The organism is Azonexus caeni (genome assembly GCF_048146105.1).
Lineage (GTDB): Bacteria > Pseudomonadota > Gammaproteobacteria > Burkholderiales > Rhodocyclaceae > Azonexus > Azonexus aromaticus_B.
Map to the genome: position 1 here is coordinate 1 of NZ_JBKJAD010000009.1, position 111,399 is coordinate 111,399.

A 111,399-nucleotide genomic window follows, 5' to 3' on the forward strand; every position below is an offset into this window, starting at 1 on the left:
GCAGAACCTCTGTCGTCGCGTGAAGTTGGCTCGAAAGCATCGAGCCGGAAGTTAACAGCCTTCTCTAATGTTTACAAGCGCTTGCGCAAAAAAGAAAATGCCGTTCAGCGCTAACTGAACGGCATTACCCTTACCCGGGGTATGTCTGGATTACCGGCTATTGGTCCTGGGGCGGTCGTCAGCATGTCTGGGTGCCCGGCCGCTGGGTTGAACCGCGCCCGGGCCATGTCTGGGTACAGCCGCGCTGGGTCCAGGATGGACGTCGCTGGCGCATGCACGAAGGGCGTTGGGAAGCCGGTCCGCCGCATCGTGGGGCGCCGCCACCGCATGTGGTACCGCCGCCCCGGCGCGATTTCGATGATCGGCGCGACGACAGGCGCGACGACAGACGTTTCGACCGTCGCGACGACCGTCGGGATGATCGCCGCGACGACCGTAACTGGCCAGGGGCTTCACCGCGGGGGCGCGACGATGGGCGTCCCGGGCCCGATCGCGCCGCGCCGCCACCGCGCCCCGCTCAGGATGTGCGTCCTGACCGCGGCCGGGGTAATGAATCGCGGGCGCCAGCCTTTGGTGGCCGCGAGGCGACGCGCGAGGAAAGGCGTCGGACAATCCAGCGCAATCAGGGCGACGGTACGATCGTTTTCCCGACCGACCACGAGCGCTGAGCGGGAGATCAATGACGGCGGCCGAATGGCCGCCGTTTCTCATCCGGCGCCGTCGCGGGCGCCGAACACCGCCTGCCACAGGGCATCGACAGCGGCAATGTGATTCTCCACCTGCTCGCGCGGCACCGGCGCTTTCGGCGTTGCCGACAATCGCCGGGCGTGCTGCAGGCGGCGGTATTCGCGGTAGGCATTGCCGGCGGCCAGGGCTTGTGCCGGGTCGATCAGGCCGAGTTCGCCGGCGATGCGCAGCAGCGCGATGTTGCCGAGGTTGCCGGTCAGTTCGCAGTGCCGGTGGGCGTGCCCGAGCACCAGGTACTGGACGATGAATTCGACGTCGATGATGCCGCCCGGGTCGTGCTTGAGGCCGAACATCTCGGCGCTTTTCGAGGCGTGCGCGTCGTACATCTTCTGGCGCATGGCGACGACCTCGTCGCGCAACTTGCCGAGATCGCGCGGCTGACGCAGGATTTCGCAGCGGATGGCTTCAAAGCGAGCGCCCACTTCGGCGTCGCCGGCGCAGAATCTCGCCCGGGTCAGCGCCTGGTGTTCCCAGGTCCAGGCCTGTTTGAGCTGGTAGTCGCGGAAGGCGTCCACGGTCACCGCAAGCAGGCCGGCGTCGCCGTTCGGGCGCAAGCGCAGGTCGGTTTCGAACAGGATGCCGGCCGACGTCTGGCTCGACAGCCAGGTGTTCAGGCGTTGCGCCAGACGGGTGTAGTTCTCCTGGGCATCGCCGTCGGCGTCGTCGTAAAGATAGACGAGGTCGAGGTCGGAGGCGTAGCCGAGTTCCTTGCCGCCCATCTTGCCGTAACCGATGACTGCGAAGCGCGGCGTCTCGCAGTGCCGTTTCTTGATCTTGGTCCACACCAGCGGCAGGGTTTCCTGGACGATGCTGTCGGCCAGTTCGGTCAGGTGATCGGACAGCGATTCGATCGTCTGCAGGCCGGAGAGGTCCTGGGCCAGCAGGCGGAACACCTGGGCGTGGTGCATCTCGCGCAGGATGTCCATCTCGCGTTCGGTGTCGCCGGCGTGGTCGGCCAGGTTGCGGCGCAGCAGGTCGCGGAAACCGGCCCAGTCGGTGGCGATTTCGTAGAGCCGGGGATCGAGCAGTTCGTCGAGGAGCAGCGGGTGGCGGTTCAGGTAGTCGCTCGCCCAGGTCGAGGCGCAGACCATGTCGGCGACGCGCTTCAGGGCCAGCGGATACTGCTGCAGCAGCGCCAGGTAGGAACCGCGGCGGGCGATGCCTTCGAGGAAGGTGATGCCGCGCACCAGCGTCGTGTCCGGGTCGGGCGTCTGGCCGGCGGCTTCGATCAGGCGCGGGCCGACGGCGTCGAGCCGTTGCCGGTTGCTGGCCGGCAATTGCTGGTAACGGCTGGAGGCGCGCAGCTCGCCGAGGCGGGCGATGGCGTCGAGCGGCCGGCGGAAACCAAGATTGCCGAAAGCTTCGAGCGCCGTGTCGTCGTCGAGCTGGCCCTGCCAGAGACCGGTCAGCGGATGTTCGCCGGCTTCCGGGTCGGAGAAAACGGCCTCGAAGTGGCGGCTGACCCGGCCGCGGTGGCCGTTGAGCACCTCGAGCAGCGCCGGCCAGTCGGCGAAGTCCATGCTGCGGGCGATCTTCTGCCGCTCCGCCGGATCGACCGGCAGCATGTGGGTCTGCGCGTCATCGACATACTGCAGACGGTGTTCGAGGCGGCGCAGGAAGATGTAGGCCTCGCGCAGCTCGCGCTCGCTTTCGGCCGGCAGCAACTGGCGTTCGACGAGCAGGGCGAGTACCGCCAGGGTCGGCCGGATCTGCAGCGCCGGGTCGCGGCCGCCGCGGATCAACTGGAACACCTGGGCCATGAACTCGATTTCGCGGATACCGCCGGGGCCGAGCTTGATGTGGTCGGCCATGTCCTTGCGCGCGACTTCGCGGCGGATCTGCGCGTGCAGGTCGCGCATCGCGTTGATCGCGCCGAAATCGAGGTACTTGCGGAAGACGAAGGGGCGGCCGATCTTCTGCATCGCCTCGACCCATTCCGTTTGCAGGTTGGCGCCGGTGTTCATCGTCCGGCCCTTGATCCAGGCGTAGCGTTCCCACTCGCGGCCCTGGGTGATGAAGTAGTTTTCCAGCGAGTCGAGTGAGCAGACGAGCGGCCCGGAGTCGCCGTTCGGGCGCAGCCGCATGTCGACGCGGAAGACCTGGCCGTCGGCGGTGATGTCGCCGAGCGCCTGGATCACGCGCTTGCCGAGGCGGGTGAAGAAATCGTAGTTCTCGATCGATTTCGGGCCGGCGGTGTCGCCGTCCTCGGGATAGACGAAGATGTAATCGACGTCGGAGGAAACGTTCAATTCGCGGCCGCCGAGCTTGCCCATGCCGATCACCAGCAGGCGTTGCGGCTGGCCCTGGCTGTCGAGCGGCTCGCCGTAGCTGGCGGCGAGCTGGCGGTGGTAGTGGGCGAGGGCGAAGTTGGTGGTGACGTCGGCAAGCAGCGTCATGCTCTCGACCACTTCGGCCAGCGGCGCCAGTCTGCACAGGTCGCGCAGCGCGATGTGCGCCATCGCCCGCTGACGCAGCCGGCGCAGTGCCGACTTGAGCGCCTCGTCGTCGGCGAAATCCTGCGCCAGCGCTGCGCTCAACAGCGCTTCATCGAGCGGTTGCAGCCAGCTTGTCGCCAGTTCGGGGAGTAGCGCCGGATGCGCCTGGAGGAGATTGCTCAGGTAGCGGCTGTGGGCCAGGGCGGCCTGCCAGCGGGGGTCGGGGAGGGTGTCCATGGGATTCTGTCGGCAACGGGGCGAAAAGGTAGAATACGCCCTCAAATAAATTTCCCCGATTGTAGTGACCTCCTACCGCATCTGGCAAAGCGACGCGACGCTTGAATAATCCGTCCGGCCAAACCGAAACCACTGACGCCCGCCTGATCCACCAGGGGCTGTACTACCGGCTGCACGGCCTGCGCGCCTTGCTCGGCCGGCCTTGGGTCGCGTCTGCGCTGCGTGTCGCCGGCTGGTTGCTGATCGTCGGCTGGATGTTCTTCGTGGCGCTGGTCCTGCTGCTGCGCTTTGCCGTGCTGCCGTCGATTGCCGACTATCGGGCCGACATCGAGCGCCTGGCGGGCAAGGCGGTGGGCCAGGAAGTGCGCATTGGCCAAATCGCCGCCCACTGGCGGGGACTCAATCCGGAACTGGTGCTCGACGGCGTCTCGTTGCTGGCGGCCGACGGTGCGCCGAGCTTCTCGCTGCAACGGGTCGACGCCGTGCTGTCCTGGCACAGCCTGTGGCGACTGCGCCCGGTGCTGGCGCTGCTTTCCTTCGATCACCCGGTGTTGCACGTGCGCCGTGCCAGCGACGGGCGGATCAGCGTCGCCGGCATCGAATCGACCGGCGACAGCGATCCTGCCTTTGCCGAATGGGTGCTCGAACAGAAGCGCATCCGCATCCACGACGCGACCATCGTCTGGGAAGACGCCTTGCGCGCCGCGCCGCCACTGATCCTGGAAGACCTCCAGTTCGGCCTCGACAACCGCGGGCAGCGTCATCGCTTCGGCCTGTCGGCGGTGCCGCCGGCCGAGCTGGCGGCGCGCATCGACCTGCGCGGCGAGATCAACGGCGACCTGCACGACGCGCTTGAGCGTTACGCCGGCAATCTCTACCTCGAACTCGAATACGCCGATCTGGCCGGCTGGCAGCCCTGGTTCGACTACCCGGTCGACTTGCCGCGCGGGCGCGGCGGCGTGCGCCTGTGGGGCGAGATCAAGGAAGGGGAAAGCCGGCTGACCGCCGACCTGGCGTTGCAGGATCTACGCATCCGCCTCAGTCGCAAGCTACCGGCGCTCGACCTCGACCGTCTGCGCGGCCGGCTCACCGCCACCTACGGCAAGGCGGCCTGGTCGCTCGCCGCCCGCCAACTGGAGTTGCAGACCAGCGAGGGCATCCGGCTGGCGCCAACGGATTTCCAGCTCGACTGGCGGCAGGGTGAATCGACGATCAACGGTAATTTCCGGGCGAATCAGCTCGACCTCGAAATCCTCTCCCGGCTCGCCGGCTACCTGCCGCTCGATGCGCGCTCCCGCGAACTGCTGCAGGCCTACGCGCCGCAGGGGCGGATCAGCGAACTACGCACCAGTTGGGGCCTGCAGGGCGAAAAACTGGCGCGCTATGCGCTGGCCGCCCGCTTTGCCGGTCTCGGCGTGCGCGCCGAAAGCTATTTCCCCGGCGCCCGCGGTCTGGCCGGCAACATCGACCTCACCGAGAAGGGCGGCCGCCTGAACATCGACGCCGGCGCTTCCGGTCTTTCGCTGCCGGCGGTCTTCCCCGAGCCGGATATCGACCTCGATCTGCTCAAGGCGCGGGTCGGCTGGACGCAGGATGCCGATGGCGTCCTGGTGGACATCGAACGGCTCGACTTTTCCGGTCACGATGCCACCGGCAACGCCCATGGCAGCTATCGTTACAGCGGCGACGGACCGGGCGAGATCGACCTCCAGGCGAGCATCAGCCGCGCCGACGGCAGCGCCGTCTGGCGCTACATGCCGCACGCCGTCAATGCCGAGGCCCGCGCCTGGCTGAAGCGCGGCATCGTCGGCGGCACCGCGCACGACGCCCGTCTGGTGCTGAAGGGCAAGCTGCGCGATTTCCCTTTCCGCGACCCGGCGACCGGCAAGTTCCTGGTCACCGCCAAGGCAAGCAACGCCCGCGTCGACTACGCCGACGGCTGGCCGACGATAGACGGTATCGAAGCCGACATGGCCTTCGATTACGGCATGCGGGTCAAGGCCAGCGCCGGCCGCATCCTCGGCGCCAGCCTGGGCGACGTCGCGGTGACCATTCCGGACTTCGACGTCCATGACGAGATGTTGCTGGTGCGCGGTGCCGCCAGCGGGCCGACCGCCGCCTTCCTCGAGTTCATCGAGCGCAGCCCGGTGGCGGCGTCGATCGACCACTTCACCGAGGGCATGCGCGCTGTCGGTAACGGCCGGCTCGATCTCGAACTCGACATTCCGCTGCGCCGGGCGCTGGAAACCCGGATGCGCGGCAGCTACCACTTCCACGACAACCAGGTACACCTGGTCGATGGCCTGCCGATGATCGGCCAGGTCAACGGCCGTCTCGACCTCACCGACAAGTCGGTGGCGGCCAGCGAGATCACCGGTCGTGGCTTTGGCGGGCCGCTGCGCGTCAAGGTCGGCAGCGAGGGCGGCAAGGTCCTGGTGTCGGCGGCCGGCAGCGCGGCGATCGGCGAGGTCGCCAGCCATTTCGGCTGGCCGCTGGTTGACCAGTTGGCGGGCAGCACGCCGTGGAAGGCCGATATCGTGATCCAGAAGCGCAACGCCTATGTGCTGGTGACTTCCGACCTCGTCGGCATCAGTTCGCCGCTGCCCGACCCGCTGAACAAGACGGCGACCGCCCGCCTGCCGCTGCGCATCGAACGCAGCGCGCCGAACGCCGGCAGCGAGCAGTACCGCATCACGCTCGGCGACGTTGCGCGCGGCACCGTCGTCCGCCGCGACGGCAAATGGACGCAGGGTGTCTTTGCGGTCGGCAGCGGCGACGCCAGCCTGCCGCCACAGGGGCTGGTGGTGCGCCTCGCCGCACCGCGCCTCGACGGTGACGCCTGGCGCACCTTCCTTGGCTTGGGCAAGAACGGCAATGGCGGCAACGCTGACGGTGGCCTGGCGCTCGCTGAAGTCAGCGTCAAGACGCCGCAACTGCACCTGTTCGGCAGCGAGTACCGCGACATCGACCTGCGCGTCGCGCCGCAGGGGGCCGCCTGGCGCATCTCGCTGCAGGCGCCGGAGGCGGCGGGCGAACTGACCTGGCGCGGTGCCGACGACGGCTGGGTCGAGGGCCGTTTCCGCCACCTGCGCCTGGCGCAGCCGGAGGGCGGAACTGCGGCTGGCGGCGAAAGCAGCGTGATCGATTCGCTGCCCGGCATGAATCTCGAAGTCGACGATCTCTGGCTGGGCAAGAAATCGCTCGGTCGTCTCGAACTGCGCGCCCGCAACCTGCGCGGTTCCTGGTTGCTGGAGAAATTGCGCCTGCACAATCCGGATGGCGAACTGAGCGGCAGCGGCCGGTGGACGCGCGGTGCCCGGCAGCGCACCGACCTCGATTTCGAATTGACCGCGCTCGATAGCGGCAAGCTGCTCAGCCGGCTCGGCTACGCCAACGCCGTCCGCCAGGGCAAGGCGCGGCTGGCCGGCAGCCTGCGCTGGGATGGCGCGCTGACCTCGATGCATTACCCGAGCCTGAGCGGCGATCTCGATGTGAAGGCGGAAAAGGGCCAGTTCAACAAGCTTGAACCCGGCGTCGGTCGCCTGCTCGGACTGATTTCGCTGCAATCGCTGCCGCGCCGCCTGACCCTGGATTTCCGCGATCTCTTCAGCGAAGGTCTGGCCTTCGACAGCATCGAAGGCAAACTTTCCATCGCCGGTGGTGTCATGAAGACTATCGACCCACTCAACATCAGTGGGCCGGCGGTGCAGGTGACGATCGAGGGCAGTACCGACCTGCAGCACGAAACCCAGGACCTGATGGTCGTCGTCCGACCGGAAATGAGCGGCCTGGCGATCGGTGCCGCGACCCTGGTCAATCCGGTGGCTGGCGCCGCGGCACTGGTCGCCAATACCGTATTGAAGAGTCCGCTCAACCAGATTTTCAGCTATCGCTATCATGTGACCGGCAACTGGAGTGATCCGCTGGTCGATAAGGCCGGCAAGACGGAAACGCCAGCCGCCTCACAGGAGCAGAAACCATGACGCCGCAGAATTGCCGCATCGCCGCCTTGCAGATGGTCTCCGGCCCACGCGTCGCCGACAATCTGGCCGCCGCTAGCTGCCTGGCCGACGAGGCGGTGGCGCAGGGCGCGCAATTGCTCGTGCTGCCCGAGTATTTCCCGATCATCGGCGCCGCCGACGCCGACCGCGTGCGGGCGCGCGAGGATTTCGGCCACGGCCCGGTGCAAGACTGGCTGGCGCGCACCGCGCAACGCCACGGCGTGTGGCTTTTTGCCGGCTCGCTGCCGCTGACGGCGAGTTCGCCCGACAAGATGAAAAACAGCAGCCTGGTTTTCAACCCGCAGGGCGAATGCGTCGCCCGCTACGACAAGATCCACCTGTTCGGCTTCAGGAAGGGCGACGAGTCCTACGACGAGGCCGCCTTCATCGAAGCCGGCGAGACGCCGGTGGCGGTGAGCACGCCGTTCGGCCGCATCGCCCTGTCGATCTGCTACGACCTGCGCTTTCCCGAGCTTTACCGCAGCCTCGCCCCGGTCGACCTGATCCTGGTGCCGGCGGCCTTCACCGAGACGACCGGCCGCGCGCACTGGGAAATCCTGCTCCGCGCCCGGGCCATCGAGAACCAGTGCTACCTGCTGGCGGTCGGTCAGGGCGGCCGCCACGAAAGCGGCCGCCTGACCCACGGCAACAGCATGATCGTCGATCCCTGGGGCGAAATTCTCGACCGCAAGCTGAAGGGGCCCGGCGTCGTCATCGCCGACCTCGACCACCAACGCATCGCCGAAGTCCGCGAGAGCCTGCCGGCGCTCGCCCACCGCAAACTATAAGGAAGTTCCATGAGCCAACCCAACGCGCTGGCGCAAGCCGAATCCCTGCTGCTGAAGCCGTTCTCCCTGAGCGAGGCCGACCTGTCGCGGACCTTCAGGCAGATCCTGACGCATCAGGTCGATTACGCCGACCTCTACTTCCAGTATTCGCGCTCCGAGGCCTGGAGCCTCGACGAAGGCATCGTCAAGTCGGGCAGCTTCAACATCGACCAGGGCGTCGGCGTGCGCGCCATTTCCGGGGAGAAGACCGCTTTCGCCTACTCCGACGACATCAGTGCTGCGGCGCTCGGCGACGCCGCCAGCGCGGTGCGCGCCATCGCCGCCGCCGGACAGTCCGGCGCGTTGCCGGCGCTGCGTGCGTCGACCGGGGGGCGCGCGCTCTACCTGCCGAACGACCCGCTCGCCTCGCTGCCGGCCGACGCCAAGGTGAAATTGCTCGAACGCCTGGAAGGCTTTGCCCGGGCGCTCGACACGCGCGTGCTGCAGGTCAATGCCTCGCTCGCCGGCGAGTACGAGGTGGTCCTGGTCGCCGGTTCCGACGGCCGGCTGGCCGCCGACATCCGGCCGCTGGTGCGCTGTTCGATCTCGGTCATCGTCGAGGAAAACGGCAAGCGCGAGCAAGGCGCCTCGGGCGGCGGCGGTCGTTTCGACTTCGGCTATTTCGACGACAGCGTGCTGCAACGCTACGCCCAGGAGGCGGTGCATCAGGCGGTGACCAACCTCAAGGCCGAGCCGGCGCCGGCCGGCCAGATGACCGTCGTCCTCGGCGCCGGCTGGCCCGGCATCCTGTTGCACGAAGCGGTCGGCCACGGCCTGGAAGGCGATTTCAACCGCAAGGGCAGCTCGACCTTTGCCGGGCGCATCGGCGAGCGCGTTGCCGCCAAGGGCGTCACCGTGATCGACGACGGCACCATCGCCGACCGGCGCGGTTCGCTCAACATCGACGACGAGGGCAATCCGTCGCAGCGCACCGTGCTGATCGAGGACGGCATCCTCAAGGGCTACATGCAGGACAGCCTGAACGCCCGCCTGATGGGCGTCGCGCCGACCGGCAACGGGCGCCGCGAATCCTTCGCCCACCTGCCGCTGCCGCGCATGACCAACACCATGATGCTGGCCGGCAGCCACGACCCGCAGGAAATCATCGCTTCGGTGAAGAAGGGCATCTACGCCGCCAACTTCGGCGGCGGCCAGGTCGACATCACCAGCGGCAAGTTCGTCTTCTCGATGAGCGAGGCCTATCTGATCGAAGACGGCAAGGTGACGCGGCCGATCAAGGGGGCGACGCTGATCGGCAACGGGCCGGACGCGATGACCCGCGTCTCGATGATCGGCAACGACCTCAAGCTCGATCCCGGCGTCGGCACCTGCGGCAAGGAAGGGCAGAGCGTGCCGGTCGGCGTTGGTCAGCCGACGCTGCGGATTGATGGACTGACGGTAGGCGGAACGGCATAATTACGGCTTGGCTGACAAAGGGAGTCGATAGATGCGCGCGATCCTGTTCCTGGCAGGTCTGATGGCAAGTGGTGCCTTGTTCGCGCAGACACCGGCGCATCAGCGCATGAAGGCCCTGCAGGCCGACCCGGCGGCGCTGCAGGCGGCGGTGGCGGCGGGCGGCAAGGCCAGTTTCTTCTGCGCCAACTGCCACGGCGACAACGGCATCGCCAAGACCGGCGATGTGCCCAACCTGGCCGGCCAGCACCCCGCCTACCTGCTCGAGCAGATCCGCAAGTTTGGCGCCGGCGAGCGCAAGGACCCCTTCATGCAGGGGCTGATCAAGGTCCTCAACGACGAGGAGCGGGCGCAGATCACCCTCTACTACGCCAGCATCAAGGTGCCGCCGAACAAGTCTGATCCGGCGCTGGCGGCCCGCGGCAAGGTCCTCTTCGACAAGCTTTGCGTGCGCTGCCACGGCGCCGAGGCGCACGGGCACGAACTGTTTCCCCGTCTCGCCGGCCAGCAGCGTCCCTACCTGCAGCGTGCCATCACCCTCTATCGCGACGGGACCGGCGTGCGCAACGACAAGTTGATGGCGATCGCCACGTCGGTGCTCAAGGACGACGACATCGTCGCCCTGACGCATTACCTGACGCAACTGCCCTGATTCGCCCAGCGTCGATTTCGTCCACCGCCTTCCGGTAGAATGGCCGGTTTCGGCGATTGATGGATGGTGCAGCAAATGGCAGCGAACACGACGACAGCAGGCAAGCCGGTCACCGACGACGTGCGGATCCGGGAAATCAAGGAACTGGTGCCGCCGGCCCACGTCTTCCGTGAATATCCGGCGTCCGGGCGCGCCGCGCAGACCACCTACGCCGCCCGGCAGGCCATCCACCGCGTCCTGCACGGTGCCGACGACCGCCTGCTGGTGGTGATCGGTCCCTGTTCGATCCACGACTACGACGCGGCGATGGACTACGCCAAGCGGCTGGTCCGCGAAGCCGACAAGTACGCCGACGACCTGATCGTCGTCATGCGCGTCTATTTCGAGAAGCCCCGCACCACGGTCGGCTGGAAGGGGCTGATCAACGATCCGCGCCTCGACAACACTTTCCGCATCAACGAAGGCATCCGCCTGGCGCGGCGCATCCTGCTCGAAGTCAACGAACTCGGCCTGCCCTGCGCGACCGAATTCCTCGACACGATCACCCCGCAATACACCGCCGACCTGATCGCCTGGGGCGCCATCGGCGCGCGCACCACCGAGTCGCAGGTGCATCGCGAACTGGCTTCCGGCCTGTCCTGCCCGGTCGGCTTCAAGAACGGCACCGACGGCAACATGCGCATCGCGGTCGATGCCATCCGTTCGGCCAATTCGCCGCACCATTTCCTGTCGGTGACCAAGTCCGGCCATACGGCGATCGTGTCGACGATGGGCAACGAGGACTGCCACGTCATCCTGCGCGGCGGCAAGGAACCCAACTACGACGCCGCCAGCGTGGACGCGGCCTGCCAGGAAATCGCCAAGGCCGGCCTGGCGGCGCGGCTGATGGTCGATTTCTCGCACGGCAACAGCCGCAAGCAGTACAAGCTGCAGATGGAAGTCTGCGACAGCGTCGCCGCCCAATTGACGGCCGGCGAGGAGCGCATCGTCGGGGTCATGGTCGAGTCGCACCTGGTCGAGGGGCGTCAGGATATCGTCCCGGGCCAGCCGCTGACCTACGGTCAGAGCGTCACCGATGCCTGTCTCAACTGGGACGACAGCCTGCTCGTGCTCGAGCGCCTGGCTGCCGGTGTTCGCGCCCGCCGTCTGGTCGAGGCCAGCACCTGAGTCAGAGATCGAGGAAGCGACCGACCTCGTCGGCACGCGCCAGCGTGTCGGCGTGGCCGAGTTCGATCAGTTTGCGCATGAAAGGCTTCTCGAACAGCAGGTAGCTGGTCAGCGCGCCGCCCTGCCGGTTCATCGCGCCGATCCCGCCGAGCAGCAGGCGGATCGGCCAGGGCAGGGCGCCGGCGTGTTCGGCGGCGATGCGGTCGAGGCTTTCCGACGGCGAGATGATCAGCGTCTCGATCGGCCGCAGCGCGATTCCCGACTGCGCCCTTAGCGCTTCCGGGATCGCCGAGACGGTGCGGTTGATGCGCTGGATGCGTTCGATGTCGACGGCCAGCCCATCGACGAAGATGCTCGCCAGCGCGTGTCCGGCGATCTGCGCCAGCGACGGATAGTCGTCGACCTGGCGGCGCTCGCGCTTTTCGTTGCCGCGCGTCGCGCCGACCACCAGCAGGCGTTCGGCGCCCAGGTGGATGGCCGGCGACAGCGGCGCCAGCTGGCGCATCGAGCCGTCGCCGAAATACTCGCGGTTGATCCGCGTCGCCGGGAAGATGAAGGGAATCGCGCTCGACGCCAGCAGGTGTTCGACGCCCAGTTGCGTACGTACGCCGATACGCTGGAAGCGGTGCCAGGGCGCGGCGTCGGGGTGGGCCTGGAAGAAATTGATGTTCTCGCCCGATTCGTAGCCGGAAGCGGAGATGCTGACCGCGCGCAGGGCGCCGCCGGCGATCGCCCTTTCGATGCCGGCGAAGTCCATGCTGCGCCGGAGCAGGGTGGCGAGCGGCGCGTTGTCGAGCAGCGAGCGCGGCGCCCGGCCGAGCAGCCAGCCGAACGACAGCGCGCCCAGCCAGCGGGCGCCGGCGGCGCCGACACCGAGCGCGTCGCTGCGATAGATGTCGGCGGCGCGCAGGTCACGCCAGAAACGCGCCAGGGTGGTTGTCGCCCGGCCGAAATGTTCAGCCTGGCAGGCCAGCCCGACGGCGTTGATGGCGCCGGCAGAAGTGCCGCAGACGATGGGAAAGGGATTGTGACGGCGCTGCCGGCCGGCAAGTTTGGCGACCGCGGTGAGGACGCCGACCTGGTAGGCCGCCCGGGCGCCGCCGCCGGTCAGGACCAGCGCTGAGCCTTGGCGGGCCGGGGAAGTCAATCCTGCGCCTGCCGGGTCGCGTCGGCCCAGCAATTGGGGGTTTCGTAGAGGCGCACCTGTTCGAGCCGCAGGTGGTTGCCGTAGGTGTCGCGGTACACTGCGTCGAGGCAGTCGAAGGCGAGGCGGGCGAGGTTCTCGGCGGTCGGCACGCGGTCGAGGACGACCGTCTTGTGGTCCGGGAGACTGGCCAGGAAATCGACGATGGCGCGGTCGCCTTCATAGACCAGGAAGGCGTGGTCCCAGCGGCCGACCAGATGGGTCATCGCCAGTTCCTTGACCTGCGAGAAGTCCATCACCATGCCGTTGGCGGCGTCGCCGGCCTTGTCGATGATGTTGCCGGAAAGGGTGATCTCGATCGCGTAGCGGTGGCCGTGCAGGTGGCGGCACTGGCTCTTGTGGTCGGGGATGCGGTGGCCTGCGTCGAATTCCAGGCGGCGGGTGATGAGCATTTCGGATTGGGGTTCGCCAAGACGGGGGCTGATTATACAATGCCCCCATGCTGCGAACCGACGACCACCGCCGCGACAGTGCCGGCCTCCGCTATGTTTATCCCGTGATTTCCCGGCGCGCCGGCGGCGTCTCGGTCGGCATCAACCTCAATCCGAACAACGCCTGCAACTGGGCCTGCGTCTATTGCCAGGTCGAAGGATTGACCCGCGGCGGTCCGCCGCCGCTCGAGCTCGACCGGCTGGAGGCTGAATTGGCGGGCTTTCTCGACGCCGCGATCAACGGCGATTTCATGCGCCGCCAGGTGCCGGAGACGGCGCGCCGACTGGTCGATGTCGCCTTTTCCGGCAACGGCGAGCCGACTTCGGCGCCGGAGTTTGCCGACGCCGTGGCGCGGGTGGCGGAGGCGCTCCGGCGTTTCGGCCTGAACGTGCCGCTGCGTCTGATCACCAACGGCAGCCTGCTGCACCGCTCGGCGGTGCAGGATGGCATCCGTCGCCTGGGCGAGGCTGGCGGCGAGGTCTGGTTCAAGCTGGATCGGGCGACCGCCGTCGAGGTCGCCGCGATCAACGGCGTCGCCTGGGCGCCGGAGAAGGCGGCGCGCAACCTGGAGACCTGCGCCGCGCTGGCACCGACCTGGGTGCAGACCTGCTGGTTCGCGCTCGACGGCCAGGCGCCGGACGCCGCCTCGCTGGCCGCTTACTGCGCGCTGCTGGCGCCGCTTGCCGAGCGCCTGGCCGGCGTCCATCTCTACGGTCTGGCGCGTCCGTCGCAGCAGCCAGCGGCGCCACGCCTCGCTGCGCTGCCGGAAGCTGCGTTGCGCGAGGTGGCGGCCAGCATAGAAAAAGAAACGGGGCTCCGGGTGATCGTCTCACCCTGAGCCCCGTTGTTGATTTCCGCCCGTCGGGCGGGGGAATCAGGCGGCTTTCTTGGCGTGGCTGCGGGCCGACTTCTTCAGCGACTTGAACAGTTCCGGTTCCTGTGCCTTCAGATATTCGACCACTTCCCAGTCGTCGCGCTTGATATTGCGGATGTCGATCTGTTCGACATGGACCAGGCGCAGCAGTTCGCGCACCGGACGCGGCATGTTGCGGCCGCTCTCGTAGCGCGAGCCACCGCTCTGGGTGACGCCCAGGGCAGACCAGAATTGCTGCTGGTTGAGGCCGAGCTTGCGGCGGATTTCACGGGCGTCGATTTTTTCGATGGTTTTGACGGAAGTCATGGATTCTCTCCTAATGCGATAAAAATAATCATATTGACCTGTCCTGCTGGGGTATTACTTAGGTCATATGTCAAAGTGTATAGCTAACTATGACGTTCGGCAAGTGGCAAAGCCATAAATTTTGTTAAATGCTCTGATAGTTTTTCGCTTTCGTATGGCATGAATTTCCGGTTCCCGCGCTGAGGGCTGGAAAGCGCCTGGCGAGGCCACTTTGCGAATCGTTCGGCCTGATCTAAGATCGTTGCAACAGCCGCTGGGCGGCGCCTAGGAGAAAACATGCTGGTCAGGGAAATACTGCGGGTGAAGGGCGGCGCCCTCTACACCACGACGCCGGGGCAGAAGCTGCCGGCGGTGATCGATGCCATGGCCGAACTCGACGTCGGGTCGCTGGTGGTGATGGACGAGGGGCGGATGGTCGGTATCGTCACCTTCCGTGAAGTGATCAAGGCGATGCAGGCGGGCAACCCTGAACTGCAGGTGAGCGACTTCATGGTCGCCGATCCGGTGACGGCCTTTCCCGACATGGAAGCCAATTCGCTGCGCCGCCTGATGATCGAAAAGCACTCGCGCTATCTGCCGGTGCTCGAACAGGGGCAACTGCTCGGCGTCATTTCCTTCCTCGACGTCGCCAAGGCGGTGCTAGAAGAGCAGACGCTGGAGAACACGCTGCTCAAGAACTACATCAAGAACTGGCCGGAAGAGGCGCGTTCCTGAGCGGCGGAGCGGCTGGGGGCGCGTGCTAGAATCCGCCCTCCCCAAACAGGTGTGATCTCATGTCCGGCAACACTTTCGGTACCCTTTTCACGGTGACTTCGTTCGGCGAGTCGCACGGCGCGGCGATCGGCTGTGTCGTCGATGGTTGCCCGCCCGGGCTGGCCTTGTGCGAAGCCGACATCCAGGCCGAGCTCGACCGGCGTAAGCCGGGGACGTCGCGCCATGTGACCCAGCGGCGCGAGCCGGACAGCGTCGAGATCCTGTCCGGGGTCTTCGAAGGCAAGACCACCGGCACGCCGATCGCCCTGCTGATCCGTAACCAGGACCAGCGCAGCAAGGATTACGGCAACATCGCGACGACCTTCCGTCCCGGTCACGCCGACTATACGTATACCCAGAAGTACGGTTTTCGCGATTACCGCGGCGGCGGCCGTTCGTCAGCGCGCGAGACGGCGGTTCGCGTCGCCGCCGGGGCGATCGCCCGCAAGTGGCTGAAGGAGCGCTACGGCGTCAGCATCCGCGGCTGGATGAGCGCCCTCGGGCCGATCGGGATTCCCTTCGTCAGCGCCGACGAGATTGACGGCAATGCCTTCTTCGCACCCAACGCGGCAATCGTGCCGACGCTGGAAAGCTACATGGACGAGTTGCGCAAGTCGCTCGATTCGGTCGGCGCGCAGATCACGGTCACCGCCGACGGCGTGCCGCCGGGCTGGGGCGAGCCGGTGTTCGACCGCCTGGATGCCGAGATCGCCTACGCGATGATGGGGATCAACGCGGTCAAGGGGGTTGAGGTCGGCGACGGTTTCGCTTCGGTCGCCCAGAAGGGCAGCGAGCACGGCGACGAGATGACGCCCGAGGGCTTTGCCAGCAACCACGCCGGCGGCATTCTCGGCGGCATTTCGACCGGCCAGCAGATCGTCGTGAACATGGCGATCAAGCCGACTTCGTCGATTGCCCAGGCGCGCCGTTCGGTTGACGTCGACGGCAAGGCGGTCGAGGTGGCAACGCAGGGGCGGCACGACCCATGTGTCGGCATCCGGGCGACGCCGATCGCCGAGGCGATGCTGGCCCTGGTGCTGATCGACCATGCCTTGCGCCACCGGGCGCAGTGCGGCGACGTCGTTTGCGCGACGCCGCGCCTGCCGGGCCGCATCGCCTGAGATTTTTCGAATGCCCGCCGGGGGCGGGCGCCGCGTCTTGAGGAGAGCATCATGCAGGTTGAGCACCACGATCTTCAGCAGGAATTTCCCGAATTCGCCGATGCGATTGCCGCCCTCAAGGCCGGCAACGCGCATTTTTCCCGGCTCCACGACAGCTATAACCGCCTGACCGGCAGGGTCGAGGATCTGGAAGAGCACGACATGCCGGTCGCCGATTTCACCTTCGAGGACATGAAGAAGCAGCGGGTCAAGCTGAAGGACGAGCTTTACCACCTGATGCTCGCCTACCGTGCCGGCCAGCAGTCGGCGAAATAAGGCGGCAGCCGCCCGCCACCGGCGCTGATCCGGAGGCCGGATGCAGCTTGCACGCCGCTGGCCCCTGGCGGGCTACTATTTCTTCTACTTCGCCTTCATCGGCGCGTTTTCCCCGTACTTCGGGCTCTACCTGCAGGCGCGCGGATTTTCCGCCTGGGACATCGGCCTGCTGATGTCGCAGATGCAGTTGATGCGCCTGTTCGGTCCCAACCTCTGGGGCTGGGTGGCCGACCGCTTCGGTCACCGCATGCTGATCATCCGCCTCGCCGGTCTGGTTGGTCTGGTGGGGTTCTCCGCTTTCTTCTGGCTCGATGGTCTGCCCGGCATGCTGCTGGCGATGGCGATCCTCGCCTTCTTCTGGAGCGGCGCGCTGCCGCTGGTCGAGATGCTGACTTTCGATCACCTGCGCGAAGAACGCGGGCGCTACGGCCGCATCCGCCTGTGGGGGTCGATCGGTTTCATCGTTGCCGTGATGAGTACTGGTGCCTTGCTCGATGCCGTGGCGCCGGTCGGCGTGCTCTGGGTGTGTACGCTGATCCTCGCCGGTATCCTCGGTTTTGCGCTGATCCTGCCGGAAGCGCCGGTGCATCCGGTAGCGGTCGAGTCGCCGCCGATTACTCGCATCCTGCGTCAGTCCAAGGTGCTGGCGCTGCTTGGCGCCTGTTTCGCGATGTCGGCGGCGCACGGCGCTTTCTACGTCTTCTACTCGATCCACCTCAGCGGTCACGGCTACGCCAAGACCGCGGTCGGCCTCCTGTGGTCGCTCGGCGTGCTCGCCGAGATCGGCGTCTTCCTGCTGATGCCACGGCTGACCCGGCGCTTTTCGTTGCGCGACATCCTGCTCGTCAGTTTCGCGGCGGCCGTCCTGCGCTTCCTGATCATGGGCTGGGCAGTTGAATCGGCGGCGGCGATGATCTTCGCCCAGTTGCTGCACGGGCTGACTTTCGGCGCTTACCACGCGGCGGCGATCGCCGCCATCACGCAGTGGTTTCCCGGCAAGTCGCAGGGGCGCGGCCAGGCCTTGTACTCCAGCCTCTCCTTTGGTGCTGGCGGTTTGGTCGGTGCGTTGATCAGCGGACGTACCTGGGACGACTGGGGCGCCGGCTGGAGTTTTTCGCTTGGCGCGGCTTTCGCGCTGGCTGGCTGGCTATTGATTTATCGCTGGGTCGCCGCCGATGCAGCCGCCGTCGGGGGCGGGCGGGAAAAAACCGCCGATCCTGTGCAATAATCCAAGGCTTTACCGCACAACTTCAGGTTCCATGTCGAAGACCCTTTACGACAAGCTCTGGGAGAATCACGTCGTCCATCAGGAAGCGGATGGAACGGCCCTCCTCTATATCGATCGTCACCTGGTCCACGAAGTCACCAGTCCGCAGGCCTTCGAGGGCCTGAAGCTGGCCGGACGCAAGCCGTGGCGCGTTTCTTCCATCGTGTCGACGCCGGATCACAACACGCCGACCGACCACTGGGAAGAGGGGATCAAGGATCCGATCTCCCGCCTGCAGGTCGAGACGCTCGACGCCAACATCCGCGAAGTCGGCGCGCTCGCCTATTTCCCGTTCAAGGATCCGCGGATGGGCATCCTGCACGTCGTCGGCCCGGAAAACGGCGCCACGCTGCCGGGCATGACCGTCGTCTGCGGCGATTCGCACACCTCGACGCATGGCGCCTTCGCCTGTCTGGCGCACGGCATCGGTACCTCCGAGGTCGAGCATGTGCTGGCGACGCAGTGCCTGGTGCAGAAGAAGTCGAAGACCATGCTGATCGCCGTCGAGGGGCGCCTGGGCAAGGGCGTCACCGCCAAGGACGTGGCGCTGGCCATCATCGGCGCCATCGGTACCGCCGGCGGTACCGGCTATGCCGTCGAATTCGGCGGCAGCGCGATCCGCAGCCTGTCGATGGAAGGGCGCATGACGCTGTGCAACATGGCGATCGAAGGCGGCGCCCGGATGGGTTTCGTCGCCGTCGACGACACCACGATCAATTATCTGAAGGGCCGTCCGTTCTCGCCGCGTGGCGAAACCTGGGACAAGGCCGTTGCCTACTGGCGCACCCTGCATTCCGATCCGGGCGCCCGCTTCGACCGCGTGATCACCCTCAAGGCCGAAGAAATCCGGCCGCAGGTGACCTGGGGCACGTCGCCGGAAATGGTGGTCGGCATCGACGCCGTCGTGCCCGATCCGGCGAAGGAAGCCGATCCGGTCAAGCGCGAGGGGATGGAACGCGCGCTGCAATACATGGGTCTCAATCCCAACGTTCCGCTCAAGTCCATTTCCGTCGACAAGGTGTTCATCGGTTCCTGCACCAATTCCCGCATCGAGGATCTGCGCCAGGCGGCAGCCGTGCTGAAGGGCCGCCATATCGCGTCCAACATTAAGCTGGCACTGGCCGTGCCGGGTTCCGGCCTGGTCAAGCGCCAGGCCGAGGCGGAAGGCCTGGACAAGGTCTTCATCGCCGCCGGTTTCGAATGGCGCGAGCCGGGCTGCTCGATGTGTCTGGCGATGAACGCCGACCGTCTGGAACCGGGCGAGCGTTGCGCCTCGACCTCGAACCGTAACTTCGAAGGCCGCCAGGGTCCTGGCGGTCGTACTCACCTGGTCAGCCCGGCGATGGCTGCCGCTGCCGCGGTGGCCGGCCGTTTTGCTGACGTCCGCGATATTCTCTGAAAGGAACCGATGATGAAGAAAGCGTTTGTTCTGCTGTTGGTCGTGGCTGGTCTGGTTTCCGCAATGGGCTGCAACACCGTCCAGGGAATCGGCAAGGATATTGAGAAGGGTGGCGAAGCCATCCAGCGTTCGACCAAGTAAGGCAGGTTCATGGACAAGTTCGTACGCCTCGACGGGCTGGTGGCGCCGCTCGACCGCAGCAACGTCGATACCGACGCGATCATCCCGAAGCAGTTCCTGAAGTCGATCAAGCGTTCCGGTTTCGGCCCGAACGCCTTCGACGAGTGGCGCTACATGGATGTCGGCCAGCCCGGCCAGGATAATTCGCAGCGCCCGAAGAACCCCAACTTCGTGCTCAACCAGCCGCGCTACCAGGGTGCCGAAGTGTTGCTGACCCGTGCCAACTTCGGCTGCGGCAGCTCGCGCGAGCACGCGCCGTGGGCCCTGCTCGATTACGGTTTCAAGGCGATCATCGCCGAGAGCTTCGCCGACATCTTCTTCAACAACTGCTTCAAGAACGGCATCCTGCCGATCGTCCTGCCGGCTGCCGAAATCGAGGCGCTGTTCCAGCAGGTCGAGGCGACGCCGGGCTACAAGCTGACCGTAGACCTGCCGGCGCAGGCGGTGGTACGCCCCGACGGTCACGCCATTCCCTTCCAGGTCGACGCCTTCCGCAAGGAATGCCTGCTCAACGGCTGGGACGACATCGGCCTGACCCTGCGTCACGCCGACAAGATCAAGGCCTTCGAAGAGAAGCGCCGCGTCGAGCAGCCCTGGCTGTTCGCCCAATAAGGAGACAACATGAAGATTTGTGTGCTGCCGGGTGACGGCATCGGTCCGGAAATCACCGCCGAAGCGGTGCGCGTGCTCAAGGCGCTCGACCTCAAGTTCGAGATGGAAGAAGCGCTGCTCGGCGGCTGTGCCGTCGACGCCACGGGCAATCCCTATCCGGAGGCGACGCAGAAACTGGCGCGCGAAGCCGATGCCATCCTGCTCGGCGCCGTCGGCGGTCCGCAGTGGGACAGTTTGCCCCGCGAGAAGCGCCCGGAGCGCGGCCTGCTCGGCATCCGCAAGGATCTCAACCTGTTCGCCAACCTGCGTCCGGCGATCCTCTACCCGGAACTGGCCAACGCTTCGACGCTGAAAGCGGAAGTCGTCGCCGGGCTCGACATCCTGATCGTCCGCGAACTGACCGGCGACATCTACTTCGGTCAGCCGCGCGGCGTGCGCGAGGAGAACGGCGAGCGCGTCGGCTTCAACACCATGGTCTATAGCGAGTCGGAAATTCGCCGCATCGGCCACGTTGCCTTCCAGGCGGCGCAGAAGCGTAACAAGCGCCTGTGCTCGGTGGACAAGATGAACGTCCTCGAATGCACGCAACTCTGGCGCGACGTGATGATCGAAGTGAGCAAGGACTACCCGGACGTCGAACTCAGCCACATGCTGGTCGATAACGCCGCCATGCAACTGGTGAAGGCGCCCAAGCAGTTCGACGTGATGGTCACCGGCAACATGTTCGGCGACATCCTGTCCGATGAAGCTTCGATGCTCACCGGCTCGATCGGCATGCTGCCGTCGGCCTCGCTCGACGACAGGAACAAGGGGCTGTACGAGCCGTCGCACGGCTCGGCACCGGACATCGCCGGCAAGGGCGTGGCCAATCCGCTGGCTACCATCCTGTCGGCGGCGATGCTGCTGCGCTACACCTTCGGCCTCGAAGAGCAGGCGCTGCGCGTCGAGAACGCGGTGAAGACGGTGCTCGCTCAGGGCTTCCGTACCGGTGACATCTACGAGCGTGGAACGACCAAAGTCGGCACCCGGGAAATGGGTGACGCGGTTCTTGCCGCGCTGGCGTAATACCAAACGCGCGCTGGCGCGTTGTACAAGGGTTTGATTCGGAGATTGATGAAATGAAGAAGCTTGGTCTGGTCGGTTGGCGTGGCATGGTTGGTTCCGTGCTGATGCAGCGCATGGTCGAGGAGGGCGATTTCGCCTTCATCGATCCGGTTTATTTCTCGACCTCCGCCGCTGGCGGCAAGGCACCGATGTTCGGCGGCAAGGAAGCCTCGCTGCCGCTGCAGGACGCTTCGAACATCGATGCGCTGAAGGCCTGCGAAATCATCATCACCTGCCAGGGCGGCGACTACACCAAGGAAATCTTCCCCAAGCTGCGCGCTGCCGGCTGGAACGGTCACTGGATCGATGCTGCCTCGTCGCTGCGCATGGCCGACGATGCGGTGATCGTGCTCGATCCGGTCAATATGAACGTGATCAAGGACGCGCTGGCCAAGGGTGGCAAGAACTGGATCGGTGGCAACTGCACGGTGTCGCTGATGCTGATGGGCCTTGGCGGGCTGTTCCAGAACGACCTGATCGAATGGGCGACCTCGATGACCTATCAGGCTGCTTCCGGCGCTGGCGCGCAGAACATGCGCGAGCTGATCGCGCAGATGGGCACCATCCATGACTCGGTCAAGGATCTGCTGGCCGATCCGGCTTCCGCCATTCTCGACATCGACCGCAAGGTTGCCGAGACCATTCGTTCCGACAGCTTCCCGAAGAAGAACTTCCGCAACACGCCGCTCGCCGGTTCGTTGATCCCGTGGATCGACGTACCCTACGAGAACGGCCAGTCGAAGGAAGAGTGGAAGGGTGGCGCCGAGTGCAACAAGATTCTCGGCAAGCCGGCTTTCCGTACGGCCGGTTCGATTCCCATCGACGGCCTGTGCGTGCGCATCGGCGCGATGCGCTGCCATAGTCAGGCGCTGACCATCAAGCTGAAGAAGGACGTGCCGCTCGACGAAATCAGCGACATGCTGGCCAAGGCCAATCCGTGGGCCAAGGTCGTGCCGAATGATCGCGAGATTTCCGAGCGCGAACTGACGCCGGCTGCCGTGACTGGCACGCTGACGGTGCCGGTCGGCCGTCTGCACAAGATGGCGATGGGCCCGGAATACCTGGCCGCCTTCACCTGCGGCGACCAGTTGCTGTGGGGTGCCGCCGAGCCGCTGCGCCGCATGCTGCGCATCCTGCTCGACGCCTGATATGGCATGAATTGCCAAAAAACGGGGCTTTTGCCCCGTTTTTTTATTTGTTGGCTATACGCAAAAAGTCCGTAACTCAGAAGCGGGTTTAGCTTGCAATGCTAAGTCCATGATGTTAATTTGATTCTCCCAAGTCATACGCTCAGGGCATGGTCGTGATCGAGAATAATTCTGTCAAATTCAAGAAATGTGCGCTGGCTTTGGCCGTCGCTTCGTCATTGTCGCTCGCGACCTCGCTTGCCGAAGCCGCCGGACTCGGGAAGCTGACGGTCTTTTCCAGTCTGGGGCAACCGCTGAAGGCCGAGGTGGAAATCGCCGCGAGCAGCGAAGAACTGTCTGGGATGACGGCGCGCCTGGCGCCTCCCGAAGTGTTCAAGCAGGCCGGCGTCGACTTTGCTTCAGCCCTGAGCGACCTGCAGTTCAAAGTGGAAAAACGGCGTAACGGCAAGACCGTGTTGCGCCTGACTTCGGTCCACCCGGTCAACGAACCCTTCCTCGACTTTCTGGTCGAGCTGAACTGGCCGGCTGGACGTCTGGTCCGTGAATATACTTTCCTGCTCGACCCGCCGGAATTCGCGGCGCAGCAGGGGCAGCGCAACACGGTTGATGCCAAGGTGGTGGAGACCGTCCGTGGTGGAGCGGCAGCCGCGCCGAAGCCGGCGGCGCCAGCCAAGCCCAAGGTCGAAGAGAAACCCGCAGAAGGCAGTGCGACCAAGACTGGCGATGACAAGACCCATCTCGTCGCCAAGGGCGATACGCTGGTCAAGATCGCCCGTGAACGCCGTTACGCATCGGTATCGCTCGAGCAGATGCTGGTCGGCCTCTATCGCGGCAACAGCGACGCCTTCATTGGCAAGGACATCAATCGCCTGAAGTCGGGCGTCATCCTCAATGTGCCCGAGGAGAGCGTGGTTGCTGCGGTCTCGCAGAAGGAAGCGCGGGCGGTGTACGTCTCCGCCGGCGATTTTGCTGCCTATCGGCGCAAGTTGGCTGCGGCAGCCGTCGCAGCGCCGGCCACCAAAGCGGAAGCGCCTGCCGGGCAAAGCAGCGGCGGCAAGATCACGCCCAAGATCGAGGAAAAGGCGCCGGTTGTCGATGCGACGCGGGATCAGGTCAAAGTCTCCCGGGCAGACGCGCCCTCGGCCTCGGTGATTGATCGCGTCGCCTCGGAAAAGGCGATGCAGGAGTCTCAGACACGCTTGGCGCAACTGGAGCGCAATATCGGCGAGCTGCAGAAGCTCCTCGAACTGAAGAACCAGCGTCTGGCCGAACTGGAAAAACCTGCCGCGGTTGCGGCGCCGGCTCCGGCGCCGGCCGCCAAACCGGAAGCGGCGGCGACCAAACCCGAACCGACACCGCCGGTTGCTGAACCCGCCGCTGCGCCGACCCCGCCGCTTGCCAGCGAAGGTGGTGCGCGAGTCATCGACGCCAACGCTCCGGCGCCCGTCGAGGAGAAGCCAGCCGAGCCGCCGGCGCAGGTGACGCCACCGCCGGCGCCGCCGAAGCCGGTTGCTCCTCCGCCGGAACCGCCCGAGGAGCCCAGCGAACTGGAAGGCGCGATGCCCCTGCTCGGTGGCGCCGCCGTTCTCGCCTTGCTCGGTGCCGGCTGGTTGTACAGCCGTCGGCGCAAGAGCGCCGCCGGGCCGGTCACTCAGGTGACCGCCGTGCCGGCTCCATCCAGTCTCGGTCCCAATTCGGTATTCGGGGTGACTGGCGGACAGAGCATCGATACCGGCAGCACGCCGCCGCATACCGGTGATTTCAGCCAGGCGGGACCGGGGACCATTGATACCGACGAGGTCGATCCGGTTGCCGAAGCCGATGTCTACATGGCCTATGGTCGCGATGCGCAGGCTGAGGAAATCCTGCTCGAAGCGATGCAGAAGGATCCCAATCGTCTGGCGATTCACGTCAAGCTACTCGAGATTTATGCCGGTCGGCGCAGCCTCAAGCAATTCGAGACCCTGGCCAGCGAGCTTTACGCACTGACCAGCGGCCAGGGGCCGGAATGGGAAAAGGTTGCCGCGCTCGGCGCCGGTATCGACCCGGGCAACCCCTTGTACGGCGGAGCGGCAAAGGAAAAGGGGTTTGATCCGGATGCGACGCTGGTAGCCTCTTCGGCGGCTGTTGCCGCAGCTGCGGCCGCGGCCGCGCAGCCTGCTGTCGCCGAGGTCGTGGTGCCGGCCATCGAGGTCGAGGAAGCGGCGCCGGCAGTCAGCGCCGTGCCGGTTTCCGAACCCGCCGTGGTGCCGATGGTCGAGTCCTTGGTTGCTGAGCCGGCGATGCCGGAAGATGATGGCGGGATGAGTCTGGATTTCGATCTGGGCGATACTTCGACGGAAGCCGTGACGCCGCCGGAGGAGGATGTTCCGGCTCCGGCCGTTGAGCCTTATGTCGATACCGTGGTGACTGGCGAGAACGTTGCCGATGCGCTCGATTTCGACCTCAGCGGTCTGGTTGCCGATGAGGCCGCGGCTGCGGAAACCCCAGCCCACGCCGGAGAAGCCGCTGACACGGAAGACTTGGTTGTCGATTTCGATAGCATCGATCTGCCGGACAGTGCCGATTTCGATATCGCTGCTCCGATGGAAGAAGCCGCTGCCCCCGACTTTTCGCCCGAAGGTACGCTGGTTGTTTCCGGTACCGGCCTGGGTCAGATGTCGGCCAGTGATTTCTCCTTTGACGCGCTGCGGGCTTCGGAACCGGCCGCGGCGCCGAGCGTTGCCGACAAACTTGAACCGGTCAGCGACGCGTTGGCTGACACCGGGCTGGGAGAGATCGACCATCCGGGTCTGACCAGCACCGTGGTCAATCCGAACGGCACCGCCGGCGACATGGATTTCGACGTCAAGCTCAGCGATTCCGTCTTCCTCGGTCAGCCGATGATGAATTCGGAATTCGACATGGACGCGATCAATCTTGATCTTTCCGTGCCGCCTCCAGCGCCTGCTCCGGACGCCGCGGCCGAGCCGGAAAGGGACGCCCGCTGGGAAGAGGTCAACACCAAGCTTGATCTGGCCAAAGCCTACGAGGAAATGGGCGACCTCGAGGGGGCCCGCGAATTGCTTCAGGAAGTTCTCGGCGAAGGCTCTGCCGACCTGGTGGCTCAGGCGCAGGAAATCCTCGGCCGCATTGGCGGGTAAAATTACTCTCCCGCACTTGGCAGACGGCCCCGCTGGGGCCGTCTGTTTTTGATGGAGCTGTTTTGCATCCCACTGCCGCCCTGATCCTCTGGTCGTCCGCCGTGATCGCCGTGCAATACCTGGCTTATCCGCCGCTGGCGGCATTCGCCGTCCTGCTCGGCGTGCTGCCGGGCGTGCTGCGCGTCTGGCTCGGCTTCGTCTATCGGGCGCGCTGGCTGTTGCTGACGCTGTGGCTGATCCTGGCCTACAACACGCCTGGGGAAGCCTACGCCGACCTGGTCTGGGCGCCGACCTACGAAGGCATCGCCGAAGCCAGCCTGCACGCGGTACGCCTGCTCGTCGTCCTCGGCTGCCTGTCCTGGCTGCTCGTCCGCCTCGGGCGCGACGGCATGCTCGCCGGTTTGTGGGGGGCCCTGGCGCCGGCGCGGGCTTGCGGGCTGGACAGCGAGCGTCTGCTGGTACGCTTGGCGCTGGTGCTCGAGCGCCTGCAGGAGCCGCCGGAAAAAGGCGCCTGGCGCCGCCTGCTGCATACGACACCGGATTTCGCCGCGGGCAGCGCCGTCGTCCGTCTGGAATACCCGGCCTGGCGGGCGCGCGATGCCTGGCCCGTGCTACTGGCCCTCCTCCTGTTGCTGGGCGTGGCGCTGTCATGAGGCTGGCGCTCGGCGTCGAGTATTTCGGCTCGCCCTTCCGCGGCTGGCAGAGCCAGGCCGGCGGCCGCACCGTCCAGGACGCGCTGGAGGCGGCGCTGGCGAGAATCGCCGGGCAGCCGGTGGCGACTTTGTGCGCCGGTCGTACCGATGCCGGCGTCCATGCCATCCAGCAGGTGGTGCATTTCGACGCGCCGGTCGAGCGGCCGCTCACGGCCTGGGTGCGCGGCGTCAACACGCATCTGCCGGACGGCGTCGCGGTGCGCTGGGCGCAGCCGGTGAGCGATGAATTCCATGCCCGCTTCAGTGCGCATGGCCGACGCTACCGCTACCTGCTGCTCAACCGGCCGCAGCGGCCGGGGCTCTGGCAGGGACGGGTCGGCTGGTTCCACCTGCCGCTCGACCTGGCGGCGATGCAGGACGCTTGCGCCCGCTTGCCCGGCGAACACGATTTCTCGGCCTTCCGGGCGGCGCAGTGCCAGGCCAAATCGCCGGTCAAGCTGATGACGGCAGCCTCGGTACGCCAGTGCGGGGCGATGTTCGTCTTCGATTTCGCGGCCAGTGCCTTCCTGCATCACATGGTGCGCAACCTGGTCGGCAGTCTGGTCCATATCGGCAAGGGCGCCCAGTCGCCCGGCTGGGTCGACGAACTGTTGCAGATGCGCGACCGCAAGCTGGCGGCGCCGACCTTTTCGCCCGATGGGCTTTACTTTCGCGGGCCGGTTTACGAGCCGCACTGGGGCCTGCCCGAGCCGGCCGATGATTTTCTCGATGGAATGCTGACATGAAAACCCGCATCAAGATCTGCGGCCTGACCCGCGAAGCTGATGTCGATGCCGCCGTCGCCGCCGGTGCCGACGCCATCGGCTTCGTTTTCTACCCGCCCAGCCCGCGTTATGTGACGCCGGAACGCGCCGCCGAACTGGCATGCCGGGTGCCGCCCTTCGTCGACGTCGTCGGCCTTTTCGTCAACGCCACGGCGGACGATGTCGCGACGACCAGCGCGACGGTACCGCTCAACCTGCTGCAATTTCACGGCGACGAGACGCCGGAATTCTGTCGCAGCTTCGCCAGACCCTGGCTGCGAGCGGCGCGCGTGAGGCCGGGGCTTGATCTGGTAGAATTCGCGCGCTCGTATTCCAATGCGCGCGGTTTGTTGCTCGACGCTTTCGTCGAAGGCTACGGCGGCGGCGGTCACGTCTTCGACTGGATGCTGATTCCGCCGGACTTGCCGGGGTATCTGGTGTTGTCGGGCGGGCTGCATGCCGGCAACGTCGGCGACGCCATCCGCCGGGTGCGGCCGGTGGCGGTCGATGTTTCGTCGGGTGTCGAAGCGGGCAAGGGCATCAAGGATCACGACAAGATCGCCGCGTTCGTCGCCGCCGTGCGGGCGGCCGAGGCGGCGGTGGGCTCAATTTAGGAAAGAAGATGCGGAAATCGGCGGGTGGGATCACCCGGAACTGTTGGCGGCGTCATCAGGCGAACCATCCCTGAAACGGGCGGTTTGCCTTTTTCCGTTCACCCATTTTCCAGGAGTTTCGCCATGTCCCAATCGCATTACAGTTTTCCCGACGCCAGCGGCCATTTCGGTCCCTATGGTGGCGTCTTCGTCGCCGAAACGTTGTTTGGCGCCCTTGACGAGCTGAAGGCCGCCTACGCCGCCGCCCAGGCCGACCCGGCCTTCCGCGCCGAGTACGATTACGAACTCAAGCATTTCGTCGGCCGTCCGTCGCCGATCTACCACGCCAAGCGCCTCTCCGAGGTCTGCGGCGGCGCCCAGATCTACCTCAAGCGCGAGGACCTCAACCACACCGGCGCGCACAAGGTGAACAACTGCATCGGCCAGGCCCTGCTCGCCAAGCGCATGGGCAAGCCGCGCGTCATCGCCGAAACCGGCGCCGGCCAGCATGGCGTGGCGACGGCTACGGTCGCCGCCCGCTACGGCTTCGAGTGTGTGGTGTACATGGGCAGCGAGGACGTGCGTCGCCAGGCGGCCAACGTCTATCGCATGAAGCTGCTCGGCGCCACCGTGGTACCCGTCGAGTCCGGCTCGAAGACGCTGAAGGACGCGCTCAACGAAGCGATGCGCGACTGGGTCACCAACATCCACAACACCTTCTACATCATCGGCACCGTTGCCGGTCCGCACCCCTACCCGATGCTGGTGCGCGACTTCCAGAAGATCATCGGCGAGGAATGCCTCGAACAGATGCCGGAAATGGCCGGGCGCCAGCCGGATGCAGTGATCGCTGCGGTCGGCGGCGGTTCCAACGCGATGGGTATTTTCTATCCTTACATCGATGTGCCGGATGTCCGCCTTATCGGTGTCGAAGCCGCCGGTTCCGGCATCGAGACCGGCCTGCACGCGGCCTCGCTGACCGCCGGCGTGCCCGGCGTGCTGCACGGCAACCGCACCTACCTGCTGCAGAACGAGGACGGTCAGATCATCGAGACGCACTCGGTCTCGGCCGGCCTCGACTATCCCGGCGTCGGCCCGGAACACGCCTGGCTGAAGGACATCGGCCGCGCCGAATACCAGCCGATCAAGGACGACGAGGCGCTCAAGGCCTTCCACGATCTGTGCCGCCTGGAGGGCATCATCCCGGCGCTGGAGTCGAGCCACGCCATCGCCTACGCGATGAAGCTGGCGCCGACGCTCGCCAAGGACAAGATTCTGCTGGTCAACCTCTCCGGCCGGGGTGACAAGGACATGCACACCGTGGCCGAAAAGTCGGGAATCGTATTCTGATGTCGCGCATCCAACAAACTTTTGCACGCCTCAATGGCGAGGGCCGCAAGGCGCTGATTCCCTTCATCACCGCCGGCGATCCCGACGCCGACCTGACCGTGCCGCTGATGCACGCGCTGGTCGAAGCCGGCGCCGACATCATCGAGCTGGGGGTTCCCTTCTCCGACCCGATGGCCGACGGTCCGACCATCCAGCGCGCCTCCGAGCGGGCGCTGGCGAAGGGCATGAGCCTGCGCAAGGTGCTGCAACTGGTGACCCGCTTCCGTACCGAGGACGATAAGACGCCGGTGGTGCTGATGGGCTACGCCAACCCGATCGAAGCGATGGGGCTGGAGACGTTCGCCGAGAAGGCCGCGCAATCGGGCGTCGATGGCGTGCTGGTGGTCGATTACCCGCCCGAGGAAGCCGAGCGTTTTGGCGCCGCGATGAAGGCCAACGGCATGGATCCGATCTTCCTCATCGCGCCGACTTCCAGCGCCGAGCGCATCGCCCACACGGCGAAGATCGCCAGCGGTTATGTCTATTACGTGTCGCTGGCCGGGGTGACCGGTTCCGGCGCGCTCAATGTGGACGCGGTGGCGCAGAAGCTGCCGCTGATCCGCGAACAGACCGGTCTGCCGGTCGGTGTCGGCTTCGGCATCCGCGACGCGGCCACTGCCGCGCGCATCGCCGCCTTTGCCGATGCCGTCGTCGTCGGCAGCCGGATTATCGAAGAAATCGAGCAATCGACCGCGGAAACCGCCTGCGCCAGGGTCAAGGCGCTGGTGGCGGACATCCGTCGCGGTGTTGACGAGGTGAAAGCATGAGCTGGCTGGACAAACTCCTTCCCCCGAAAATCAAGCGCGAGCAGGGGCAGCGCCGCAGCAACCTGCCGGAAGGCCTGTGGAGCAAGTGCCCGGCCTGCGAGGCGGTGCTCTACGCGACCGATCTGGAGAAGAACCTCAACGTCTGTCCCAAGTGCGGCCACCACAACCGCATCAACGCCCGTCAGCGCCTCGACCTGCTGCTCGATCCGGAAGGCCGCTTCGAGATCGGCCTCGAAGTGCTGCCGGTCGATACCCTGAAGTTCAAGGACTCCAAGAAGTATCCGGAGCGCCTGATGGAAGCCAACCGCGACACCGGCGAGAGCGACTCGCTGGTGGTCATGCAGGGCGCGATCAAGAACCTGCCGGTGGTTGCCGCCGCTTTCGAGTTCGACTTCATGGGCGGTTCGATGGGGTCGGTGCTCGGCGAGCGCTTCGTGCGCGGCGTCAATGCGGCGATCGAGCAGAAGACGCCTTTCATCTGCGTCGCCGCTTCCGGCGGGGCGCGCATGCAGGAAGGCCTCTTTTCGCTGATGCAGATGGCCAAGACGACGGCGGCGCTGACCCGGCTGTCGCAGATCGGCCAGCCCTTCATTTCCATCCTCACCGATCCGACCATGGGCGGCGTTTCGGCGTCCTTCGCCTTCGTCGGCGATGTGGTCATCGCCGAGCCCAATGCGCTGATCGGCTTCGCCGGGCCGCGCGTCATCGAACAGACGGTGCGCGAGAAACTGCCGGAAGGCTTCCAGCGCGCCGAATTCCTGCTCGAAAAGGGCGCCATCGACCTCATCGTCGACCGTCGCGAACTGCGCGACAAGGTCGCCGCCACCCTGTCGCTGCTGCTCAAGCAGCCGGCTGCCGCTTGAAGACGCTCGCCGACTGGCTGGCTCACCTCGAAGGGCTGCATCCGAAAGGCCAGGCCGGCATCGAGCTCGGTCTCGACCGCGTGCGTCGGGTCAAGGAAGCCCTGGCGCAGGCCCAGCACTGCCCGGTGATCATCGTCGGCGGTACCAACGGCAAGGGATCGACCTGCGCCTACCTGGCCAACATCATCGATCGCGCCGGCTACCGGGTCGGCTGCTATACCTCGCCGCACCTGCTCGCCTACAACGAGCGTGTCCGCCTCAACGGCCAGCCGGTCGACGATGCCGCGCTCTGCGCCGCCTTCGCCCGGGTCGAAGCGGCGCGCCTGGCGAGCGGCGTCGCGCTGACCTATTTCGAATTCGGCACCCTCGCCGCCTGGGAAGTCTTCGCCGCTGCCGGCGTCGAAGCGGCGATCCTCGAAGTCGGCTTGGGCGGCCGGCTCGACGCCGTGAACATCTACGAGCCGGACGTCGCCATCGTCACCGGCATTGCCCTCGACCACACCGACTGGTTGGGGCCGGACCGGGAATCGATCGGTTTCGAGAAGGCCGGCATCTTCCGTTCCGGCAAGCCGGCGCTGTGCGCCGACCCGCAGCCGCCGCAGTCCCTGCTCGACCATGCGGCGGCGATCGGCGCCGACCTGCGTTTGCTCGGCCGCGACTTCGGCTTTGAACGGCCGGCTGCCGAGGCTAGCGAGAATCGCCTGCAGTGGCGCTGGTGGTGTCGCGGCGCTGGCGGCCTGGTCAAGCGCACGTTGGCCCATCCCGGTCTGCGTGGGCCGACCCAATTGCTCAATGCCAGCGTCGCGCTGGCCGCGCTGGAGGCGCTGGGCGACCGGCTGCCGGTGACCATGCAGGCGATCCGCCCGGGCCTGATCGAAACTGAACTGGCCGGCCGTTTCCAGGTTATCCCGGGAAAACCGGCGATCGTCCTCGACGTCGGCCACAATCCGCAGGCGATTCGCGTGTTGGCCGACAACATTTCCAGCATGGGTTTTTTTGACCGCACCTACGCCGTTGTCGGCATGCTCGCCGACAAGGACATCGCCGGCGCGCTGGCGCCGCTCAAGGGGCGGGTCGACGTCTGGCACCTGACGACGCTGGGCGGACCGCGCGGCACCAGCGCCGCGACTCTGGCGGAAATCGTCCGCGGCGGGGAACTCGGCGGCGCCATCGTCTGTCACGAAACGCCGGCAGCCGCGCTGCAGGCGGCCCGGGAGGCGGCCGGCGAAAGTGATAGAATCCTCGCCTTCGGATCGTTCTATACCGTGGCCGGCGCGCTCTCAGCGCTAAACAGGAAGGCCTGATTGATGGAAGACAACGACGCTCAGTTGCAACTCAAGAAACGCGCCCGTCGCCGCCTGGTCGGCGCGGTCTTTTTCGTCTCCGTGGTTGCCCTGGTGTTGCCGATGCTGATGGACCACGATCCGCGCCCACCGCTGCAGGATGTCGAAATCCGCATTCCGGGGCAGGACGAGAAACCGTTCAATCCGGCGATGGTGGCGGTGCCGCAGGAAAGCGAGCCGGCGCGCAGCGCTGGCGAAGCCGCCGCGCCCCTGGCCGTGGAAGCGGCGCCACGGATGGCCGAGGCGCCGGTGCAATCCTCCGTCGAAGCTCGTCCGCTCGATGTGGCGCCGGCAGCGCGCGTCGTCGAGACGGTGCGCACGCAACCCGTGCTCGGTGCCGATGGCAAGCCGAAGAAACCGACTGACGCGCCGGCAACGGAAAAGCCGGCCGCCAAGCCGGCTGAAAGCAAGCCGGCGAAGAGCGCCGAGAAAGCGCCGGAAAAACCGGCCAAGCCGACCCCTGAAAAGAAACCCGAGTCGGCAGCCAAACCGCCGGCCGAGAAGAAAGCCGAGGCCGCCAAGCCGGCGGCCGATGACGAAGCCCGGCGGGCGGCGGCGATTCTCGCCGGCAAGCCGGTGACCGCCAGCACGCCGGCCGCCGGCGGGGCGCACCTGATTCTGATCGGCGCTTTCTCCAACGAGGCCAACGTCGTCAATCTGCGCAAGAAGCTCGGCGAACTCGGCATCAAGACCTACACCGAGCCGCTCGATTCGCCGCAGGGCAAGAAGATTCGCGTGCGCGCCGGTCCCTTCGCCAACCGCGAGGCGGCCGACAAGGCGCTGGCCAGGATGCAGAAGATTGGCGTTTCCGGAGTGGTGGCGCCCAAGCCATGACGATGTTCGACTACATCGCGCTGACCGTCGTCGGGCTGTCGCTTGTCTTCGGCCTGTGGCGCGGCATGATCAGCGAAGTGATCGCGCTGCTCGCCTGGGGGCTCGGCATCTTCGCTGCCTTCAGCTTCGGCGCCCAACTCGGCGCGCTGCTGCCGCTCGACCTTGCCGATGCGACGGTCCGTACCCTGATCGGCTGCGTGCTGATCTTCGTCGGCGTCCTGGTCGTCATGGCCATCGTCCGCCTGCTGCTGCAGAAGGCGATCAAGGCGCTCGGCCTGACCGTCTCCGACCGCCTGCTCGGCATGTTCTTCGGGCTGGCGCGCGGGCTGTTGATCATCATGCTTCTGGTGGCGCTTGGCGGCATGACCGCCGCGCCCAGCCAACCCTGGTGGCGCGAGGCGACGCTGGCGCCGCCGCTGGAAACTGCCGTTCTTGCGGTCAAGCCGATGCTGCCGCTCGATCTGGCAAAACGTATTCGATTCAGTTAATCAGGAAACAAACTATGTGCGGGATTCTCGGTGTCATGGCAACCACGCCGGTCAACCAGTTGCTTTACGATGGCCTGATGGTGCTTCAGCATCGTGGTCAGGACGCTGCCGGCATCGCCACGGCCGAGGGCAACACCTTCCATCTGCACAAGGGCCCGGGGCTGGTGCGCGACGTCTTCCGCACCCGCAACATGCGCGCCCTGCCGGGCAACTGGGGCATCGGCCACGTCCGCTACCCGACCGCCGGCTCGGCCTACAACTTCGCTGAAGCGCAGCCCTTCTACGTCAATTCGCCGTTCGGCATCGTCCTCGGCCACAACGGCAACCTGACCAACGCCGAGCAACTGAAGGACGAGATGTTCCGTCTCGACCGCCGGCACATCAACACCAATTCCGATTCTGAAGTCCTGCTCAACGTGCTCGCCCACGAACTGCAGTCGGCTGCGCATGGTTACGAGCTCGATGTGGACAGCATCTTCCAGGCGGTGGCCGGCGTCCATCGCCGTTGCCGTGGCGCCTACGCGGTGGTCGCCCTGATCGCCGGCTACGGCCTGCTCGCCTTCCGCGACCCGCACGGCATCCGGCCGCTGATCTACGGCCAGAACGAGACCGCCGACGGCATGGAGTACCTGATTTCCTCGGAATCGGTTGCCCTCGACACCCTCGGCTTCCAGATGGTGCGCGACATCGAGCCGGGCGAGGCAGTCTTCATCGACCTCGAACGCAACTTGCACAGCCGCCAGTGCGCGCAGCAGCCGATGTACGCGCCGTGCATCTTCGAATACGTCTATCTCGCCCGGCCGGATACCGTGATCGACGGCGTTTCGGTCTATGAGGCGCGGCTGGCGATGGGCGAACTGCTGGCCGAGAAGGTTAAAAAAGTGATTCCGGTGGACGAGATCGACGTCGTCATCCCGATTCCCGACTCCAGCCGCCCGTCGGCGATGCAACTGGCGCAGGCGCTGGGCATCCCGTTCCGCGAAGGCTTCGTCAAGAACCGCTATGTCGGCCGCACCTTCATCATGCCCGGCCAGGCGATGCGGCGGAAATCGGTGCGCCAGAAGCTCAATACCTGTGGCCAGGAATTCAAGGGCAAGCGGGTGCTCTTGGTCGACGACTCCATCGTCCGCGGCACGACCAGTCGCGAGATCGTCGAGATGGCCCGCGCCGCTGGCGCGGTCAAGGTCTACTTCGCGTCGGCGGCGCCGCCGGTGCGCTATCCGAACGTGTACGGCATCGACATGCCGACCCGTGCCGAACTGATCGCCACTGGCCGCACCGACGCTCAGATCGCCGCCGAAATCGGCGCCGACGCGCTGGTTTACCAGGACATCGAAGCGCTCAAGCAATCGGTGACCAAACTGCGTCCGGACCTGACGGTGTTCGACGCTTCCTGTTTCGATGGTTGCTACGTGACCGGTGACATCGACGAGTATTACCTCGACGCGGTCGAAGGCAAGCGCGGCGGCAAGGCTGGCAAGAACGACGAGGACGGCGACGGCAAGGCCTCGCAGCAACTGGTGCTGGGTCTCGCCGAGGGACAGGACTGAGCATGAGCGAAGCGACGAATTACCAGCCGGAAACCCTGGCCGTCCGGGCTGGGCAGCAGCGCAGCCAGTTCGGTGAGCACGCCGAGGCGCTCTACCTGACCTCCAGCTTCGTCTTCGAGAGCGCAGCGCAGGCTGCCCGGCGCTTTTCCGGCGAGGAAGAGGGCAACGTCTACGCCCGTTTCTCCAACCCGACGGTGAGCATGTTCGAGGAACGCCTCGCCGCCCTGGAAGGCGCCGAGGATTGCGTCGCCACCGCCAGCGGCATGTCGGCGATCATGGCGCTGGTGCTTGCCCACCTCAAGCAGGGCGACCACATCGTCGCCTCGAACAGCCTGTTCGGCGCCACCGTCCAGTTGTTCTCCAACATCCTGGCGCGCACCGGCATCACCACCAGCTTCGTGCCGGCCACCGACCCGGCGGCCTGGGCGGCGGCGATCCGGCCGGAAACCAGGTTGTTCTTCCTCGAAACGCCGTCCAACCCGCTCACCGAAATCGCCGACATCCGGGCGCTGGCGGCGATCGCCCACGAACGCGGCATCCTGGTCGCGGTCGATAACTGCTTCTGCACGCCTATCCTGCAAAAACCGCTGGCACTGGGCGCCGATCTGGTCGTCCATTCGGCGACCAAGTACATCGACGGCCAGGGCCGGGTGCTCGGCGGCGCCGTCTGCGGCCCGAAGAAACTGACCGAGGAAGTCTTCAAGTATCTGCGTACCGCCGGTCCGACTCTGTCGGCGTTCAACGCCTGGGTCCTGCTCAAGGGGCTGGAGACGCTGCAGTTGCGCGTCGAGGCGCAATCCGCCAACGCCGCCAGGCTGGCCGCCTGGCTGGAAGCGCATCCCAAGGTGGCGCGCGTTTATTACCCGGGGCTGGCCTCGCATCCGCAGCACGCGCTGGCCAAGACGCAGCAGAAGTCGGGCGGCGCCATCGTCTCCTTCGAAGTGCGCGGCGGTCGTCCGGAAGCCTGGGGCGTCGTCGACCACTGCCGCCTGTTGTCGATCACCGCCAACCTCGGCGACGTCAAGACCACCATCACTCACCCGGCGTCCACCACGCACGGCCGGATTTCCCCGGAAGCGCGGGCGGCGGCCGGGATCGGCGAGGGCCTGCTGCGCATTGCTGTCGGTCTGGAAGCGCAGGCCGACCTGCAGGCCGACCTCGACCGCGGCCTCTCCCTGATCGGCGCATGAAACACACGGTCCCGGTCGATCGGCTGCAGCCTGGCGTCTTCATCTCGATCACCGGGGTGGGCTGGCTCGACCACCCGTTCCTGCTCAACCGCTTTCGCCTGACTAGCCACGACCAGATCAAGGTCCTGCGCAGCCTGGGGCTCAAGGAAATCGAATGGGACCCGGCGCGCAGTACGGCGCAGCCGCTACCGGAACAGAAGGCCTTGCCGCCGGAAGAGGATTTCTCAGCGGCGGTGATGGCCTCGATGATCCACGACAAGCGCGAACGCACCGAGCGCGTGCGCGCCCAGCGGGAAGGGCTGGCCCGTTGCGAGCGGCTGTACGAGCAGGAGGCCAACGGCGTTCACGACATCCTGCGCGACCTCGGCAGCCGTCCCGCCGAATCCTACGGCAAGGCCAAGAACACCGTCGGCCGCATGGTCGGCAGCCTGATCGGCAGCCAGAGTGTCGCCATCCACCTGGTCAACATGAAGGTCAAGGAACCGGGCATGGCCCAGCACGCGATGAACGTTGCCGTATTGTCGCTCCTGCTTGGCCGGGCGCTCGGGCTGGAGGAAGAGGAAATGCGCTGGCTCGGCCTGGGCGCGATGTTCCATGACATCGGCAAGCTCGAGGTGCCGGCCCGCGTGTTGCGCAACAGCCAGCGCACGCACGCCGAGGAGCAGTTCTACCAGGCGCATGTCGGCTACGGCATCAAGCACGTCTCGGTGATTCCCGAACTGCCGGTCGGCGTGCGCAACGCCATCGCCTGCCACCATGAGCGCTGGGACGGCAGCGGCTTCCCCAATCGCCTGCAGGCTGGCCGCATTCCGCGGTTGGCGCGGATCGTCGCCATCGCCAACCGCTACGACAACCTGTGCAACCCGTTCGACCTGAGCACCGCGCGTACCCCCGGCGAGGCGGTGGCGCACATGTTCAAGCGCGAAGGCTCGCATTACGATCCCGAGCTGCTACAGCTTTTCGTCAAGTCGGTCGGCGTCTATCCGCCCGGCTGCTTCGTTGCCCTCAACGACGGCAGCGTCGGCCTGGTCGTCGAGACCAACAGCAGCGACCTGCTGCATCCGCTGGTCATGCTGCACGACCCCGGCGTGCCGCGCAGCGAGGCCCTGCTGGTCGACCTGCGCGAGGCCGACGTGAAGATCGATAGCGTCCTCAACCCGGCCAAATTGCCGGTCGAGGTCGTCGAATACCTGGCGCCGCGTGGCCGCGTCGACTATTACATCGAAGGTCTGCACTGACCTTCAGCCTGGGTGCCGCCGGTGCCCGAAGGCAATTTTCCGGAGTTTTCCCCATGCAGTTTTCCGAACTCGGCCTTTCCGCCGACATTCAACGCGCCGTTGCCGAACAGGGCTACGACACCCCGACGCCGATCCAGCAGCAGGCGATTCCCGCCGTGCTCGCCGGCCACGACCTGATGGCCACGGCGCAGACCGGCACCGGCAAGACCGCCGGCTTCACGCTGCCCATCCTGCAGCGTCTGACGGCCGGCGCCAACGACCGTCTCAGCCGCGTTGCCCGGACGCCGCGCGTGCTGGTCCTGACGCCGACCCGCGAACTGGCGATCCAGGTCGAGGAAAGCGTGCGGACCTACGGCAAGCACCTGCCGATCAACTCGCTGGCCGTCTTCGGCGGTGTCGGCATCAACCCGCAGATTGCCGGTCTGCGCCGTGGCGTCGACATCCTGGTGGCAACGCCGGGCCGGCTGCTCGACCACGTCCAGCAGAAGACCGTCGACCTCGGCAGCATCGAGATCTTCGTCCTCGACGAAGCCGACCGCATGCTCGACATGGGCTTCATCCGCGATATCCGCAAGATCATCGCGCTGCTGCCCAAGCAGCGGCAGAACCTGCTCTTCTCGGCCACCTTCTCGCCGGAAATCCGCGAGCTGGCCGGTGGCCTGCTGCACCAGCCGGTGTCGGTCGACGTCGCGCCGCGCAACACGGCGGCGGAAACGGTGGCGCAGCGGGTGATCGAATGCAACCGCGAGCAGAAGAAGGATCTCCTCAAGCACCTGTTCGAGACGCGCAGCCTGCATCAGGTACTGGTCTTCGCCCGCACCAAGCATGGCGCCGACGCCCTGGCGCGGGCACTGGACAAGGCCGGCATCAAGGCGGCGGCGATCCACGGCGACAAGTCGCAGGGCGCGCGTACCCGCGTCCTCGGCGAATTCAAGGAAGGCAAGCTGGCGGCGCTGGTCGCCACCGACATCGCGGCGCGCGGCATCGACATCGACGCCTTGCCCTACGTGATCAACTACGAACTGCCCAACGTGCCCGAGGACTATGTGCACCGCATCGGCCGCACCGGCCGCGCCGGCATGGAAGGCGAGGCGATCTCGCTGGTCTGCCACGACGAGCGGCCGCAACTGAAGGACATCGAGAAGCTGATCAAGCGTAATCTCGAGCGCGTCGTCATCGAAGGTTTCGAGCCGGCGGCGCATGCCGCGCCGCGTCCGCCGCAACCGCCGCGCGGCGGACGTTCGGCGCAGCCGGCGCGGGCACCGGCGAAAGCCGCGAAAAAACCCGGCGGGCCGCAACAACATCGCAGCGGTAGCCGCCACCGCTGAGCGGGGCGCCGCCGGCAGGCGTAAAATCCCTGAAATACAGCGGTAAAGAACAGTGTTTCAGGGAGAGAACCAGATGCCGGTAAAAATCGTCGGGGCGACGCCGTCGGCCTATCAATATCCGCTGCTGATCAAGCAGTTGCTGCTGACGCCGCTGGCCACGGTGCCAGACCAGGAAATCACCTACCAGGGCCGGCTGCGCTATACCTACCGCGAGCTGCGCCAGCGTATCGGCCGCCTGGCCAACGTGCTCTCCTCGCTCGGCGTCGAGGCCGGCCATACGGTGGCGATGATGGACTGGGACAGTCATCGTTACCTGGAGAGCTTCTTCGCGGTGCCGATGATGGGCGCCGTGCTGCAGACGGTCAATGTCCGCCTCAGTCCGGAACAGATTCTGTACACGCTGAACCACGCGCGGGCTGACGTGGTCATGGTCAATAGCGAGTTCTTCCCCATCCTCGCCGAGATCGCCGGCCGCCTGGAAAGCGTGCGTGCCTTCATCTTGATCAGCGACGAGGCGGTGCTGCCGGCGTCGCCGGTGGTCGCCGCCGGCGAGTACGAGGCGATGCTGGCCGCCGCGGAAGCCAATTACGACTTTCCGGATTTCGACGAGAACGCGCAGGCGACGACCTTCTACACCACCGGCACGACCGGCAACCCGAAGGGCGTCTATTTCAGCCACCGGCAACTGGTCCTGCACACGCTCGGCATCGCCAGCGGTACCGGCAACGCGGCCGGCCAGGGGCGCCTGCACCGCGAAGACGTGTACATGCCGCTGACGCCGATGTTCCACGTCCACGCCTGGGGCTTCCCCTACCTGGCGACGATGCTCGGGCTCAAGCAGGTCTATCCCGGCCGCTACCAGCCGGATGTGATCTGCCGCCTGGTCGAGGAGGAGGGGGTCAGCTTTTCACATTGCGTGCCAACCATCCTGCACATGGTGTTCGGCCATCCGGCGGCGGCGAAAACCGATTTCTCCGGCTGGAAGCTGGTCATCGGCGGTGCGGCGATGCCGGAAGCCATGGCCGGCGCCGCGCTGGCTCGCGGCATCGACCTGTTCACCGGCTACGGCATGTCGGAAACCTGCCCGGTGCTGACGCTGGCCCACCTGTCGACCGCCGACCTGGAAAAGTCGCCGGCCGAGCAGGCGGTGATCCGTGCCAAGACCGGCCGCCCCTTGCCGCTGGTCGACCTGCGCGTCGTCGATGCGCAGATGCGCGACGTCGCCCACGACGGCAAGGCGACCGGCGAAGTGGTCGTCCGCTCGCCCTGGCTGACCCTGGGTTACCTGCACGCGCCGGAAGCGTCCGAAGAACTGTGGGCGGGTGCTTACCTGCACACCGCCGACATCGGCAACATCGATCCGGCCGGCTATCTCAAGGTCACCGACCGGATCAAGGACGTGATCAAGACCGGTGGCGAATGGACCTCATCACTGCAACTGGAAGACATCATCGCCCGCCACGACGCGGTGCACGAGGTGGCGGTGATCGGCGTGCCCGACGACAAGTGGGGCGAGCGGCCGCTGGCGCTGGTGCTGTTGAAGCCGGAGTTCGTCGGCCAGGTCAGCGAGCACGCCTTGCGCAACTATGCCGCGCATGCCATCGAGGCGGCCGGCGTTTCGCGTTACGGCGTGCTGCTGCAGGTGCGCTTCGTCAAGACGCTGGTCAAGACCAGCGTCGGCAAGATGAACAAGCGCCTGATGCGCGCCGATCCCGACGCGCTCTGCCTCTGAGGCAGCCGCTCAGCCGCGCCGCAGCCGGTGCAACTGGCGGTTGTGCCAGCCGGAGAGCAGGAGCAGCGCGGCGATCGCGCCGAGCAGCGCGAGGAACATGTCGGACTGGGTGTCCCAGGGGTCGCCCTGGGTGCCGAGGAATTCGTTGGCGCCCTGGCCCATGGCCAGCGCCGCCGCCCATTCGATCAGCTCGTAGCAGGCGCTGATCGCCAGCGCGATGCAGACGCAGAGGAAAGCGGTCATTTTCGCGCCGCGCACCCAGTCGCCGCGCAGCAGGATTTCGCGGGCGACCAGTGCCGGCACGAAACCCTGCAGGAAATGGCCGACCTTGTCGTAGGGATTGCGCGTCGTGCCGAGCAGGTCCTGCAGCCAGAAGCCGAACGGTACCCGGGCGTAGGTGTAGGCGCCGCCGCCGATCAGCACCAGGGCGTGGATGGCGATCAGCACGTAGAGCAGCGCGGTGAGCGGAAAGCTGCGTCGGGTCAGCCAGAGCAACGGCAGGGCGAGCAGCACCGGCGCCACTTCCATCAGCCAGGTGGCGCGGTCGTAGGGGGAGATGCCGGAAACGATCAGGGCGGCGACGACGATGCTGCCGAGGATCGCGGTCAGACGGTCAGGATGCTTCATGGCGGGCCTCGTCGCGGATCAGTTGCAGCAGTTCTTCCCCGTAGTGCTCGATCTTGGCGCTGCCCATGCCGGTGATGCCGGCGAGCAGGCCATGGCTGACCGGGCGGCATTCGGCGAGTTCGCGCAGGGTCTTGTCATGCAGGATGACGTAGGCCGGTACGCCCTGTTCGCGCGCGGTTTCGGCGCGCCACTGGCGCAGGCGCTGGAACAGCGCGGCGTCGGCCGGCGCCAGGTCGACCAGCGGGGCGCGGCTGGTCTTGCTCGGCGTGCCGCGTTTCTTGGTTGGCCGGCGCAATTGCACCGCGCGCTGCCCCTTGAGCACTTCGCGCGCCGCTTCGGTCAGTTGCAGGGCGCCGTGCTCGGTCATGTCGACATGGACCAGGCCGGCGGCGGCGAGCTGGCGAAAGACGCTCTTCCATTCGCGCTCGTCGAGTTCGCTGCCGACGCCGAAGGTGGGCAGGCGGTCGTGGCCCCACTGGCGCATCTTATCGCTGGTCTTGCCGCGCAGCACGTCGATCAGGTGGCTGACGCCGAAGCGCATGCCGGTGCGGTAGATCGCCGACAGCGCCTTCTGCGCCGCCTGGGTGCCGTCCCACAGTTCCGGCGGTTCGGCGCAGACGTCGCAGTTGCCGCAGGGCTGGCGCTCCTCGCCGAAGTAGTTGAGCAGCACCTGGCGCCGGCAGCGCGGCGCCTCGCAGTAGGCGAGCAGGGCGGTCAGGCGTTGCGATTCGAGGATTTTCTGGCCTTCGCCGGCGCCCGATTCGGCAATGCGTGCGTGCTGCAGGGCGACGTCCTGCATGCCGTAGGCCATCCAGGCTTCCGACGGTTCGCCGTCGCGGCCGGCGCGACCGGTTTCCTGGTAGTAGGCCTCGATGCTTTTCGGCAGGTCGAGGTGGGCGACGAAGCGCACGTCGGGCTTGTCGATGCCCATGCCGAAGGCGATCGTCGCGCACATGACCAGGCCGTCCTCGCGCAGGAAGCGGCGCTGGTTGGCGGCGCGCTCGTCGGCCGGCAGTCCGGCGTGGTAGGGCAGCGCCGGGTAGCCTTGTGTCGACAGCCAGGCGGCGGTTTCCTCGACCTTCTTGCGCGACAGGCAGTAGACGATGCCGGCCTGGCCTTTGCGCCCGCCGAGGAAGCCGAGCAATTGCTGGCGCGCGTTGTCCTTCTCGACGACGGTGTAGCGGATGTTCGGGCGGTCGAAGCTGGACAGGAAGACGCGCGCTTCGCCGAGGCCCAGGCGCTGCAGCATCTCGTTCTGCGTCGCCCGGTCGGCGGTGGCGGTCAGCGCGATGCGCGGTACCCGCGGGTAGCGTTCGTGCAGCGCCGACAACTGCAGGTATTCCGGGCGGAAATCGTGCCCCCATTGCGACACGCAGTGCGCCTCGTCGATGGCGAACAGGGCGAGCTTGCCGGCTTCGTAGAGGGCGTCGAACATCGCCAGCGTGCGGTCGAGCATCAGCCGTTCGGGGGCGATGTAGACGAGGTCGAGCTGGCCGGCGAAGATCGCTTGTTCGACCGCCTGCGCTTCACGCCGGTCGAGCGTCGAGTTGAGCACGGCGGCACGCACGCCGAGCTGGGTCAGCGCATCGACCTGGTCCTGCATCAGCGCGATCAGCGGCGAGACGACGATCGCGCAACCCGGGCGCAGCAGTGCTGGAATCTGGTAGCAGAGGCTCTTGCCGCCGCCGGTCGGCATCAGCACCAGGGCGTCGCCGCCGCCGGCGACGTGGGCGATGATCTCCGCCTGTTCGCCGCGGAAGGCGGGGTAGCCGAAGACATCGCGCAGGATGTCGAGGGCGCTGCCGTTCTGCTTCATCGGGCGGCCGGGACCAGGACTTCGCGGTGTAGCGCCTCGCCGTCCCAGACCAGGCATTCGCCGCGGTCCTCGTGCCAGTCGGCGAGTACCCAGCGCTCGACGTGGATGCCGTCGACGATGTGGTCGTGGGTAGCCGGCTGGTGCGTGTGGCCGTGGATGAAGGTGGCGTAGCCGTGCTGGCGCAGGAAGTCCTCGGTGGCTGCCGGCTGGAGGTCGCTGTAGGGAGTGTTGCGCTGGCGCTGGCTGGCTTCGCTGGCGGCGCGCATGCCGTCGGCGATGGCCCGCCGTTCGGCCAGCGGCCGGGCGAGGAAGGCGCTGTGCCAGGCCGGCGTCCGGACCTCGGCGCGGAAGCGCATGTACTCGGCGTCGTCGAGGCAGAGCGCATCGCCGTGGGCGAGCACGAACTGCCATTCGGCGGTGGACAGGATATACGGTTCGCTGATCAGGCGGACGCCAGCAGCGGCGGCGAAGGCGTCGCCGAGCAGGAAGTCGCGGTTGCCGTGCATGATGCTGATGGCGAGGCCAGCATCGCTGGCGGCACGCAAGGCGGCGACGATCGCGGCATGATCGGGCGAGGCGATGTCGTCGTCACCGATCCAGGTCTCGAACAGGTCGCCAAGAATGTACAAGGCTGAGGCCTGGCGGGCGCGCCCGGCGAGGAAATCGAGAAACAGCGCTGTCGCCCCGGGCGTGCGGGGCGACAGGTGGAGGTCGGCGACGAAGAGGATCAAACCACTTCCGCTTTTTCGATGATCACGTCCTCGACCGGCACGTCCTGGTGGAAGCCCTTGTTGCCGGTGCGCACGGCGCGGATCTTGTCGACCACGTCCATGCCTTCGACGACCTGGCCGAAGACACAGTAGCCCCAGCCCTGGCCGGACGGTGCCTTGAAGTCGAGGAAGTCGTTGTCGACGGTGTTGATGAAGAACTGGGCAGTGGCCGAGTGCGGGTCGCTGGTGCGCGCCATGGCGATGCTGCCGCGGACGTTCTTCAGGCCGTTGGCGGCCTCGTTCTCGATCGGCGCGCGAGTGTCCTTCTGCTTCATGCCCGGTTCCATGCCGCCGCCCTGGATCATGAAGTTCTTGATCACGCGGTGGAAGACGGTGTTGTCGTAATGCCCGGCTTCGACGTAGGCAATGAAGTTCTCGACGGTTTTCGGCGCCTTCTCGGCGTCGAGTTCGAGGCTGATGACGCCGAAGTTGGTGGTGAGCTTGATCATGGGGGAGTTCCTTATTTTTCGGAGAGAATCTTGACGTTCTGGATGACCACCGGCGTGCGCGGCACGTCCTGGTGGAAGCCCTTGCTGGTGGTGGGCTGGCTGGCGATCTTGTCGACCACGTCCATGCCCTCGGTGACCTTGCCGAAGACGGCATAGCCCCAGCCATCGTTGCCCGGGTAGTCGAGCGGGGCATTGTCGGCGTGGTTGATGAAGAACTGCGCGGTCGCCGAGTGTGGGTCCATGGTACGGGCCATGGCCAGCGTGCCGCGGCGGTTCCTGAGACCGTTCTTCGCCTCGTTCTCGATCGGCGCGCGGGTAGCTTTCTGCGACATGCCAGCGTCGAAGCCGCCGCCCTGGATCATGAAGCCGGGGATCACGCGGTGGAAGACGGTGCCGTTGTAGAAACCGTCCTTCGCATATTGCAGGAAGTTGGCGCTGCTTTTCGGTGCCTTCTGCGCGTCTAGTTCGACGACGATGCGGCCGAGGCTGGTCTGCAGTTCCAGGGTTGGGGCGGCCTGGGCGAGCGTCGAGCACAGCGTCAGGGCGGCGAGAATGCCAGTCAGTTTCTTCATGTCAGGCGGCTCCTTCGTAGATGATCTTCCAGCGGCCGCCTTCGCGTACCCAGTACTGGCGTTTCTTCATCCGGTTGTTGAGGTTGTTGCTGCGGTAATCCTGGTCGAAGGTGACGACGATCAGTTCTTCCTTGCCCGGATTGCGGAACACCGAAAGATTGTCGAGGCGGACCTTGATCCATTCCTTGCCAGCGTTGACCGAGCGCTTCTGTTCGGCGAACTGCGCAAAATTCTGGCCGCCGGCGCTGAACTGCCGCGAATAGTGGCTCAGGTAGCGGGCGCTGTCGCGACTCTCCCAGTCGGCGCGCCAGGTCTCGATGGTCTGGTTGAGGGCTTCACGCTCCTTGGCCCAGTCGTCGAGCGACAGCCACTCGATGCTGTCGCTGATGATCACCGGCGTCAGTCCAACCTGCAGGTTGCTGCGGATGGCGTCGAGGTCCTGGTTGGTCAGCACGACGCAGCCATCTGAAGCGAGCGGCGGTCGCGAGAACGTGTCGGATTGCGTGCCGTGCAGCCAGATGCCGCTGCCGCCACGGCCCTGGCGGCGGTCCCATTCGTTCGGGTAATTGATCGGGAAGGCGCCGTTGCCGTAAAGGTCCGGCAACTTCTGGCGCGACAGGTCGGCGGTCACGTGATAGACGCCGATCGGTGTCTTCTTGTCGCCTTCTGCCAGCTTGTCGGCGCCGAGCTTGCCTTGGGTGACGTAGTAGTCGGCGACGAAGCGCGGCCGGCCACCATTTTGCAGGTCGTTTTCGTAGAGGTAGAGGCGTGAACGCTGCGTATCGATGACCACGGCGTAGCGTTGGTCCGGGCGCATTTGCACCAGATAGCGGGGTACAGAATTCGCCGCCGGCTTCTCGCGGTAGCCTTGCAGGCGTTTGAGCGCCTCGGCGCGCAGGTCGGCGACGCGCTCGGCTGGAGCCCCTTGGGCGGCGCCGAAATTCTCGATCGGTCGGGTGCGCGCCAGCAGCAGGTCGCCCTTGATCAGATGTGCCAAGCGGTAGTTTGGATGTTGCTGCAGCAGGGCTTCGGTAAGTTCCAGCGCGCGATTCAGGTTGCGCTGCTCAATCTCGTGGAAGATGCCGACGAGACGAGCCTCCGGGCTGCCATCGACGAGTTCGGGCGCTGGCGGCGGCGATGACGCAGAAGGGCCGTGGTCCGGCCAGATCTGCGATATTGGAGGATTCTGTGCTGCTGCTTGACTGACCGGGTCAGCGTGCTTTTCCCGAGGGAAAAAATACAGTGCAGAAACGACAACTGCCAGGCCGGTCAGGCCTGGCAGTAACAACTTCCGTATGCGCATCAACGAGCTTTTTCTTCCTGGATCAGCCACTTGCTACCGGAGCGAACGAACACCAGCGTCTTCCAGCTCGAACTGTTGAGGCCCGGTGCCTTGTAGTGCTGGCGGAAACGGGCCGTGGCAGTGTTGCCGTCCACGCTGATCGTCGGTTCCTCGTAAGTTACCGAAATCTTGCCGGGGCGTTCGCCGATCCGCTGCGAGCGTTCAGCTTCCCAGGCCTTGCGGCTGGCGCCCTTCCCGGGTTCGAAGCTGTTGGCGTAGGCGGCAAAGTAGGCCTTCATGTCCTTTTGCGACCAGGCTTGGGCCCAGGAGGCGATGGCCTGCGCCACGTCGTCGTTGCCGGCTGCCTTGGCCGGGGCCGGTCGCTTGGTTTCGGCGGCGGCGACCGGGGTGGGGGCCGCGGCGGCGGCGCCCGGCGTGGTGGCGACGACGGTGGCAGTCGGCGTCGGTTTGGCGGCGGCGACCGGGGCGGGCGCTGGGGCCGGAACGGGCGCCGGTGCCGGAGCGGCGGCGACCACTGGCGGCCGGACGTTGCCCTTGCCGGAGGTGCTGATCAGGTCGCGGATCAACGCCAGCTTGTTCTGCGTGGTCGCATTCGCGCCGTCGAGTTGCAGCGCCTTGTCGTAGGCCTGGCTGGCCAGCTTGGCATAGACGTCGCCGAGGTTCTCGTAGGCGATGGCGTAGGAGGGGTGAGTGCGGATCGCCATTTCCAGGGCGGTGCGCGCCTTGTCATACTGCTTCTGCTGGGCGTAGAGCACGGCCAGGTTGTTGTAGGGTTCGGGCAGCTCCGGATAGTCCTCGGAGAGCTTGGTGAAGACGCCGATGGCATCGGCGGGGCGGTTCAGTTCGGTGAGGATCAGCCCCTTGAGGAAACGCCCCTGGGCATCTTTGGGCCGGCTGCTCAGATATTGGTCGACCTTTTCCAGGGCCTGTGCGTGCTGTCCCTGTTTGATCAAGCGCTGGATGTCAGGCAGGTTGTCGGCCAGTACCGGGCCGGCAAAGCCGATTGACAGGCAGAAGGCGAACGCGCGTAGCGTCCGGAAGCGAGGCTGGAACAAGGATAGGGTGGTCATCGCCGTGCTATAATTTCTGAGTTTTTCAATCACTCGATTCTACCAAAGAAGCGGATAAAGCCATAGGTTTGCAGGGCCAATTCTGCATCTTTTCATTCCGTCATGCTAAAGATATTCAACTCCCTCAAGCGCGAAAAGCAGGTTTTCGAACCGATCGAAGCCAACAAGGTTCGCATGTATGTCTGCGGGATGACGGTCTACGACTATTGTCACCTGGGTCATGCCCGGGTGATGGTCGTCTTCGACATGGTTTATCGCTGGCTGAGAACGCGTGGCTACGAGGTGACCTACGTTCGCAATATTACCGATATCGATGACAAGATCATTCGTCGTGCGGCGGAGAACGGTGAAAGCATCCAGCAATTGACCGATCGTTTCATCGGTTTCATGCACGAGGACGCCGACGCGCTGGGCGTGCTGCGCCCCGATCACGAGCCGCGGGCGACCGAGTATGTGCCGCAGATGCTGGAGCTGATCGGTAAGCTCGAAGCCAATGGCCTGGCTTATCTGGCGGCCGACGGCGACGTCAATTATGCGGTGCGCAAGTTTCCGGGCTACGGCAAGCTGTCCGGCAAATCGCTCGACGACCTGCGCGCCGGTGAGCGCGTCGAAGTCGATACCGCCAAGCAGGACCCGCTCGATTTCGTTCTCTGGAAGCATGCCAAGCCGGGCGAGCCGGCCTGGGCGTCGCCCTGGGGCGAAGGACGGCCGGGCTGGCATATCGAATGCTCGGCGATGAGTTCGTCGCTGCTCGGCAAACATTTCGACATCCACGGCGGCGGTCAGGATCTGCAGTTCCCGCATCACGAGAACGAGATCGCCCAGTCCGAGGGCGCGAATTGCTGCGGCTACGTCAATTACTGGATGCACAACGGTTTTGTCCGGGTCGACAACGAAAAGATGTCGAAGTCGCTGGGCAATTTCTTCACCATCCGCGAGGTGCTGAAGAAATTCGATGCCGAAGTCGTTCGCTTCTTCATCCTGCGCGCCCATTACCGTAGCCCGCTGAACTATTCCGATGCACACCTCGACGACGCCAAGCGCTCGCTCGACGGTCTTTACTTCACGTTGCGCGACGTGCCGCAGGTGCCGGTGGCCATTGACTGGAAGCAGGATTTTGCCGCCCGTTTTGCCGCTGCCTTGAACGAGGATTTCGATTCGCACGGTGCGATCGCCGTCCTCTTCGAGCTGGCCGCCGAAGCCAACCGTCAGAAGTCCGGGGAACTGTCGGGTCTGCTCAAGGCTCTGGCCGGAGTGATCGGATTGCTCGAACGCGCGCCGCAGGCTTATCTGCGGGCCGGTGGGGCGGCCGACGGGATCGACGAGGACACGGTCGAAGCATTGATCGCCAGCCGTGCGGCGGCCAAGAAGGCGCGCGACTTCGCTGAAGCCGACCGCATCCGCGACGAGCTGAAGGCCGCCGGCATCGTCCTCGACGACAGTCCGCAGGGAACCACCTGGCGGCGTGCCTGAGCAGCGTCGCTGGCAATCAATGCAAACGGCCCGTTCGATAATGGGCCGTTTGCATTTCTGGTGGCGCGGGTTTACTCGCCGAAGAATTCACAGACCTTGTAGCTGCGGCCGGCGCTACGCGTCTTAACCCGCCAACGCGGGTTAGCCTGCGCTGCAAGGTACGGGAATCATTCTCCGAAAAATTCCTGAGCCTTGTGGTTCCGGCCGGGGCTACGCCCCTTAACTTGCTTGAGCAAGTTAGCCTGCACCGCAAGGTCAGGGAATCATTCTCCGAAGAATTCCCGGACTTTGTCCATCCACGACTTGGCGCGGGGGTTGTGCTTGTCGGAACCCTTGCTTGATTCCTCCAGTTCGCGCAGCAGATCCTTCTGGCGTTCGGTCAGGTTGATCGGGGTTTCGACGACGACATGGCAGAGCAGGTCGCCGTGGGTGTGGCTGCGCACTCCCTTGATGCCCTTGCCGCGCAGGCGGAAGACGCGGCCGGACTGGGTTTCCGGCGGAATCTTGATGGCCGCGGCGCCATCCAGGGTCGGGATTTCGATCTCGCCACCGAGCGCTGCCGTGGTGAAGGAAATCGGCATTTCGCAGTGGAGGTCGTTGTGGTCGCGCTGGAACACCGCGTGCTGCTTGAGGTGGATCTGCACGTAGAGGTCGCCCGGCGGGCCGCCGTTGACGCCGTGTTCGCCCTCGCCGGCGAGCCGGATGCGATCGCCTTCGTCCACGCCGGCCGGAATCTTCACCGCCAGGGTTTTGTGCTGCTTGATACGACCGGCACCGCCGCAGTTGGTGCACGGGTCGGCGATGAAGCGGCCGGTGCCGTGGCACTTGTGGCAGGTCTGCTGGATCGAGAAGAAGCCTTGTTGCAGGCGCACCTGGCCGGAGCCGCCGCAGGTCGGGCAGGTCTTCGGCTGGGTGCCGGCCTTGGCGCCGGAACCGTGGCAGACCTCGCATTCCTCCATGGTCGGGATGCGGATCTTGGTTTCGGTGCCGTGCGCGGCCTGTTCGAGCGTGATTTCCAGGTTGTAACGCAGGTCGGCGCCGCGGTAGATGTTGGAACGACCGCCGCCACCGCCGCCGCCGGCCCGGCCACCGAAGATCTCGTCGAAGATGCCGCCGAAGGCGTCGGCAAAGCCGCCACCACCGCCACCGCCGAACCCTCCCATGCCGGACTGCGGGTCGATGCCCGCATGGCCGTACTGGTCGTAGGCCGCCCGCTTCTGGCTATCGGAGAGGATTTCGTAGGCTTCCTTGGCTTCCTTGAACTTTTCCTCGGCGCCCGGATTGTCCGGGTTGCGGTCCGGGTGGTGCTTCATGGCCAGCTTGCGGTAGGCCTTCTTGATTTCGTCGTCCGAAGCGTCGCGGTTGACGCCGAGGATTTCGTAAAAATCGCGTTTAGACATGACTGGTTCCCGTCAGTTACTGCACAAAGGCCGGATCAAGCGGCGCCGGGGCGTCCGCTTCGATCCGGCCACTTAAAGCGACGCCCGGGCGCCCGTTTTAAGCCTTCTTGTCCTTGTTCACTTCCGTGAATTCGGCATCGACGACATCGCCTTCGACGGTTTTTTCCTTCGCTTCGCCACCAGCCGCGCCTGCCGCGCCGGCGGCACCTTCGGCCTGTTGCTGGGCGTACATCTTCTCGCCGAGCTTCTGCGCCGCTTGCGACAGGGCTTCGGTCTTGGCGGTGATGGTGTCCTTGTCGCCGTCGCGCAGCACGTCCTCAACGTCCTTGATCGCCTTCTCGATGGCTTCCTTTTCGGCGGCGTCGAGCTTGTCGCCGTATTCGGTCAGCGACTTCTTGACCATGTGCACCATGCCGTCGGCCTGGTTGCGGGCGTCGGCCAGCTCGTGCGCCTTCTTGTCTTCCTCGGCGTGCAGCTCGGCGTCCTTGACCATGCGTTGAATCTCTTCTTCGCTGAGACCGGAGTTGGCCTTGATGGTGATCTTGTTTTCCTTGCCGGTCGCCTTGTCCTTGGCGGTGACGTGCATGATGCCGTTGGCGTCGATGTCGAAGATGACCTCGATCTGCGGCGTGCCGCGCGGGGCCGGCGGGATGCCTTCCAGGTTGAACTGGCCAAGGCTCTTGTTGCCGGAAGCGACTTCGCGTTCGCCCTGAAGCACATGGATGGTGACGGCGGACTGGTTGTCGTCGGCGGTCGAGAAGACCTGACTGGCCTTGGTCGGGATCGTCGTGTTCTTCTGGATCAGCTTGGTCATGATGCCGCCCAGGGTTTCGATGCCGAGCGACAGCGGGGTGACGTCGAGCAGCAGCACGTCCTTGACTTCGCCCTGCAGCACGCCACCCTGGATGGCGGCGCCGACGGCGACGGCTTCATCCGGGTTGACGTCCTTGCGCGGTTCGCGGCCGAACACCTCCTTGACCTTCTCCTGCACCTTCGGCATGCGCGACTGGCCGCCGACCAGGATCACGTCGTCGATGTCGCCGATCTTGCAGCCGGCATCCTTGAGCGCGGTCAGGCAGGGGGCAACGGTGCGTTCGATCAGCTCGTCGACCAGCGACTCGAACTTGGCGCGGGTGATCTTCAGCGCCAGGTGCTTCGGGCCGGAGGCGTCGGCAGTGATGTAGGGCAGGTTGATTTCGGTCTGCTGGCTGGAGGACAGCTCGATCTTGGCCTTTTCGGCAGCTTCCTTCAGGCGTTGCAGGGCGAGCACGTCCTTCTTCAGGTCGACGCCGGATTCCTTCTTGAATTCGTCGATGATGTAGTCGATCAGGCGCTGGTCGAAGTCTTCGCCGCCGAGGAAGGTGTCGCCGTTGGTGGCCAGCACTTCGAACTGCTTTTCGCCATCGACGTCGGCGATTTCGATGATCGAGATGTCGAAGGTGCCGCCGCCGAGGTCATAGACGGCGATCTTCTTGTCCTTGCCGGCGACCTTGTCCATGCCGAAAGCCAGTGCAGCGGCGGTCGGTTCGTTGATGATGCGCTTGACGTCGAGACCGGCGATGCGGCCGGCGTCCTTCGTGGCCTGGCGCTGGCTGTCGTTGAAGTAGGCCGGCACGGTGATGACCGCTTCGGTGACTTCCTCGCCGAGGTAGTCTTCGGCGGTCTTCTTCATCTTGCGCAGCACTTCGGCGGAAACCTGCGGCGGTGCGATCTTCTTGTCGCGCGCTTCAACCCAGGCGTCGCCGTTGTCGGCCTTGACGATCTTGAACGGCATCAGGGCGATGTCCTTCTGTACTTCCTTCTCTTCGAAGCGGCGGCCGATCAGGCGCTTGACCGCGTACAGCGTGTTCTTCGGGTTGGTCACGGCCTGGCGCTTGGCCGGGGCGCCACAGAGGATCTCGCCGTCGTCGGTGTAGCCGATGACCGACGGCGTGGTGCGTGCGCCTTCCGCGTTTTCGATGACCTTCGGCGTGCCGCCTTCCATGATGGCGACGCAGCTGTTGGTGGTGCCGAGGTCGATACCGATGATCTTGCCCATGATGTTCTTTCCTGAAAGTGAATTGGCGATGTTCGTGAAGTGGGGGCGTCGCCCCGGATTTCAAGTGGATTATTTGCCCTTGGCGACCATGACCAGCGCCGGCCGCAGCACGCGGTCGGCGATCAGGTAGCCCTTCTGCAGTACGGTGACGACGGTGTTCGCTTCCTGCTCGGAATCAACCATGCCGATCGCCTGGTGCTTGTGCGGGTCGAATTTTTCGCCGACCGGGTTGACCTCGTTCAGCGCGTTCTTCTCAAAAGCCGCAACCAGTTGCTTCAAGGTCAGCTCGACGCCGGACTTGAAACTCTCGACCGTCTGCTCCGGCACCGCCAGCGCCGCTTCCAGGCTGTCCTTGACGGCGAGCAGTTCGCCGGCGAATTTCTCGACCGCGAACTTGTGCGCCTTGCTGATGTCTTCTTGAGCGCGGCGGCGGATGTTTTCGCCTTCGGCCTTGGCGCGCAGCCAGGCGTCATGGGTTTCGGCGACCTTCAGTTCCAGCGCCTTGATCTGTTCTTCCAGGCTCGGCAGAACGTCGATGTGGCGTTCCTTTTCCGGTTCGCTGGCCGGCGTTTCCGCCTGGGCGGCATCGAGCAGGTGGTCCTGCGGGGTTTCCTCGTTAGACATGCGCATTTTCTCCAATAAACCGAACGGGGAGATGGGGATGGAAAAAAACATTTCAAGAGCCGCTCGAAAATTTTTTACTACACATTTGTTTGCTTTGTTGCGCGCGTCGGCGTGCTAGCATCGCCAAGGAGGTATTCATTCAACGTCAATGTCATGGAAACGATAGGCAAATACCGCGTCATCCGAGAGCTCGGCAAGGGAGCGACCGCTACGGTCTATCTTTGTGACGACCCGGAAAATGCGCGGCAGATTGCGGTCAAGGTGATCCGTTTCGGCCAGGATTGCGCCGCCATGTCACGGCGCATGCGCAAGCTCTTTCAGAATGAGGGGATGGTCTCACGGCGGCTCGATCATCCGAACATCGTCCGGGTCTATGACGCAGTGGTCGAGGACGAATTCGCCTACCTGGCGATGGAGTATGTGGAAGGCTTCAGCCTTGAGCAGCATTGCCGGATCGACAAGCTGCTGCCGCTGCACCGGGTGGTCAGCATCATCTTCAAGTGCTGCATGGCCCTTGACGCTGCTTACCGGCAGGGCATCATCCACCGCGACATCAAGCCGGCCAACATCATGGTTGCCGCCGACGACGAGCCGAAGATCGCCGATTTCGGGCTGGCGCTGAACCTGAACAAGGATCTCGACCGCGACTCGACCTTCATCATGGGGGTCGGTTCGCCGGCCTACATGTCGCCGGAACAGATCAAGGGCTACCCGCTCAACCAGAAGACCGACCTCTATTCGCTCGGCGTCGTCATGTTCCAGCTGCTGATCGGGCGTCTGCCTTTCCGCGCCAACAACCAGGCGACGCTGGTATACAAGATCGTCAATACCGATCCGCCGGCGGTCAGCGCGCTCAATCCGGCGCTTCCCGAAGGGCTCGACGCGATCCTGCGCAAGGCGCTGGAAAAGGACCTGTACAGCCGTTACCGCAACGGCGCGGAAATGGCCAAGGATCTTTCGGCGGTGCGCTACAAGATCCTGGAAGAGGACGAGACCGAGCACGACATGCGGCACTTCGAGCAGTTACGTCGCGTCGAGTTCTTCACCGAATTCGAGAACATCGAACTCTGGGAAGTTCTGCGCGTCTCGCTGTGGCGGCAGGTGACGGCCAATGTCCGCTTGATCACCGAGGGCAGCAACAGCCGCCTGTTCGGCATCATCCTTGCCGGTAGCGTCGAGGTTTCGTTGGGCGGCAAGGCACTATGCCGTCTTGGCGTTGGCGAGCCGGTCGGCGAGGTGGCCTTCCTGCATCCGTCGAGCGACCTGCGTCACGCGACGGTGGTGACGCTGGAGCCGACCCTGTTCCTTGAGGTCAATGCATCGGCGCTGGCTTTGTCGTCGGAAGAGCTGATGGGCCGCATGCGCGATGCGCTGCTCGCTCGCATGATTTATCGCCTGCGTGAGGTCAACAAGATCGCCGCCAGCATCGGCCAGCCCGCCGTCAATAACGCCAGCGGGCATTACGGCGGCAAGTCATGCGGCGGGGTGACGCTGGAGCTGGCGCCGGAATGAATAACGCCGCCCGCGGGCGGCGTTGTGGTTGGCGCGGTGGTGCGCTCAGACCTTGAAGCGGCCCACCAGATTGGCCAATCCCTCGGCCAGGCGGCGCAGGTCATGGGCGGCGCCGGCGGTCTGTTCGACGGTACCGGTGTTGTCGCGGGCCATGCCGGCGATCGCTTCGATGCTCGATTCGACATCGCCGGACACGCGTCGCTGCTGGTCGGTGGCCTGAGCAATGGTATCGAGCCCGTGGCCGACTTCGGCGACCGAGCCGTTGGCGGCCTGCAGCACGCTGGAAACGGAGTCGACGGCAGCCTGGCTGGTTTCGAGGTGGTGCATGCCTTCCTCGATGCTGCGCCGGACGGCGACCGACTGGGCGCTCAGGCTGGCGGTGATGCGGTCGATCTCGCTCGCCGAGTGCGAGGATTTTTCGGCCAGCTTGCGCACCTCGTCGGCGACGACGGCGAAACCGCGGCCCTGTTCGCCAGCGCGGGCGGCCTCGATGGCGGCGTTGAGGGCGAGCAGGTTGGTCTGTTCGGCAATGTCCTTGACCTCGCGCGTCATCATCGTGATCGATTCTGTGTTGCGCACGAAGTTGTTGACCGAGTCGGCCATTTCCTTGACCGCCCGTTCGACGACATTCATCTCGCCGAGCAAGGTCTGCAGGTTGCGGTTGCCTTCGTTGGCGCGGGCCAGGCTTTCCTGCGACTGCTGCTGGACGTGTTCGGCGCTGCGGGCGATTTCGGAGATGCTCGACACCAGTTGCTCGACCGCGGAGGCGGCGTCGTTCGATTTTTCGTTCTGCTGGCGCGAGCTTTGCGCCACGCGGTCGGCGTTTTCAGTCAATGCGGCGACGCGGCGGGAAACCTGGCTGGCGGAATCGCGGACCTGGCTGACCAGTTGCTGGAAGTTGTCCATCATCTGGTTGAAAACATGCGACGACTGACCAACCTCATCCAAGCCGTTGACCGGCAGGCGACGGGTCAGATCGCCTTCGCCGCGGGCGATGTCGCTCAGGCCGTGGCGCAGCCGTTCGAGCGGCTTGGTGACGAAGTGGTTGGTCAGGAAGTAGATGATCAGCAACAGGGCGCCCAGGGCGCCGATCGCGGCGCCGGCGATTTTCAGGCGGAAGCTTTCGACCTCGGATTCGACCGAGTCGAGCGATACCTTCATGCTGACCAGGCCGAGCACCGTGCCTTCGGGAACCTGGTGGCAGAGAATGCAATCCTTGCCAAGGTAGTTCTTCGAGGCATTGGTCGGGTTGATCACGCGCAGGAAGGAACTGCCATTCTCGTTTTCGACCGAGACAAACGGTTTGCCTTCCTTCATCACCTGCTGTTCGAGCGCGTCAAGGTCGCGCGTGCTCTTGGTGTCCGGGCCGTAGAGCTTGACCACCGCGTCGCTGCGGGCGACATGCAGGTCGCGGATCACCGACAGCTGCTTGATCTGGTCGAGGAAGACCTCGCGCTGGCCGACCGTGCCGGTGATCATCATGCCGGTCAGCCCGGCCATCGTCATTTCGTGAATGCTTTGCGAGAATTCCTTGGCTTGCTTGATCGCGGTATCGCGATTGACGTTGGTCGTCCAGACGATCGCGCCAGCCCAGATCACGGCAAGGACAAGCCAGATGGCGGCAGTCAGTCGGACCCATATCTTCAAGTCGGCAAAACGGAGCATGTGCGGGCCTTTGGTGGTGCTATGAAAAGCTTTTCAGACGCTGAGGTCTATTTGCTGAATTGTGCCAGCGCCGCCATTCTCTTGCAAAAATATTCCTGAATTGCGAATTCTGCCGAGCGATTGGTTGCTGCTGTCATTCAGTTCGAACGGGGTGGCAACCTGGGCCAGCGCGATGGCGCCGACGCCCGCTTCGCTCAGCGATTGCAGATTCCCGTCGCCTCCTGCGCCGGGTTGCCAAAGGCTGAGTTGGCTGAACGCGGCATCGTTCTCGTCGATCCAGCCGTTGCCGTCGTCGTCGAGAGCGGCCAGTTCGGCAAAGCCGTCGCCGCTTGCGGGACCGAACAGTTCGCTGCCGTCGTTGATCCGGCCATCCTGATTGCGGTCGAAGCTGAGGTAGGCGCTGCCGCTGGCGAGCTGGGCAATCTGTTCCTTGCTGCCGTCGGCGTCGAGGTCGAAGCTGAAACGCTGGTCGAGCAGATCGGCGGCGTTGCCGGCGAAGTTGAGGACCAGCGGATCGACCGGCTTTGCCGCATCGCCAAGGCGCAGGCTGACTGAAGTCTCTTCCTGGTAGCTGCGCGACATCTGCAACTGCAGGTTGAAGCGGATTTCCTGGCCGTCGGCGGTCTTCACCACGCCGTTGGCGGCGAAGCTTGTGCTTTCGCTCTCGCTGTAGGATGCGCGGTAGTCGTACTCGATGCCGAAGCCGGCAGTGGCTGGCCGGCCGTTGTTCGCCGCGGCTGTCGGCGGGGCTTGCGGCGCAGCCGGAGCGGATTTGCCGGACAACTCGCTGGCGCTGATGGTGCGTACCGACTTGCCGGTCATCATTTCCAGCATCAGGCGAATCAGCAGGGTCTTCGGGTCTTCGTCCAGGGTTTCGTCGACCGGTGCGGCGCTATCGGCTGCCGCTGCCGCCTTGCCGGCATCGGAGAGGACGACGCGTTCCCCGCCGACATTGCCGCGGCCACGGTTTTCGAAATCCGGTCTTTGCGGGCCGCTCCACATCTTCAGCGACTCCTCGACTTCGCGCGATTGCGCGCTGCTATGCGAGGCGGTGAATTGCAGTTCGCTGCTGGCGATTTTCATGGCGGCCTCCAGTCATTGTTCACTACATTGTTAACGGCGGCCGCCGGGGAAAACTAAAGCGCCATCAAGTGGGGTTGCAGCCAGCGTTTGAGCGAGGCGAGGTCGAGCGCGCCACTTTGCCGGGCGATCTCGCGGCCGTCATGGAAGACGGCCAGGGTCGGGATGCTGCGGATGTTGAAACGGCCGGCGAGCGCCTGCTCTTCCTCTGTGTTCACCTTGAGGAAGCGGGCCGCCGGTTCGAGGTCGATCGCCGCCTGGTGGAAGGTTGGCGCCATCATCCGGCAGGGGCCGCACCAAGGCGCCCAGAAATCGACGACCAGCGGCAGCTCGCTGCGCTGCAGGTGGCGCTCGAAACTGGCACCGTCGACTTCCAGCGGCTCGCCGGTAAACAGCGGCTGCTTGCACTGGCCGCAGTTCGGGGCGGCGGCAAGACGGGCGGCAGGCAGGCGGTTTACCGCCGCGCAATGCGGGCAGACGAGATGCAGGGTATCGCTCATGGGGGGGCTCCGTTGTATCAGTAAATTCTGATATGTGGGCGCCGCCCGGGATTTCAAGAGGGCGCGCCGAAGCGTCGGGCTTCGCTGGCTTCGGTGGCAAGGCTGGCGGCATCGGGTTCGCCGCGCGTGTCCCAGCCGGCCAGGTGGCGCTCGGTGATGTCGGCGAGCGCGGCGATCCAGTCCGGGGCGTCGTTGAGTGCCGGGATGTAGTGATATTCCTTGCCGCCAGCCTTGAGGAAGTCGTCGCGGCCTTCCTGGGCGATTTCTTCCAGCGTTTCCAGGCAGTCGGCGGAGAAGCCCGGGCAGATCACGTCGACCCGGCGCACGCCCGCCTTGCCCCAGGCTTCCAGGGTCGGCGCGGTGTACGGCTGCAGCCATTCGGCTTTGCCGAAACGCGACTGGAAGGTGATCAGGTATTGCTCGGCAGCGAGGCCGAGGCGTTCGGCGAGCAGGCGGCCGGTCTTGTGGCATTCGCAGAAGTAGGGGTCGCCGAGATCCAGCGAGCGTTTGGGCAGACCGTGGAAGCTGATCAGCAGGCGATCGCCGGTAGCGGGCCGGCCAACCTGCTGCCAATGTTTGCGCACCGAGGTTTCAAGCGCCGCCAGGTAGCCGGTGTCGTCGTGGTAGTGGCGCAGGAAGCGCATTTCCGGCTGGTTGCGGGTCTGCAGCAGCCAGCGGGCGGCCTCGTCGACGACGGTGGCGGTGGTGCTGGCGGCGTATTGCGGGTACATCGGGACGATCAGGATGCGTTCGTGGCCGGCGGCCTTCAGGCGGTCGAGCACGCTGCCGACGGAGGGCTGGCCGTAGCGCATCGCCCAGGCGACGCTGACGCGGTGGCCGCGTTCGCCGAGCAGGCCTTGGAGCAGCTTGGCCTGGCGTTCGGTGTACACGCGCAGCGGCGAACCGTCGCGGGTCCAGACGCTGGCGTATTTGGCGGCGGATTTCTTCGGCCGCGTGTTGAGGATGATGCCGTTGAGGATCGGCCACCAGACGAGGCGCGGGATTTCGACGACGCGCGGGTCGGCGAGGAACTGCCCGAGGTAGCGGCGCAGCGCTGGTGCCGTCGCGGCGTCGGGGGTGCCGAGATTGACCAGGACGACGGCGGTGCCGCGCGGGCTGCCGTGGCGGTACGGCGGTTCGGGCTGGAATCTGGGCATCAGTTTTCGTTCTTGTGGGAGAGCGCCGAGGAGAGCAGGCGGGCGGTGATGTCGACGATGGGGATGACGCGCTCGTAGGCCATCCGGGTCGGTCCGATGACGCCGAGCGAGCCGACGACCTGGCCGTCGACCGTGTAAGGCGCGGTGATGACGCTGCACTCGTCGAGGGTGGCGATGCCGGATTCGCCGCCGATGAAGATCTTGACGCCTTCGGCGCGGCTCGAAACGTCGAGCAGACGCATCAGGCTGGAGCGCTGCTCGAAGAGGTCGAACAGTTCGCGCAGGCGTTTCATGTTGGACGAAAGCTCTTCGACATCGAGGAGATTTTTCTCGCCGCTGATCACGTAGGGCTGGGCGCTTTCGCTGAGCGCCGCATCGCCGGCCTCGAGGGCCAGGTTCATGAGCGGCTTGATGTCGTCGCGCAGTTGCTGGATCTCTCCGGCCAGACGCTGGCGGATCTGCTCGAAGTCGAGGCCGGTGAAATTCTGGTTCAGGTAGTTGGCGGCGCTGGTCAGCTCGCTCGGCGAGTAGGCGCGCTCGCAATTGAGGATGCGGTTCTGCACGTCGCCGTCGGCGGTGACGATGATGAGCAGGATGCGCTTGTCCGACAGGCTGAGGAATTCGATCTGCCGGATGCGGTTGGCGGTGCGCCGGGGAGCGATGACGACGCCGGCGAAATGGGTAAGGCTGGAGAGCAGTTGCGAGGCGTTGGCGATGATCTGCTTCGACGGCAGCCCGTGCAGCGCATCTTCGATGGCGCCGCGCTGGTGCGCTTCGAGCGGTTGCACGGTGAGCAGGTTGTCGACGAACAGCCGGTAGCCGCGGGCGGTCGGGATGCGCCCGGCCGAGGTGTGCGGGCTGGCGACGAAACCGGCTTCTTCGAGGTCGGCCATGACGTTGCGGATCGTCGCCGGCGACAGTTCGAGCCCGGAGAATTTGGACAGGGCGCGCGAGCCGACCGGTTGCCCGTCGGCAATGTAGTGTTCGACCAGAGTCTTGAGCAGGGTGCGCGAGCGATCATCAAGCATGCCGCCGATTCTACCGAAAAGCGGCGGCGGCACGGCAAGGCGTTTTTTATGCAAGAATTCGCACCCATGAACCGCCTCCGTCATCCCCGCACGATCGCCCTGGTCGGCAAATACCATAGCCCGGAAATCGCCGAGTCCTTGCGCCGTCTGGCGGAGTATCTGCACGAGCGCGGCGTCTCGGTCTTCGTCGAACGCGAGACCGCCGAACACATCGGCAAGCGGGTCGACCTGGCGCGCTGGGTCACCTGTGGCTTCAACGACATCGGCGCCCATGCCGACGCCGCCATCGTCCTCGGCGGCGACGGCACCATGCTCAACGCGGCGCGCCGGCTGGCCCGCTACTGCGTGCCGCTGGTCGGCGTCAACCAGGGGCGGCTCGGCTTCATGACCGACATCGCCCGCGACGACATGCTCAGTTGCATGGACGACCTGCTCGATGGCCGATTCCAGCGCGAGAACCGGATGCTGCTGGCCGCCGAAGTGGTGCGCGACGGCAAGGAACTGGCAAGCAACGTGGCGCTCAACGACGTTGTCGTCGACAAGGGGGCGATCGGCCGGATGATCGAGTTCGAGCTGTTCATCGACGGCGAGTTCATCTACAACCTGCGCTCCGACGGCCTGATCGTGTCCACGCCGACCGGCTCGACCGCCTATTCGCTGTCTGCCGGCGGGCCGATCCTGCATCCGACGCTGACCGGCATTGCGCTGGTGCCGCTGTGTCCGCATGCGCTGACCAACCGGCCGGTGATCGTCAACGACAACGCCGACATCGAGCTGCGTGTCGTCCGCGCCGACGAGCCGCGCGTGCACTTCGATGGCCAGCTAACCCTCGACCTGCAACCGGGCGACAGCGTCCGCCTGTACCGTTCCGAGCACACCATCTGCTTCCTGCACCCGCCCGGCTACAGCTATTTCGCGATGTTGCGCCAGAAGCTGCAGTGGAGCGAAAGGCCTAAGGGAAGCTGATGCTGCGCCACCTGACCCTGCGCGATTTCGTCATCGTCGACCGGCTGGAGCTGGAGTTCGCCGCCGGTTTTGGCGCGCTGACCGGCGAAACCGGTGCTGGCAAGTCGATCCTGATCGACGCCCTGGCGCTGGCGCTCGGCGAGCGCGGCGACGCCGGCGTCGTACGCGCCGGTTGCGACAAGGCGGAGATCGCCGCCACTTTCGACATCGCCGGCCTGCCTGTGGTGACTGCCTGGCTCGACGAGAACGGCCTGGACGCCAGCGAAGACCTGTTGCTGCGCCGCGTGGTCGACGCCAACGGCCGTTCGCGCGCCTGGATCAACGGCTCGCCGGCCACCGTCCAGCAGTTGCGCGAAGTCGGCGAATGGCTGGTCGACATCCACGGCCAGCACGCCCATCAGTCCTTGTTGCGGGCCGATGCCCAGCGTCAGTTGCTCGACAGTCACGGCGGCCTGCTCGACCTGGGGCGCGAAGTCGCTGCCGCCTGGAAAACCTGGCGCGATGCCGAACAGGCCTGGCAGGCGGCGAATGATGGCGTACAGGCGCTGCAGCGCGAACGCGAACAGCTCGAATGGCAGGTTGGCGAACTGGCGGCGCTGGCGTTTACCGCCGACGAGTGGGAGACGCTCGAAGGCGAGCATCGCCGCCTGGCCCATGCCGCCAGCCTGATCGAAGGCGCGCAGTTCGCGCTCGCCGTGCTGGCCGACGACGATGCCGCCTGCGAACGGCAGATCGACCAGGTGGCGACGCGGCTCGCCGACCTGGCCGCCTACGACCCGGCGCTGGCCGACGTCGCTGGCGTGCTGGCCTCGATGCAGGCCGAACTCGCCGATGCGGTGTCAACGCTGCGCCGCTACGCCGACCGCGTCGATCTCGATCCCGGGCGCCTGGCGGATGTCGAGAAGCGGATCGAGGCGATTCTCGCCCAGGTCCGTCGCCACCGCGTTTCGCCGCCGGAATTGCCGGCCCTGCTCGCCGGTTGGCAGCAGCGGCTGGCCGAACTGGCCGCCGCTGCCGACGTCGACGCGCTACGCGCGGCGAGCGATGCGGCGCAGGCCGCCTACCGGACGCTGGCACAGCGTCTGTCGGCCGGGCGACAGCAGGTTGCCGCCGACATGGGCGAACGGGTGAGCGAGATCATGCGCCGCCTGGCGCTGTCCTCGGGGCGTTTCGAAATTGCCTTGCCGGCGCTCGACAATCCCGCGGTCTACGGTCTCGAACAGGTCGAGTTCCGCATCGGCGGTCTCGCCGGCAACGACGCCAGGCCGTTGGCCAAGGTGGCTTCCGGTGGTGAACTGTCGCGCATCAGCCTGGCCATCCAGGTACTGACCTCGCGCTCGGCCAGCGTGCCGACGCTGATTTTCGACGAGGTCGATGTCGGCATCGGCGGTGGTGTCGCCGAGATCGTCGGCCGTTTGCTGCGCGAACTGGGGGGCGAGCGCCAGGTACTATGCGTCACCCACCTCGCCCAGGTCGCCGCGCAGGCCGACTGGCAATGGCAGGTCAGCAAGACGACGCGCGACGGCGTCACGCGCTCGGCGATTCAGCCGCTCGACGACGCCGGCCGCGTCGGCGAAATCGCTCGCATGCTGGGCGGCGTCGAAGTGACCGGAATCACGCTGGAGCACGCCCGCGAAATGCTGCGTGCCGGCGCCGAGCAGGCGCGCTGACGCAGCTATTCGCTGGCGTCGGATTCGTCCGCTTGCTGCCCGGGATTGGCCTGGTGGTGGCTGCAGACGCCGTAGATGTAGAGTGCGTGGTCCTGGATCTTGAAGCCGCGCTCTTCGGCAATCAGTTTCTGCCGGCGTTCGATTTCAGGATCGTAGAACTCTTCGACCCGGCCGCATTCGACACAGACCAGGTGGTCGTGGTGCTTGCCGTGGTTGATTTCGAAGACCGCCTTGCCGGCTTCGAAAAAATGGCGCTCAAGCAGGCCGGCCTGTTCGAACTGGGTCAGCACCCGGTAAACCGTCGCCAGACCGATGTCCATGTTTTCCGCGATGAGCATGCGATAGACATCTTCCGCCGTCATGTGCCGCATCGTACCCTTTTCGAACAACTCAAGAATCTTGAGGCGCGGGAAAGTGGCTTTCAGGCCGATGCTTTTGAGGCTCTGCGGGTCACTCATCGTGTTGGGTTCCTGATGTTACGCGGGGCTGGGCAAGGAGGATTTCGGGTATGATATACCGCTTCAACGCCGTTACGAAATTTCCGGAAGCCCGCATGCGCTGTTACCGTCCCCTGCTTCTTGCCTTGGCCTGCACGCTGCCTGCGGCGTGTTCCTACAAGCCGAGTTTCATCAACGAATACAAGATCGACGTCCAGCAGGGCAACGTGCTGACCCAGGACATGGTCGCCCAACTCAAACCCGGGCAGACCCGCGAACAGGTTCGTTTCATCCTCGGCAGCCCGCTGATCACCGATATCTTTCATCAGCAGCGCTGGGATTATGTATACCGCTTTCGTGAAGGCAGCACGGGGGCTGTGCAGGCTCGTAAATTTTCCGTCTTCTTTGACGCCGATGGACGCCTGGAGCGGGTAAACGGCGATGTCGAGGTGGCGACGGTGGCTGAATTGACGGCGCCGGTGGAACGGATGCGGGTGGTGGATCTGGGGACGATTTCCCCAGAAGCTGCGGCCGAGGAGGCCCCGTCACCCGAAGAGCCGGGATTCTTCCGGCGCATGATCAAGAAGATCGGATTCTAAAATCATGAACAAGGCAAGAATCGGCATCGTTGGTGCCGGCGGTCGCATGGGCCGCATGTTGATCGAGGCGGTGCTCAAGGATGCGGGGGCTGTGCTCGGCGCCGCTTTCGATGTTCCGGGAAGTCCGGCAATCGGCAGCAATGCCGGGGTCCTGGTTGGCCTGCCGAGCGACGTCGTGGTCAGCGATGATATTGCCGGCGGTCTGGCGCAGGTCGATTGCCTGATCGACTTCACGCGCCCGGAAGGCACGCTGGCGCACCTTGAACTTTGTCGTCAGGCCGGCGTCGGCATGGTCATCGGCACCACCGGTTTCGATGCCGCCGGCAAGGCGGCGATTGCCGCCGCGGCGCGCGATGTGCCGGTGGTCTTCGCGGCCAACATGTCGGTCGGCGTCAACCTGGTGTTCAAGCTGCTCGATACCGCGGCACGCATTCTCAACGAAGGCTACGACGTCGAAATCTTCGAGGCGCATCACCGGATGAAGGTCGACGCTCCTTCCGGGACGGCGCTGCGCATGGGTGAAGTGGTGGCCTCGGCGCTCGGGCGTGATCTGGCGGATTGCGCGGTTTACGGCCGCGAGGGCGTGACCGGTGAACGCGATCCGTCGACCATCGGCTTCGCGACGGTGCGCGGCGGTGATATCGTCGGCGACCACACGGTGATGTTCTGCGCCCTCGGCGAGCGCGTCGAAATCTCGCACAAGGCGAGCAGTCGGGTGCCTTACGCGCAGGGCAGCCTGCGCGCGGCACGCTTCATTGCTGGCCGGAAAAACGGCTTGTTCGACATGCAGGACGTGCTCGGCTTGCGCTGACGACCATGAAATCCCGTTTGCTGCAGCGTCAGCTCGAAGAGTTGTTCGGCGGCGAAGGGGATGCCGGTTACCGGCAATGGCTGACAGCGGCGCGGCAGCAGGGGGCGTCGGCTTTGGCCGATGACGTCGAGCGTCTGCTGCAGCGGGTTGATGCTTCTTTCGGCGCCCTGACCGGTTTTGCCAAATGGAACAGCGTGCTGTCGGGCGATGCGCTGGCCGACTGGAATCTACGCAGCGGCACTATCGATTCCGGACGGCAGTGGAAGGAAATGCTGGGCTACGCCCAGGCCGATCTCGACGATTCGATCATCCAGTGGCAGCGCCTGCTGCATCCGGAAGATCAGCGCCTGCTGCAGTCGCGGATGGCGGCACATGTTCGCAACCGCGATCGCTGGTTCGAACTGGAATGCCGCTTGCGCGCCAAGAGTGGCGGCTGGCAATGGTTCATGGTGCGTGGCGCGGTGGCGGCCCGCGACGGCGATGGTGAGCCGGCGCGGATGCTGGTCCTGCAGCGAGACATCACGCAGATCAAGGCGGCGCAGGCCGACCTGATCGCCGCCAAGGAAACGGCGGAATCGGCCAACAAGGCGCGCGGCGCTTTCCTGGCCAACATGAGTCATGAAATCCGGACGCCGATGAACGGCATCATCGGCATGACCGAACTGGCGCTCGATACCGAGCTGGATGCCGAGCAGCGCCACTACCTGAAAACCGTCAAGTCGTCGGCGGAGTCGCTGCTTACCATCGTCAACGACATTCTCGATTTTTCCAAGATCGAGGCCGGGCGCATGGAAGTCGAAGCGGTCTCCTTCATTCTGTCCGACGTCGTCATGGAAGCGGTCCGCGTGCTCGCCGTCAATGCCCATCGCAAGGGGCTGGAACTGGTCGTCGATATTCGTCCGGACGTGCCGGAGCGGCTGGTCGGCGATCCGACGCGCTTGCGCCAGGTGATCATCAACCTGCTTGGTAACGCCATCAAGTTTACCGAGACCGGCGAGGTGGTGATTGCTGTCGAACTCGCGAGGCAAGCGGCAGGCGGTGCGGAGTTGCACGTTGCCGTGCGCGATACCGGGATCGGGGTGCCGAAGGAAAAGCAGAGGGCCATTTTCGACGCCTTTTCCCAGGCCGATGTCTCAACCACCAGGCGTTTCGGCGGCACCGGTCTCGGGCTGGCGATCTGCGCCAAGCTGGTGCAGTTGATGAACGGGCGAATCTGGCTGGAGAGCGAGTCGGGGCAGGGCTCGGTCTTTCACTTCACCGTCGGACTGGGGGGCGATGAGGCCATGGGAGCGCCTCCGGCCTGTACTCAGTCTTTCGCCGGGCGTCATGCGTTGATCGTTGACGACAATCCGGTGGCCGGTCAGTGTCTGCGCGACTTGCTGCTGCGGCTGGGTTTGCAGGCTTCCCTGGTTGGCGATCCGGTGCAGGCGGTGGCGGTGATGAACAAGCGTCGCGGCATGGATTACCCCTTCGATTACCTGTTCGTCGATGCGGCGATGCCGGCGCCGGCAGGCATGGCGCTGGTCGAGACCTGGCGCAACTCCGGGCGGCTGGAGCGGATGATGGTCATGCTGACGACGGAGAATCAACGCCACGATCTGGGGCGCCTGCGCGAACTGGGGGTGGCGGTACATCTGCTGAAACCGGTCGGGGTCGGCGATCTGGAAGTTGCGCTGGGGCTGGCGGAAGCGTCCGGGCGGGGCGAGGAAGAGGTGTTGACGCTGGCCGACTTCGATCCCGGTTTGGGCGAGGCGCCAGCCAAGGCGAGCGGCTTGCGCGTGTTGCTGGCGGAAGATAATCCGGTGAATCAGGAACTGGCGCTGCGGCTGCTCGAACGGCGCGGCTATCGAGTCCGGGTTGCGAACAATGGCGCCGAGGCGGTCGACATGTTCGATGAGGGGGCGTTCGATGTCATCCTGATGGACCTGCAGATGCCGGTCATGGGGGGGATCGAGGCCACCGAAACCATCCGTTCGCACGAAATGCGGCGCAGTTGGGTGATTTCCCATGAACTGAAGCCGATCCACATCATCGCGATGACGGCCAATGCGATGGATAGCGACCGCGAGCGTTGTCTGGCGGCCGGCATGAACGATTACCTGTCCAAGCCGCTGCGACCGGAAGCCTTGTTTGCGGCTTTGCGCCGGGTTGGCGGCGAGGTCGAGCCGGCGGCGGGGCAGACGGTTGCGGTGCCGGAAATGTCGACGGTATTGCACGCGCTGGATCTGAAATCAGCCCTCGAGAACCTCGGTGATGTCGACCTGCTGGCGACTATGGCTGAAATGTTCCTTGGCGAATGGAAGGGCCATCTCGACAATCTCGCCGGTGCGCTGGCCGGCCGCGAGGCGGTGGCAAGCCGCCTGCATGCGCATACCTTGAAGGGGCTGCTGGCGATGTTCCATGCCGAGCAGGCGCGCCAGCATGCGCTGGAGGTTGAGCATGAGGTGATGCGCGAGTCGGTCGATTGGGCGCGCTGTCAGGATATTTTCCATGCGCTGGCGGCTGAAATGGAAAGTATCCGGCCGCGTCTGCAGGCCTTCGTCGAGAATCGCGTAATGCCTTGAATTTGCCTGAAAAGCGGCTTTTCGGCTAAAATGGCAAGGTTAAAAAGCACAAGCGGGGAGGCGCGAGCCTTCCCGCTTGGCACATGAACGAGCAGAAAAATTACAGGAGAGCTGACGTGTCGCTGCTGCCCTCATTCACACCCGCCATCCTCGCCCTCGCCGACGGGACGGTTTTCAAGGGCCAATCCATCGGCGCCGACGGCGTAACCAGCGGTGAAGTCGTTTTCAACACCGCGATCACCGGCTACCAGGAAATCCTGACCGATCCGTCGTATTCGCGCCAGATCGTCACCCTGACCTATCCGCACATCGGCAACACCGGTTGCAATGCCGAAGACTTCGAGTCGCGCGCCAACTTTGCCGCTGGCCTGGTGATCAAGGACCTGCCGCGCCTGGCCTCGAACTGGCGCTGCCAGGACGACCTCGGTGCCTACCTGAAGAAGCACGGCATCGTCGCCATCGCCGGCATCGATACGCGCAAGCTGACCCGCATCCTGCGCGAGAAGGGTGCCCAGGCCGGCTGCATTCTCGCCGGTGAAGTCGACGAAGCCAAGGCGCTGGCCGCCGCCCGTGCCTTCCCCGGGCTGGCCGGCATGGACCTGGCCAAGGTCGTCTCGGCGACCGAGCGCTACACCTGGAACGAGGCCGAATGGACGCTCGACGGCTATCAGCAGCGTGGCGAAGAGCGTTTCCATGTCGTCGCCTACGACTTCGGCGTCAAGAGCAACATCCTGCGCATGCTCGCCGAGCGCGGCTGCAAGCTGACGGTTGTTCCCGCCCAGACGCCGGCTGCCGACGTCCTGGCGCTGCAGCCGGATGGCGTCTTCCTGTCCAACGGCCCGGGCGATCCGGAACCCTGCGACTACGCGATTACCGCCATCCGCGAGATCCTCGCCGCCGGTGTGCCGACCTTCGGCATCTGTCTGGGTCACCAGTTGCTGGCCCTCGCTTCGGGTGCGAAGACCCTGAAAATGAAGTTCGGCCACCACGGCGCCAACCATCCGGTCAAGGACATGGACACCGGCCAGGTGCTGATCACCAGCCAGAACCACGGTTTCGCGGTCGATCCGGCGTCGATGCCGGCCAACCTGCGGGTCACCCATGTCTCGCTGTTCGACGGTTCCAACCAGGGGATCGCCCGCACCGACGTGCCGGCCTTCTCCTTCCAGGGGCACCCGGAAGCCAGCCCCGGCCCGCACGACGTGGCCTACCTGTTCGATCGCTTCCTCGACACCATGACGCGCGGCGTGGCTGCGCTCAACAACGCGCAATAAGCGGCACAGAGAGAGATAACGATGCCGAAACGTACAGACATCAAGAGTGTTCTGATCATTGGCGCCGGCCCGATCATCATCGGCCAGGCCTGTGAATTCGACTATTCCGGCGCGCAGGCCTGCAAGGCGCTGCGTGAAGAGGGTTACAAGGTCATCCTGGTGAACTCCAACCCGGCGACGATCATGACCGATCCGGAAATGGCCGACGTCACCTACATCGAACCGATCACCTGGCAGGTCGTCGCCAAGATCATCGAGAAGGAACGCCCGGACGCGCTGCTGCCGACCATGGGCGGCCAGACCGCGCTGAACTGCGCGCTCGACCTCGACCGTGAAGGCGTGCTGGCCAAGTTCGGCGTCGAACTGATCGGCGCTTCCAAGGAAGCCATCGACAAGGCCGAGGATCGCCAGAAGTTCAAGGACGCGATGACCAAGATCGGTCTCGGTTCCGCCCGCTCGGCCACCGCCCACAGCATGGAAGAGGCCTACCAGGTGCAGGCCACCATCGGCTTCCCGACCATCATCCGCCCGTCCTTCACGCTGGGCGGCACCGGTGGCGGCATCGCCTACAACATGGAAGAGTTCGAGACCATCTGCAAGCGCGGTCTCGAAGCCTCGCCGACCAACGAGCTGCTGATCGAAGAGTCGCTGCTCGGCTGGAAGGAATACGAGATGGAAGTGGTTCGCGACAAGGCGGACAACTGCATCATCGTCTGTTCCATCGAGAACCTCGACCCGATGGGCGTGCATACCGGCGACTCGATCACCGTCGCGCCGGCGCAGACGCTGACCGACAAGGAATACCAGCTGTTGCGCAACGCCTCGATCGCCGTGCTGCGTGAAATCGGCGTCGATACCGGTGGCTCCAACGTGCAGTTCTCGATCAATCCGAAGGATGGTCGCTGCATCGTCATCGAAATGAACCCGCGCGTGTCGCGCTCCTCGGCGCTGGCCTCCAAGGCCACCGGCTTCCCGATCGCCAAGATCGCCGCCAAGCTGGCCGTCGGCTACACGCTGGACGAGCTGGCCAACGACATCACCGGCGGCAAGACGCCGGCCTCGTTCGAGCCGTCGATCGACTACGTCGTCACCAAGGTGCCGCGTTTCGCCTTCGAGAAGTTCCCGCAGGCCGATTCGACGCTGACCACGCAGATGAAGTCGGTCGGCGAAGTGATGGCCATGGGCCGCACCTTCCAGGAATCGCTGCAGAAGGCCCTGCGTGGGCTGGAAGTGGGTGTCGATGGCTTCAACCTGAAGTCGGTCGATCCGGAAACCATCGACGAGCAGCTCGCCCGTCCGTCGCCGGATCGCCTGTGGTACGTCGCCGACGCCTTCGGCATCGGCATGTCGGTCGAGCGCGTCTTCGAACTGACCAAGATCGATCCGTGGTTCCTCACCCAGATCAAGGAGATCGTCGATCTCGAACTGGCCGTGGAAAAACGCGAATTTTCGTCGTTGACCGCGGAAGAGGTTCGTTTCCTGAAGCAGAAGGGCTTTGCCGACCGTCGTCTGGCCTACCTGCTGAAGACCAGCGAGTCCGAATTCCGCGCCCGCCGTCACGCCCTTGGCGTGCGTCCGGTGTACAAGCGCGTCGATACCTGCGCCGCCGAGTTCTCGACCGGCACCGCCTACCTCTACTCGACTTACGACGAGGAGTGCGAAGCGCAGCCGACCGACAAGAAGAAGATCATGGTTCTCGGTGGCGGTCCGAACCGCATCGGCCAGGGCATCGAGTTCGACTACTGCTGCGTGCATGCCGCGATGGCGATGCGCGAAGACGGTTACGAGACGATCATGGTCAACTGCAACCCGGAAACGGTTTCCACCGACTACGACACCTCGGATCGCCTCTACTTCGAGCCGCTGACGCTGGAAGACGTGCTCGAAATCTGCGCCATCGAGAAGCCGGTCGGCGTCATCGTCCAGTACGGCGGCCAGACGCCGCTGAAGCTGGCGCTGGCGCTGGAAGCCAACGGCGTGCCGATCATCGGCACGACGCCGGAGTCGATCGACATCGCCGAAGACCGCGAGCGCTTCCAGAAGCTGCTGCACGACCTCGGCCTCAAGCAACCGCCGAACCGCACGGCGCGCACCGAAGAGGATGCGCTGCGTCTGGCGCAGGAAATCGGCTATCCGCTGGTTGTCCGTCCGTCCTACGTGCTCGGCGGCCGCGCCATGGAAATCGTCCATGAGCAGAAGGATCTCGAACGCTACATGCGTGAAGCGGTCAAGGTCTCCAACGATTCGCCGGTGCTGCTCGACCGCTTCCTCAACGACGCCGTCGAATGCGACGTCGATGCGCTGTCCGATGGCGAGGAAGTGATCATCGGCGGCGTCATGGAACACATCGAACAGGCCGGCGTGCACTCCGGCGACTCGGCCTGCTCGCTGCCGCCGTACTCGCTGTCGGCCGCCGTCCAGGACGAACTGCGCCGGCAGACCAAGCTGATGGCCAAGGCGCTCAACGTCTGCGGCCTGATGAACGTGCAGTTCGCGATCAAGGACAACGACGTCTACGTGCTGGAAGTCAATCCGCGCGCTTCGCGTACCGTGCCTTACGTCTCCAAGGCGACCGGTCTGCAGTTGGCCAAGATTGCTGCCCGCTGCATGGCCGGTCAGAGCCTGAAGGCCCAGGGCATCACCAAGGAAGTCGTGCCGCCTTACTTCTCGGTCAAGGAAGCCGTCTTCCCCTTCGTCAAGTTCCCGGGCGTCGATACCATCCTCGGCCCGGAAATGAAGTCGACCGGCGAGGTCATGGGTGTCGGCACCAGCTTTGCCGAAGCCTTCGTCAAGTCGCAGCTGGCGGCCGGCGTCAAGCTGCCGTCGGCGGGCAAGGTCTTCCTGTCGGTCAAGGACGGCGACAAGCCGAAGGCGGTCGAGATCGCCCGCCACCTGCACGAGGCCGGCTTCCAGCTGGTCGCCACGCGCGGCACGGCGCAGGCCATCGCCGCCGCCGGCCTGGCGGTGCAGCCGGTCAACAAGGTGACCGAGGGTCGTCCGCACATCGTCGACATGATCAAGAACAACGAGATTTCGCTGATCATCAACACCGTCGAGGAAAAGCGCGGCGCGATCAACGATTCGCGTTCGATCCGTACTTCCGGCCTGCAGGCGCGGGTGACGATGTACACGACGATCTGGGGTGCCGAAGCGGCTGCCGAAGGCATCCGCAACCGGGGCGAACTCGTGGTTTATCCGATCCAGGCGCTGCACGCGCAACTGGGCTGATTCACTCGTACCACCGCCGGTTCGCCCACTTTAGGGCGCCGGCGGTTTGCTTTTTAGCGAGGCTTACATGAACAAGGTTCCACTGACCGTCAATGGCGCGGAGCGACTGCGCGAAGAACTGCATCGCCTGAAAACCGTTGATCGGCCCTGGGTGATCGGGGCGATTGCCGAAGCGCGTGCGCATGGCGACCTCTCCGAAAACGCCGAGTACGACGCGGCCAAGGAGCGCCAGGGCTTCATCGAAGGGCGTATCCAGGAGATCGAAGGCAAGCTGTCGAACGCCCAGATCATCGATCCCAAGCTGCTCGATGCCGACGGTCGCTGCGTTTTCGGCGCCACCGTCGAAATGGAAGACCAGGATTCCGGCGATACGGTGACTTACCAGATCGTTGGCGAGGACGAGGCGGACATCAAGACCGGCAAGATTTCGGTGAATTCGCCGGTGGCTCGCGCGTTGATCGGCAAGTACGCTGGCGATATCGCGCAGGTGCAGGCACCCGGTGGTATCCGCGAGTACGAAATCATCGACATCCGTTACGAATAAGCATGCGTCGCCTGTCCGAAGCCTTCTACCAGTTTGCGATCACGTTATGGGTCGGTGGCTTGTGGGCGATCGGCTATCTGGCTGCCCCGGTGTTGTTCGCCGAACTCGGCGATCGCCAACTGGCCGGGATGCTCGCCGGCAAGCTGTTCGCGCTGATTGCCTGGTTCGGTCTTGGGGCGGCGCTCTACCTGCTGGTTTTCCTGTTTGCTCGCTCTGGCGCGCGTGCGCTCCGCCAGGCCGGGTTCTGGCTGGTCGTGCTGATGGCGGCAATGGCGGCAGTGCAGTTGTTCGGCATCCAGCCGCTGATGGCGCAGCTCAAGCTCGATGCCCTGCCGCGCGAAGTCATGGAAAGCGTGTTCCGCGACCGTTTCGCGACCTGGCACGGCATTTCCAGCATCGTCTATCTGCTCCAGAGCCTGTCCGGGCTCGTTCTGGTCCTCTGGAGCGGTCGCGGCTTGCGTTGATCAGCCCTGAAAGCTGCGCTTGGTCCGGCGCGGTGCCGCCGGACGCGGTTTTGCCGTATCCTTGGCAGTGAGCTTCTCGGGGTTTTCGCGATAGACGACGAGCAGTTTGCCGATGTGCTGGACCGCCGCGGCGGACAGTTCGGCACAAATCCGCTCCAGGTAAGCCAGTCGATCCTCGCGGCTGTCGCCGTAGACGCGGATTTTGATTAATTCGTGCGCCTTCAGGCAGGCGTCGATTTCCTTGAGCACCGCGTCGCTGAGCCCGTTTTCGGAAATCGAGACGACCGGATTGAGGCCGTGGGCCTGGGCACGCAGTTCGCGGACCTGGGCAGAAGTCAGTTGTTGCATTGGAAAACCTTTCAAAAACGGCATTTTACCGAATGAAACGAACCAGAACCAGCAAGGCGTGGATGCGCGAGCACGTCAACGATCCTTATGTCCAGCTTGCCAAGAAGGAAGGCTGGCGTTCGCGCGCCGCCTTCAAGCTGATGGAGATTGACGACAAGGACAAGTTGCTCAAGCGCGGCGAGGTCGTCGTCGACCTGGGGGCGACGCCCGGCGGCTGGTCGCAGGTTGCCGTCGAGCGCGTTGGCAGCGCTGGCCTGGTGTTTGCACTTGACCTGCTGGAAATGGCGCCAATCCCCGGCGTGCACTTCATTCAGGGCGATTTTCGCGAAGACGAGGTGCTGCGGCAACTGGAAGAATTGCTCGGCGAACGGCGGGTGGGGCTTGTCATGTCGGACATGGCGCCCAATATGTCAGGGGTGCCCCTGGTTGATCAGGCACGGGTCATGCATCTGGCAGAACTCGGTTTGGAGTTTTCGCAGGCGCATTTGAAACCGGATGGCGCTTTTCTGGTCAAAGTTTTTCAGGGAAGCGATTATGAGGCTTTCGTCAAGGCGATGCGGGCGGCTTTTCATACCGTTTCGGTGCGCAAACCCGATGCCTCGCGTGATCGTAGCCCAGAGATTTACCTGCTCGGCCGCAACTTGCGCTGACGGATTTTGTTTAGAATGACATTTTTGTCGCTCGACGTAATTGAAGGAGTGCCCACTTGAACAACATGTTCAAAAATCTCGCGATCTGGATGGTGATCGGCCTCGTGCTGATGACCATCTTCAACCAGTTCAATACGCGTCAGGTCGCGGCCGGCGGTGTCGAGTACTCACAGTTTCTGGAGGAAGTGAAGCAGGGACGGATCGACAAGGTGGTCATGGAAGGTCGGACGCTGAAGGCGACGACCAAGGAAGGCAAACGTTTGACAGTCTATTCGCCGCAAGACCTGTGGCTGGTCTCCGACTTGCTGAAATATGACGTCAAGATCGAGGCCAAGCCGGAGGAGGAGCCTTCCTTCCTGATGAGTATCTTCGTCAGCTGGTTCCCGATGCTGCTGCTGATCGGTGTCTGGGTCTTCTTCATGCGTCAGATGCAGGGCGGCGGCAAGGGGGGCGCTTTCTCCTTCGGCAAATCGAAGGCACGCATGATGGATGAAGCGCAAAACACCATCACCTTCGTCGATGTGGCCGGTTGCGACGAGGCCAAGGAAGAAGTGCAGGAAATCGTCGATTTCCTGCGCGATCCGTCAAAGTTCCAGAAGCTCGGCGGCCGTATTCCCAAGGGCGTGCTGATGGTCGGCAACCCGGGGACCGGCAAGACCCTGCTCGCCAAGGCGATTGCCGGTGAAGCCAAGGTGCCTTTCTTCTCGATTTCCGGTTCCGATTTCGTCGAGATGTTCGTCGGCGTCGGCGCCGCGCGCGTCCGCGACATGTTCGAGAACGCCAAGAAGCATGCGCCGTGCATCATCTTCATCGATGAAATCGACGCGGTCGGTCGTCATCGCGGTGCCGGTCTCGGCGGCGGCAACGACGAGCGCGAGCAGACGCTGAACCAGTTGCTGGTCGAGATGGACGGCTTCGAGGGGCATTCCGGTATCATCGTCATCGCCGCCACCAACCGCCCGGACATCCTTGACCCGGCGCTGCTGCGCCCGGGACGTTTCGACCGTCAGGTTGTCGTGCCGTTGCCGGACATCCGCGGCCGCGAGGAAATCCTCAAGGTGCACATGCGCAAGGTGCCGATCGCCGGTGACATCAAGGCCGACATCATCGCCCGCGGTACGCCCGGTTTCTCTGGTGCCGACCTCGCCAATCTGGTCAACGAGGCGGCGCTGTTCGCCGCCCGCGCCAACAAGCGCCTGGTCGATATGGAAGATTTCGAGAAGGCCAAGGACAAGATCATGATGGGCGCCGAGCGGCGCAGCATGGTGATGACCGAGGATGAGAAGATGAACACGGCCTACCACGAGTCTGGCCACGCCGTCGTCGCCAAGCTGGTGCCGAAGTCGGACCCGGTGCACAAGGTCACGATCATTCCGCGTGGTCGCGCGCTCGGCCTGACCATGCAATTGCCTGAGCAGGATCGCTACGCCTACGACAAACAGTATCTGCTGTCGCGCATTGCCGTTCTCTTCGGCGGCCGCATTGCCGAAGAGCTGTTCATGGACCAGATGACGACCGGTGCCTCGAATGACTTCGAGCGGGCAACGGCGATGGCGCGTGACATGGTGACGCGCTACGGCATGTCCGACCTTGGCGTCATGGTTTATGGCGAGAACGACGGCGAGGTTTTCCTCGGCCGTTCGGTGACGCAGCACAAGAATGTTTCCGAGGCGACGATGCAGAAGGTTGATGCCGAAATCCGCCGCATCATCGACCAGCAGTACGAACTCGCCCGCCAGTTGCTGGAAGACCATCGTGACAAGGTCGAGGCGATGACCAAGGCGCTGCTCGAGTGGGAGACCATTGATGCCGAGCAGATCGACGACATCATGGCCGGCAAACCGCCGCGACCGCCGAAGCCGACGCAAAGCCTTTCCCGCTCCACTCCGCCGGACGAGAAACCCGGCGCCGAGCCGAGCGCACCGGCGACCGCCTGACTTTTGTTGATTTTGTTACCGGGGGCGGTTGCCCCCGGTTTTCTGTCATGACTACGATTCGCTGCGGTAAATATCGCCTCAGGCGTGAGCGCCCCTTGCTCATGGGGATTGTCAATCTGACGCCGGACTCGTTTTCCGGCGACGGCCTGCTCAACGATGTGGCGCGGGCGGTCGATCATGCCCGCCAGCAGTTCGAAGCAGGGGCGGATATTCTCGACCTCGGCGCCGAATCGTCGCGCCCCGGCGCGCAGCCTACGCCGGAAGACGAGGAGTTGCGCCGCCTGCTGCCGGTATTGCGGGAGGTCGTTGCTTGGGGGGTGCCCATTTCAGTCGATACCTACAAGCCGGCGGTCATGCGGGCAGCGCTGGATGCCGGTGCCGACATGATCAACGATATCGCCGGCCTTGCCTCCGAGGAAGCCCTGGCGGCCGTGGCTGATAGTGAATGTGCGGTGTGCGTGATGCACATGCGGGGCGACCCGGGCAGCATGCAGCGGGCGCCGATTTATGGCGATGTCGTCGCCGAGGTCTCGGGCTGCTTGGCTGCGGCGGCGGGGCGTTGCGTGGCCGCCGGTATCGATCGTCAGCGTATCGTGCTCGACCCGGGCTTCGGTTTCGGCAAGACCCTGGAGCACAATCTGGCACTGTTTCGCGCACTGAATGGCAACTTCTGGAATGATTTCCCGTTGTTGGTAGGTGTGTCGCGGAAGTCGATGTTGGGAGAGATTACCGGTCGGCCGGTGGGGGAGCGCCAGGCGGCAAGCGTGGCGGCTGCGCTGCTGGCCGCCCAGCGCGGCGCAGCCATCATCCGGGTTCATGATGTTGCGGCGACGAGGGATGCGTTGGCCGTCTGGTCGGCAGTTGAAAGATGAGGAAAAAATGAGCAGAAAATATTTTGGTACCGATGGTGTGCGTGGGCGGGTCGGCCAAGCGCCGATCACACCGGATTTTGTGATGCGATTGGGTTACGCAGCCGGCAAGGTTCTGCTGGAAACCGTCGAAATGCCGGCCGACGAGCGGCCGACGGTCTTGATTGGCAAAGACACCCGGATTTCCGGTTACATGCTCGAGTCGGCCCTGGAGGCCGGTCTTTCGGCGGCTGGCGTCGATGTCTGCCTGGTCGGGCCAATGCCGACGCCGGCTGTCGCCTACCTGACGCGCGCATTGCGCTTGCAGGCCGGGATCGTCATCTCGGCATCACACAACCCGTACTACGACAACGGGATCAAGTTCTTTTCGGCGCAAGGTACCAAGTTGCCCGACGAGGTGGAGCAGGCGATCGAGGCGGCCATCGACCAGCCGATGCTTTGCGCTCAATCTGCGGAGTTGGGCAGGGTCAGGCGTATGGAAGATGCGCGTGGACGCTATATCGAATTCTGCAAGAGTACTTTTCCGAACGAGTACGATCTGCGTGGCCTGAAGATTGTCGTCGATTGCGCGCATGGCGCGGCCTACCATATTGCGCCCGATGTGTTTCATGAACTGGGGGCGGAGGTCGTCACGATTGGTATCGACCCCAATGGCCTGAACATCAACGACAAGGTCGGGGCCACCGCGCCGCAGGCCTTGCGCGACGCGGTGCTGGCCCACAATGCTGATCTGGGTATCGCGCTGGATGGCGACGCCGATCGGATCCAGATGGTTGATGCTCGAGGCAATCTCTACGATGGGGACCAGTTGTTGCACGCAATCGTTTGTCATCGCGCGCAAAAGGGTGAGGTACGGGGTGTGGTCGGCACGTTGATGAGCAATCTGGCGCTGGAACATGCCCTGCAGGCGATGGGTATCGCCTTCGAGCGTGCCGCAGTCGGCGATCGTTATGTCGTGGAAGGCCTGAAGCGGAACAAGTGGCTCTTTGGTGGCGAGAACTCAGGGCATATCTTGGTGCTTGATCGCCATACAACCGGCGATGGTATCGTTGCGGGATTGCAGGTTCTCGCCGCGCTGCGCGAAAAAGGCGGCAGTCTCGAGGCGCTGCTCGGTGCGTTGAAGCTTTATCCGCAGAAATTGATCAACGTTCCGGTCAGCAAGGGCTTCGTGTGGCGGAGTTGCCCATCGATCATTGCGGCACATGATGCGGTCGAGCGGAAACTGACCGGGCGGGGGCGAGTCTTGTTGCGTCCCTCGGGGACCGAGCCCTTGCTCCGTGTGATGGTCGAGGGCGAGGATGCGGCCGAGGTGACACGGGTTGCCGAAGAAATCGCTGCAGTGGTGCGCGCCGCAGCCGCCGCTTGAGTTTCGTGTGGTCCAACATTGACCGGCGCCGTGAGCGCTCGCTATAATCCTTCGGTTTTTCTCCTCAGGGGGTGGCATGTCTGCACGTCGCAAGCTCGTTGCCGGTAACTGGAAAATGCATGGTAGTCGGTCAAGTACCGACGATCTGCTGGCTCTGCTTGTGGCTGGGCTCGATGGTTTGAGTTGCGACGTATTGGTCTGTCCGCCATATCCTTATCTGGCGCAGGCGCACACCGTGTTGCAGGGAACCGGGGTGGTGCTGGGGGCGCAGAACCTCAGCGAGCATGTCGAAGGAGCGTTTACGGGCGAAGTGGCCCCGTCAATGCTGCGGGATGTCGGTTGTACGCATGTTCTGGTCGGGCATTCCGAAAGGCGTAGCCTGTATGGCGAATCGGATGCGATCGTTGCTGCCAAATTTGTTGCGGCGCAGGCGGCTGGTCTGGTTCCTGTGCTCTGTGTGGGCGAGACGCTTGCCGAGCGCGAGGCTGGCCTGACGCAGGGGGTGGTTGATCGGCAGCTAGATGCGGTGCTGCAAGTGGCGGGGGTTTCCGCGATGCGTCAAGCAGTCGTCGCCTACGAGCCGGTGTGGGCTATCGGTACCGGGCGTACCGCTTCGCCAGCCCAGGCGCAGGCGGTGCATGCGGGGATTCGGGCTGTGTTGGCCGCGCGCGATCCTGAAGTGGCAGCCGGAGTGCGGATCCTTTACGGCGGAAGTGTGAAACCGCAAGGTGCGGAAGAATTGTTCAGGCAGCCCGATATCGATGGCGGTCTGGTTGGTGGAGCTGCTTTGGTGGCAGGTGATTTCTTGGCGATTTGTCGCGTCGCGAACTGATAGGCATAAAAGATGAACTGGTTGTTTTCGGTATTGTTGACGGTCCATATTCTGGTGGCTCTGGCGATCATTGCTCTGGTGCTGATGCAGCATGGCAAGGGGGCGGATATGGGGGCTGCGTTTGGCAGTGGTTCATCCGGCAGTCTTTTCGGTGCTTCCGGTTCGGCCAATTTTCTCAGTCGGACCACTGGAATTCTCGCCACGGTGTTTTTTCTGACCAGTCTATCGCTGGCCTATGTGGCTTCCGAGAAGCCGAAAACGACTGGTAGTCTGATGCAAGAATCTGTACAATCGCAGTCTGTTCCGTCGGTGGCTCCGGCTGCTGGCGATGCGCCGGAATCCCCTGTGGCTGGGGGGTCTCGGGCGCAGGATATTCCGAAATAATAAATTTGCAGTTCGCTCGGCGTAGGCGCGGGCGGGTTGTGCAGATGTGCCGACGTGGTGAAATTGGTAGACACGCTATCTTGAGGGGGTAGTGGCGCAAGCTGTGCGAGTTCGAGTCTCGCCGTCGGCACCAAAAGCGTTGGGAATTTCCGGCGGGCCGGGAGTTTCCTATCGGAACAACGACAATTTGGCGGCGGATGATGGAAGCGTACTTCCCAATTCTGATGTTCGTTCTCGTGGGGGTTGCTGTCGGCGTATTGCCGGTGGCGATGGGTTTTTTGCTTGGGCCGCGCAAGCCCGATGCGGAAAAATTGTCCCCGTATGAGTGCGGTTTTGAGGCCTTCGAAGATGCGCGCATGAAGTTCGATGTGCGCTACTACCTGATCGCCATCCTGTTCATTCTCTTCGATCTGGAAGTCGCCTTCCTTGTGCCGTGGGCGACGATCTTCAAGGATGTCGTGGCGACCGACGCCATCAAGGTGTTCGGTTTCGTCGAGATGCTGATTTTCGTCGCCATCCTGACCGTGGGCTATGTCTATGCCTGGGCCAAGGGCGCGCTGGAATGGGAATAAGGTCGAGAGATGGCGATTGAAGGAATCCTGCAGGAAGGTTTTGTTACCACCACGGCTGACAAGCTGATCAACTACATGCGCACTGGGTCGATCTGGCCGATGACTTTCGGCCTGGCCTGCTGCGCCGTCGAAATGATTCACGCCGGTTGTTCGCGCTACGACCTTGATCGTTTCGGTATCGTATTCCGTCCCAGTCCGCGTCAGTCGGACGTGATGATCGTCGCCGGGACGCTGACCAACAAGATGGCGCCGGCGCTGCGTAAGGTCTACGACCAGATGGCGGAGCCGCGTTGGGTGGTTTCCATGGGGTCCTGCGCCAACGGTGGCGGCTACTACCATTATTCCTACTCGGTGGTACGTGGCTGTGACCGGATTGTTCCGGTTGATATCTACGTGCCGGGCTGTCCGCCGACCGCCGAGGCGCTGCTCTACGGTCTGATCCAGTTGCAGAACAAGATCCGCCGCACCAACACCATTGCCCGCTAATTTTCGAGGCTGATTCCTTATGTCTGCCAAGCTGGAAGCGCTTAGCCAAAAACTGCAGGAACGTTTCGGGGAAAAGCTGCAGTCGACGAAGCTTGCCCTGGGCGAGTTGACCGTGGAAGTTGCCGCGGTCGACTATTTCGAGTTCATGAAGTCGTTGCGCGACGAGGCCGATTTTTCCTTCGAGGAATTGATGGACCTCTGCGGCGTCGATTACTCCACCTACGGCGATGGCGCCTGGACGGGGCGTCGCTTTGCCGCCGTCACCCATCTGCTGTCCATCGCGCACAATTTCCGTCTGCGGGTACGCGTTTTCGCCGAGGACGATGCTTTCCCGGCGGTCGATTCGGTGACTTCGCTGTGGAAGAGCGCCAACTGGTTCGAGCGCGAGGCCTTCGATTTGTACGGCATCGCCTTCGTCGGTCACGAGGATCTGCGTCGCATCCTGACCGATTACGGTTTCATCGGCCACCCCTTCCGCAAGGACTTCCCGATTTCCGGGCATGTCGAGATGCGCTACGACCCCGATCAGGGGCGCGTCGTCTATCAGCCCGTCACCATCGAACCGCGTGAAAACACGCCGCGCATCGTCCGCGAAGACACCTACGGAGATCCGGCACATGGCTGATATCCGCAATTTCACCCTGAACTTCGGTCCGCAACACCCGGCAGCGCACGGCGTATTGCGTCTGGTGCTGGAACTGGACGGCGAAGTCGTCCAGCGCGCCGATCCGCACATCGGCCTGCTCCACCGGGCAACCGAGAAGCTCGCTGAAACCCGCACCTGGGTGCAGTCGGTGCCGTACATGGATCGTCTCGACTACGTGTCGACGATGTGTAACGAGCACGCCTACTGCCTCGGCGTCGAAAAGCTGTTGCAGATCGAGGTACCGGAGCGCGGCAAGTACATCCGGACGATGTTCGACGAGATCACCCGTCTCCTCAATCACCTGCTGTGGATCGGCTGTCACGCCCTCGACGTCGGCGCGATGACCATGGCGCTCTATACCTTCCGCGAGCGCGAAGACCTGATGGACGCCTACGAGGCGGTCTGCGGCGCCCGTCTGCACGCGGCCTACTACCGGCCGGGCGGTGTCTATCGCGATCTGCCGGATCGCATGCCGCAATATCGCGAGTCGACCTGGACCAGTGCCAAGAAGGCGAAGGAACTCAACGACAACCGCAGCGGCTCGCTGCTCGATTTCATCGAGGACTTCACCGAGCGCTTCCCGAAATACCATTCGGAATACCACACCCTGCTGACCGACAACCGGATCTGGAAGCAGCGTCTGGTCAACGTCGGTGTCGTCAGTCCGGAGCGCGCCATGCAGCTCGGCTTCACTGGCGCCATGCTGCGCGGTTCCGGCGTCGCTTGGGATTTGCGCAAAAAGCAGCCTTACGCTGCCTACGACAAGGTCGATTTCGACATTCCGGTCGGCGTCAACGGCGACAGCTACGACCGCTACCTCGTCCGCATGGAAGAGATGCTGCAGTCGAACCGCATCATCAAGCAGTGCGTCGACTGGCTGCGCAAGAACCCCGGCCCGGTGATCGTCGATAACCACAAGGTGGCGCCGCCGAAGCGCGAAGCGATGAAGTCGAACATGGAAGAACTGATCCACCACTTCAAGCTGTTCACCGAAGGCATCCATGTCACGCCCGGCGAAGCCTATGCGGCGATCGAGCATCCGAAGGGCGAGTTCGGCATCTATTTCATTTCCGATGGCGCCAACAAGCCTTACCGCATGAAGATTCGTGCGCCCGGCTTTGCCCATCTGGCGGCGATGGACGAAATGGCAACCGGCCACATGCTGGCTGACGTCGTGACGATCATCGGTTCCCAGGATATCGTTTTTGGCGAGATTGACCGCTGATGTTTTCCGCTGACACCCTACAGAAATTCGCCCGCGAGGTCGCCAAGTACCCCGCCGATCAGAAACAGTCGGCGGTCATGGCCTGTCTGGCCCATGCCCAGGAAGAGAAGGGCTGGCTGCCGCCGGAAGCGATCGAGGCCGTTGCCGACTACCTCGGCATGCCGCCGATCGCGGCCTACGAGGTGGCTTCCTTCTACAACATGTACGACCTCAAGCCGGTCGGCAAGTACAAGATCACGGTCTGTACCAACCTGCCGTGCGCCCTGTCCGGCGGCTATCACGCCGGCGAATACCTGCAGCAGAAGCTTGGCATCGGCTACAACGAAACGACCGCCGACGGCAAATTCACGCTCAAGGAAGGCGAGTGCATGGGGGCCTGCGGCGACGCGCCGGTGTTCATCGTGAACAACCGTTCGATGTGCAGCCACATGCACCCGGAACAGATCGACAAGCTGCTCGAGGAGTGCAAGTAATGGCCATGATGGGGGCGATCAACCCGGTCCTGATGGCCGGTCTCAAGGGCGACGATGGCTGGTCGCTGAAGGATTACGTGGCGCGCGGCGGTTACGAGCAACTGAAGCGCATCCTGCAAAGCGGGATGACCCAGGAAGACGTGATCAGCGAAGTCAAGAAGTCCGTGCTGCGCGGTCGTGGCGGCGCCGGCTTCCCGACCGGTCTGAAGTGGTCCTTCATGCCGCGTTCCTTCCCCGGTGACAAGTACATCGTCTGCAACACCGACGAAGGCGAACCGGGGACGTTCAAGGACCGCGACATCATGCGCTACAACCCGCATGCCGTCATCGAAGGCATGGCCATCGCCGCCTTCGCGATGGGGGCGACGCGCGGTTACAACTACGTGCATGGCGAAATCTGGGAAATCTACCAGCGCTTCGAGGCTGCTCTCGACGAGGCCCGCGCCGCCGGTTTCATCGGCCAGAACATTCTCGGTTCCAATTTCAGCTTCGAGTTGTTTGCCCATCACGGTTATGGCGCCTACATCTGCGGCGAGGAAACCGCGCTGCTCGAATCGATCGAAGGCAAGAAGGGCCAGCCGCGCTTCAAGCCGCCGTTCCCGGCCTCTTTCGGTCTCTACGGCAAGCCGACGACGATCAACAACACCGAAACCTTCGCTTCCATCCCCTTCATCCTGAACATGGGCGGCGAGGAGTTCCTCAACCTGGGCAAGCCGAACAACGGCGGTACCAAGCTGTTTTCGGTGTCCGGCCACGTCAATCGCCCGGGCAACTACGAAATTCCGCTCGGCACGCCGTTCGCGACGCTGCTCGAGATGTGCGGCGGCATGCGCGGCGGGCGCAAGCTGAAGGCGGTCATTCCCGGCGGTTCGTCGGCGCCGATCATGCCGGCCGAGGTGATCATGGATTGCACCATGGATTACGACTCGATCAGCAAGGGCGGCTCGATGCTCGGCTCCGGCGCGGTCATCGTCATGGACGAGACGGTGTGCATGGTCAAGGCACTTGAGCGCCTGTCCTTCTTCTATCACGAAGAGTCCTGCGGCCAATGCACGCCCTGCCGCGAAGGCACGGCCTGGATGTACAAGGTGGTGCATCGGATCGAGAACGGGCAGGGTAAGCCGGAGGATCTGGATCTGCTCAACAGCGTGCTCGGCAACATCGCCGGTCGTACCATCTGCGCACTCGGCGACGCGGCGGCTTTCCCGGTGCAGAGCTTCATCAAGCACTTCCGCAGCGAATTCGAATACCACATCGAACACAAGACCTGTCTGGTACCCAAGGATGTTCAATGGGCCGGCAGCGGTTTCCACAAGATCCCGGCCTGACGGGTCGTTCAAGAAAACTGGCTACAAGGTAGCGACATGCTAGAAATCGAAATCGACGGCAAGAAAGCGCAAGTGCCCGACGGCAGCACGGTGATGGACGCCGCGCAGCAGTTGGGCGTGTACATCCCGCATTTCTGCTATCACAAGAAACTCTCGATTGCCGCCAACTGCCGCATGTGTCTGGTGCAGGTGGAGAAGGCGCCGAAGCCGTTGCCCGCGTGTGCAACGCCGGTGACCAACGGCATGCGGGTATTCACCCACTCCGATCTCGCCGTCAAGGCGCAGAAGGGGGTGATGGAATTCCTGCTCATCAACCATCCGCTCGATTGCCCGATCTGCGACCAGGGTGGCGAATGCCAGCTGCAGGACATGTCGGTCGGCTACGGCCCGATGCAGAGCCGCTACACTGAAGAGAAGCACGTCGTTTTCCACAAGAACGTCGGTCCGCTGATCTCGATGGAAGAGATGAGCCGCTGCATCCACTGCACGCGCTGCGTCCGCTTCGGCCAGGAAATCGCCGGCATCATGGAACTCGGCATGGCCAACCGCAACATGCACTCCGAGATCCAGACCTTCGTCGGCCGCTCGGTCGATTCCGAGCTCTCGGGCAACATGATCGATCTGTGCCCGGTCGGTGCCCTGACCTCGAAGCCTTTCCGCTACACCGCGCGTTCCTGGGAACTGCAGCGGCGCAAGTCGGTCAGCCCGCATGACTCGGTCGGTGCCAATCTGGTCGTCCAGGTCAAGCACGACAGCGTGATGCGCGTCTTGCCGCGCGAGAACGATGCGGTCAACGAGTGCTGGATTTCCGACAAGGAGCGTTTCTCCTACCAGGCACTCAATACCGATCAGCGCTTGACCAAGCCGATGGTCAAGCAGGGTGGCGAGTGGGTCGAATGTGACTGGAACGTCGCACTTGACTACGTCGCCCACGGTCTCAAGGACATCGTCCGCGACCACGGCGGCGACGCTGTCGCCGCATTGGCGACCCAGAACGCCACGGTCGAGGAACTCTACCTGCTGGGCAAGCTGATGAAGGGGCTGGGCAGCGGCAACGTCGATTTCCGCGCCCGCCAGTCCGACTTCACCAGCGATGGCAAGCGCGCCGGCGCGCCGTGGCTTGGCCTGCGTCTGGCCGAAATCAAGGATCTCGACGCGGCGCTGGTGATCGGTTCCTTCCTGCGCAAGGATCACCCGCTGATCGCCCAACGCCTGCGCCAGGCCGCCAAGAAATACACCAAGGTCAGCCTCGTCTCGGTGACGGCGGACGATCAGCTGATCAACCTGCACGGCCGGCTGACCGTTGCGCCTTCGCAACTGGTCTTCGCGCTGGCGGCGGTGGTGCGTGCTGCGGCTGAAGCCAAGGGAATGGCGACGCCGGCCGGTCTGGAAAATGTCGCGGTCTGCGACGAAAGCCGCAAGATCGCGCAAAGCCTGCTCGACGGTGAAAAACGCGCGCTCTTCCTCGGCAACGTTGCCACGCAATCGGCCGATGCCACCCAGATCCATGCGCTGACCTGCCTGCTCGGTGAAATCACCGGCGCCAGCGTCGGTTTCCTTGGCGAGTCCGCGAATACCGTCGGTGCCCACCTCGCTGGCGCCCTGCCGACCGCTGCCAACGCCCGTCAGATGTTCGAGCAGCCGCGTCAGGGCTATGTCCTGTTCGGCGTCGAGCCGGAATTCGACTGCGCCAACCCGCAGCAGGCCCTGGCCGCGCTGCGCCAGGCGCAAATGGTCGTCGTCATGTCGGCGTTCAAGCATGATCCGGCGCTCGATTACGCCGACGTGATGCTGCCGCTCGCCCCTTACACCGAAACCTCCGGCACCTTCGTCAATATCGAGGGGCGCATCCAGTCCTTCAATGGCGTCGTCAAGCCGCTTGGCGCGGCGCGTCCGGCCTGGAAGGTGCTGCGCGTCCTCGGCAACGTGCTGGCGCTCGACGGTTTCGACTACATGAGCAGCGAAGCGGTGCGTGACGAGGTGTTGGGTGATGACAAGGAGTTCGCCGCCGGCCTCGACAACGGGCTGAGCGGTGTCGCCGTGGCCTTGCCGGCCGTCGCCAGTGGCGGGTTGCAGCGCATCGCCGATGTGCCGATCCATTTTGCCGATGCCATGGCGCGCCGCGCACCGGCCCTGCAGCAGACGGCCGACGGCAAGGCGCCGATCCTGCGCGCCGCCGCCGCGACCCTCGCTGCACTGGGTATTGAGGCCGGGGCGACGGTTCGTGTCCGGCAGGGCGACGGGGTTGCCACCCTGCTTGCCCAGGCCGACGACAAGGTGCCGGCAAACTGTGTCCGCGTTGCCGCGGCCCATCCGACGACCGCAATGCTGGGCGAGATGTTCGGCGCGATTTCCGTGGAGCGTGCATAAATGGACGCACTGATGAATTTCGGACAGGGGATCTTCGGCGGCGTCTGGCCGGCCGTGTGGACCCTGATCAAGATCGTTCTGATCGTTGCTCCGCTGCTGCTGGGCGTTGCCTACCTGACCTGGGTCGAGCGCAAGGTGATTGGCTACATGCAGGTCCGTATCGGTCCCAACCGGGTCGGCCCCTACGGCCTGATCCAGCCGATCGCCGACGGCCTCAAGCTGCTGCTCAAGGAAGTCATCGTTCCCAGCAGTTCGAGCAAGGGCGTCTTCATCGTCGCGCCGATGCTGGCGATGGCGCCGGCGTTGGCGGTCTGGGCCGTGGTGCCGTTCGGCGACGGTCTGGTGCTCGCCGACATCGACGCCAGCCTGCTCTACATCATGGCGATCAGCTCGATCGGCGTGTACGGGATCATCCTCTCCGGCTGGGCGTCCAACTCCAAGTACGCCTTCCTCGGCGGCATCCGTTCCGCTGCCCAGATGGTGTCCTACGAAATCGCCATGGGCTTCTCGCTGATCACCGTGCTGATGGTTTCCAACAGCCTCAATCTCGGTGAGATCGTCAATGGTCAGGCGAGCGGGCGCTTCGCCGATTTCGGCCTCGGTTTCCTGTCGTGGAACTGGCTGCCGCTGCTGCCGATGTTCGTGGTCTACCTGATTGCCGGCACCGCCGAACTGAACCGCGCGCCCTTCGACCTCGCCGAAGGCGAATCGGAAATCGTCGGTTTCCACGTCGAATACTCCGGCATGGCCTTCGCGCTGTTCTTCCTGGCCGAATACGCGAACATGATCCTGGTCTCCGCGCTGACCTCGCTGCTGTTCCTCGGCGGCTGGCTCTCGCCGGTCGGCTTCCTGCCCGACGGCATCCTCTGGCTGTTCGCCAAGATGTTCTTCGTGCTCGTCCTTTTCCTGTGGTTCCGCGCCACCTTCCCCCGTTATCGCTATGACCTGCTGATGCGCCTGGGCTGGAAAGTCTTCCTGCCGCTGTGCCTGATCTGGCTGGTCGTCGTCGGGGCGTGGATGCTGTCCCCGCTGAACATCTGGAACTGAGGAGAATAAGAATGGGTTCGATGATGGAAGTCTTCAACAGCCTCTTCCTCAAGGAGCTGTTGAAAGGCATGTCGGTGACGGGCAAGTATTTCTTTGCCCGTAAGATCACCGTCCAGTATCCAGAAGAAAAGACGCCGCAAAGCGGCCGTTTCCGCGGCCTGCACGCGCTGCGCCGCTACGAGAACGGCGAGGAACGCTGCATCGCCTGCAAGCTGTGCGAGGCGATCTGTCCGGCGATGGCGATCACCATCGAGGCTGAGCCGCGCGACGACGGTTCGCGTCGCACCACCCGCTACGACATCGATCTGACCAAGTGCATCTTCTGCGGTTTCTGTGAGGAAGCCTGCCCGGTCGACGCGATCGTCGAAACGCGCATTTTCGAGTACCACGGCGAAAAGCGCGGCGACCTCTACTACACCAAGCAGATGCTGCTGGCCAACGGTGAGCGCTATGAAGCGCAGATTGCCGAAGACCGCGCGCTTGATGCGCCCTACCGCTGACAGGTGCCCGCGATGGATTTCCCGACTGCCGTTTTCTTCTTCCTCTCCGCGATCCTGGTGTTCGCCGCGCTGCGCGTGATCACCGCGCGCAACCCGGTGTATGCCGCGCTGCACCTGATGCTTGCCTTTTTCACCTGCGGTGGCATCTGGGCGCTGCTGCAGGCGGAGTTCCTGGCGATCGCCATCATCCTCGTCTATGTCGGCGCGGTCATGGTGCTCTTCCTGTTCGTCGTCATGATGCTCGACATCAACCTCGACCGTATCCGCGAGGGCTTCTGGCAATACCTGCCGCTCGGCGCCGTACTCGGCCTGCTGATGGTTCTCGAGATGGGACTGGTACTCGGTAGCAAGTACTTCCAGGTGCCGGCCGCCGAAGCTGTCGTTCCGGCTGGCGTGTCGAACACCAAGGAAATCGGTACGCTGATGTTCACCGATTACGTGTTCCCCTTCGAACTCGCCTCGATCATCCTGCTCGTCGGCATGATCGCCGCCATCGTGCTGACCTACCGCGGGCCGAAGAAATCGAAGATTTCCAATCCGAACACGCAGGTCTTCGTCAAGGCCAAGGACCGCATGCGCGTGATCCAGATGCCTGTTGAAAAAGACTGACCCGGGGCCAACATGCTGACGCTTTCACTTTCCCATTTCCTGATCCTTGGCGCGATCCTGTTCGCGATCAGCGTGGTCGGCATCTTCCTCAACCGGAAGAACCTGATCGTCCTGCTGATGGCGATCGAACTGATGCTGCTCGCGGTCAATATGAACTTCGTCGCCTTCTCGCACTATCTGGGCGATCTCTCCGGGCAGATCTTCGTCTTCTTCATCCTGACCGTCGCCGCCGCCGAGGCCGCCATCGGCCTGGCGATCCTGATCGTGCTGTTCCGCAACCTCAAGAGCATCCACGTGGATGACCTGGGCAGCCTGAAGGGTTAACCATGGAAATGCAAAAACTCTACCTGCTCGTGCCGATGGCGCCCCTGATCGGTGCCATGATCGCCGGCCTTTTCTGCCGCGTCATCCCGCGCTGGGTCGCCCACACGGCGACCATCGCCGGTGTCGCCATCGCCTTCGTCGCCTCGCTGTTCATTTTCCAGGACGTGATGGCCGGCAACACCTTCAACGGCCCGGTCTACACCTGGCTGACCAGCGGCGACTACAAGTTCGAGGTCGGCTTCCTGATCGACACGCTGACCGTGACGATGATGCTGGTCGTCACCTTCGTCTCGCTGATGGTGCACATCTACACCATCGGCTACATGCACGATGATCCGGGCTACAACCGCTTCTTCAGCTACATCTCGCTGTTCACCTTCTCGATGCTGATGCTGGTGATGGCCAACAACTTCACCCAACTCTTCTTCGGTTGGGAAGCGGTCGGTCTCGTTTCCTACCTGTTGATCGGCTTCTGGTACACCCGGCCGACGGCGATCTTCGCCAACATGAAGGCCTTCCTGGTCAACCGCGTCGGCGACTTCGGCTTCATCCTCGGCATCGGCCTGGTGCTGGCGCATTTCGGCACGCTCGACTACGCCGAAGTGTTCAAGGCGGCGCCGTCGCTTGCCGACGCCAAGATCAACATCTGGGGCGATCAGCAGTGGTCGCTGATGACCGTCACCTGCATCTGCCTGTTCATCGGCGCCATGGGCAAGTCGGCGCAAGTGCCGCTGCACGTCTGGCTGCCGGATTCGATGGAAGGCCCGACGCCGATTTCGGCGCTGATCCACGCCGCGACCATGGTCACCGCCGGCATCTTCATGGTGTCGCGGATGTCGCCGCTGTTCGAGTTGTCCACGACGGCACTGTCCTTCGTCATCACCATCGGCGCCATCACCGCGCTGTTCATGGGCTTCCTCGGCATCATCCAGAACGACATCAAGCGCGTCGTCGCCTACTCGACGCTGTCGCAGCTCGGCTACATGACGGTGGCGCTGGGGGCTTCGGCGTACTCGGTGGCGATCTTCCACCTGATGACGCACGCCTTCTTCAAGGCGCTGCTGTTCCTCGCCGCCGGCTCGGTGATCATCGGCATGCACCACGACCAGGACATCCGCAACATGGGCGGTCTGAGGAAGTACATGCCGATCACATGGATCACCTCGCTGATCGGCTCGCTGGCACTGATCGGCACGCCGTTCCTGGCCGGGTTCTATTCCAAGGATTCGATCATCGAAGCGGTCAAGCTCTCGTACATCCCGGGCGCCGGTTTCGCTTACTTTGCCGTGCTGGCCGGTGTCTTCGTCACCGCCTTCTACTCGTTCCGCATGTATTTCCTGGTCTTCCACGGCGAAGAGCGCTTCGGCAAGGCTGACGACGCCCATCATCACGAACACCATGGCGATCACGACGACGAAGAAGTCGCCCACGATCACCACCATGGCCTGGCACCGGGCCAGAAGCCGCACGAAACGCCGTGGGTGGTGACCCTGCCGCTGGTGCTGCTGGCGATACCGTCGGTGGTCATCGGTTACATCGGCATCGGTCCGATGCTTGGCGGCGACTACTTCAAGGGCGTCATCCACATCGACGAAGTGGCGCATCCGGCGTTCTCGCATTTCATCGAGGAATTCCACGGCGCTGCCGCGATGGGCCTGCACGCCTTCACGTCGCTGCCGTTTTTCCTGGCGCTGGCTGGCGTCGCGCTGTCCTGGTTCTTCTACATGAAGCGGCCGGACATCCCGGCGGCGATCCAGCGTCGTTTCTCGGCGATCAACACGATTCTCGAAAACAAGTACTACTTCGACCAGATCAACGAGACCGTCTTCGCCGGTGGCTCGCGCCTGCTCGGCAAGGTGCTCTGGCGCGGTGGCGACGTTGGCATCATCGACGGCCTGATCGTCAATGGTTCGGCCAAGGTGGTCGGCTGGGTTTCGACCATCACCCGGCTGTTCCAGACCGGCTACGTTTATCACTACGCATTCACCATGATCATCGGTCTGCTGGCCATGATGACTTGGTGGATCAACCGCGCATAGCATGAATCGCCCGCAGAACAGCAAGGAATAACATGTCGAATTACCCGCTGCTATCTCTCGCCATCTGGGTTCCCATCGTCGCAGGCGGTATCGTCCTGCTGACCGGTGGCGACCGCAATGCGCCCATGGCCAGGATGCTCGCCCTGGTCGGTGCAGTACTTGGCTTCCTGGTCACCCTGCCGTTGTGGACCGGGTTCGATGTGTCGCAGGGCGCGATGCAGTTCGTCGAACTGCATAGCTGGATTCCGCGATTCAACATCCACTATCACCTCGGGGTCGATGGCATCTCGATGTTGTTCGTGATCCTCAACGCCTTCATCACGATCATCGTCGTCGCCGCCGGCTGGGAAGTGATCCAGGAAAAGGTCGCCCAGTACATGGCCGCCTTCCTGATCATGTCCGGGCTGATGAACGGCATCTTCACCGCGCTCGATGGCATCCTTTTCTACGTCTTCTTCGAAGCCTCGCTGATTCCTCTTTACCTGATCATCGGCGTCTGGGGCGGCGTGCGCCGTGTCTATGCGGCCTTCAAGTTCTTCCTCTACACCCTGTTCGGCTCGCTGCTCTTCCTGATTGCCCAGATGTACCTGTTCTTCCAGTCCGGCGGCAGCTTCTCGATTCTTGACTGGCACCAGTTGCCGCTCGGCATGGCGCCGCAGATCGGTGTCTTCCTCGCCTTCCTGGTCGCCTTTGCGGTCAAGGTGCCGATGTGGCCGGTGCATACCTGGCTGCCCGATGCCCACGTCGAAGCGCCGACTGGCGGCTCGATCGTGCTCGCGGCGATCGCGCTCAAGCTGGGGGCTTACGGTTTCCTGCGCTTTTCGCTGCCGATCGCACCCGATGCATCGCACGAATTGTCCGGCTTGGTCATCGCGCTGTCGCTGATCGCTGTGGTCTACATCGGCTTCGTCGCGCTGGTCCAGGAAGACATGAAGAAGCTGGTCGCTTACTCGTCGATCGCGCACATGGGCTTCGTCACCCTGGGCTTCTTCATGTTCAGTTCGCTGGGTATCGAAGGCGCGCTGGTGCAGATGGTTTCGCACGGTTTTGTGTCCGGCGCGATGTTCTTCTCGATCGGCGTCATGTACGACCGCGTGCATAGCCGGCAGATTGCCGATTACGGCGGTGTCGTCCACACCATGCCGAAGTTTGCCGCCTTGTTCATGCTGTTCTCGATGGCCAATGCCGGCCTGCCGGCGACTTCCGGTTTCGTCGGGGAATTCATGGTCATCCTGGGCGCCGTCAAGTTCAACTTCTGGGTTGCCTTCGCCGCCGCCACCTCGCTGATCCTCGGCGCTGCCTACACGCTGTGGATGTACAAGCGGGTGATCTTCGGTGAAGTCGCCAACCATCACGTAGCCGAGTTGAGCGACATCAATGGCCGCGAATTCGCCATCCTCGCCGTACTCGCCCTGTGCACCCTGTGGATGGGTCTCTATCCGCAGGTCTTCACCGACTTCATGCACGCATCGGTCAATGACCTGCTGCGTCACGTGGCCATCAGCAAGATTCAATAAACGGTAGCCGACATGTTCGACAATTTCGTTGTTCCCGATCTCCTGCCCGCTGCATCGGAAATTTTCCTGGCGGCGATGTTGCTGGTCATCCTGATGGTCGACCTGTTCGTCAAGGACAGCCGCCGGACGCCGACCTTCCTGCTGACGCAACTGACGCTGCTCGGTTGTGCCGCGATCCAGGTCTATACCAGTACCGCCGACATCACTTACACCTTCAGCAACATGTTCGTCGACGACATGATGGCCGACCTGCTGAAGCTCTTCGTCTACATGACGATGATTGTCGTGCTGTTCTACTCGCGGGGTTACCTGTTCGACCGCCCGACAATGAACAAGGGCGAGTATTACGTACTGGCGCTGACGGCGACGCTGGGCATGATGGTGATGATCTCGGCCAACAACTTCGTCACCATCTACGTGGGTCTGGAACTGCTCTCGCTGTCGCTCTACGGTATGGTGGCGATGAACCGCGACAGCGTTGCTTCCACTGAAGCGGCGATGAAGTACTTCATCCTTGGTGCGCTGGCTTCCGGCATGCTGCTCTACGGCATGTCGATGATCTATGGCGGCACCGGCACGCTTGAAATCACCAAGATCGCCGAGACCCTCTACAACGCTGAAAGCAACCGTACCGTGCTGGTCTTCGGTCTGGTTTTCCTGGTTGCCGGGCTGGCTTTCAAACTCGGCGTCGTTCCTTTCCACATGTGGGTGCCTGACGTCTACCACGGTGCGCCGACGACGGTGACCTTGCTCATCGGTTCGGCGCCGAAGCTGGCCGCCTTCGCCATCGTCATGCGCCTGCTGGTTGGTGGTCTGATCACCCTGGCGGCCGATTGGCAGGACATGCTGATTGTCCTCTCGGTGTTGTCGATGGCCGTCGGCAACCTCGCCGCCATCGCTCAGACCAGCTTGAAGCGGATGCTGGCCTACTCGGCGATCTCGCACATGGGCTTCATGCTGCTCGGCATCGTCACCGGCGTCGTTTCCGGGGATGCGCGCTACGCCCTCAACGCCTACAGTTCGTCGATGTTCTACGTGATTTCCTACGTCCTGATGTCGGCCGGTACCTTCGGTGTCGTCCTGCTGATGGCGCGTGCCGGTTTTGAGGCCGACAATCTCGACGACTACAAGGGCTTGAACAAGCGTAGCCCGTGGTTCGCGGCGATCATGATGATGCTGATGTTCTCGATGGCCGGGGTGCCGTTCTTCATCGGCTTCTTCGCCAAGTTCTCGGTGCTGCAGGCGGTCGTCGCTGCCGATTATCTGTGGCTGGCAATCGTCGCCATCCTCTTCTCGCTGATCGGCGCCTTCTACTACCTGCGCGTCGTCAAGCTGATGTACTTCGATGCGCCCGCCGACGAAACCCCGATTGCGGCCGGTCTCGACATGCGCCTGCTGATTTCGGTCAACGGTCTGGCGGTGGCCGTGCTTGGCGTCTTCCCGCAGGTGCTGATGTCGCTTTGCGCTTACGCCCTGTTGCGCTCGCTGTAAATCGAGTTTTCAATTCGAAACGACGCCCCGCTGGTCGGGGCGTTTTTTTTGGGAGTGGACCATGGAGATGGATAGCCACCTGAAGGAAACCGAGGTCGAGAGCGAATCGGTATTCAAAGGCGTCATGCTTGACGTCAGGCGAGACCGTGTGCGTCTGCCCGACGGCAAGATCTCGGTCAGGGAATATATCCGCCATCCCGGCGCAGTGGTGATTCTGGCGCAGTTGCCCAACGGTAGCCTGCTGTTCGAGCGGCAGTTCCGTTACCCGTTGCGGCGGGTCTTTCTGGAGTTGCCCGCGGGCAAGATCGATCCTGGGGAAACCCTGCTTGATACCGCGCAACGCGAACTGCTCGAAGAAACCGGGTATCGGGCTGCGGAATGGACACACCTGGGGACGATGCATCCTTGTATCGGCTATGCCGACGAACGGATCGAGATATTCCTTGCCAGTGGCCTGCATTCGCTTGGCGCGCAGGCGCTCGATCACAATGAATTCCTGGATGTTCTGGAGCTTTCGCCGGCCGATGCCAGGCAAGCGATATTCAACGGCGAGATAACGGACGCCAAGACGATTGCCGCGCTCTATTGGCTGACGCGCTGAGGCAGATAAGAAAGACCTGCTGTAGGCGACGGGGCGATTCAGTCCCGGTGAATCGAGCGCAGATATCTTGCCAGACCAATTGCCACACCAACCGCCAGCGCCAGCAGCAGTGCAATAAACGGGTCCGCGTCGCCCTCAATCAGCCATTGCGTCCCGGTGACGCCAAGGAATACCGCCAGACTCTCGTGGAAAGGCAGATCACCCGACACGGCGAGACCGATCAAGCTTGGCGCCTGGCAGGTATGGTTGCCAGTTGCTGGGTTGCTGGCGGAGGCAGAAGGCCGAGCAGGTAATAGCGGGCGGCGGCAATGAATGCCTTGATGTTGCTTTCGAGCATGATGTCCTCTTCCATTTCCTGGGATGAAGCCGGGTTCGTCATGGCTGTCATTCTAGGTAATACCTCTGGTCGGGGCTGTGCTGGCTAGGTTGCGGTGAAGTAACCGCAAGGCTTTGTATGATGACGGTGTGTAACCGGCAACTACTGGTGCGCTTTCCAGCTCAGGGTGAAGCGGGCGCCACCAAGCGGCGATGCGGCGGCGTAGGCGGTTCCGCCGTGCAGTTCGAGAACGCGCCTGGCAATCGCCAGGCCCAGACCATAGCCACCGGTCGAACGGTCGCGTGAGCGATCAAGACGGGTGAAGGCGGAAAAGATATGTTCGCGTTCGCCTTCCGGGATGCCGATGCCGTCGTCGTCGACATGAACGGCAATCTGGTCGCCGAGGAGTTCGCTGCTGACCCGGATTTCACGCGCGGCATACTTGAAGGCATTGCGCAGCAGGTTGCGTAGCGCGTAGGGCATTGCCTTGCGGTCGAGATCAACCCGAAGGTTTTCCGGTAGCAGGCTGGTATCGACCCTGACATTCAACTGGCGACCGAGCAGCCTGACCGAGTCGACCTCGTCGCTCAGCCAGTCGGCGAAAGCGACGCTGGAAAAATGGGCTTCCGGGGCTTCTCGTTCGAAACGAGCGTAGGTCAGGCTGGTATCGATCAATTGATCCAGTTCGTCGAGGTCGGCTTCCATCATCGCCCAAAGGCGTTGGCGTTCGCCGATCTCGGTGGTTTCCGAAAGCATTTCGAGGGCGAAGCGCATGCGGGCAATCGGCGTGCGCAGTTCGTGCGAAATGCCACAGGAAAGTTCTCGGTGCGTTGCCAGCAGTTGGCGAACCCGCTCCGACATGCTGATCAGGGTGTCGGCGAGCGGCGCGAACAGTTGCGTATGCACCACCGGCGGCGGCGCTTCGAAGTCGCCGTCACCGAGGTCGCGGGCGGTCTGGCGCAGCGATTCGAGATCGCGCCAGACGGGGCGCACCCAGAACCAGAGGGCGATCGCGAAAATGACGCCAATCAGGCTCCAGGTCAGTAGTCGCAGCCGCAGATCGAGCGGCAGGCGTTCGTTGTGTTCCGGGTTGTGGGTGGCCGATAGCGGGCCGACGACCAGCACCTTGCTGCTGGTGCCGAGGCGGTGATACATCACGTCGTGGTCGTGGGCGATGGCGATGTCGCCGGCATCGAGTTTCTCGACCTGGGCGCTGGTCAGGCGGATGTCGAGCGAGCGGCGTTCGACGATATCGAGCTTGTAGGAAAACTTTCCGTCGATTTCCCGGATCTTGCGTTCCCACTGGCGTCGGGGGTGGCGGAAGAGTTCATCTTCGATCAGGGTGATGGTGCCGCGCATGAAGCGGCGGGCGTAGTCGTCGGTGATGCCCTGTTGCGCCGTCGAGATGATGAAATCGGCGATGAAGGCGATGGCGACGAAGGAGCCCATCGCCAGCAGGTAGAAATTGAGGAAGAGCTTGGACAGGCTGTAGCGGCTGCCTCGCCAGCGTGGCAAAGATACCCGGAACAAGGAGCGGGCCAGTCCCTGGCGGCCTGGCTTGCCGGAGGGCGCGCCGGCTTCTCCCTCAGTTCCAGTCATGCTTGCTGAACAGGTAGCCCTTGCCGCGTACGGTCTTGATGCGCGTCGGGTTCTCTGGATCGTCGTTCAGCTTCTTGCGCAGTCGGGAGATGCGGGCGTCGATCGAGCGGTCGAGGCCGTCGAAGCCGATGCCGCGCAACTCCTGCAGCAGGTCGTCGCGCGACAGCACGTTGCCGGCATGGCTGGCAAGCAACCAGAGCAGGTCGAACTCGGCGGTGGTCAGGTCGATCGGTTGAGCGTTGAGGGTGGCGGTGCGGGTTGCCTGACTGATGCGGAACTGGCCGAAGACCTGCGAGTCGCTGTCGCCGGCATCGTCGCCGCTGACCGGCAGGCGGCGCAGCAAGGCCTTGATCCGCGCCAGCAGGACGCGCGGCTGTACCGGTTTGGCGATGTAGTCGTCAGCGCCGAGTTCGAGACCAAGAATCTGGTCGAAGTCCTCGTCACGGGCGGTAAGCATCAGGATGACGCCACGGTATTGCTGGCGGACGCCGCGACAGACTTCGAACCCATCCTTGCCGGGCAGCATCACGTCAAGGATGACGAGATCGGGCTGTTCGGCGAGTATGCGAGCCTCGGCGGTGTCGCCGCGGGGCTCGATGCTGACTTCGAGATCGTTGCGGGACAGGTATTCGGCCGTCAGTCCGGCCAGACGTTCGTCGTCTTCGACAAGCAGGATGCGCGTGGTCATGGACGCCAGTTTAGCGAGCGGAGGAGCCGCGGTCCATAGGGAAGATCAAGGTGCGGCGTTGCCGATGCCCAGTGATCTTTCTGTTCGCCGGGGCGCTGGCGTGTTCCATTTGCTCGGGCGGCGGGGGGCGTCGGCTGGTGGGGAGGCCAGTGGCAGCCGTCCTTGTTTCAGGATGATGGCGTATTGTTCGGGCGGCAACGGGCGGCTGAACAGAAAGCCCTGGCCTTCTTCGCAGTCGAATTCCCGCAGCAGGGCCAGTTGCGCAGCGCATTCGACACCTTCCGCGACGACGCCAAGCCCGAGTTTGTGCGCCATGGCGATGACGGCATGAGCGATGGCTGCGGCGTCGGGTTCGAGGTGCAGGTCACGAACGAAGCTGCGATCGATCTTCAAGATGTCGATTGGCAGGCGGCGCAGGTAGGCGAGACTGGAGTAGCCGGTGCCGAAGTCGTCGAGCGAAATGCTGGCACCCAGCTCGCGAATTTCGGTCAGTACCTGCGCAGTGTGCTCGAGATCGTGCATGACCACGCTTTCGGTCACTTCGAAGGCCAACTGTCGTCCGCCAATGCCTGATTCGGTGAGACTCCGGTGGATGCTGGCAGCGAGGCCGTCGCGCCGGAACTGGCGGGCCGAGAGATTGATCGATATCCGGCCAGCTTGCAAGCCACTGTCGCGCCATCGGCCGAGGTCGCGGCAAACCTGACGCAAGACCTGTTCGCCGATGTCGATGATGAGGCCGCTTTCTTCCGCCAGCGGGATGAATTCGTCGGGAGGGATCAAGCCGCGTTGCGGATGTTGCCAGCGCACCAGCGCTTCGGCGCCGATGATCGTGCCGCCGCTCAGTTCAACCAGGGGTTGATAATGCACCACCAACTCATCGTGCGCGATGGCGTGACGCAAATCGCCTTCCAGGCTGAGGCGGTCGATGACGGAGGCTCGAGTGGTCGGCATGAAAAAGCGATAGCTGTTGCGCTCCTCCGCCTTTGCCTGATGCATCGCGATATCGGCGTGGCGCAGCAGGGTATCCCCTTGCTCTCCGTCGCCGGGGTAGATGGCGGCGCCGATCGACGCAGTGACGACGATTTCCCGATCGGCGCAAGGGATGGGCTGATTGACAAGACGCAGTATCTTGTTGGCGATGCCGGCCAATTCGTTCGTCGTCGTCAATCTGCCGATGACGATGACGAATTCGTCACCGGCGAGCCGGGCTACGGTGTCGGTATCGCGAACGCATTCGCGCAGGCGCTGTGCCACCTCTTTCAGTACTTCGTTTGCCGAAGCGTGGCCGAGACTGTCGTTGATCCAGCGAAAGCGGTCCAGACCGAGTTGCAGCAAACCAGTCATCATGCCGTCGCTTCGTGCCCGGACGATCGCCTGCGCGATTCGGTCGTTGAGCAGGTTACGGTTTGCCAGACCGGTCAGGGGGTCATGGTTGGCGTGGAATTCCAGTTGCCTCTCGTAACCGATGCGTTCGCTGACGTCATTGATGATGCTGACGAAATGCGTGGTGAAACTACCGCTTTCGTCGCGCACCGGGGCGATGAATAGTTCGTTCCAGAACAGGGAGCCGTCCTTGCGATAATTACGCAAGATGGCATGGGCCTGGTGGCGTTTGCGCAGCGCCTCGCGAATCGCCGCCAGACCGCGTTGCTGCAGGTCATGACCGATCAGGAAGCGACCGCTGCGACCGATGACTTCAGAGGCGGAGTAGCCAGTGATCTTCTCGAATGCCGGGTTGACGTAGACGATAGGATGGTCGAGCTGGGTCGAGGACGTGATCATCACCCCGTTGAGGCTCGAATCAAGCGCCCGGGAAAGCTGGCGCAAGCGGGATTCCAGTTGTTTTCCGGCGCTTGCTTGACGGATCCGGGACAGCGTGGCGCCGATGTTTTTGGCCACGATGTCGAGCGCGAGACGTTCTGCGGTCGTAAAATCCCGTCCGCTCTTTTCAATGAGCAGTTTTCCCAGCCGCTGTGCTTCATCAAGATGAAGAGTCAATCTTGCCGCGTCTCCTGAGAGGGCGGGGGCGCTTGGCGAGGCAGCGCCATGGGCGATGACACGGGTGTCTTCTTCGGTCTTGTCAGCCCCCCCGGTGCTGGCCAGCGAAACGCTAGCCGAGAGATAGCCGCCGCGATCGACGAGGAGCTGGCATTGTTGGCGTAACATTGAGGCCTCCTCGGAGGCCGATAGCCGTGGCGTGTTACACGCCGCGAGCAGGGCGAGCAGATGCTCGCTGTCCCGCTGAGGGGAAGGGTTGGGCAAAACTTGTCTCCGCAATAATGTGGCCTTTTGGGCGCGTTATTTTTACATTCTGCGGTATGCACGCCCTGTTCGCAAGATTTTTGCGAAATATTGTCCTGTCTTGTTGTTTTTGGAGATTTAGATGTTTGCTTTTTTTCGCAGCTTGTTTTCCCGCTATCCTCAGCGGGCCTGGTTTGCCGCGCTGGCTATGGGGAGCTTCGGCGTCGCTGCGGCCGGCATGCAGTTGCAGTCCCTGCTCAGTCTTTCGCCTTGCCCTTATTGCATCTTTCAGCGCGTCCTCTATCTGGTGATCGGCGGCCTTGCCTTGCTCGGGTTCCTGGTGCCTCTTATCGCTTCACTATCGGCGCTGGCGATTGGCGGGCTGGCGTTGCTCGGGGTCGGGATCGCGGCCTACCAGACCTGGATGCAGGCTTTTCCCGACCTGGCGCCGGAGTGCGGTTTCACCGATCCCGACGTGATCGAGCGTCTGGTTGATTGGCTGGGTATGGAGTGGCCATCGCTTTTCCTGGCGACTGGATTCTGCTCGAGCAAGGAATGGGTTTTCCTCGGGCTGTCGATGGCCAACTGGTCGTTGCTGCTGTTTGCCGGGATTGCGTTGTATGCCTTGCTGCTGGCAAAGCGGGAAAACTGATTCGGGCGGCAAAAAAAACCCGCCAGCGGCGGGTTTTTTTGCATCGGCTGAACTTACTTCAGCTTGATTTCCTTGTAGGCCACATGCTTGCGAGCCTTCGGGTCGTACTTCATGAATTCCAGTTTTTCAGGCGTCGTGCGCTTGTTCTTGGAAGTGGTGTAGAAGTGACCGGTACCCGCGGTGGATTCCAGCTTGATCTTTTCGCGACCGCCTTTGCTAGCCATTTGTCAGTTCCTCTTGATTAGATTTCGCCGCGGGCGCGCAGGTCGGACAGGACGGCATCAATGCCCTTCTTGTCGATGACGCGCAGACCGGCGTTGGAAACGCGCAGACGGACGAAGCGGTTCTCGCTTTCGACCCAGAAGCGACGATACTGCAAATTCGGCAGGAAGCGGCGCTTCGTTTTGTTATTGGCGTGGGAAACGTTGTTCCCAACCATCGGGCCTTTACCCGTTACTTGGCAGACTCGCGCCATGATGGTGCTCCAGAATTGGCTAGAAGAAAGCCCGTGATTCTAACCGGAAGGTATTGTCAGGGCAAGCTTTTTTCGAATCAAATCAGCCCGCGTTCGGCGAACGAAAGCGGGCGGGCGTTGCCGGCAACGATGAAATGGTCGAGCAGGCGGACGTCGACCAGCGCCAGCGCCTGCTTGAGGCTGCCGGTCAGCAACTGGTCGGCACTCGATGGTTCGGCCAGACCCGAAGGATGGTTGTGCGCCAGGATGACGGCGGCGGCATTGGTGCTCAAGGCGCGCTTGACGACTTCCCTAGGATAAACCGAGGTTTGGGTCAGGGTGCCGGTAAACAAGGTTTCCGCGAGCAGCAGCCGGTTCTGCGCGTCCAGCCAGAGGGCCATGAAGACTTCGTGCTGGTGCATCGCTAATTGCAGGCGCAGCCAGTCGCGGACCAGCTCCGGCGAGCTGAAGTTGTCGCGTTCGCCCATTTCCTCGGCGAGGGCGCGCCGCGCCAGTTCGAAGCTGGCCTGCAGTTGCGCCGCCTTGGCCTGGCCGATTCCCGGCGTTGCCGCCAGTTGCGCCAGCGGTGCGGTGGCCAGCTTGCTCAGGCGGCCGTCGTGGCGGCGCAACAGTTCGCGGGCGAGGTCGACGGCGCTGCGGCCACGCACGCCGACGCGCAGGTAGATCGCCAGCAGTTCGGCGTCGGACAGTGCTTGCGGCCCGAGGGCGAGCAGTCTCTCGCGTGGTCTTTCGCTGGCCGGCCAATCGGTGATCGCCATGTTCCGGACTCCAGTAGAATACGGGTCCGGCTATCTTACCGACAAATGACAATGGAATTAAGTGGCAAGCGTATCGTGCTCGGTGTCACGGGCGGCATCGCCGCCTACAAGGCAGCGGAACTGGTCCGCCTCTTGGTGCGCCAGGGGGCAGATGTCCAGGTGGCGATGAGCGAGGGGGCGACCCATTTCGTCACGCCGACCACCTTCCAGGCCCTGTCCGGCAAACCGGTATTCACCGACCAGTGGGATCCGACGATGCCGAACGGGATGGCGCATATCGATCTCTCGCGGCAGGCCGACCTGATTCTGGTGGCGCCAGCGACGGCCGATTTCCTGGCGCGCATCGTTCATGGCCTGGCCGACGATCTGCTGGCGACCATGGTGCTGGCGCGTGCTTGCCCGTTGCTGGTGGCGCCGGCGATGAACCGCCAGATGTGGGAGAACCCGGCGACGCAACGCAACGTCGCGCAACTGGCGGCGGACGGTGTCGGCCTGCTCGGTCCGGCCAGCGGCGCCCAGGCCTGCGGTGAGGTCGGGGTGGGGCGGATGCTCGAGCCCGAGGAAATCGTCGAGCAGGTGATCGATTTCCTGGCCGCCAAATGCCTGGCCGGGCGGCGCGTGCTGCTCACTGCCGGGCCGACCTTCGAGGCGATCGATCCGGTGCGCGGCATCACCAACCTGTCGTCCGGGCGCATGGGCTATGCGATCGCCCGCGCCGCGCGGCAGGCCGGTGCCGAAGTCACTCTGGTTTCCGGGCCGGTGGCGCTGGCGGCACCGCTGGGTGTCGAGCGGATCATGGTGCGCAGTGCGCTCGACATGCACGGCGTGGTGATGGCGCGGGCGGCGGCTTCGGATATCTTCATCGGCGTTGCCGCGGTCGCCGATTACCGGGTCGCCAATGCCGCCGAGCACAAGTTGAAGAAGGACCACGGCGGCGTGCCGGCGATTGAGCTGGTCGAGAATCCGGACATCCTGGCCGAAGTTGCGGCTATGCCGGGCGCGCCTTTTTGCGTCGGTTTCGCGGCGGAAAGCCGCAATCTCGAAGAGTACGCGCAAGCCAAGCGGCAGAAGAAGAAAATCCCGTTGATCGCCGGCAACCTGATCCAGGACGGCTTCGGCGGCGACGACAACCGGCTGGTGCTGTTCGACGACCACGGCAGCCATCCTCTCGCACCGGCCAGCAAGGACGTGCTGGCCCGGCAACTGATCGAACATATTGCCCGACTGACAGGAAATCTCTAATGCATCGCATCGACGTCAAGATTCTCGACTCCCGCCTCAAGGACAACCCGCCGCATTACGCGACGCCCGGTTCAGCTGGTCTGGACCTGCGCGCCTGCCTCGACGAGGCGCTTGAACTGGCGCCGGGGCAGACTGTGCTGGTGCCGACCGGGCTTGCCATCCATCTTGCCGATCCCGGGCTGGCGGCGATGATCCTGCCGCGCTCGGGCCTCGGCCACAAGCACGGCATCGTCCTTGGTAACTTGGTCGGGTTGATCGACAGCGACTATCAGGGGCAACTTATGGTGTCGATGTGGAACCGTAGTCAGCTCCCATTCACCATCGCGCCGCTCGAACGCATCGCCCAGCTCGTCGTCGTGCCGGTTCTGCAGGTCGGTTTCAACGTGGTCGATGAATTTTCCGCCAGCGATCGCGGCGAGGGCGGTTTCGGCAGCACCGGGCACGCCTGAACGCCTTGCAAGTCCTGCTCAAGCAAATTACGATTTGCTGATGTTTAACAACAAAACCAGAGGCGGGGACAAATGAAGGGATTGGCAAGATTTGCGGCAGGTTTCGCTGTCGCGGTGGGGCTGGCCAGCGCAGCCAGCGCTCAGGATGCGGCGGCGATGGCGCGCGCCGAGGAAATCGTCGGCGGGCGTTGCTTCCTCTGTCACGGCATGGAAGGGGAAGCCGCCAGCGCGGTCTTCCCTCGGCTGGCCGGGCAGCATTGGGAGTACATCGCCAAGCAGCTCGGCGACTTCAAGTCGGGCAAGCGCAAGAGCGACACGATGAAGCCGCAGTCCGAAGAACTGACGCTGGAAGACATGAAGGCGCTGGGGCGTTTCTTCGAGAACAAGCAGGTGCCCGGGCGCGAAGTCGCCGATGCCGATCTGGTCGCCGTCGGCCGCTTCGTCTTCCAGCGCGGCAACCAGTTCACCGGTCTGCCCGCCTGTTCGAGCTGCCATGGCGCCAAAGGGCACGGCACGCCGCAACTGCCGCGCCTGGCCGGGCAGCATCCGCGTTACACCGAGGAACAATTGCGCCTGTTCAACAGCCGTGAGCGGACCAACGACAACGCGGTCATGCATACGGTCGCTTCCAAGCTCTCCGATCTCGAGCGGCACGCCGTCGCCGCCTACATCGCGACGCTCGATTGAACGCCGGCCACCAAATGAAACGGCCGCCTGCGGGCGGCCGTTTTGCGTTACCGGAGAAGGTTCAGGCCAGCATGTCGGCCCAGATGTTCTTCGCCCAGGCCAGCGCCACCTTGCCTTCGAGTTCGTTGCGCGCCGCCGAGACGCCGCCCGCACCCTTGACCGGTTGCACCAGCTTGGTCGCGGCATCGTACTGATGCACCGAAGCGACGTGGATGACGTTTTTCGAATCGACGAAGCTGTAGCAGGTGTTCATCACCACCGGCGCCGGGTTGGGTTCCTGGCCGGCAAGCAGGTTGAGGATTGCCGCTGCAGCCAGCTTGCCGTGCTGGTTCGCCATGTGGCCCGACTTGGGCATGGTCGGGGCCGGGAAGATGGCGTCGCCGAGGACATGCACGCCCGGTGTGCTGGTCGATTCCATCGACAGCCAGTTGATGTCCACCCAGCGATTGTTGACCAGCTTCAGCCCCGACTTGGCGGCGATATTGCCGGCCCGCATCGGCGGGATGACGTTGAGCACGTCGGCCTTGAACTGATCGAACTCGAGGATCGCCGTGTTGCTGGCGACTTCGACGTCCTTCACCTCGCTGTTGTTGCGGTACTCGATCATGCCCTTGTAGAGATCGGCCCAGGCTTTCATGAACAGCGGCTTTTTCGACTGGACGTCCTCGTTGGCGTCGAGAATGACGACCTTTGATTTCGGTTTTGCCTTCTTGAAGTAGTTGGCGACCAGGCAGGCACGCTCGTAGGGTCCGGGCGGGCAGCGGTACGGCGCCTTGGGGATGGCGATCGCGTAGACGCCGCCATCCGGCATCGCTTCCAGTTGCTGGCGCAGGGCGACGGTCTGCGGACCAGCCTTCCAGGCGTGCAGGATTTTCTGCTGGGTGGCTGCATTGTTCAGGCCGGGAATCTGTTCGAACATGAAATCGACCCCGGGCGACAGGACCAGGCGGTCGTAGCTCAAGCTGCCGCCCTTGGCCAGCGTCACAGTGCGCTTGCCGGTGTCGACGCCGAGCACCTCGTCCTGCACCACACGCACGCCCCATTTGTTGCGCAGGTTGTCGTAGCTGACCGTGATGTCTTCCATCGTCTTGTCGCCACCGATCACCAGGTTGGAAATCGGGCAGGAGATGAAGGTCGGGTTGCGTTCGACCAGAGTCACCTGGACGCCGCCCTGGCTCCACATGCGCAGGTACTTGGCAACCGTCGCTCCACCGTAGCCGCCGCCGACCACGACGACGTGGCCGCCGGCCTTGGCGCCGGCAGCGCAGCCGTAGAGCGAAGCCATGGCGCCAGCGGTGGCGCTCATCTTGAGAAAGTCGCGTCTTTTCATCAGCATCATTGTCGTTTCCCCCTTATTTCTGTGCCGCGAAGTATTCGGCGATCAGGCGCAACTGCTCGTCGGTATAGCCACGCGAAATCTGGTGCATGATCGACGCCGGCTTGTCGCCGCTCTTGAAATCGGCAAGCTTTTGCAGCAGTTTTTCCTTGCTTTCGCCGGCCAGGGCGTCGAGCCCGCTGCCGGGAACGGCCTTGCCGTCGGTGCCGTGGCAATTGGCGCAGGTGGCGGCGAGATTGCGGCCAAGGTTGGGGTCTGCCGCGTGCGCGGCTGCCGCGGCGAGCAGCAGTGCGGCGAGAGCGGTTGATTTGAGTCGTTTCATCGAGACTTCTCCTTCCTCTGGGATGTTGTCGATTTGGCGCGGGATCCGGGATTTTCTGTGGTGCGCCGTGATCTGCGTGTTGCCAAGGGTATAGCAGTTTTGCGCCAAATACATGCTGCGTTGCAACAATATCAGTTGTTGACTATATAGACACTCAGTTATATATTGGGCTTGACTTAGATCAAAAACAACATGGACGAGACAAGCCAACTCTTCGATCAGGTAGCGCATTACTTCAGCTTGCTGGCCGATCCGACACGCTTGCGCATCCTTTCCTGTCTGTGCGGCGAGGAGCGTCCCGTTCATGAAGTGGTTGATCAGGTTGGTCTGACACAAGCGAACATTTCCCGGCATCTCAACATCCTTTATCGGTCAGGGGTCGTGGGGCGGCGTCGGGACGGCAATTCCGTGTTCTACCGAGTCATCGATCCGAATTTCGTCGATATTTGCCGCACGGTCAGCATCAGCGTGGCCAGTCGGGATATCGGCGAACACCTCGGGGTGACGGTAGAGCGCGGCAATACTTGAAGTCCATAAGCGGAGGGGATGAACTTTATGGGTGATCTTTCGAAACAACCGGGGCGACTGCAGCGAGCGCCGGAAAATTTCCTGAGCGACGAGCAGGTCAAGGCTGTCGCCGCGGGGCGCCGGGATTTTCTGCGCAAGAGCTTCCTGGCCGCCGGTGCGGCGCTCGCGGCGCCGATCGCGGCGCGGGCAGCCGAGGGCGATCCGGCGATTCTCAACTTGCCGAGCTGGACGACCACGCTGGGCTTGCCGGTGGCAATGAACCCCTACGGTCAGCCGTCGAAGTACGAGAGCCAGCTGTTGCGCCGTGAATCGCCGGGGCTGACCCGGGTCGGCCAGGCCTCGGTGTCGTTCGCGCCGCTGCAAGGCTTGTTCGGGATCATCACCCCGTCCGGCCTGCACTTCGAACGCCACCACCAGGGCTGGCACGATGTCGATCCGGCGCAGCACCGCCTGATGATCAACGGCTCCGACCCGGCTTTCCTGAAGAAGCCCAAGGTCTACACCATGGATGAATTGATGCGCCTGCCGTCGGTGTCGCGCATCCACTTCATCGAATGCGGTGCCAACACCGGCCTCGAATGGGGCAACGTCGCGGTGCCGACCGTGCAATACACGCACGGCATGCTGTCCTGCTCCGAATTCACCGGCGTGCCGCTGCGCCTGCTGCTTGAGGATTGCGGCGTCGATTACAAGAAGGCCCGCTATGTCCTTGCCGAAGGCGCCGACGGTTCGTCGATGACGCGGACGATCCCGATGGAAATGGTCGAGAACGGCGAAGTTTTCGTTGCCTACGGCCAGAACGGCGAGATGCTGCGGCCGGAAAACGGTTATCCGCTGCGTCTGGTCGTACCCGGCGTGCAGGGCGTGTCCTGGGTCAAGTGGCTGCGTCGCATCGAAGTCGGCGACAAGCCCTACGCGACCAAGGACGAAGCCGTCCATTACATCGACCTGATGCCGGACGGCAAGCACCGCCAATACACCTCGATCCAGGAATGCAAGTCGGTGATCACGACGCCATCGGGCGGCCAGCGTCTGCTCGAGAAGGGTTTCTACAACGTCACCGGCCTGGCCTGGTCGGGGCGCGGCAAGATCACCCGGGTCGATGTCTCCTTCGACGGCGGCATCAACTGGAAGACGGCACGGATCGAAGGTCCGGTCCAGAATAAGGCGCTGACCCGTTTCAACGTCGATTGGGTGTGGGACGGCAAGCCGGCAATGCTGCAGTCGCGCGCCATCGACGAGACCGGTTACGTCCAGCCGGCCTACGGTCAGTTGCGTGAAGTGCGCGGCACCAAGTCGATCTATCACAACAACGCCATCCAGACCTGGAAGGTCGATACCAACGGGGAGATCAGCAATGTTCAGGTTCTCTAAATCCCTCTTCGCGCTCGCTCTGCTCGGCGCGACCTGGAGTGCGCAGGCCGTCGATACCTACGGTCTGGGCCGGCAGGCGACAGCGGCCGAAGTGACCGCCTGGGATATCGATGTCCGTCCGGATTTCAAGGGCCTGCCCAAGGGCTCGGGTGGGGTGCAGCGTGGCAACGACCTGTTCGAGGAAAAATGCGCTTCCTGCCATGGTTCCTTCGGTGAGTCGAACGAGGTGTTTACGCCTTTGATCGGCGGGACGACCAAGGAAGACATCGCCAATGGGCGAGTCGGCGGTTTCCTGACCAACAGCATTCCACAGCGCACGACCTTCACCAAGGTGTCGACCATTTCCACGCTCTGGGATTACATTCATCGGGCGATGCCGTGGACGGAACCGAAATCGCTGAAACCGGACGAAGTCTATGCGATCCTTGCCTACTTCCTCAATCTCGCGGAAATCGTTCCGGCCGATTTCGTGCTCTCGGACCAGAACATCGCCGAAGTGCAGAAGCTGATGCCCAACCGCAACGGCATGACCACCGACCACGGCATGTGGCCCGGCGCGCCGGCGAGCAAGGGCGGTATCGGCAACGGTGGCAAGCCCGATGTGAAGAACGTCGCGTGCATGAAGAACTGCAAGAAGGAAGTGCGCGTCGGTTCCGTGCTGCCGGATTACGCCCGGACCGCGCACGGCAATCTGGAAGAGCAGAATCGCAGTTTCGGACCGGTGCGTGGCGTGCGCACCGTCGATTGAGCAAGGTATCAGGCAGGGAAGCCGTATTCCCAATTTAGAGAGGAGAAGTCATGAACAATCAACGTCGCAATGTACTGAAAACCGGGACCGGCGCTGCCGTGCTCGGCGCGCTGGCTGCGGCCGGCATCATCAAGCCGGGTATCGCCCTGGCCGAGTGGAACAAGGCCGCCTTCGAAGCGAAGAGCATGGCCGACACCCTGAAGGCGCTCGGTGCGGCACAACCGACCGACAGCAAGGAGGTCCAGGTGACCGGTCCGGACATCGCTGAAAACGGTGCCGTGGTGCCGGTTGGCGTTACCTCGGCCATTCCGGGAACGACGCTGATGGCGATCCTGATCGAGAAGAACCCGAATGCCCTGGCCGCCAGCTTCACCCTGCCGGCCGGCACGGAAGCCAATGTCCAGACCCGGGTCAAGATGGGGCAGACCTCGAACATCTACGCGCTGGTCAAGGCCGGCGACAAGTTCTTCGTGGCGACCAAGGAAATCAAGGTCACCCTCGGCGGCTGCGGCGGCTGATCCCCATACTGGAATTCAAGGAGATAGATAAATGGCAACTAAGCCCATGCGAATCCGTGCCTCCGTCAAGGATGGCGTTACCGAAGTCAAGGCCCTGATCGCCCACGAAATGGAAACCGGCCAGCGCAAGGACGCCAACGGCGCCGTGATCCCGGCCTGGTTCATCACCGAAATCACTGCCACGCACAATGGCAAGGTGGTTCTTTCCGGCGAGTTCGGTACCGCCGTTTCGAAGAACCCCTACCTGGCCTTCCGTTTCAAGGGTGGCGCCGCCGGCGACAAGCTGGCCGTGTCCTGGAAGGACAACAAGGGGGAATCCCGCACCGACGAGGTGGCCATCGCCTGATACCCTGACGGGACGGTACAGGTCCGGGGGTGGCCGGCCTGTACCGATGCCGGCGAAGCGACGCAGAGCGCGACCGGCCTACGCTTAACCATGCAACGGAGGAGTTCATGAACAACCGGCTGAAAACACTGGCCCTGGCACTCGTCGTGTCCATTGTCGGGCAGGCGCAGGCAGAAGATACGAGCGCCAAGCTCTTGGATGGCATCAACGAATACCGCGATGCCCTGGCGGACGGCAATCCTTCCGAACTGGTCGCCGCCGAAGGCGAGGAGTTGTGGAAGACCGCGCGCGGACCGAAGAACGCGACCCTGGAACGCTGCGACCTCGGGCTCGGCCCTGGCGTCGTCAAGGGCGCCAGCGCCCAGCTGCCGCGCTATTTCAAGGATACCGGCAAGGTCCAGGACCTCGAGACGCGTCTGATGACCTGCATGGAAACCCTGCAGGGGATCGATCCTCAGGAAGTCGTCAAGGCCAAATGGCTGAAGGGCGAACGCGAGAAGATGGCGGCCCTGGTCGCCTATGTCGTGACCCAGTCGAACGGCCACAAGATCAAGGTCGACATGCGTCCGCCCGCCATGAAGCAGATGTACGAGATGGGCAAGATGGCCTTCTACTACCGCGCCGGGCCGATGGATTTCTCCTGCGCCACCTGTCACGGTGACCAGGGCAAGCGCATCCGCATGCAGGAACTGCCGGATTTGCGCACCAATGCCGGCGCTGCCGCCGGCTGGGGGAGCTGGCCGGCCTACCGGGTGTCGAACGGTCAGTTCTGGACCATGCAGCACCGGCTCAACGACTGCTTCCGGCAGCAACGGACCGCCGAGCCGATCTACGGCTCCGACGTGACCATCGCCCTGTCCGTCTATCTGGCGGCCAACGGCAACGGCGGCAAGGTCGTGACCCCCGGCATCAAGCGCTAAGGAGACGAAGATGAAGAAACTCACCACACTCGCCCTCCTGCTGGCAGCCTTGCCGACGGCCTGGGCCGCCAGCGAGGACACCTACGCCGAGTTCAAGGCGATGATGGACCGTTCGTTCAAGACTAACGGTATCGCCGCCAAACACCGGATGTATCAGCTCGATCTGCAGAAGGCCTGCTCGCAGGACAAGCCGCCGGCCAAGGAAGTTCAGGCGAAGATCGAGGCAGAGCAGTTGAAGACCATTCGCTATCCGGCCGACGGCAAGTACTTTGGCGACTGGAAGGCCGGTGAAAAGATCGCCGTTGACGGTCGCGGCCTGACCTGGACCGACAAGACGCCGTACAACAACGGCGGTGGCTGCTACAACTGCCACCAGATGAGCCACCACGAAGTCTCCTACGGCACCATCGGCCCCAGCCTGCTCGAGTATGGCAAGACCCGCGGCAACGGCGACGACATCGTCAAGTACACCTGGGGCAAGATCTACAACGCCAAAGCCTTCAACGCTTGCAGCAACATGCCGCGCAATGGCGACGCGGAAATCCTGACCGAAAAGCAGATGAAGGATCTGATGGCTTATCTGTTCGATCCCCAGTCGCCGGTCAATAAAAAGTAAAACCGATGTGACCCAGCCCGGCGGATTCCCGCCGGGCTTTTCTTTCAGGGAATCAATTCATGAGCATGAATCGTCGAGAGTTTCTCCAGGTGCTGGCAGTGGCCGCCGCTGGCGGCATGTCCTTGCACAGCGAACTGGCGCTGGCCGAAAAGGGGGCCGGCAAGCTGTACGACCTGCCTAAGTTCGGCAACGTCAGCCTGCTGCACATCACCGACTGCCACGCCCAGCTCAATCCGATCTATTTTCGTGAGCCGAGCGTCAATCTCGGTTTCGGCGACCAGTTCGGCAAGGTGCCGCACCTGGTCGGCGACAAGCTGCTCAAGCACTTCGGTTTCAAGCCGAACAGCATCGAGGCGCATGCCTACACCTATCTGAATTTCGAGAAGGCCGCCGAAACCTACGGCAAGGTCGGCGGCTTCGCCCACCTGGCGACGCTGGTCAAGCGCATGAAGGCGCGCAATCCGGGGGCGCTGCTGCTCGACGGCGGCGACACCTGGCAGGGTTCCGGCACCGCGCTGTGGACCAACGCCCAGGACATGGTCGACGCCTGCAAGGCGCTCGGCGTCAATGTCATGACCCTGCACTGGGAAGCCACCTATGGCGAGGCGCGGGTCAAGGAAATCGAGGAGAAGGACTTCGCCGGCGTCGTCGACATCGTCGCCCAGAACGTCAAGACCGCCGATTTCGGCGATCCGGTGTTCAAGCCCTACGTGATCAAGAACATGAACGGCGTGCCGGTCGCCATCGTCGGCCAGGCTTTCCCCTACACGCCGATTGCCAACCCGCGCTGGCAGGTGCCGAACTGGAGCTACGGCATCCAGGAAGAGAACATGCAGGCGGTGGTCGACGAAGCACGCGCCAAGGGCGCCCAGGTCGTCGTCGTCTTGTCGCACAACGGCATGGACGTCGACCTGAAGATGGCCTCGCGCCTGCGCGGCATCGACGCCATCATGGGCGGTCACACCCACGACGGCATGCCGGCGCCGGTCATCGTCAAGAATGCCGGCGGCCAGACCCTGGTCACCAACGCCGGTTCCAACGGCAAGTACCTCGGCGTCCTCGACTTCGACGTCAAGAACGGCAAGATCGCCGGCTACCGCTACAAGTTGCTGCCGGTCTTCGCCAACCTGCTGCCCGCCGACCCGGCGATGCAGGCGCTGATCGACAAGGTCCGCGCGCCTTACCTCGGCAAGCTCAACGAGCAACTGGCCATCAGTGAAGGCACGCTGTATCGCCGCGGCAACTTCAATGGCACTTTCGACCAGGTCATCGTCGATGCGCTGATCAAGGAAAAGGACGCCGAAATCGCCTTCTCGCCCGGCTTCCGTTGGGGCACCTCGCTGCTGCCCGGGCAGCCGATCCTGATGGAGCACGTGCTCGACCAGACGGCGATCACCTATCCGTGGACGACGGTGAGCAACATGAGCGGCGAGATGATCAAGACCGTGCTCGAAGACGTCTGCGACAACCTGTTCAATCCCGATCCCTACTACCAGCAGGGCGGGGACATGGTGCGCGTCGGCGGCCTGCAGTACACCTGCGACCCGACCGCCAAGGCCGGCCAGCGCATCAGCAACATGATGCTGCGCGGCCAGTTGATCGACCCCGCCAGGACCTACAAGGTCGCCGGCTGGGCGCCGGTCTCGGAAGAAGCGAAGGATGCCGGCGAGCCGATCTGGGAACTGGTCGCCCGCTACCTGCGCGACGTCAAGACACTCAAGCCTGTTCAACTCAACATGCCCAAGCTCAAGGGAGCCGACGGCAATCCGGGGATCGCCCTATGAAAACCATGAAATTTGCCGTGGCCGGCCTGGCGCTGGCCTTTTCCACCCTGAGCCTGGCCGCCGACTGGGCGCCGGGTTCGACCGACTGGAGCAAGCTGCCGGAAATCAAGGTGAGCAAGGCCGGCCTCTACCTGACGCCGCAGCAGGCGCTGGAGATGAAAACCGCCAATCCGAAAGGCGTCGGCTTCTTCGACATTCGCACCCGCGCCGAAGCCATGTATGTCGGCATGGCAAGCACCGTCGATGCCCTGGTGCCCTTCGTCGAGCATCAGGAAATCATGACCGACTGGGACGACAAGCGGACCATGTACAAGCTGGAGCCGAACCAGGATTTCGTCGCCGAGATCGATCGCCGCATGCAGGCGCTGGGCCTGGGCAAGGACGCACCGGTGATCCTGATGTGCCGCTCCGGCGACCGCAGTTCCAAGGCTGCCGAT

At 63.9% G+C, this 111,399-nt stretch carries 107 protein-coding genes, 1 tRNA gene and 1 pseudogene (1 of these 109 only partly in view); 78 read left to right on the forward strand and 31 right to left on the reverse strand.

The features are described 5' to 3' along the window. Positions 1-143 precede the first annotated feature (143 nt). A pseudogene (locus ACLIIZ_RS10605) lies at positions 144-668 on the forward strand (hypothetical protein); the annotation flags it as partial. Positions 669-707: 39 nt separating this feature from the next. Here ACLIIZ_RS10605 and glnE read toward each other — a convergent pair. Then, on the reverse strand, positions 708-3,419 hold the full coding sequence (glnE, locus tag ACLIIZ_RS10610; protein ID WP_416692058.1) for a bifunctional [glutamate--ammonia ligase]-adenylyl-L-tyrosine phosphorylase/[glutamate--ammonia-ligase] adenylyltransferase: 2,712 nt from the start codon (positions 3,417-3,419) through the stop codon (positions 708-710). Between the two features lie 101 nt (positions 3,420-3,520). Here glnE and ACLIIZ_RS10615 point away from each other — a divergent pair, with 101 nt between their 5' ends. From ACLIIZ_RS10615 to aroG, 5 genes are all read left to right on the forward strand, one after another. Further along, positions 3,521-7,402 (forward strand): YhdP family protein, encoded by a 3,882-nt coding sequence (locus tag ACLIIZ_RS10615; RefSeq protein ID WP_416692059.1) that lies wholly within the window; start codon positions 3,521-3,523, stop codon positions 7,400-7,402. Next, a complete protein-coding gene (locus tag ACLIIZ_RS10620) occupies positions 7,399-8,208 on the forward strand; it encodes a carbon-nitrogen hydrolase family protein (protein WP_416692060.1) in 810 nt (269 codons plus the stop codon). Before ACLIIZ_RS10615 ends, ACLIIZ_RS10620 begins: the two co-directional genes overlap by 4 nt. A 9-nt stretch (positions 8,209-8,217) precedes the next feature. Then, positions 8,218-9,663 carry a metalloprotease TldD gene (gene tldD / locus ACLIIZ_RS10625; protein WP_416692061.1) on the forward strand — a complete coding sequence of 482 codons (1,446 nt, stop codon included), beginning with the start codon at positions 8,218-8,220 and terminating at the stop codon, positions 9,661-9,663. Between the two features lie 31 nt (positions 9,664-9,694). After that, the gene (locus ACLIIZ_RS10630) at positions 9,695-10,312 is read left to right on the forward strand and encodes a c-type cytochrome (RefSeq protein WP_416692062.1); all 618 of its coding nucleotides are present in this window, start codon (positions 9,695-9,697) and stop codon (positions 10,310-10,312) included. A gap of 75 nt (positions 10,313-10,387) precedes the next feature. Then, a complete protein-coding gene (aroG, locus tag ACLIIZ_RS10635; protein ID WP_416692063.1) occupies positions 10,388-11,479 on the forward strand; it encodes a 3-deoxy-7-phosphoheptulonate synthase AroG in 1,092 nt (363 codons plus the stop codon). Between the two features lies 1 nt (position 11,480). Here the strand turns inward: aroG and ACLIIZ_RS10640 are convergent, their stop codons facing one another. Continuing rightward, entirely contained in the window at positions 11,481-12,626 is a 1,146-nt protein-coding gene (locus ACLIIZ_RS10640) for a patatin-like phospholipase family protein (protein ID WP_416692064.1), read from the reverse strand. Next, on the reverse strand, positions 12,623-13,075 hold the full coding sequence (queD, locus tag ACLIIZ_RS10645; protein ID WP_416692065.1) for a 6-carboxytetrahydropterin synthase QueD: 453 nt from the start codon (positions 13,073-13,075) through the stop codon (positions 12,623-12,625). Before queD ends, ACLIIZ_RS10640 begins: the two co-directional genes overlap by 4 nt. 47 nt (positions 13,076-13,122) lie before the next feature. Between queD and ACLIIZ_RS10650 the strand changes: the two genes are divergently transcribed. Further along, positions 13,123-13,953 carry a radical SAM protein gene (locus tag ACLIIZ_RS10650; RefSeq protein WP_416692066.1) on the forward strand — a complete coding sequence of 277 codons (831 nt, stop codon included), beginning with the start codon at positions 13,123-13,125 and terminating at the stop codon, positions 13,951-13,953. A gap of 36 nt (positions 13,954-13,989) precedes the next feature. Here ACLIIZ_RS10650 and ACLIIZ_RS10655 read toward each other — a convergent pair whose 3' ends face one another. After that, positions 13,990-14,295: a helix-turn-helix domain-containing protein gene (locus ACLIIZ_RS10655; RefSeq protein WP_374323826.1), complete on the reverse strand. Its 306-nt coding sequence runs from the start codon at positions 14,293-14,295 to the stop codon at positions 13,990-13,992. A gap of 276 nt (positions 14,296-14,571) precedes the next feature. Between ACLIIZ_RS10655 and ACLIIZ_RS10660 the strand changes: the two genes are divergently transcribed. The 24 genes from ACLIIZ_RS10660 to ACLIIZ_RS10775 all read left to right on the forward strand — a co-directional run bounded on the left by ACLIIZ_RS10660 (position 14,572) and on the right by ACLIIZ_RS10775 (position 40,108). Further along, complete coding sequence (locus ACLIIZ_RS10660; protein WP_416692067.1) at positions 14,572-15,009, forward strand: CBS domain-containing protein; 438 nt, start codon at positions 14,572-14,574, stop codon at positions 15,007-15,009. Between the two features lie 59 nt (positions 15,010-15,068). Further along, complete coding sequence (gene aroC / locus ACLIIZ_RS10665; RefSeq protein ID WP_416692068.1) at positions 15,069-16,169, forward strand: chorismate synthase; 1,101 nt, start codon at positions 15,069-15,071, stop codon at positions 16,167-16,169. Positions 16,170-16,220: 51 nt separating this feature from the next. Beyond that, on the forward strand, positions 16,221-16,484 hold the full coding sequence (locus tag ACLIIZ_RS10670; RefSeq protein WP_416692069.1) for a YdcH family protein: 264 nt from the start codon (positions 16,221-16,223) through the stop codon (positions 16,482-16,484). Between the two features lie 40 nt (positions 16,485-16,524). Then, on the forward strand, positions 16,525-17,712 hold the full coding sequence (locus tag ACLIIZ_RS10675) for an MFS transporter (protein WP_416692070.1): 1,188 nt from the start codon (positions 16,525-16,527) through the stop codon (positions 17,710-17,712). Positions 17,713-17,743: 31 nt separating this feature from the next. After that, a complete protein-coding gene (gene leuC / locus ACLIIZ_RS10680) occupies positions 17,744-19,150 on the forward strand; it encodes a 3-isopropylmalate dehydratase large subunit (protein ID WP_416692071.1) in 1,407 nt (468 codons plus the stop codon). Positions 19,151-19,162: 12 nt separating this feature from the next. After that, positions 19,163-19,291, forward strand: a complete 129-nt coding sequence (locus ACLIIZ_RS10685; RefSeq protein WP_416692072.1) for an entericidin A/B family lipoprotein — start codon at positions 19,163-19,165, stop codon at positions 19,289-19,291. Between the two features lie 9 nt (positions 19,292-19,300). Further along, the gene (gene leuD / locus ACLIIZ_RS10690; RefSeq protein ID WP_416692073.1) at positions 19,301-19,942 is read left to right on the forward strand and encodes a 3-isopropylmalate dehydratase small subunit; all 642 of its coding nucleotides are present in this window, start codon (positions 19,301-19,303) and stop codon (positions 19,940-19,942) included. A 9-nt stretch (positions 19,943-19,951) separates the two neighbouring features. After that, positions 19,952-21,007, forward strand: a complete 1,056-nt coding sequence (leuB, locus tag ACLIIZ_RS10695) for a 3-isopropylmalate dehydrogenase (protein ID WP_416692074.1) — start codon at positions 19,952-19,954, stop codon at positions 21,005-21,007. A gap of 53 nt (positions 21,008-21,060) precedes the next feature. After that, positions 21,061-22,194 carry an aspartate-semialdehyde dehydrogenase gene (gene asd / locus ACLIIZ_RS10700; RefSeq protein WP_416692076.1) on the forward strand — a complete coding sequence of 378 codons (1,134 nt, stop codon included), beginning with the start codon at positions 21,061-21,063 and terminating at the stop codon, positions 22,192-22,194. 218 nt (positions 22,195-22,412) lie between these two features. Further along, positions 22,413-25,337, forward strand: a complete 2,925-nt coding sequence (locus ACLIIZ_RS10705) for a motility hub landmark protein FimV (protein ID WP_416692077.1) — start codon at positions 22,413-22,415, stop codon at positions 25,335-25,337. Between the two features lie 62 nt (positions 25,338-25,399). Further along, positions 25,400-25,990 (forward strand): hypothetical protein, encoded by a 591-nt coding sequence (locus ACLIIZ_RS10710; protein WP_416692078.1) that lies wholly within the window; start codon positions 25,400-25,402, stop codon positions 25,988-25,990. Continuing rightward, positions 25,987-26,775, forward strand: coding sequence for a tRNA pseudouridine(38-40) synthase TruA (gene truA / locus ACLIIZ_RS10715; RefSeq protein WP_416692079.1), 789 nt, complete (start codon positions 25,987-25,989; stop codon positions 26,773-26,775). The genes ACLIIZ_RS10710 and truA overlap by 4 nt, the downstream gene beginning before the upstream one ends. Next, positions 26,772-27,407 (forward strand): phosphoribosylanthranilate isomerase, encoded by a 636-nt coding sequence (locus tag ACLIIZ_RS10720; RefSeq protein WP_416692080.1) that lies wholly within the window; start codon positions 26,772-26,774, stop codon positions 27,405-27,407. The genes truA and ACLIIZ_RS10720 overlap by 4 nt, the downstream gene beginning before the upstream one ends. A 123-nt stretch (positions 27,408-27,530) precedes the next feature. Further along, a complete protein-coding gene (gene trpB / locus ACLIIZ_RS10725; protein ID WP_416692081.1) occupies positions 27,531-28,736 on the forward strand; it encodes a tryptophan synthase subunit beta in 1,206 nt (401 codons plus the stop codon). Further along, complete coding sequence (gene trpA, locus ACLIIZ_RS10730; protein ID WP_416692082.1) at positions 28,736-29,542, forward strand: tryptophan synthase subunit alpha; 807 nt, start codon at positions 28,736-28,738, stop codon at positions 29,540-29,542. Before trpB ends, trpA begins: the two co-directional genes overlap by 1 nt. Further along, a complete protein-coding gene (accD, locus tag ACLIIZ_RS10735) occupies positions 29,539-30,405 on the forward strand; it encodes an acetyl-CoA carboxylase, carboxyltransferase subunit beta (RefSeq protein ID WP_416692083.1) in 867 nt (288 codons plus the stop codon). Before trpA ends, accD begins: the two co-directional genes overlap by 4 nt. After that, positions 30,402-31,709 carry a bifunctional tetrahydrofolate synthase/dihydrofolate synthase gene (folC, locus tag ACLIIZ_RS10740; RefSeq protein ID WP_416692084.1) on the forward strand — a complete coding sequence of 436 codons (1,308 nt, stop codon included), beginning with the start codon at positions 30,402-30,404 and terminating at the stop codon, positions 31,707-31,709. Before accD ends, folC begins: the two co-directional genes overlap by 4 nt. A gap of 3 nt (positions 31,710-31,712) precedes the next feature. Further along, complete coding sequence (locus ACLIIZ_RS10745) at positions 31,713-32,582, forward strand: SPOR domain-containing protein (protein ID WP_416692085.1); 870 nt, start codon at positions 31,713-31,715, stop codon at positions 32,580-32,582. Then, on the forward strand, positions 32,579-33,070 hold the full coding sequence (locus ACLIIZ_RS10750) for a CvpA family protein (protein ID WP_416692086.1): 492 nt from the start codon (positions 32,579-32,581) through the stop codon (positions 33,068-33,070). The genes ACLIIZ_RS10745 and ACLIIZ_RS10750 overlap by 4 nt, the downstream gene beginning before the upstream one ends. 14 nt (positions 33,071-33,084) lie before the next feature. After that, positions 33,085-34,620, forward strand: coding sequence for an amidophosphoribosyltransferase (purF, locus tag ACLIIZ_RS10755; RefSeq protein ID WP_416692087.1), 1,536 nt, complete (start codon positions 33,085-33,087; stop codon positions 34,618-34,620). Positions 34,621-34,622: 2 nt separating this feature from the next. Further along, positions 34,623-35,810, forward strand: coding sequence for an O-succinylhomoserine sulfhydrylase (locus ACLIIZ_RS10760; RefSeq protein WP_416692088.1), 1,188 nt, complete (start codon positions 34,623-34,625; stop codon positions 35,808-35,810). Beyond that, the gene (locus ACLIIZ_RS10765) at positions 35,807-37,048 is read left to right on the forward strand and encodes an HD-GYP domain-containing protein (protein ID WP_416692089.1); all 1,242 of its coding nucleotides are present in this window, start codon (positions 35,807-35,809) and stop codon (positions 37,046-37,048) included. Before ACLIIZ_RS10760 ends, ACLIIZ_RS10765 begins: the two co-directional genes overlap by 4 nt. Positions 37,049-37,101: 53 nt before the next feature. Continuing rightward, a complete protein-coding gene (locus ACLIIZ_RS10770) occupies positions 37,102-38,376 on the forward strand; it encodes a DEAD/DEAH box helicase (RefSeq protein WP_416692090.1) in 1,275 nt (424 codons plus the stop codon). Between the two features lie 73 nt (positions 38,377-38,449). Next, positions 38,450-40,108 carry a fatty acid--CoA ligase gene (locus ACLIIZ_RS10775; RefSeq protein ID WP_416692091.1) on the forward strand — a complete coding sequence of 553 codons (1,659 nt, stop codon included), beginning with the start codon at positions 38,450-38,452 and terminating at the stop codon, positions 40,106-40,108. 9 nt (positions 40,109-40,117) lie between these two features. Here ACLIIZ_RS10775 and ACLIIZ_RS10780 read toward each other — a convergent pair whose 3' ends face one another. Genes ACLIIZ_RS10780 through ACLIIZ_RS10805 form a run of 6 tightly spaced genes read right to left on the reverse strand, consistent with a single transcriptional unit; the run spans position 40,118 to position 45,339 of the window. Next, on the reverse strand, positions 40,118-40,735 hold the full coding sequence (locus ACLIIZ_RS10780) for a DUF2238 domain-containing protein (protein ID WP_416692092.1): 618 nt from the start codon (positions 40,733-40,735) through the stop codon (positions 40,118-40,120). Then, on the reverse strand, positions 40,722-42,551 hold the full coding sequence (gene recQ / locus ACLIIZ_RS10785; RefSeq protein WP_416692093.1) for a DNA helicase RecQ: 1,830 nt from the start codon (positions 42,549-42,551) through the stop codon (positions 40,722-40,724). The genes ACLIIZ_RS10780 and recQ overlap by 14 nt, the downstream gene beginning before the upstream one ends. After that, positions 42,548-43,282 (reverse strand): UDP-2,3-diacylglucosamine diphosphatase, encoded by a 735-nt coding sequence (locus ACLIIZ_RS10790; RefSeq protein ID WP_416692094.1) that lies wholly within the window; start codon positions 43,280-43,282, stop codon positions 42,548-42,550. The genes recQ and ACLIIZ_RS10790 overlap by 4 nt, the downstream gene beginning before the upstream one ends. Then, entirely contained in the window at positions 43,279-43,770 is a 492-nt protein-coding gene (locus tag ACLIIZ_RS10795; RefSeq protein WP_416692095.1) for a peptidylprolyl isomerase, read from the reverse strand. Before ACLIIZ_RS10795 ends, ACLIIZ_RS10790 begins: the two co-directional genes overlap by 4 nt. An 11-nt stretch (positions 43,771-43,781) precedes the next feature. Next, entirely contained in the window at positions 43,782-44,342 is a 561-nt protein-coding gene (locus ACLIIZ_RS10800) for a peptidylprolyl isomerase (RefSeq protein ID WP_416692096.1), read from the reverse strand. Position 44,343: 1 nt separating this feature from the next. Beyond that, positions 44,344-45,339, reverse strand: coding sequence for a L,D-transpeptidase family protein (locus tag ACLIIZ_RS10805; protein ID WP_416692097.1), 996 nt, complete (start codon positions 45,337-45,339; stop codon positions 44,344-44,346). A gap of 12 nt (positions 45,340-45,351) precedes the next feature. Here ACLIIZ_RS10805 and ACLIIZ_RS10810 point away from each other — a divergent pair, with 12 nt between their 5' ends. Further along, positions 45,352-45,483 carry a hypothetical protein gene (locus ACLIIZ_RS10810; RefSeq protein ID WP_416692098.1) on the forward strand — a complete coding sequence of 44 codons (132 nt, stop codon included), beginning with the start codon at positions 45,352-45,354 and terminating at the stop codon, positions 45,481-45,483. Positions 45,484-45,644: 161 nt separating this feature from the next. Here the strand turns inward: ACLIIZ_RS10810 and ACLIIZ_RS10815 are convergent, their stop codons facing one another. Next, positions 45,645-46,715: a nuclear transport factor 2 family protein gene (locus ACLIIZ_RS10815; protein WP_416692099.1), complete on the reverse strand. Its 1,071-nt coding sequence runs from the start codon at positions 46,713-46,715 to the stop codon at positions 45,645-45,647. A 102-nt stretch (positions 46,716-46,817) separates the two neighbouring features. Here ACLIIZ_RS10815 and cysS point away from each other — a divergent pair, with 102 nt between their 5' ends. Next, the gene (gene cysS, locus ACLIIZ_RS10820; RefSeq protein ID WP_416692100.1) at positions 46,818-48,188 is read left to right on the forward strand and encodes a cysteine--tRNA ligase; all 1,371 of its coding nucleotides are present in this window, start codon (positions 46,818-46,820) and stop codon (positions 48,186-48,188) included. Between the two features lie 263 nt (positions 48,189-48,451). Here the strand turns inward: cysS and dnaJ are convergent, their stop codons facing one another. The 3 genes from dnaJ to grpE form a co-directional block, all read right to left on the reverse strand. Next, positions 48,452-49,588 carry a molecular chaperone DnaJ gene (dnaJ, locus tag ACLIIZ_RS10825; protein WP_416692101.1) on the reverse strand — a complete coding sequence of 379 codons (1,137 nt, stop codon included), beginning with the start codon at positions 49,586-49,588 and terminating at the stop codon, positions 48,452-48,454. A gap of 97 nt (positions 49,589-49,685) precedes the next feature. After that, complete coding sequence (gene dnaK, locus ACLIIZ_RS10830) at positions 49,686-51,626, reverse strand: molecular chaperone DnaK (RefSeq protein ID WP_416692102.1); 1,941 nt, start codon at positions 51,624-51,626, stop codon at positions 49,686-49,688. Positions 51,627-51,695: 69 nt separating this feature from the next. Further along, positions 51,696-52,250, reverse strand: coding sequence for a nucleotide exchange factor GrpE (gene grpE, locus ACLIIZ_RS10835; protein WP_416692103.1), 555 nt, complete (start codon positions 52,248-52,250; stop codon positions 51,696-51,698). Between the two features lie 153 nt (positions 52,251-52,403). On the opposite strand from grpE, the gene ACLIIZ_RS10840 reads away from it, so the two are divergent. After that, on the forward strand, positions 52,404-53,762 hold the full coding sequence (locus ACLIIZ_RS10840) for a protein kinase domain-containing protein (protein ID WP_416692104.1): 1,359 nt from the start codon (positions 52,404-52,406) through the stop codon (positions 53,760-53,762). Positions 53,763-53,807: 45 nt separating this feature from the next. Here the strand turns inward: ACLIIZ_RS10840 and ACLIIZ_RS10845 are convergent, their stop codons facing one another. The 5 genes from ACLIIZ_RS10845 to hrcA are packed head-to-tail and all read right to left on the reverse strand — an operon-like array spanning position 53,808 to position 59,192. Next, on the reverse strand, positions 53,808-55,409 hold the full coding sequence (locus ACLIIZ_RS10845) for a methyl-accepting chemotaxis protein (RefSeq protein WP_416692105.1): 1,602 nt from the start codon (positions 55,407-55,409) through the stop codon (positions 53,808-53,810). A gap of 51 nt (positions 55,410-55,460) precedes the next feature. Continuing rightward, positions 55,461-56,510 carry a VCBS repeat-containing protein gene (locus ACLIIZ_RS10850; RefSeq protein ID WP_416692106.1) on the reverse strand — a complete coding sequence of 350 codons (1,050 nt, stop codon included), beginning with the start codon at positions 56,508-56,510 and terminating at the stop codon, positions 55,461-55,463. A 53-nt stretch (positions 56,511-56,563) separates the two neighbouring features. After that, positions 56,564-57,007: a thioredoxin TrxC gene (trxC, locus tag ACLIIZ_RS10855; RefSeq protein WP_416692107.1), complete on the reverse strand. Its 444-nt coding sequence runs from the start codon at positions 57,005-57,007 to the stop codon at positions 56,564-56,566. 53 nt (positions 57,008-57,060) lie between these two features. Next, positions 57,061-58,164 (reverse strand): ferrochelatase, encoded by a 1,104-nt coding sequence (gene hemH, locus ACLIIZ_RS10860; RefSeq protein WP_416692108.1) that lies wholly within the window; start codon positions 58,162-58,164, stop codon positions 57,061-57,063. After that, positions 58,164-59,192, reverse strand: a complete 1,029-nt coding sequence (gene hrcA / locus ACLIIZ_RS10865; RefSeq protein WP_416692110.1) for a heat-inducible transcriptional repressor HrcA — start codon at positions 59,190-59,192, stop codon at positions 58,164-58,166. The genes hemH and hrcA overlap by 1 nt, the downstream gene beginning before the upstream one ends. 48 nt (positions 59,193-59,240) lie before the next feature. On the opposite strand from hrcA, the gene ACLIIZ_RS10870 reads away from it, so the two are divergent. Both ACLIIZ_RS10870 and recN read left to right on the forward strand, forming a co-directional pair. After that, a complete protein-coding gene (locus ACLIIZ_RS10870) occupies positions 59,241-60,158 on the forward strand; it encodes an NAD kinase (RefSeq protein WP_416692111.1) in 918 nt (305 codons plus the stop codon). Next, entirely contained in the window at positions 60,158-61,828 is a 1,671-nt protein-coding gene (gene recN, locus ACLIIZ_RS10875; protein ID WP_416692113.1) for a DNA repair protein RecN, read from the forward strand. The genes ACLIIZ_RS10870 and recN overlap by 1 nt, the downstream gene beginning before the upstream one ends. Before the next feature lie 5 nt (positions 61,829-61,833). On the opposite strand, the gene fur is transcribed toward recN, so the two are convergent. After that, positions 61,834-62,286, reverse strand: coding sequence for a ferric iron uptake transcriptional regulator (gene fur, locus ACLIIZ_RS10880; RefSeq protein WP_416692114.1), 453 nt, complete (start codon positions 62,284-62,286; stop codon positions 61,834-61,836). A gap of 50 nt (positions 62,287-62,336) precedes the next feature. Here fur and ACLIIZ_RS10885 point away from each other — a divergent pair, with 50 nt between their 5' ends. The 7 genes from ACLIIZ_RS10885 to ACLIIZ_RS10915 all read left to right on the forward strand — a co-directional run bounded on the left by ACLIIZ_RS10885 (position 62,337) and on the right by ACLIIZ_RS10915 (position 71,749). Next, entirely contained in the window at positions 62,337-62,864 is a 528-nt protein-coding gene (locus tag ACLIIZ_RS10885) for an outer membrane protein assembly factor BamE (RefSeq protein WP_416692116.1), read from the forward strand. Between the two features lie 4 nt (positions 62,865-62,868). Beyond that, positions 62,869-63,675 carry a 4-hydroxy-tetrahydrodipicolinate reductase gene (dapB, locus tag ACLIIZ_RS10890; protein ID WP_416692118.1) on the forward strand — a complete coding sequence of 269 codons (807 nt, stop codon included), beginning with the start codon at positions 62,869-62,871 and terminating at the stop codon, positions 63,673-63,675. A 5-nt stretch (positions 63,676-63,680) separates the two neighbouring features. Continuing rightward, positions 63,681-66,239 (forward strand): response regulator, encoded by a 2,559-nt coding sequence (locus ACLIIZ_RS10895; protein WP_416692120.1) that lies wholly within the window; start codon positions 63,681-63,683, stop codon positions 66,237-66,239. Positions 66,240-66,322: 83 nt separating this feature from the next. Next, the gene (gene carA / locus ACLIIZ_RS10900; protein ID WP_416692122.1) at positions 66,323-67,513 is read left to right on the forward strand and encodes a glutamine-hydrolyzing carbamoyl-phosphate synthase small subunit; all 1,191 of its coding nucleotides are present in this window, start codon (positions 66,323-66,325) and stop codon (positions 67,511-67,513) included. A 21-nt stretch (positions 67,514-67,534) separates the two neighbouring features. Next, a complete protein-coding gene (gene carB / locus ACLIIZ_RS10905) occupies positions 67,535-70,741 on the forward strand; it encodes a carbamoyl-phosphate synthase large subunit (protein WP_416692124.1) in 3,207 nt (1,068 codons plus the stop codon). Between the two features lie 67 nt (positions 70,742-70,808). Further along, positions 70,809-71,285: a transcription elongation factor GreA gene (gene greA / locus ACLIIZ_RS10910; protein WP_416692125.1), complete on the forward strand. Its 477-nt coding sequence runs from the start codon at positions 70,809-70,811 to the stop codon at positions 71,283-71,285. Positions 71,286-71,287: 2 nt separating this feature from the next. Continuing rightward, the gene (locus ACLIIZ_RS10915; protein WP_416692127.1) at positions 71,288-71,749 is read left to right on the forward strand and encodes a DUF4149 domain-containing protein; all 462 of its coding nucleotides are present in this window, start codon (positions 71,288-71,290) and stop codon (positions 71,747-71,749) included. On the opposite strand, the gene yhbY is transcribed toward ACLIIZ_RS10915, so the two are convergent. Continuing rightward, positions 71,750-72,097, reverse strand: a complete 348-nt coding sequence (gene yhbY / locus ACLIIZ_RS10920) for a ribosome assembly RNA-binding protein YhbY (protein WP_416692128.1) — start codon at positions 72,095-72,097, stop codon at positions 71,750-71,752. It abuts the gene before it with no gap. Between the two features lie 32 nt (positions 72,098-72,129). Here yhbY and ACLIIZ_RS10925 point away from each other — a divergent pair, with 32 nt between their 5' ends. The 22 genes from ACLIIZ_RS10925 to ACLIIZ_RS11030 all read left to right on the forward strand — a co-directional run bounded on the left by ACLIIZ_RS10925 (position 72,130) and on the right by ACLIIZ_RS11030 (position 93,363). Beyond that, complete coding sequence (locus ACLIIZ_RS10925) at positions 72,130-72,747, forward strand: RlmE family RNA methyltransferase (protein ID WP_416692130.1); 618 nt, start codon at positions 72,130-72,132, stop codon at positions 72,745-72,747. A 56-nt stretch (positions 72,748-72,803) separates the two neighbouring features. Further along, positions 72,804-74,684 carry an ATP-dependent zinc metalloprotease FtsH gene (ftsH, locus tag ACLIIZ_RS10930; protein ID WP_416692132.1) on the forward strand — a complete coding sequence of 627 codons (1,881 nt, stop codon included), beginning with the start codon at positions 72,804-72,806 and terminating at the stop codon, positions 74,682-74,684. A gap of 47 nt (positions 74,685-74,731) precedes the next feature. Next, the gene (gene folP, locus ACLIIZ_RS10935; protein WP_416692134.1) at positions 74,732-75,556 is read left to right on the forward strand and encodes a dihydropteroate synthase; all 825 of its coding nucleotides are present in this window, start codon (positions 74,732-74,734) and stop codon (positions 75,554-75,556) included. Between the two features lie 7 nt (positions 75,557-75,563). Further along, positions 75,564-76,919 carry a phosphoglucosamine mutase gene (gene glmM, locus ACLIIZ_RS10940; protein ID WP_416692136.1) on the forward strand — a complete coding sequence of 452 codons (1,356 nt, stop codon included), beginning with the start codon at positions 75,564-75,566 and terminating at the stop codon, positions 76,917-76,919. Between the two features lie 76 nt (positions 76,920-76,995). Next, a complete protein-coding gene (gene tpiA / locus ACLIIZ_RS10945) occupies positions 76,996-77,751 on the forward strand; it encodes a triose-phosphate isomerase (RefSeq protein WP_416692138.1) in 756 nt (251 codons plus the stop codon). Between the two features lie 12 nt (positions 77,752-77,763). Then, a complete protein-coding gene (gene secG, locus ACLIIZ_RS10950; protein WP_416692140.1) occupies positions 77,764-78,135 on the forward strand; it encodes a preprotein translocase subunit SecG in 372 nt (123 codons plus the stop codon). Between the two features lie 48 nt (positions 78,136-78,183). Continuing rightward, positions 78,184-78,268 (forward strand) — tRNA-Leu (locus ACLIIZ_RS10955). 136 nt (positions 78,269-78,404) lie between these two features. Then, positions 78,405-78,707 carry an NADH-quinone oxidoreductase subunit A gene (gene ndhC / locus ACLIIZ_RS10960; RefSeq protein ID WP_465221445.1) on the forward strand — a complete coding sequence of 101 codons (303 nt, stop codon included), beginning with the start codon at positions 78,405-78,407 and terminating at the stop codon, positions 78,705-78,707. A 9-nt stretch (positions 78,708-78,716) separates the two neighbouring features. After that, complete coding sequence (locus ACLIIZ_RS10965; protein ID WP_374326518.1) at positions 78,717-79,193, forward strand: NuoB/complex I 20 kDa subunit family protein; 477 nt, start codon at positions 78,717-78,719, stop codon at positions 79,191-79,193. Positions 79,194-79,212: 19 nt separating this feature from the next. Beyond that, complete coding sequence (locus ACLIIZ_RS10970; RefSeq protein WP_416692144.1) at positions 79,213-79,818, forward strand: NADH-quinone oxidoreductase subunit C; 606 nt, start codon at positions 79,213-79,215, stop codon at positions 79,816-79,818. Further along, positions 79,811-81,064, forward strand: coding sequence for an NADH-quinone oxidoreductase subunit D (locus ACLIIZ_RS10975; protein ID WP_416692146.1), 1,254 nt, complete (start codon positions 79,811-79,813; stop codon positions 81,062-81,064). The genes ACLIIZ_RS10970 and ACLIIZ_RS10975 overlap by 8 nt, the downstream gene beginning before the upstream one ends. Further along, complete coding sequence (gene nuoE / locus ACLIIZ_RS10980; protein WP_374326521.1) at positions 81,064-81,537, forward strand: NADH-quinone oxidoreductase subunit NuoE; 474 nt, start codon at positions 81,064-81,066, stop codon at positions 81,535-81,537. The genes ACLIIZ_RS10975 and nuoE overlap by 1 nt, the downstream gene beginning before the upstream one ends. Next, the gene (nuoF, locus tag ACLIIZ_RS10985) at positions 81,537-82,865 is read left to right on the forward strand and encodes an NADH-quinone oxidoreductase subunit NuoF (protein ID WP_416692148.1); all 1,329 of its coding nucleotides are present in this window, start codon (positions 81,537-81,539) and stop codon (positions 82,863-82,865) included. The genes nuoE and nuoF overlap by 1 nt, the downstream gene beginning before the upstream one ends. A gap of 36 nt (positions 82,866-82,901) precedes the next feature. Next, entirely contained in the window at positions 82,902-85,235 is a 2,334-nt protein-coding gene (gene nuoG, locus ACLIIZ_RS10990) for an NADH-quinone oxidoreductase subunit NuoG (RefSeq protein ID WP_416692150.1), read from the forward strand. After that, positions 85,236-86,282 carry an NADH-quinone oxidoreductase subunit NuoH gene (gene nuoH, locus ACLIIZ_RS10995; protein WP_416692152.1) on the forward strand — a complete coding sequence of 349 codons (1,047 nt, stop codon included), beginning with the start codon at positions 85,236-85,238 and terminating at the stop codon, positions 86,280-86,282. It begins immediately after the preceding gene. 11 nt (positions 86,283-86,293) lie between these two features. Continuing rightward, positions 86,294-86,782 carry an NADH-quinone oxidoreductase subunit NuoI gene (nuoI, locus tag ACLIIZ_RS11000; RefSeq protein ID WP_374326525.1) on the forward strand — a complete coding sequence of 163 codons (489 nt, stop codon included), beginning with the start codon at positions 86,294-86,296 and terminating at the stop codon, positions 86,780-86,782. A gap of 12 nt (positions 86,783-86,794) precedes the next feature. Next, on the forward strand, positions 86,795-87,391 hold the full coding sequence (locus ACLIIZ_RS11005; protein ID WP_374326526.1) for an NADH-quinone oxidoreductase subunit J: 597 nt from the start codon (positions 86,795-86,797) through the stop codon (positions 87,389-87,391). Positions 87,392-87,403: 12 nt separating this feature from the next. Further along, positions 87,404-87,715 (forward strand): NADH-quinone oxidoreductase subunit NuoK, encoded by a 312-nt coding sequence (gene nuoK, locus ACLIIZ_RS11010; protein WP_234087476.1) that lies wholly within the window; start codon positions 87,404-87,406, stop codon positions 87,713-87,715. A 2-nt stretch (positions 87,716-87,717) separates the two neighbouring features. Continuing rightward, complete coding sequence (gene nuoL / locus ACLIIZ_RS11015) at positions 87,718-89,754, forward strand: NADH-quinone oxidoreductase subunit L (RefSeq protein ID WP_416692154.1); 2,037 nt, start codon at positions 87,718-87,720, stop codon at positions 89,752-89,754. A 32-nt stretch (positions 89,755-89,786) separates the two neighbouring features. Next, positions 89,787-91,271, forward strand: a complete 1,485-nt coding sequence (locus tag ACLIIZ_RS11020) for an NADH-quinone oxidoreductase subunit M (protein ID WP_416692156.1) — start codon at positions 89,787-89,789, stop codon at positions 91,269-91,271. Positions 91,272-91,283: 12 nt separating this feature from the next. Further along, a complete protein-coding gene (gene nuoN / locus ACLIIZ_RS11025; protein WP_416692158.1) occupies positions 91,284-92,762 on the forward strand; it encodes an NADH-quinone oxidoreductase subunit NuoN in 1,479 nt (492 codons plus the stop codon). A gap of 61 nt (positions 92,763-92,823) precedes the next feature. Beyond that, positions 92,824-93,363 carry an NUDIX domain-containing protein gene (locus tag ACLIIZ_RS11030; protein WP_416692160.1) on the forward strand — a complete coding sequence of 180 codons (540 nt, stop codon included), beginning with the start codon at positions 92,824-92,826 and terminating at the stop codon, positions 93,361-93,363. Between the two features lie 38 nt (positions 93,364-93,401). Here the strand turns inward: ACLIIZ_RS11030 and ACLIIZ_RS11035 are convergent, their stop codons facing one another. From ACLIIZ_RS11035 to ACLIIZ_RS11055, 5 genes are all read right to left on the reverse strand, one after another. Further along, a complete protein-coding gene (locus tag ACLIIZ_RS11035; protein ID WP_416692162.1) occupies positions 93,402-93,587 on the reverse strand; it encodes a hypothetical protein in 186 nt (61 codons plus the stop codon). Beyond that, complete coding sequence (locus ACLIIZ_RS11040; RefSeq protein WP_416692164.1) at positions 93,584-93,742, reverse strand: hypothetical protein; 159 nt, start codon at positions 93,740-93,742, stop codon at positions 93,584-93,586. The genes ACLIIZ_RS11035 and ACLIIZ_RS11040 overlap by 4 nt, the downstream gene beginning before the upstream one ends. Before the next feature lie 99 nt (positions 93,743-93,841). Next, complete coding sequence (locus tag ACLIIZ_RS11045; RefSeq protein WP_416692166.1) at positions 93,842-95,278, reverse strand: ATP-binding protein; 1,437 nt, start codon at positions 95,276-95,278, stop codon at positions 93,842-93,844. Further along, positions 95,265-95,966: a winged helix-turn-helix domain-containing protein gene (locus ACLIIZ_RS11050; RefSeq protein WP_416692168.1), complete on the reverse strand. Its 702-nt coding sequence runs from the start codon at positions 95,964-95,966 to the stop codon at positions 95,265-95,267. The genes ACLIIZ_RS11045 and ACLIIZ_RS11050 overlap by 14 nt, the downstream gene beginning before the upstream one ends. A 45-nt stretch (positions 95,967-96,011) precedes the next feature. Beyond that, the gene (locus ACLIIZ_RS11055) at positions 96,012-98,132 is read right to left on the reverse strand and encodes a putative bifunctional diguanylate cyclase/phosphodiesterase (RefSeq protein ID WP_416692169.1); all 2,121 of its coding nucleotides are present in this window, start codon (positions 98,130-98,132) and stop codon (positions 96,012-96,014) included. A 238-nt stretch (positions 98,133-98,370) separates the two neighbouring features. Here ACLIIZ_RS11055 and ACLIIZ_RS11060 point away from each other — a divergent pair, with 238 nt between their 5' ends. Continuing rightward, positions 98,371-98,859: a disulfide bond formation protein B gene (locus ACLIIZ_RS11060; protein WP_416692171.1), complete on the forward strand. Its 489-nt coding sequence runs from the start codon at positions 98,371-98,373 to the stop codon at positions 98,857-98,859. 53 nt (positions 98,860-98,912) lie between these two features. On the opposite strand, the gene rpmG is transcribed toward ACLIIZ_RS11060, so the two are convergent. From rpmG to radC, 3 genes are all read right to left on the reverse strand, one after another. Next, a complete protein-coding gene (gene rpmG / locus ACLIIZ_RS11065; RefSeq protein ID WP_374326537.1) occupies positions 98,913-99,083 on the reverse strand; it encodes a 50S ribosomal protein L33 in 171 nt (56 codons plus the stop codon). Positions 99,084-99,100: 17 nt separating this feature from the next. Next, positions 99,101-99,334, reverse strand: a complete 234-nt coding sequence (gene rpmB, locus ACLIIZ_RS11070; RefSeq protein WP_374326538.1) for a 50S ribosomal protein L28 — start codon at positions 99,332-99,334, stop codon at positions 99,101-99,103. Positions 99,335-99,411: 77 nt separating this feature from the next. Next, the gene (gene radC, locus ACLIIZ_RS11075) at positions 99,412-100,092 is read right to left on the reverse strand and encodes a RadC family protein (RefSeq protein WP_416692173.1); all 681 of its coding nucleotides are present in this window, start codon (positions 100,090-100,092) and stop codon (positions 99,412-99,414) included. 51 nt (positions 100,093-100,143) lie between these two features. Here radC and coaBC point away from each other — a divergent pair, with 51 nt between their 5' ends. The 3 genes from coaBC (at position 100,144) to ACLIIZ_RS11090 (ending at position 102,470) form a co-directional block, all read left to right on the forward strand. Then, positions 100,144-101,334, forward strand: coding sequence for a bifunctional phosphopantothenoylcysteine decarboxylase/phosphopantothenate--cysteine ligase CoaBC (gene coaBC / locus ACLIIZ_RS11080; RefSeq protein WP_416692199.1), 1,191 nt, complete (start codon positions 100,144-100,146; stop codon positions 101,332-101,334). Next, on the forward strand, positions 101,334-101,783 hold the full coding sequence (gene dut / locus ACLIIZ_RS11085; protein ID WP_416692175.1) for a dUTP diphosphatase: 450 nt from the start codon (positions 101,334-101,336) through the stop codon (positions 101,781-101,783). Before coaBC ends, dut begins: the two co-directional genes overlap by 1 nt. Positions 101,784-101,855: 72 nt before the next feature. Beyond that, entirely contained in the window at positions 101,856-102,470 is a 615-nt protein-coding gene (locus tag ACLIIZ_RS11090) for a c-type cytochrome (protein ID WP_416692176.1), read from the forward strand. Between the two features lie 61 nt (positions 102,471-102,531). On the opposite strand, the gene ACLIIZ_RS11095 is transcribed toward ACLIIZ_RS11090, so the two are convergent. Then, positions 102,532-103,809, reverse strand: a complete 1,278-nt coding sequence (locus ACLIIZ_RS11095) for an FCSD flavin-binding domain-containing protein (protein WP_416692178.1) — start codon at positions 103,807-103,809, stop codon at positions 102,532-102,534. A gap of 13 nt (positions 103,810-103,822) precedes the next feature. Beyond that, complete coding sequence (locus ACLIIZ_RS11100) at positions 103,823-104,128, reverse strand: c-type cytochrome (protein ID WP_416692179.1); 306 nt, start codon at positions 104,126-104,128, stop codon at positions 103,823-103,825. 192 nt (positions 104,129-104,320) lie between these two features. Here ACLIIZ_RS11100 and ACLIIZ_RS11105 point away from each other — a divergent pair, with 192 nt between their 5' ends. The 9 genes from ACLIIZ_RS11105 to ACLIIZ_RS11145 all read left to right on the forward strand — a co-directional run. Beyond that, on the forward strand, positions 104,321-104,656 hold the full coding sequence (locus ACLIIZ_RS11105) for an ArsR/SmtB family transcription factor (protein WP_416692180.1): 336 nt from the start codon (positions 104,321-104,323) through the stop codon (positions 104,654-104,656). Positions 104,657-104,683: 27 nt separating this feature from the next. Continuing rightward, positions 104,684-106,030, forward strand: a complete 1,347-nt coding sequence (soxC, locus tag ACLIIZ_RS11110; RefSeq protein ID WP_416692181.1) for a sulfite dehydrogenase — start codon at positions 104,684-104,686, stop codon at positions 106,028-106,030. Then, positions 106,014-106,778: a c-type cytochrome gene (locus tag ACLIIZ_RS11115; RefSeq protein WP_416692182.1), complete on the forward strand. Its 765-nt coding sequence runs from the start codon at positions 106,014-106,016 to the stop codon at positions 106,776-106,778. The genes soxC and ACLIIZ_RS11115 overlap by 17 nt, the downstream gene beginning before the upstream one ends. Before the next feature lie 50 nt (positions 106,779-106,828). Next, positions 106,829-107,296: a thiosulfate oxidation carrier protein SoxY gene (gene soxY / locus ACLIIZ_RS11120; protein ID WP_416692183.1), complete on the forward strand. Its 468-nt coding sequence runs from the start codon at positions 106,829-106,831 to the stop codon at positions 107,294-107,296. Between the two features lie 31 nt (positions 107,297-107,327). Then, positions 107,328-107,642, forward strand: coding sequence for a thiosulfate oxidation carrier complex protein SoxZ (gene soxZ / locus ACLIIZ_RS11125; RefSeq protein ID WP_416692184.1), 315 nt, complete (start codon positions 107,328-107,330; stop codon positions 107,640-107,642). 107 nt (positions 107,643-107,749) lie between these two features. Further along, positions 107,750-108,562 (forward strand): sulfur oxidation c-type cytochrome SoxA, encoded by an 813-nt coding sequence (gene soxA, locus ACLIIZ_RS11130; RefSeq protein ID WP_416692185.1) that lies wholly within the window; start codon positions 107,750-107,752, stop codon positions 108,560-108,562. A 10-nt stretch (positions 108,563-108,572) separates the two neighbouring features. Next, a complete protein-coding gene (gene soxX / locus ACLIIZ_RS11135) occupies positions 108,573-109,178 on the forward strand; it encodes a sulfur oxidation c-type cytochrome SoxX (RefSeq protein ID WP_416692186.1) in 606 nt (201 codons plus the stop codon). 59 nt (positions 109,179-109,237) lie between these two features. Continuing rightward, positions 109,238-110,962, forward strand: a complete 1,725-nt coding sequence (gene soxB / locus ACLIIZ_RS11140; protein WP_416692187.1) for a thiosulfohydrolase SoxB — start codon at positions 109,238-109,240, stop codon at positions 110,960-110,962. Continuing rightward, positions 110,959-111,399, forward strand: partial view of a rhodanese-like domain-containing protein gene (locus tag ACLIIZ_RS11145; protein WP_416692188.1) — the 5' portion only. 171 nt of this gene lie beyond the right edge of the window; the window shows 441 of its 612 coding nt (coding positions 1-441); the start codon lies at positions 110,959-110,961; its stop codon lies off the right edge, out of view. Before soxB ends, ACLIIZ_RS11145 begins: the two co-directional genes overlap by 4 nt.

What these genes read in the sequence shown, in the direction of transcription:
- ACLIIZ_RS10895 (WP_416692120.1), top strand. Translation starts at nt 63,681, where the DNA reads ATGAAATCCCGTTTGCTGCAGCGTCAGCTCGAAGAGTTGTTCGGCGGC.
- tpiA (WP_416692138.1), top strand. Translation starts at nt 76,996, where the DNA reads ATGTCTGCACGTCGCAAGCTCGTTGCCGGTAACTGGAAAATGCATGGT.
- asd (WP_416692076.1), top strand. Translation starts at nt 21,061, where the DNA reads ATGAAGAAGCTTGGTCTGGTCGGTTGGCGTGGCATGGTTGGTTCCGTG.
- yhbY (WP_416692128.1), bottom strand. Translation starts at nt 72,097, where the DNA reads ATGCAACAACTGACTTCTGCCCAGGTCCGCGAACTGCGTGCCCAGGCC.
- leuC (WP_416692071.1), top strand. Translation starts at nt 17,744, where the DNA reads ATGTCGAAGACCCTTTACGACAAGCTCTGGGAGAATCACGTCGTCCAT.
- nuoN (WP_416692158.1), top strand. Translation starts at nt 91,284, where the DNA reads ATGTTCGACAATTTCGTTGTTCCCGATCTCCTGCCCGCTGCATCGGAA.
- soxZ (WP_416692184.1), top strand. Translation starts at nt 107,328, where the DNA reads ATGGCAACTAAGCCCATGCGAATCCGTGCCTCCGTCAAGGATGGCGTT.
- ACLIIZ_RS10775 (WP_416692091.1), top strand. Translation starts at nt 38,450, where the DNA reads ATGCCGGTAAAAATCGTCGGGGCGACGCCGTCGGCCTATCAATATCCG.
- truA (WP_416692079.1), top strand. Translation starts at nt 25,987, where the DNA reads ATGAGGCTGGCGCTCGGCGTCGAGTATTTCGGCTCGCCCTTCCGCGGC.
- ACLIIZ_RS10975 (WP_416692146.1), top strand. Translation starts at nt 79,811, where the DNA reads ATGGCTGATATCCGCAATTTCACCCTGAACTTCGGTCCGCAACACCCG.
- ACLIIZ_RS10770 (WP_416692090.1), top strand. Translation starts at nt 37,102, where the DNA reads ATGCAGTTTTCCGAACTCGGCCTTTCCGCCGACATTCAACGCGCCGTT.
- ACLIIZ_RS10915 (WP_416692127.1), top strand. Translation starts at nt 71,288, where the DNA reads ATGCGTCGCCTGTCCGAAGCCTTCTACCAGTTTGCGATCACGTTATGG.
- nuoE (WP_374326521.1), top strand. Translation starts at nt 81,064, where the DNA reads ATGTTTTCCGCTGACACCCTACAGAAATTCGCCCGCGAGGTCGCCAAG.
- purF (WP_416692087.1), top strand. Translation starts at nt 33,085, where the DNA reads ATGTGCGGGATTCTCGGTGTCATGGCAACCACGCCGGTCAACCAGTTG.
- nuoF (WP_416692148.1), top strand. Translation starts at nt 81,537, where the DNA reads ATGGCCATGATGGGGGCGATCAACCCGGTCCTGATGGCCGGTCTCAAG.
- ACLIIZ_RS10925 (WP_416692130.1), top strand. Translation starts at nt 72,130, where the DNA reads ATGAAACGAACCAGAACCAGCAAGGCGTGGATGCGCGAGCACGTCAAC.
- ACLIIZ_RS10750 (WP_416692086.1), top strand. Translation starts at nt 32,579, where the DNA reads ATGACGATGTTCGACTACATCGCGCTGACCGTCGTCGGGCTGTCGCTT.
- leuB (WP_416692074.1), top strand. Translation starts at nt 19,952, where the DNA reads ATGAAGATTTGTGTGCTGCCGGGTGACGGCATCGGTCCGGAAATCACC.
- ACLIIZ_RS10670 (WP_416692069.1), top strand. Translation starts at nt 16,221, where the DNA reads ATGCAGGTTGAGCACCACGATCTTCAGCAGGAATTTCCCGAATTCGCC.
- ACLIIZ_RS11090 (WP_416692176.1), top strand. Translation starts at nt 101,856, where the DNA reads ATGAAGGGATTGGCAAGATTTGCGGCAGGTTTCGCTGTCGCGGTGGGG.
- ACLIIZ_RS10810 (WP_416692098.1), top strand. Translation starts at nt 45,352, where the DNA reads ATGTTGCTGCAGCAGGGCTTCGGTAAGTTCCAGCGCGCGATTCAGGTT.
- ACLIIZ_RS11115 (WP_416692182.1), top strand. Translation starts at nt 106,014, where the DNA reads ATGTTCAGGTTCTCTAAATCCCTCTTCGCGCTCGCTCTGCTCGGCGCG.
- ACLIIZ_RS11040 (WP_416692164.1), bottom strand. Translation starts at nt 93,742, where the DNA reads ATGACGAACCCGGCTTCATCCCAGGAAATGGAAGAGGACATCATGCTC.
- hemH (WP_416692108.1), bottom strand. Translation starts at nt 58,164, where the DNA reads ATGCCCAGATTCCAGCCCGAACCGCCGTACCGCCACGGCAGCCCGCGC.
- carA (WP_416692122.1), top strand. Translation starts at nt 66,323, where the DNA reads ATGAACGAGCAGAAAAATTACAGGAGAGCTGACGTGTCGCTGCTGCCC.
- ndhC (WP_465221445.1), top strand. Translation starts at nt 78,405, where the DNA reads ATGGGTTTTTTGCTTGGGCCGCGCAAGCCCGATGCGGAAAAATTGTCC.
- soxC (WP_416692181.1), top strand. Translation starts at nt 104,684, where the DNA reads ATGGGTGATCTTTCGAAACAACCGGGGCGACTGCAGCGAGCGCCGGAA.
- nuoK (WP_234087476.1), top strand. Translation starts at nt 87,404, where the DNA reads ATGCTGACGCTTTCACTTTCCCATTTCCTGATCCTTGGCGCGATCCTG.
- recQ (WP_416692093.1), bottom strand. Translation starts at nt 42,551, where the DNA reads ATGAAGCAGAACGGCAGCGCCCTCGACATCCTGCGCGATGTCTTCGGC.
- ACLIIZ_RS11020 (WP_416692156.1), top strand. Translation starts at nt 89,787, where the DNA reads ATGTCGAATTACCCGCTGCTATCTCTCGCCATCTGGGTTCCCATCGTC.
- soxA (WP_416692185.1), top strand. Translation starts at nt 107,750, where the DNA reads ATGAACAACCGGCTGAAAACACTGGCCCTGGCACTCGTCGTGTCCATT.
- tldD (WP_416692061.1), top strand. Translation starts at nt 8,218, where the DNA reads ATGAGCCAACCCAACGCGCTGGCGCAAGCCGAATCCCTGCTGCTGAAG.
- ACLIIZ_RS10970 (WP_416692144.1), top strand. Translation starts at nt 79,213, where the DNA reads ATGTCTGCCAAGCTGGAAGCGCTTAGCCAAAAACTGCAGGAACGTTTC.
- soxB (WP_416692187.1), top strand. Translation starts at nt 109,238, where the DNA reads ATGAGCATGAATCGTCGAGAGTTTCTCCAGGTGCTGGCAGTGGCCGCC.
- dut (WP_416692175.1), top strand. Translation starts at nt 101,334, where the DNA reads ATGCATCGCATCGACGTCAAGATTCTCGACTCCCGCCTCAAGGACAAC.
- ACLIIZ_RS10885 (WP_416692116.1), top strand. Translation starts at nt 62,337, where the DNA reads ATGATATACCGCTTCAACGCCGTTACGAAATTTCCGGAAGCCCGCATG.
- ACLIIZ_RS10965 (WP_374326518.1), top strand. Translation starts at nt 78,717, where the DNA reads ATGGCGATTGAAGGAATCCTGCAGGAAGGTTTTGTTACCACCACGGCT.
- hrcA (WP_416692110.1), bottom strand. Translation starts at nt 59,192, where the DNA reads ATGCTTGATGATCGCTCGCGCACCCTGCTCAAGACTCTGGTCGAACAC.
- ACLIIZ_RS10780 (WP_416692092.1), bottom strand. Translation starts at nt 40,735, where the DNA reads ATGAAGCATCCTGACCGTCTGACCGCGATCCTCGGCAGCATCGTCGTC.
- aroC (WP_416692068.1), top strand. Translation starts at nt 15,069, where the DNA reads ATGTCCGGCAACACTTTCGGTACCCTTTTCACGGTGACTTCGTTCGGC.
- trpB (WP_416692081.1), top strand. Translation starts at nt 27,531, where the DNA reads ATGTCCCAATCGCATTACAGTTTTCCCGACGCCAGCGGCCATTTCGGT.
- accD (WP_416692083.1), top strand. Translation starts at nt 29,539, where the DNA reads ATGAGCTGGCTGGACAAACTCCTTCCCCCGAAAATCAAGCGCGAGCAG.
- rpmB (WP_374326538.1), bottom strand. Translation starts at nt 99,334, where the DNA reads ATGGCGCGAGTCTGCCAAGTAACGGGTAAAGGCCCGATGGTTGGGAAC.
- radC (WP_416692173.1), bottom strand. Translation starts at nt 100,092, where the DNA reads ATGGCGATCACCGATTGGCCGGCCAGCGAAAGACCACGCGAGAGACTG.
- ACLIIZ_RS11030 (WP_416692160.1), top strand. Translation starts at nt 92,824, where the DNA reads ATGGAGATGGATAGCCACCTGAAGGAAACCGAGGTCGAGAGCGAATCG.
- ACLIIZ_RS10675 (WP_416692070.1), top strand. Translation starts at nt 16,525, where the DNA reads ATGCAGCTTGCACGCCGCTGGCCCCTGGCGGGCTACTATTTCTTCTAC.
- nuoG (WP_416692150.1), top strand. Translation starts at nt 82,902, where the DNA reads ATGCTAGAAATCGAAATCGACGGCAAGAAAGCGCAAGTGCCCGACGGC.
- ACLIIZ_RS11100 (WP_416692179.1), bottom strand. Translation starts at nt 104,128, where the DNA reads ATGAAACGACTCAAATCAACCGCTCTCGCCGCACTGCTGCTCGCCGCG.
- ACLIIZ_RS11095 (WP_416692178.1), bottom strand. Translation starts at nt 103,809, where the DNA reads ATGATGCTGATGAAAAGACGCGACTTTCTCAAGATGAGCGCCACCGCT.
- cysS (WP_416692100.1), top strand. Translation starts at nt 46,818, where the DNA reads ATGCTAAAGATATTCAACTCCCTCAAGCGCGAAAAGCAGGTTTTCGAA.
- ACLIIZ_RS10800 (WP_416692096.1), bottom strand. Translation starts at nt 44,342, where the DNA reads ATGAAGAAACTGACTGGCATTCTCGCCGCCCTGACGCTGTGCTCGACG.
- soxX (WP_416692186.1), top strand. Translation starts at nt 108,573, where the DNA reads ATGAAGAAACTCACCACACTCGCCCTCCTGCTGGCAGCCTTGCCGACG.
- ACLIIZ_RS10685 (WP_416692072.1), top strand. Translation starts at nt 19,163, where the DNA reads ATGAAGAAAGCGTTTGTTCTGCTGTTGGTCGTGGCTGGTCTGGTTTCC.
- ACLIIZ_RS10765 (WP_416692089.1), top strand. Translation starts at nt 35,807, where the DNA reads ATGAAACACACGGTCCCGGTCGATCGGCTGCAGCCTGGCGTCTTCATC.
- grpE (WP_416692103.1), bottom strand. Translation starts at nt 52,250, where the DNA reads ATGTCTAACGAGGAAACCCCGCAGGACCACCTGCTCGATGCCGCCCAG.
- soxY (WP_416692183.1), top strand. Translation starts at nt 106,829, where the DNA reads ATGAACAATCAACGTCGCAATGTACTGAAAACCGGGACCGGCGCTGCC.
- nuoH (WP_416692152.1), top strand. Translation starts at nt 85,236, where the DNA reads ATGGACGCACTGATGAATTTCGGACAGGGGATCTTCGGCGGCGTCTGG.
- dapB (WP_416692118.1), top strand. Translation starts at nt 62,869, where the DNA reads ATGAACAAGGCAAGAATCGGCATCGTTGGTGCCGGCGGTCGCATGGGC.
- dnaK (WP_416692102.1), bottom strand. Translation starts at nt 51,626, where the DNA reads ATGGGCAAGATCATCGGTATCGACCTCGGCACCACCAACAGCTGCGTC.
- ACLIIZ_RS10815 (WP_416692099.1), bottom strand. Translation starts at nt 46,715, where the DNA reads ATGACCACCCTATCCTTGTTCCAGCCTCGCTTCCGGACGCTACGCGCG.
- ACLIIZ_RS10850 (WP_416692106.1), bottom strand. Translation starts at nt 56,510, where the DNA reads ATGAAAATCGCCAGCAGCGAACTGCAATTCACCGCCTCGCATAGCAGC.
- trpA (WP_416692082.1), top strand. Translation starts at nt 28,736, where the DNA reads ATGTCGCGCATCCAACAAACTTTTGCACGCCTCAATGGCGAGGGCCGC.
- glnE (WP_416692058.1), bottom strand. Translation starts at nt 3,419, where the DNA reads ATGGACACCCTCCCCGACCCCCGCTGGCAGGCCGCCCTGGCCCACAGC.
- folP (WP_416692134.1), top strand. Translation starts at nt 74,732, where the DNA reads ATGACTACGATTCGCTGCGGTAAATATCGCCTCAGGCGTGAGCGCCCC.
- dnaJ (WP_416692101.1), bottom strand. Translation starts at nt 49,588, where the DNA reads ATGTCTAAACGCGATTTTTACGAAATCCTCGGCGTCAACCGCGACGCT.
- ACLIIZ_RS11005 (WP_374326526.1), top strand. Translation starts at nt 86,795, where the DNA reads ATGGATTTCCCGACTGCCGTTTTCTTCTTCCTCTCCGCGATCCTGGTG.
- ACLIIZ_RS10650 (WP_416692066.1), top strand. Translation starts at nt 13,123, where the DNA reads ATGCTGCGAACCGACGACCACCGCCGCGACAGTGCCGGCCTCCGCTAT.
- ACLIIZ_RS10745 (WP_416692085.1), top strand. Translation starts at nt 31,713, where the DNA reads ATGGAAGACAACGACGCTCAGTTGCAACTCAAGAAACGCGCCCGTCGC.
- ACLIIZ_RS10760 (WP_416692088.1), top strand. Translation starts at nt 34,623, where the DNA reads ATGAGCGAAGCGACGAATTACCAGCCGGAAACCCTGGCCGTCCGGGCT.
- trxC (WP_416692107.1), bottom strand. Translation starts at nt 57,007, where the DNA reads ATGAGCGATACCCTGCATCTCGTCTGCCCGCATTGCGCGGCGGTAAAC.
- ACLIIZ_RS10870 (WP_416692111.1), top strand. Translation starts at nt 59,241, where the DNA reads ATGCAAGAATTCGCACCCATGAACCGCCTCCGTCATCCCCGCACGATC.
- ACLIIZ_RS10795 (WP_416692095.1), bottom strand. Translation starts at nt 43,770, where the DNA reads ATGATCAAGCTCACCACCAACTTCGGCGTCATCAGCCTCGAACTCGAC.
- recN (WP_416692113.1), top strand. Translation starts at nt 60,158, where the DNA reads ATGCTGCGCCACCTGACCCTGCGCGATTTCGTCATCGTCGACCGGCTG.
- ACLIIZ_RS10655 (WP_374323826.1), bottom strand. Translation starts at nt 14,295, where the DNA reads ATGACTTCCGTCAAAACCATCGAAAAAATCGACGCCCGTGAAATCCGC.
- ACLIIZ_RS11045 (WP_416692166.1), bottom strand. Translation starts at nt 95,278, where the DNA reads ATGACTGGAACTGAGGGAGAAGCCGGCGCGCCCTCCGGCAAGCCAGGC.
- rpmG (WP_374326537.1), bottom strand. Translation starts at nt 99,083, where the DNA reads ATGGCTAGCAAAGGCGGTCGCGAAAAGATCAAGCTGGAATCCACCGCG.
- queD (WP_416692065.1), bottom strand. Translation starts at nt 13,075, where the DNA reads ATGCTCATCACCCGCCGCCTGGAATTCGACGCAGGCCACCGCATCCCC.
- coaBC (WP_416692199.1), top strand. Translation starts at nt 100,144, where the DNA reads ATGGAATTAAGTGGCAAGCGTATCGTGCTCGGTGTCACGGGCGGCATC.
- nuoI (WP_374326525.1), top strand. Translation starts at nt 86,294, where the DNA reads ATGGGTTCGATGATGGAAGTCTTCAACAGCCTCTTCCTCAAGGAGCTG.
- ACLIIZ_RS10620 (WP_416692060.1), top strand. Translation starts at nt 7,399, where the DNA reads ATGACGCCGCAGAATTGCCGCATCGCCGCCTTGCAGATGGTCTCCGGC.
- ACLIIZ_RS10720 (WP_416692080.1), top strand. Translation starts at nt 26,772, where the DNA reads ATGAAAACCCGCATCAAGATCTGCGGCCTGACCCGCGAAGCTGATGTC.
- ACLIIZ_RS10660 (WP_416692067.1), top strand. Translation starts at nt 14,572, where the DNA reads ATGCTGGTCAGGGAAATACTGCGGGTGAAGGGCGGCGCCCTCTACACC.
- ACLIIZ_RS11055 (WP_416692169.1), bottom strand. Translation starts at nt 98,132, where the DNA reads ATGTTACGCCAACAATGCCAGCTCCTCGTCGATCGCGGCGGCTATCTC.
- fur (WP_416692114.1), bottom strand. Translation starts at nt 62,286, where the DNA reads ATGAGTGACCCGCAGAGCCTCAAAAGCATCGGCCTGAAAGCCACTTTC.
- ACLIIZ_RS10630 (WP_416692062.1), top strand. Translation starts at nt 9,695, where the DNA reads ATGCGCGCGATCCTGTTCCTGGCAGGTCTGATGGCAAGTGGTGCCTTG.
- greA (WP_416692125.1), top strand. Translation starts at nt 70,809, where the DNA reads ATGAACAAGGTTCCACTGACCGTCAATGGCGCGGAGCGACTGCGCGAA.
- carB (WP_416692124.1), top strand. Translation starts at nt 67,535, where the DNA reads ATGCCGAAACGTACAGACATCAAGAGTGTTCTGATCATTGGCGCCGGC.
- aroG (WP_416692063.1), top strand. Translation starts at nt 10,388, where the DNA reads ATGGCAGCGAACACGACGACAGCAGGCAAGCCGGTCACCGACGACGTG.
- ACLIIZ_RS10840 (WP_416692104.1), top strand. Translation starts at nt 52,404, where the DNA reads ATGGAAACGATAGGCAAATACCGCGTCATCCGAGAGCTCGGCAAGGGA.
- ACLIIZ_RS11105 (WP_416692180.1), top strand. Translation starts at nt 104,321, where the DNA reads ATGGACGAGACAAGCCAACTCTTCGATCAGGTAGCGCATTACTTCAGC.
- leuD (WP_416692073.1), top strand. Translation starts at nt 19,301, where the DNA reads ATGGACAAGTTCGTACGCCTCGACGGGCTGGTGGCGCCGCTCGACCGC.
- secG (WP_416692140.1), top strand. Translation starts at nt 77,764, where the DNA reads ATGAACTGGTTGTTTTCGGTATTGTTGACGGTCCATATTCTGGTGGCT.
- ACLIIZ_RS11050 (WP_416692168.1), bottom strand. Translation starts at nt 95,966, where the DNA reads ATGACCACGCGCATCCTGCTTGTCGAAGACGACGAACGTCTGGCCGGA.
- nuoL (WP_416692154.1), top strand. Translation starts at nt 87,718, where the DNA reads ATGGAAATGCAAAAACTCTACCTGCTCGTGCCGATGGCGCCCCTGATC.
- glmM (WP_416692136.1), top strand. Translation starts at nt 75,564, where the DNA reads ATGAGCAGAAAATATTTTGGTACCGATGGTGTGCGTGGGCGGGTCGGC.